The 115,343-nt window shown below is 42.5% G+C and carries 112 protein-coding genes, 2 tRNA genes and 1 riboswitch (2 of these 115 only partly in view); of the genes, 41 read left to right on the top strand and 73 right to left on the bottom strand.

Translation table 11 applies throughout. From position 1 onward, the window contains the following. Positions 1-31, bottom strand: the 5' portion of a protein-coding gene (locus A4G17_RS07355; RefSeq protein ID WP_123956218.1) for a lysozyme. It extends 509 nt beyond the left edge of the window; only the first 31 of its 540 coding nucleotides appear in the window; its start codon is at positions 29-31; its stop codon lies off the left edge, out of view. Beyond that, complete coding sequence (locus A4G17_RS07350) at positions 15-257, bottom strand: phage holin family protein (protein ID WP_236940995.1); 243 nt, start codon at positions 255-257, stop codon at positions 15-17. Before A4G17_RS07350 ends, A4G17_RS07355 begins: the two co-directional genes overlap by 17 nt. A gap of 104 nt (positions 258-361) precedes the next feature. Between A4G17_RS07350 and A4G17_RS07345 the strand changes: the two genes are divergently transcribed. Further along, the gene (locus tag A4G17_RS07345; RefSeq protein ID WP_123956219.1) at positions 362-730 is read left to right on the top strand and encodes a hypothetical protein; all 369 of its coding nucleotides are present in this window, start codon (positions 362-364) and stop codon (positions 728-730) included. Here the strand turns inward: A4G17_RS07345 and A4G17_RS07340 are convergent. From A4G17_RS07340 to A4G17_RS07285, 12 genes are all read right to left on the bottom strand, one after another. After that, complete coding sequence (locus tag A4G17_RS07340; RefSeq protein WP_123956220.1) at positions 715-1,872, bottom strand: colicin-like pore-forming protein; 1,158 nt, start codon at positions 1,870-1,872, stop codon at positions 715-717. The two genes, A4G17_RS07345 and A4G17_RS07340, sit on opposite strands and share 16 nt — an antisense overlap. 213 nt (positions 1,873-2,085) lie before the next feature. Further along, the gene (locus tag A4G17_RS07335) at positions 2,086-2,733 is read right to left on the bottom strand and encodes a BRO-N domain-containing protein (RefSeq protein ID WP_123956221.1); all 648 of its coding nucleotides are present in this window, start codon (positions 2,731-2,733) and stop codon (positions 2,086-2,088) included. Between the two features lie 355 nt (positions 2,734-3,088). Further along, positions 3,089-3,640, bottom strand: coding sequence for a hypothetical protein (locus tag A4G17_RS07330; protein ID WP_123956222.1), 552 nt, complete (start codon positions 3,638-3,640; stop codon positions 3,089-3,091). 10 nt (positions 3,641-3,650) lie between these two features. Continuing rightward, the gene (locus A4G17_RS07325; protein ID WP_123956223.1) at positions 3,651-3,986 is read right to left on the bottom strand and encodes a hypothetical protein; all 336 of its coding nucleotides are present in this window, start codon (positions 3,984-3,986) and stop codon (positions 3,651-3,653) included. A gap of 122 nt (positions 3,987-4,108) precedes the next feature. After that, the gene (locus tag A4G17_RS07320; protein ID WP_123956224.1) at positions 4,109-4,495 is read right to left on the bottom strand and encodes an antitermination protein; all 387 of its coding nucleotides are present in this window, start codon (positions 4,493-4,495) and stop codon (positions 4,109-4,111) included. Further along, positions 4,485-4,844 carry a RusA family crossover junction endodeoxyribonuclease gene (locus tag A4G17_RS07315; protein WP_123956225.1) on the bottom strand — a complete coding sequence of 120 codons (360 nt, stop codon included), beginning with the start codon at positions 4,842-4,844 and terminating at the stop codon, positions 4,485-4,487. The genes A4G17_RS07320 and A4G17_RS07315 overlap by 11 nt, the downstream gene beginning before the upstream one ends. Continuing rightward, on the bottom strand, positions 4,837-5,859 hold the full coding sequence (locus tag A4G17_RS07310) for a DUF968 domain-containing protein (RefSeq protein ID WP_123956226.1): 1,023 nt from the start codon (positions 5,857-5,859) through the stop codon (positions 4,837-4,839). Before A4G17_RS07310 ends, A4G17_RS07315 begins: the two co-directional genes overlap by 8 nt. Next, on the bottom strand, positions 5,852-6,061 hold the full coding sequence (locus A4G17_RS07305) for a hypothetical protein (protein WP_123956227.1): 210 nt from the start codon (positions 6,059-6,061) through the stop codon (positions 5,852-5,854). The genes A4G17_RS07310 and A4G17_RS07305 overlap by 8 nt, the downstream gene beginning before the upstream one ends. After that, positions 6,043-6,540 (bottom strand): DNA N-6-adenine-methyltransferase, encoded by a 498-nt coding sequence (locus A4G17_RS07300; RefSeq protein WP_123956228.1) that lies wholly within the window; start codon positions 6,538-6,540, stop codon positions 6,043-6,045. The genes A4G17_RS07305 and A4G17_RS07300 overlap by 19 nt, the downstream gene beginning before the upstream one ends. Next, entirely contained in the window at positions 6,537-7,610 is a 1,074-nt protein-coding gene (locus A4G17_RS07295) for a conserved phage C-terminal domain-containing protein (protein ID WP_123956229.1), read from the bottom strand. Before A4G17_RS07295 ends, A4G17_RS07300 begins: the two co-directional genes overlap by 4 nt. Beyond that, complete coding sequence (locus A4G17_RS07290; RefSeq protein WP_123956230.1) at positions 7,607-8,386, bottom strand: Rha family transcriptional regulator; 780 nt, start codon at positions 8,384-8,386, stop codon at positions 7,607-7,609. The genes A4G17_RS07295 and A4G17_RS07290 overlap by 4 nt, the downstream gene beginning before the upstream one ends. 41 nt (positions 8,387-8,427) lie before the next feature. Next, positions 8,428-8,643, bottom strand: a complete 216-nt coding sequence (locus tag A4G17_RS07285) for a transcriptional regulator (protein WP_123956231.1) — start codon at positions 8,641-8,643, stop codon at positions 8,428-8,430. A 128-nt stretch (positions 8,644-8,771) separates the two neighbouring features. Here A4G17_RS07285 and A4G17_RS07280 point away from each other — a divergent pair, with 128 nt between their 5' ends. From A4G17_RS07280 to A4G17_RS07245, 8 genes are all read left to right on the top strand, one after another. Next, positions 8,772-9,425, top strand: a complete 654-nt coding sequence (locus A4G17_RS07280) for a LexA family protein (RefSeq protein WP_123956232.1) — start codon at positions 8,772-8,774, stop codon at positions 9,423-9,425. A 76-nt stretch (positions 9,426-9,501) separates the two neighbouring features. Further along, complete coding sequence (locus A4G17_RS07275; protein ID WP_123956233.1) at positions 9,502-10,884, top strand: ParB N-terminal domain-containing protein; 1,383 nt, start codon at positions 9,502-9,504, stop codon at positions 10,882-10,884. 36 nt (positions 10,885-10,920) lie between these two features. Further along, on the top strand, positions 10,921-11,742 hold the full coding sequence (locus tag A4G17_RS07270) for a DNA adenine methylase (protein ID WP_123956234.1): 822 nt from the start codon (positions 10,921-10,923) through the stop codon (positions 11,740-11,742). 340 nt (positions 11,743-12,082) lie between these two features. Beyond that, positions 12,083-12,280 carry a hypothetical protein gene (locus tag A4G17_RS07265; RefSeq protein ID WP_123956235.1) on the top strand — a complete coding sequence of 66 codons (198 nt, stop codon included), beginning with the start codon at positions 12,083-12,085 and terminating at the stop codon, positions 12,278-12,280. Between the two features lie 38 nt (positions 12,281-12,318). After that, positions 12,319-12,687 carry a hypothetical protein gene (locus tag A4G17_RS07260; protein ID WP_123956236.1) on the top strand — a complete coding sequence of 123 codons (369 nt, stop codon included), beginning with the start codon at positions 12,319-12,321 and terminating at the stop codon, positions 12,685-12,687. Positions 12,688-12,719: 32 nt separating this feature from the next. After that, positions 12,720-13,523: a DUF2303 family protein gene (locus A4G17_RS07255; RefSeq protein WP_123956237.1), complete on the top strand. Its 804-nt coding sequence runs from the start codon at positions 12,720-12,722 to the stop codon at positions 13,521-13,523. Positions 13,524-13,755: 232 nt separating this feature from the next. Then, positions 13,756-14,001 carry a DUF4224 domain-containing protein gene (locus tag A4G17_RS07250; protein WP_123956238.1) on the top strand — a complete coding sequence of 82 codons (246 nt, stop codon included), beginning with the start codon at positions 13,756-13,758 and terminating at the stop codon, positions 13,999-14,001. An 11-nt stretch (positions 14,002-14,012) separates the two neighbouring features. Further along, positions 14,013-15,044, top strand: coding sequence for a tyrosine-type recombinase/integrase (locus A4G17_RS07245; RefSeq protein ID WP_123956239.1), 1,032 nt, complete (start codon positions 14,013-14,015; stop codon positions 15,042-15,044). A gap of 184 nt (positions 15,045-15,228) precedes the next feature. On the opposite strand, the gene A4G17_RS07240 is transcribed toward A4G17_RS07245, so the two are convergent. The 5 genes from A4G17_RS07240 to dapB all read right to left on the bottom strand — a co-directional run bounded on the left by A4G17_RS07240 (position 15,229) and on the right by dapB (position 19,370). Beyond that, entirely contained in the window at positions 15,229-16,560 is a 1,332-nt protein-coding gene (locus tag A4G17_RS07240; protein WP_123956240.1) for an L-cystine transporter, read from the bottom strand. A 97-nt stretch (positions 16,561-16,657) separates the two neighbouring features. After that, the gene (locus A4G17_RS07235) at positions 16,658-16,960 is read right to left on the bottom strand and encodes a nucleotidyltransferase family protein (RefSeq protein ID WP_123956241.1); all 303 of its coding nucleotides are present in this window, start codon (positions 16,958-16,960) and stop codon (positions 16,658-16,660) included. Continuing rightward, positions 16,960-17,361, bottom strand: coding sequence for a nucleotidyltransferase substrate binding protein (locus A4G17_RS07230; protein ID WP_123956242.1), 402 nt, complete (start codon positions 17,359-17,361; stop codon positions 16,960-16,962). The genes A4G17_RS07235 and A4G17_RS07230 overlap by 1 nt, the downstream gene beginning before the upstream one ends. Before the next feature lie 52 nt (positions 17,362-17,413). Further along, positions 17,414-18,520 (bottom strand): methionine biosynthesis PLP-dependent protein, encoded by a 1,107-nt coding sequence (locus tag A4G17_RS07225; RefSeq protein WP_123956243.1) that lies wholly within the window; start codon positions 18,518-18,520, stop codon positions 17,414-17,416. A 37-nt stretch (positions 18,521-18,557) separates the two neighbouring features. After that, on the bottom strand, positions 18,558-19,370 hold the full coding sequence (gene dapB, locus A4G17_RS07220; protein ID WP_123956244.1) for a 4-hydroxy-tetrahydrodipicolinate reductase: 813 nt from the start codon (positions 19,368-19,370) through the stop codon (positions 18,558-18,560). Positions 19,371-19,521: 151 nt separating this feature from the next. Here dapB and A4G17_RS07215 point away from each other — a divergent pair, with 151 nt between their 5' ends. Further along, entirely contained in the window at positions 19,522-20,490 is a 969-nt protein-coding gene (locus A4G17_RS07215) for a Gfo/Idh/MocA family protein (protein WP_123956245.1), read from the top strand. A 79-nt stretch (positions 20,491-20,569) separates the two neighbouring features. Here the strand turns inward: A4G17_RS07215 and rlmM are convergent, their stop codons facing one another. Continuing rightward, positions 20,570-21,658, bottom strand: coding sequence for a 23S rRNA (cytidine(2498)-2'-O)-methyltransferase RlmM (gene rlmM, locus A4G17_RS07210; RefSeq protein ID WP_123956246.1), 1,089 nt, complete (start codon positions 21,656-21,658; stop codon positions 20,570-20,572). Further along, a complete protein-coding gene (locus tag A4G17_RS07205; RefSeq protein ID WP_123956247.1) occupies positions 21,651-22,058 on the bottom strand; it encodes a DUF423 domain-containing protein in 408 nt (135 codons plus the stop codon). Before A4G17_RS07205 ends, rlmM begins: the two co-directional genes overlap by 8 nt. Before the next feature lie 125 nt (positions 22,059-22,183). Beyond that, positions 22,184-22,317: riboswitch (molybdenum cofactor riboswitch) on the top strand. On the opposite strand from A4G17_RS07205, the gene moaA reads away from it, so the two are divergent. Then, entirely contained in the window at positions 22,306-23,328 is a 1,023-nt protein-coding gene (moaA, locus tag A4G17_RS07200) for a GTP 3',8-cyclase MoaA (RefSeq protein ID WP_123956248.1), read from the top strand. (Overlaps the previous riboswitch by 12 nt.) A gap of 102 nt (positions 23,329-23,430) precedes the next feature. Beyond that, positions 23,431-23,910, top strand: a complete 480-nt coding sequence (moaC, locus tag A4G17_RS07195; RefSeq protein WP_123956249.1) for a cyclic pyranopterin monophosphate synthase MoaC — start codon at positions 23,431-23,433, stop codon at positions 23,908-23,910. A gap of 47 nt (positions 23,911-23,957) precedes the next feature. On the opposite strand, the gene A4G17_RS07190 is transcribed toward moaC, so the two are convergent. Further along, positions 23,958-24,794 (bottom strand): phospholipase A, encoded by an 837-nt coding sequence (locus tag A4G17_RS07190; protein WP_418886407.1) that lies wholly within the window; start codon positions 24,792-24,794, stop codon positions 23,958-23,960. A gap of 159 nt (positions 24,795-24,953) precedes the next feature. On the opposite strand from A4G17_RS07190, the gene moaD reads away from it, so the two are divergent. Next, the gene (gene moaD, locus A4G17_RS07185) at positions 24,954-25,199 is read left to right on the top strand and encodes a molybdopterin synthase sulfur carrier subunit (RefSeq protein WP_123956251.1); all 246 of its coding nucleotides are present in this window, start codon (positions 24,954-24,956) and stop codon (positions 25,197-25,199) included. Continuing rightward, positions 25,199-25,651: a molybdopterin synthase catalytic subunit MoaE gene (moaE, locus tag A4G17_RS07180; RefSeq protein ID WP_123956252.1), complete on the top strand. Its 453-nt coding sequence runs from the start codon at positions 25,199-25,201 to the stop codon at positions 25,649-25,651. Before moaD ends, moaE begins: the two co-directional genes overlap by 1 nt. A gap of 33 nt (positions 25,652-25,684) precedes the next feature. Here moaE and A4G17_RS07175 read toward each other — a convergent pair whose 3' ends face one another. After that, positions 25,685-26,164, bottom strand: a complete 480-nt coding sequence (locus tag A4G17_RS07175) for a helix-turn-helix domain-containing protein (protein WP_123956253.1) — start codon at positions 26,162-26,164, stop codon at positions 25,685-25,687. Between the two features lie 195 nt (positions 26,165-26,359). Between A4G17_RS07175 and ybeY the strand changes: the two genes are divergently transcribed. From ybeY to parC, 7 genes are all read left to right on the top strand, one after another. Then, positions 26,360-26,848: an rRNA maturation RNase YbeY gene (gene ybeY / locus A4G17_RS07170; protein ID WP_123956254.1), complete on the top strand. Its 489-nt coding sequence runs from the start codon at positions 26,360-26,362 to the stop codon at positions 26,846-26,848. Next, on the top strand, positions 26,848-28,734 hold the full coding sequence (locus A4G17_RS07165) for a GNAT family N-acetyltransferase (RefSeq protein WP_123956255.1): 1,887 nt from the start codon (positions 26,848-26,850) through the stop codon (positions 28,732-28,734). The genes ybeY and A4G17_RS07165 overlap by 1 nt, the downstream gene beginning before the upstream one ends. Before the next feature lie 134 nt (positions 28,735-28,868). Then, positions 28,869-29,861: a galactose/glucose ABC transporter substrate-binding protein MglB gene (gene mglB, locus A4G17_RS07160; RefSeq protein ID WP_123956256.1), complete on the top strand. Its 993-nt coding sequence runs from the start codon at positions 28,869-28,871 to the stop codon at positions 29,859-29,861. A 235-nt stretch (positions 29,862-30,096) separates the two neighbouring features. After that, the gene (mglA, locus tag A4G17_RS07155) at positions 30,097-31,611 is read left to right on the top strand and encodes a galactose/methyl galactoside ABC transporter ATP-binding protein MglA (RefSeq protein ID WP_123956257.1); all 1,515 of its coding nucleotides are present in this window, start codon (positions 30,097-30,099) and stop codon (positions 31,609-31,611) included. Between the two features lie 19 nt (positions 31,612-31,630). After that, on the top strand, positions 31,631-32,641 hold the full coding sequence (mglC, locus tag A4G17_RS07150; RefSeq protein WP_123956258.1) for a galactose/methyl galactoside ABC transporter permease MglC: 1,011 nt from the start codon (positions 31,631-31,633) through the stop codon (positions 32,639-32,641). Between the two features lie 163 nt (positions 32,642-32,804). Beyond that, entirely contained in the window at positions 32,805-34,004 is a 1,200-nt protein-coding gene (locus A4G17_RS07145) for a sugar efflux transporter (RefSeq protein WP_123956259.1), read from the top strand. Between the two features lie 108 nt (positions 34,005-34,112). Continuing rightward, positions 34,113-36,365, top strand: a complete 2,253-nt coding sequence (parC, locus tag A4G17_RS07140; protein ID WP_236940994.1) for a DNA topoisomerase IV subunit A — start codon at positions 34,113-34,115, stop codon at positions 36,363-36,365. A 50-nt stretch (positions 36,366-36,415) separates the two neighbouring features. On the opposite strand, the gene xseA is transcribed toward parC, so the two are convergent. After that, on the bottom strand, positions 36,416-37,906 hold the full coding sequence (xseA, locus tag A4G17_RS07135; protein WP_123956260.1) for an exodeoxyribonuclease VII large subunit: 1,491 nt from the start codon (positions 37,904-37,906) through the stop codon (positions 36,416-36,418). A 170-nt stretch (positions 37,907-38,076) separates the two neighbouring features. Between xseA and queF the strand changes: the two genes are divergently transcribed. The 3 genes from queF (at position 38,077) to pta (ending at position 42,539) form a co-directional block, all read left to right on the top strand. After that, on the top strand, positions 38,077-38,916 hold the full coding sequence (queF, locus tag A4G17_RS07130) for an NADPH-dependent 7-cyano-7-deazaguanine reductase QueF (RefSeq protein ID WP_123956261.1): 840 nt from the start codon (positions 38,077-38,079) through the stop codon (positions 38,914-38,916). Positions 38,917-39,160: 244 nt separating this feature from the next. Next, positions 39,161-40,357 carry an acetate kinase gene (locus A4G17_RS07125; protein WP_123956262.1) on the top strand — a complete coding sequence of 399 codons (1,197 nt, stop codon included), beginning with the start codon at positions 39,161-39,163 and terminating at the stop codon, positions 40,355-40,357. A 46-nt stretch (positions 40,358-40,403) separates the two neighbouring features. After that, positions 40,404-42,539 carry a phosphate acetyltransferase gene (gene pta, locus A4G17_RS07120; protein ID WP_123956263.1) on the top strand — a complete coding sequence of 712 codons (2,136 nt, stop codon included), beginning with the start codon at positions 40,404-40,406 and terminating at the stop codon, positions 42,537-42,539. A gap of 67 nt (positions 42,540-42,606) precedes the next feature. Here pta and treC read toward each other — a convergent pair whose 3' ends face one another. Together treC and treB are read right to left on the bottom strand one after the other, a co-directional pair. Continuing rightward, positions 42,607-44,262 (bottom strand): alpha,alpha-phosphotrehalase, encoded by a 1,656-nt coding sequence (gene treC / locus A4G17_RS07115; protein ID WP_123956264.1) that lies wholly within the window; start codon positions 44,260-44,262, stop codon positions 42,607-42,609. A 56-nt stretch (positions 44,263-44,318) separates the two neighbouring features. After that, positions 44,319-45,743, bottom strand: a complete 1,425-nt coding sequence (gene treB, locus A4G17_RS07110; protein WP_123956265.1) for a PTS trehalose transporter subunit IIBC — start codon at positions 45,741-45,743, stop codon at positions 44,319-44,321. A 264-nt stretch (positions 45,744-46,007) separates the two neighbouring features. Here treB and A4G17_RS07105 point away from each other — a divergent pair, with 264 nt between their 5' ends. Beyond that, complete coding sequence (locus tag A4G17_RS07105; protein WP_123956266.1) at positions 46,008-46,526, top strand: rhodanese family protein; 519 nt, start codon at positions 46,008-46,010, stop codon at positions 46,524-46,526. Between the two features lie 61 nt (positions 46,527-46,587). Here A4G17_RS07105 and A4G17_RS07100 read toward each other — a convergent pair whose 3' ends face one another. Beyond that, complete coding sequence (locus A4G17_RS07100) at positions 46,588-48,603, bottom strand: BCCT family transporter (RefSeq protein WP_123956267.1); 2,016 nt, start codon at positions 48,601-48,603, stop codon at positions 46,588-46,590. A 79-nt stretch (positions 48,604-48,682) separates the two neighbouring features. Then, positions 48,683-49,624 (bottom strand): trehalose operon repressor TreR, encoded by a 942-nt coding sequence (gene treR, locus A4G17_RS07095; protein ID WP_123956268.1) that lies wholly within the window; start codon positions 49,622-49,624, stop codon positions 48,683-48,685. A 237-nt stretch (positions 49,625-49,861) separates the two neighbouring features. Here treR and A4G17_RS07090 point away from each other — a divergent pair, with 237 nt between their 5' ends. Then, entirely contained in the window at positions 49,862-51,880 is a 2,019-nt protein-coding gene (locus A4G17_RS07090; protein ID WP_123956269.1) for an autotransporter domain-containing protein, read from the top strand. 203 nt (positions 51,881-52,083) lie between these two features. Here the strand turns inward: A4G17_RS07090 and hpt are convergent, their stop codons facing one another. The 3 genes from hpt to A4G17_RS07075 form a co-directional block, all read right to left on the bottom strand. Then, the gene (gene hpt, locus A4G17_RS07085; RefSeq protein WP_123956270.1) at positions 52,084-52,623 is read right to left on the bottom strand and encodes a hypoxanthine phosphoribosyltransferase; all 540 of its coding nucleotides are present in this window, start codon (positions 52,621-52,623) and stop codon (positions 52,084-52,086) included. 22 nt (positions 52,624-52,645) lie between these two features. Further along, positions 52,646-52,722 (bottom strand) — tRNA-Arg (locus A4G17_RS07080). 32 nt (positions 52,723-52,754) lie between these two features. Then, positions 52,755-52,831: transfer RNA gene (locus A4G17_RS07075), tRNA-Pro, on the bottom strand. A gap of 161 nt (positions 52,832-52,992) precedes the next feature. Here A4G17_RS07075 and folD point away from each other — a divergent pair. Next, positions 52,993-53,847: a bifunctional methylenetetrahydrofolate dehydrogenase/methenyltetrahydrofolate cyclohydrolase FolD gene (gene folD / locus A4G17_RS07070; RefSeq protein WP_123956271.1), complete on the top strand. Its 855-nt coding sequence runs from the start codon at positions 52,993-52,995 to the stop codon at positions 53,845-53,847. Between the two features lie 69 nt (positions 53,848-53,916). On the opposite strand, the gene dapA is transcribed toward folD, so the two are convergent. The 7 genes from dapA to mepM all read right to left on the bottom strand — a co-directional run bounded on the left by dapA (position 53,917) and on the right by mepM (position 61,385). Continuing rightward, entirely contained in the window at positions 53,917-54,804 is an 888-nt protein-coding gene (gene dapA, locus A4G17_RS07065) for a 4-hydroxy-tetrahydrodipicolinate synthase (protein WP_123956272.1), read from the bottom strand. 94 nt (positions 54,805-54,898) lie between these two features. After that, complete coding sequence (locus A4G17_RS07060) at positions 54,899-55,435, bottom strand: GNAT family N-acetyltransferase (RefSeq protein WP_123956273.1); 537 nt, start codon at positions 55,433-55,435, stop codon at positions 54,899-54,901. Next, entirely contained in the window at positions 55,432-56,253 is an 822-nt protein-coding gene (locus A4G17_RS07055) for a pyridoxal phosphatase (RefSeq protein WP_123956274.1), read from the bottom strand. Before A4G17_RS07055 ends, A4G17_RS07060 begins: the two co-directional genes overlap by 4 nt. Positions 56,254-56,318: 65 nt before the next feature. Further along, complete coding sequence (locus tag A4G17_RS07050; protein WP_123956275.1) at positions 56,319-57,164, bottom strand: OmpA family protein; 846 nt, start codon at positions 57,162-57,164, stop codon at positions 56,319-56,321. A 135-nt stretch (positions 57,165-57,299) separates the two neighbouring features. After that, positions 57,300-59,018: a single-stranded-DNA-specific exonuclease RecJ gene (gene recJ / locus A4G17_RS07045; protein ID WP_123956276.1), complete on the bottom strand. Its 1,719-nt coding sequence runs from the start codon at positions 59,016-59,018 to the stop codon at positions 57,300-57,302. Between the two features lie 105 nt (positions 59,019-59,123). Beyond that, entirely contained in the window at positions 59,124-59,753 is a 630-nt protein-coding gene (gene dsbC, locus A4G17_RS07040; protein WP_418886406.1) for a bifunctional protein-disulfide isomerase/oxidoreductase DsbC, read from the bottom strand. Between the two features lie 63 nt (positions 59,754-59,816). After that, positions 59,817-61,385: a murein DD-endopeptidase MepM gene (gene mepM, locus A4G17_RS07035; RefSeq protein ID WP_123956278.1), complete on the bottom strand. Its 1,569-nt coding sequence runs from the start codon at positions 61,383-61,385 to the stop codon at positions 59,817-59,819. Between the two features lie 147 nt (positions 61,386-61,532). On the opposite strand from mepM, the gene znuC reads away from it, so the two are divergent. From znuC to A4G17_RS07020, 3 genes are all read left to right on the top strand, one after another. After that, positions 61,533-62,321 (top strand): zinc ABC transporter ATP-binding protein ZnuC, encoded by a 789-nt coding sequence (gene znuC / locus A4G17_RS07030; RefSeq protein WP_123956279.1) that lies wholly within the window; start codon positions 61,533-61,535, stop codon positions 62,319-62,321. Between the two features lie 8 nt (positions 62,322-62,329). Further along, the gene (znuB, locus tag A4G17_RS07025; protein WP_123956280.1) at positions 62,330-63,124 is read left to right on the top strand and encodes a zinc ABC transporter permease subunit ZnuB; all 795 of its coding nucleotides are present in this window, start codon (positions 62,330-62,332) and stop codon (positions 63,122-63,124) included. Between the two features lie 131 nt (positions 63,125-63,255). Beyond that, positions 63,256-64,056: a class II glutamine amidotransferase gene (locus A4G17_RS07020; RefSeq protein ID WP_123956281.1), complete on the top strand. Its 801-nt coding sequence runs from the start codon at positions 63,256-63,258 to the stop codon at positions 64,054-64,056. Between the two features lie 98 nt (positions 64,057-64,154). Here A4G17_RS07020 and lpcA read toward each other — a convergent pair whose 3' ends face one another. Further along, positions 64,155-64,739 (bottom strand): D-sedoheptulose 7-phosphate isomerase, encoded by a 585-nt coding sequence (gene lpcA, locus A4G17_RS07015; RefSeq protein WP_123956282.1) that lies wholly within the window; start codon positions 64,737-64,739, stop codon positions 64,155-64,157. Between the two features lie 154 nt (positions 64,740-64,893). On the opposite strand from lpcA, the gene frr reads away from it, so the two are divergent. Then, positions 64,894-65,451, top strand: a complete 558-nt coding sequence (gene frr, locus A4G17_RS07010; RefSeq protein ID WP_123956283.1) for a ribosome recycling factor — start codon at positions 64,894-64,896, stop codon at positions 65,449-65,451. Positions 65,452-65,503: 52 nt separating this feature from the next. On the opposite strand, the gene tadA is transcribed toward frr, so the two are convergent. From tadA to pnp, 4 genes are all read right to left on the bottom strand, one after another. Beyond that, positions 65,504-66,043 (bottom strand): tRNA adenosine(34) deaminase TadA, encoded by a 540-nt coding sequence (gene tadA / locus A4G17_RS07005; RefSeq protein ID WP_123956284.1) that lies wholly within the window; start codon positions 66,041-66,043, stop codon positions 65,504-65,506. 154 nt (positions 66,044-66,197) lie between these two features. After that, positions 66,198-68,006: a DEAD/DEAH box helicase gene (locus tag A4G17_RS07000; RefSeq protein ID WP_123956285.1), complete on the bottom strand. Its 1,809-nt coding sequence runs from the start codon at positions 68,004-68,006 to the stop codon at positions 66,198-66,200. Between the two features lie 255 nt (positions 68,007-68,261). Beyond that, a complete protein-coding gene (nlpI, locus tag A4G17_RS06995; RefSeq protein ID WP_123956286.1) occupies positions 68,262-69,185 on the bottom strand; it encodes a lipoprotein NlpI in 924 nt (307 codons plus the stop codon). Positions 69,186-69,271: 86 nt separating this feature from the next. Beyond that, positions 69,272-71,389, bottom strand: coding sequence for a polyribonucleotide nucleotidyltransferase (pnp, locus tag A4G17_RS06990; protein WP_123956287.1), 2,118 nt, complete (start codon positions 71,387-71,389; stop codon positions 69,272-69,274). A 531-nt stretch (positions 71,390-71,920) separates the two neighbouring features. On the opposite strand from pnp, the gene A4G17_RS06985 reads away from it, so the two are divergent. Further along, positions 71,921-73,576, top strand: coding sequence for an ABC transporter substrate-binding protein (locus tag A4G17_RS06985; protein WP_123956288.1), 1,656 nt, complete (start codon positions 71,921-71,923; stop codon positions 73,574-73,576). Between the two features lie 115 nt (positions 73,577-73,691). Here the strand turns inward: A4G17_RS06985 and A4G17_RS06980 are convergent, their stop codons facing one another. The 4 genes from A4G17_RS06980 to A4G17_RS06965 form a co-directional block, all read right to left on the bottom strand. Then, positions 73,692-74,636, bottom strand: coding sequence for a tagatose 1,6-diphosphate aldolase (locus tag A4G17_RS06980; protein ID WP_123956289.1), 945 nt, complete (start codon positions 74,634-74,636; stop codon positions 73,692-73,694). Between the two features lie 9 nt (positions 74,637-74,645). Continuing rightward, complete coding sequence (locus tag A4G17_RS06975; RefSeq protein ID WP_123956290.1) at positions 74,646-75,032, bottom strand: PTS sugar transporter subunit IIA; 387 nt, start codon at positions 75,030-75,032, stop codon at positions 74,646-74,648. Beyond that, on the bottom strand, positions 75,029-75,553 hold the full coding sequence (locus A4G17_RS06970; RefSeq protein WP_123956291.1) for an HXXEE domain-containing protein: 525 nt from the start codon (positions 75,551-75,553) through the stop codon (positions 75,029-75,031). Before A4G17_RS06970 ends, A4G17_RS06975 begins: the two co-directional genes overlap by 4 nt. A gap of 99 nt (positions 75,554-75,652) precedes the next feature. Beyond that, entirely contained in the window at positions 75,653-77,446 is a 1,794-nt protein-coding gene (locus A4G17_RS06965; RefSeq protein ID WP_207948543.1) for a glycoside hydrolase family 35 protein, read from the bottom strand. Between the two features lie 112 nt (positions 77,447-77,558). Here A4G17_RS06965 and A4G17_RS06960 point away from each other — a divergent pair, with 112 nt between their 5' ends. Beyond that, complete coding sequence (locus tag A4G17_RS06960; protein WP_123956292.1) at positions 77,559-77,891, top strand: DMT family transporter; 333 nt, start codon at positions 77,559-77,561, stop codon at positions 77,889-77,891. Here A4G17_RS06960 and A4G17_RS06955 read toward each other — a convergent pair. From A4G17_RS06955 to A4G17_RS06925, 7 genes are all read right to left on the bottom strand, one after another. After that, a complete protein-coding gene (locus tag A4G17_RS06955) occupies positions 77,883-78,497 on the bottom strand; it encodes an HAD family hydrolase (RefSeq protein ID WP_165894265.1) in 615 nt (204 codons plus the stop codon). The two genes, A4G17_RS06960 and A4G17_RS06955, sit on opposite strands and share 9 nt — an antisense overlap. Positions 78,498-78,598: 101 nt before the next feature. Continuing rightward, positions 78,599-79,435: a PTS system mannose/fructose/sorbose family transporter subunit IID gene (locus tag A4G17_RS06950; RefSeq protein WP_123956294.1), complete on the bottom strand. Its 837-nt coding sequence runs from the start codon at positions 79,433-79,435 to the stop codon at positions 78,599-78,601. Beyond that, positions 79,422-80,294: a PTS mannose/fructose/sorbose/N-acetylgalactosamine transporter subunit IIC gene (locus A4G17_RS06945; protein ID WP_123956295.1), complete on the bottom strand. Its 873-nt coding sequence runs from the start codon at positions 80,292-80,294 to the stop codon at positions 79,422-79,424. Before A4G17_RS06945 ends, A4G17_RS06950 begins: the two co-directional genes overlap by 14 nt. 13 nt (positions 80,295-80,307) lie before the next feature. Continuing rightward, the gene (locus A4G17_RS06940; RefSeq protein WP_123956296.1) at positions 80,308-80,781 is read right to left on the bottom strand and encodes a PTS sugar transporter subunit IIB; all 474 of its coding nucleotides are present in this window, start codon (positions 80,779-80,781) and stop codon (positions 80,308-80,310) included. A 14-nt stretch (positions 80,782-80,795) separates the two neighbouring features. Next, positions 80,796-81,932 (bottom strand): SIS domain-containing protein, encoded by a 1,137-nt coding sequence (locus A4G17_RS06935; RefSeq protein WP_123956297.1) that lies wholly within the window; start codon positions 81,930-81,932, stop codon positions 80,796-80,798. A 79-nt stretch (positions 81,933-82,011) separates the two neighbouring features. Beyond that, complete coding sequence (gene agaR / locus A4G17_RS06930) at positions 82,012-82,773, bottom strand: transcriptional repressor AgaR (RefSeq protein ID WP_123956298.1); 762 nt, start codon at positions 82,771-82,773, stop codon at positions 82,012-82,014. A 225-nt stretch (positions 82,774-82,998) separates the two neighbouring features. Next, positions 82,999-84,033, bottom strand: coding sequence for an ABC transporter substrate-binding protein (locus A4G17_RS06925; RefSeq protein ID WP_123956299.1), 1,035 nt, complete (start codon positions 84,031-84,033; stop codon positions 82,999-83,001). Between the two features lie 129 nt (positions 84,034-84,162). On the opposite strand from A4G17_RS06925, the gene trmJ reads away from it, so the two are divergent. After that, positions 84,163-84,900, top strand: a complete 738-nt coding sequence (gene trmJ, locus A4G17_RS06920) for a tRNA (cytosine(32)/uridine(32)-2'-O)-methyltransferase TrmJ (protein WP_123956300.1) — start codon at positions 84,163-84,165, stop codon at positions 84,898-84,900. Here the strand turns inward: trmJ and murQ are convergent. The 4 genes from murQ to A4G17_RS06900 all read right to left on the bottom strand — a co-directional run bounded on the left by murQ (position 84,892) and on the right by A4G17_RS06900 (position 90,322). Further along, positions 84,892-85,797 (bottom strand): N-acetylmuramic acid 6-phosphate etherase, encoded by a 906-nt coding sequence (murQ, locus tag A4G17_RS06915; protein ID WP_123956301.1) that lies wholly within the window; start codon positions 85,795-85,797, stop codon positions 84,892-84,894. The two genes, trmJ and murQ, sit on opposite strands and share 9 nt — an antisense overlap. A 17-nt stretch (positions 85,798-85,814) precedes the next feature. Beyond that, positions 85,815-86,936, bottom strand: a complete 1,122-nt coding sequence (locus tag A4G17_RS06910) for an anhydro-N-acetylmuramic acid kinase (RefSeq protein WP_123956715.1) — start codon at positions 86,934-86,936, stop codon at positions 85,815-85,817. 55 nt (positions 86,937-86,991) lie between these two features. Further along, positions 86,992-89,217 (bottom strand): ATP-binding protein, encoded by a 2,226-nt coding sequence (locus tag A4G17_RS06905; RefSeq protein WP_123956302.1) that lies wholly within the window; start codon positions 89,215-89,217, stop codon positions 86,992-86,994. 241 nt (positions 89,218-89,458) lie between these two features. Continuing rightward, the gene (locus tag A4G17_RS06900; RefSeq protein WP_123956303.1) at positions 89,459-90,322 is read right to left on the bottom strand and encodes an EamA family transporter; all 864 of its coding nucleotides are present in this window, start codon (positions 90,320-90,322) and stop codon (positions 89,459-89,461) included. Positions 90,323-90,508: 186 nt separating this feature from the next. Here A4G17_RS06900 and A4G17_RS06895 point away from each other — a divergent pair, with 186 nt between their 5' ends. Further along, the gene (locus A4G17_RS06895; RefSeq protein ID WP_123956304.1) at positions 90,509-90,886 is read left to right on the top strand and encodes a COG4315 family predicted lipoprotein; all 378 of its coding nucleotides are present in this window, start codon (positions 90,509-90,511) and stop codon (positions 90,884-90,886) included. A gap of 69 nt (positions 90,887-90,955) precedes the next feature. On the opposite strand, the gene smrB is transcribed toward A4G17_RS06895, so the two are convergent. Beyond that, positions 90,956-91,489, bottom strand: a complete 534-nt coding sequence (gene smrB, locus A4G17_RS06890; RefSeq protein ID WP_123956305.1) for an endonuclease SmrB — start codon at positions 91,487-91,489, stop codon at positions 90,956-90,958. 87 nt (positions 91,490-91,576) lie between these two features. On the opposite strand from smrB, the gene prmB reads away from it, so the two are divergent. The 3 genes from prmB (at position 91,577) to ppc (ending at position 95,738) form a co-directional block, all read left to right on the top strand. Continuing rightward, positions 91,577-92,521, top strand: coding sequence for a 50S ribosomal protein L3 N(5)-glutamine methyltransferase (prmB, locus tag A4G17_RS06885; protein WP_123956306.1), 945 nt, complete (start codon positions 91,577-91,579; stop codon positions 92,519-92,521). A 90-nt stretch (positions 92,522-92,611) separates the two neighbouring features. Continuing rightward, positions 92,612-92,878 carry a hypothetical protein gene (locus A4G17_RS06880; protein WP_123956307.1) on the top strand — a complete coding sequence of 89 codons (267 nt, stop codon included), beginning with the start codon at positions 92,612-92,614 and terminating at the stop codon, positions 92,876-92,878. 220 nt (positions 92,879-93,098) lie between these two features. After that, positions 93,099-95,738 carry a phosphoenolpyruvate carboxylase gene (ppc, locus tag A4G17_RS06875; protein ID WP_123956308.1) on the top strand — a complete coding sequence of 880 codons (2,640 nt, stop codon included), beginning with the start codon at positions 93,099-93,101 and terminating at the stop codon, positions 95,736-95,738. A 66-nt stretch (positions 95,739-95,804) separates the two neighbouring features. On the opposite strand, the gene msbA is transcribed toward ppc, so the two are convergent. The 8 genes from msbA to A4G17_RS06835 all read right to left on the bottom strand — a co-directional run bounded on the left by msbA (position 95,805) and on the right by A4G17_RS06835 (position 104,931). Next, entirely contained in the window at positions 95,805-97,583 is a 1,779-nt protein-coding gene (gene msbA, locus A4G17_RS06870) for a lipid A ABC transporter ATP-binding protein/permease MsbA (RefSeq protein WP_123956309.1), read from the bottom strand. A gap of 130 nt (positions 97,584-97,713) precedes the next feature. Then, positions 97,714-98,400: an LrgB family protein gene (locus tag A4G17_RS06865; protein WP_123956717.1), complete on the bottom strand. Its 687-nt coding sequence runs from the start codon at positions 98,398-98,400 to the stop codon at positions 97,714-97,716. Positions 98,401-98,404: 4 nt separating this feature from the next. Further along, on the bottom strand, positions 98,405-98,788 hold the full coding sequence (locus A4G17_RS06860; RefSeq protein ID WP_123956310.1) for a CidA/LrgA family protein: 384 nt from the start codon (positions 98,786-98,788) through the stop codon (positions 98,405-98,407). 153 nt (positions 98,789-98,941) lie between these two features. Next, positions 98,942-100,864 carry an ATP-dependent DNA helicase gene (locus A4G17_RS06855; protein WP_123956311.1) on the bottom strand — a complete coding sequence of 641 codons (1,923 nt, stop codon included), beginning with the start codon at positions 100,862-100,864 and terminating at the stop codon, positions 98,942-98,944. A 38-nt stretch (positions 100,865-100,902) separates the two neighbouring features. Further along, complete coding sequence (locus tag A4G17_RS06850) at positions 100,903-102,240, bottom strand: replication-associated recombination protein A (RefSeq protein WP_123956312.1); 1,338 nt, start codon at positions 102,238-102,240, stop codon at positions 100,903-100,905. Then, positions 102,240-102,728 carry a rod shape-determining protein MreD gene (gene mreD, locus A4G17_RS06845; protein ID WP_123956313.1) on the bottom strand — a complete coding sequence of 163 codons (489 nt, stop codon included), beginning with the start codon at positions 102,726-102,728 and terminating at the stop codon, positions 102,240-102,242. The genes A4G17_RS06850 and mreD overlap by 1 nt, the downstream gene beginning before the upstream one ends. Next, positions 102,725-103,768: a rod shape-determining protein MreC gene (gene mreC, locus A4G17_RS06840; RefSeq protein ID WP_123956314.1), complete on the bottom strand. Its 1,044-nt coding sequence runs from the start codon at positions 103,766-103,768 to the stop codon at positions 102,725-102,727. The genes mreD and mreC overlap by 4 nt, the downstream gene beginning before the upstream one ends. A 110-nt stretch (positions 103,769-103,878) precedes the next feature. Next, positions 103,879-104,931 (bottom strand): rod shape-determining protein, encoded by a 1,053-nt coding sequence (locus A4G17_RS06835; protein WP_123956315.1) that lies wholly within the window; start codon positions 104,929-104,931, stop codon positions 103,879-103,881. Positions 104,932-105,283: 352 nt separating this feature from the next. Here A4G17_RS06835 and pntA point away from each other — a divergent pair, with 352 nt between their 5' ends. From pntA to A4G17_RS06820, 3 genes are read left to right on the top strand one after another with little or no spacing between them, the layout of a single operon-like run. After that, positions 105,284-106,816 carry a Re/Si-specific NAD(P)(+) transhydrogenase subunit alpha gene (pntA, locus tag A4G17_RS06830; RefSeq protein WP_123956316.1) on the top strand — a complete coding sequence of 511 codons (1,533 nt, stop codon included), beginning with the start codon at positions 105,284-105,286 and terminating at the stop codon, positions 106,814-106,816. A 10-nt stretch (positions 106,817-106,826) separates the two neighbouring features. Further along, positions 106,827-108,251: a Re/Si-specific NAD(P)(+) transhydrogenase subunit beta gene (gene pntB, locus A4G17_RS06825; RefSeq protein WP_123956317.1), complete on the top strand. Its 1,425-nt coding sequence runs from the start codon at positions 106,827-106,829 to the stop codon at positions 108,249-108,251. Positions 108,252-108,307: 56 nt separating this feature from the next. Then, positions 108,308-108,892, top strand: coding sequence for a DNA glycosylase (locus tag A4G17_RS06820; RefSeq protein WP_123956318.1), 585 nt, complete (start codon positions 108,308-108,310; stop codon positions 108,890-108,892). A 91-nt stretch (positions 108,893-108,983) separates the two neighbouring features. Here the strand turns inward: A4G17_RS06820 and lpxA are convergent, their stop codons facing one another. The 6 genes from lpxA to rseP all read right to left on the bottom strand — a co-directional run. After that, a complete protein-coding gene (gene lpxA / locus A4G17_RS06815) occupies positions 108,984-109,778 on the bottom strand; it encodes an acyl-ACP--UDP-N-acetylglucosamine O-acyltransferase (protein WP_123956319.1) in 795 nt (264 codons plus the stop codon). A 20-nt stretch (positions 109,779-109,798) separates the two neighbouring features. Continuing rightward, positions 109,799-110,203: a 3-hydroxyacyl-ACP dehydratase FabZ gene (gene fabZ, locus A4G17_RS06810; protein ID WP_123956719.1), complete on the bottom strand. Its 405-nt coding sequence runs from the start codon at positions 110,201-110,203 to the stop codon at positions 109,799-109,801. A gap of 132 nt (positions 110,204-110,335) precedes the next feature. Then, on the bottom strand, positions 110,336-111,364 hold the full coding sequence (gene lpxD, locus A4G17_RS06805) for a UDP-3-O-(3-hydroxymyristoyl)glucosamine N-acyltransferase (RefSeq protein WP_123956320.1): 1,029 nt from the start codon (positions 111,362-111,364) through the stop codon (positions 110,336-110,338). A 2-nt stretch (positions 111,365-111,366) separates the two neighbouring features. Further along, positions 111,367-112,095, bottom strand: a complete 729-nt coding sequence (locus A4G17_RS06800; protein WP_123956321.1) for an OmpH/Skp family outer membrane protein — start codon at positions 112,093-112,095, stop codon at positions 111,367-111,369. Between the two features lie 79 nt (positions 112,096-112,174). Continuing rightward, the gene (gene bamA, locus A4G17_RS06795) at positions 112,175-114,547 is read right to left on the bottom strand and encodes an outer membrane protein assembly factor BamA (RefSeq protein ID WP_123956322.1); all 2,373 of its coding nucleotides are present in this window, start codon (positions 114,545-114,547) and stop codon (positions 112,175-112,177) included. A 53-nt stretch (positions 114,548-114,600) separates the two neighbouring features. Beyond that, positions 114,601-115,343: the 3' portion of an RIP metalloprotease RseP gene (gene rseP, locus A4G17_RS06790; RefSeq protein WP_123956323.1), read on the bottom strand. The gene runs 577 nt beyond the window's last position; 743 of the gene's 1,320 nt are visible here — the last part of the coding sequence; the start codon falls outside the window, past its right edge; it ends in the stop codon at positions 114,601-114,603.

Genomic DNA, 115,343 nt, shown 5'->3' with positions numbered 1-115,343 from the left:
CAACCCCGGTGGATTTAACCCGTTTTTTCATTGATCAACTCCCCATTTTTATCCCGAACACCGACACGAATTTCTTCCAGTTCTAGCATTCGCTTTTTATACCGAGATTCCCGTACATAGCCGCAAACCGTCACGACTACACCGATCAAAATTGCCCACTCACTGATTGTCCAAGCTCCAAAAAAGGAAGTTAGCCAAGCATAAAGTTGTGATTCGATCGGAATATCCTTAATTACGTCTTTCATTGTATTATTCATACCCCACCCCGATTAAGAGGCATAAAAAAACCGCCTGCAAAACTATGCAAGCGGTCAGATTTTGACTAGAATTTGTAAATTGCCTTAATAAAGGAAATAAGAAAATGACAACGCCATTCTATAAGAAACGTCCCCAATGGTGGATTAAACTGCTAGATATTTTCCATATTACTGAAAAACAGTATTGGATTATTTTCTTTGCTTATTTAGCAATACTCATCATTAGTTTGCTTGTAGAGAAATTTATTCTTCAACGTTTTTCAATCAATAATGTTGATATATATAAATTATTTTGGTACAGCCTTCCAACGGCTCCTTTTGGATACTATTGGATATTGCATAATTTAAAGAAGCTCCCCAACGATTGGTTTAGAGCCCACCTTATTCAAAGTGAGCCCTACCGAATTATAGGAGCTATTTTTTCCCCAATTATTACGCTAGTTGTCTTAGTAAAACACTATTTTGCAAGATAGCCTTGAGTATGATTTTGCATTTTCAGCCAAAAACTATCATCTAAAGCATTAGATGCAAGTACACCTAATCCTGCAATGATGATAGCTACAGGGAGAGAACTCGCAGTAATACCAAACCCCACAATAAGCCCAATTAACATATTAGAACCGAGCTGACTGATTTTTGCCCCAAATTCACGCCAATCGCCTGTTTCCTGAGACTTATTGAAAAGGGTCGCTAATTCATAAGCGGTTACAACACTACTTCCCCACCCGAAAACTTTAGCAACCTTATATAAAGATTTCGCATTTTCTTTTACTTGTGCTGAATTATTTAAAGCAACTAGATCATCAAGTAATTTTTGATCACTTTTTGAAATCATAAATTTCTTACCATGCATAAATTTATCATAGCGGACTTGAGCCATATTTATACGAGATGGTAAATATGTAAAATTCCGAGAAAGTTGCTGAAAATCTTTTGCTAACTTCGCATCAATTTTCTTTTCATATAAATCCTTATAAGCTGATAAAACATTGTTTACAGCTTCATAATGTTCCAGTAGGTGGCTTTTTTCTTTTGCATTTGCTTGAGTAAGTAAATAAGACTCAACAGAAACAGATTCCATATTTAACTGAGAATAGCCAATCATAGGGTTCAATAAACATTGATGAGTGCGATTAAGAACTCCTTCCCAGTCTCCATTTTTAGCTTGAGCCTCTGTTTCTCTCCAAATAGGATCTTTTTTACGACGTCGTCCTCCACGCAATCTAGCACTGTCTCCTCTTGACAGCGCAATTATACTTGCAGCAGCATGAATAGCTGTGGGATGATCTTTAGGAACTAAATCTTCAAGTTCCATTCGGTTATCAGAATGCTCTGGATTTGTGTTAGCCCCAGCAAGAATCTGAACACCACCGATATTAGTAGTTATAGATGTGCGCACTGTTTCCTGATTACTATGGGTACTGTGTCCTTTTGGATTGTCAATATATGATGAACTCGGTTGGCTATCATCACGCCCACCAATATCGGTTTCCTTTTCGTATCTGCTGTCCATACTTGATTTTGTTTCTGAATTAGAGTCAACTCTAACACAATCTGACAGACTTTCCGCCTTGGAATCACATACGAAACTTGCACCATCAACTGCATCTGACATAAAAACTCCTTGATTTTAGCTAATAAAAAAGCCCCGACCGTTTCCGATCAGGGCTGTGAAAATTCATTCGCTTTTGCTCGCTTATACGAGTCGCAAGCATAGCTGAAATGTACCTGTTTTAGTCCGTACTGTCAATCACTTTTTAAGCAATTACACCGCCAAAAGCCGCTTGTAACCAGTACAAGCGGTCGGTTTTAGTGAATTTTTTACAAATTAGTATTGGCGGAATGAGTGTCTGTGTTTTCTCATCACTTCTTCCGAATTTTCAACGGCAAAATCCATTTCTTTGAGCAGCTTAATTTTGGTTGTAAGCGATGTGTGCCCAACAAGCTGAATGCCTAACATTTCGTATAATTGAGTAACCATTCTATCTGTTTCCCACATTACATTTCGGGCTTCTTTAGCATAGTAAAGCAGCTGGGAAAAGTTGGTATCCATCTCTTTTATTCTTGGCAAATGAATATCAAGCACTAAGTTTGGCTGTGAATTTTGCGAATACTGCCCTGTTTTGCGGATTTGCGGTAGCACTTCTGATGTTACCCATTTTCTGAAACGGTGCGGAACTGAACCTTTTTTCACCGCATCACGACAGCGTAAAATTAAAGTGTACATTCCGCTTTCGTTGACAATTCCAACAGATTGCACTTGATTTCCGATACCGTCGGTTAAACCGACAGTATCTTTTAAATTCAAAATTTGATACTCATCTTCATCTAATTTACTAATGGCATCACGAGAATTTGAGATATTTAAAGCTGAGCAAATATCTACAGATAAAAACCAAGGTTCATCATTGATTATTAAAGTACGGATTGCGGCATTTTCAAAATTGAAGGCTGAGAATTGAGTTGATTGAGACATAGTTTAGATTTCCTTTTGAGAGAAAACCCCGATAAATCGGGTGGTCGAGAGCTCAAAACCAGTCTAAACTCTGGCGGACTTATTTCCTTTTCAGGTGTTGTATTAGTCGCACTCTCGACCATTGATAAATTTTGGATATAAAAAAATCACACTTTCGGGGTGAATATCCTAGTTTAGATTAAAGGCTTTTGAGACCTTGGCTGATATTTTTAGACCACTCACAGCCATTGTGGGGACCATTCACATATAGCACTCAAAAAATGATATATCAAATGGCTTATTTAAGGTTTAAGCACCTATGCAATGGATAATAAAAAAATCCCCTTGGGGTGTCAAGGGGATTTGGGGAATTTAATTAGGTATATGATAATTCATCTTCTGTTTCTGGTATCAACTTCTGCATTTGTTTTGTGCTTAAAGTAACAATGCCAGAAACAATTTTTTGGGTTTGCTTCATTGCTTTCACAACAAATAACAAAGGAACCAGTAACATACACCAAGCACCAGTATTGATAATAAAGGCATCAGAAAATGCCTTATTGCTACGGCAATATAATTCTTTCAATACTGCATTATGAGATGCTTCAATAAGCTGTCTTTTCTTCAATACTCTTTCTCGAAATTTAGCATCAGTTTCAAATTCGCGTTGTGCTTCTTTCATCAATGAAAGATTTAATTTAGGTAAGCGTAGCATTAGCCCTGTTAGGCTAGAATGTAACATATAATAAATAGCTTTATCATTCTCACTAAGCTCATCAAGACAAATCGAATCAAGTTCATCTTTAATTTCAAATAACTCATTGCGAATGCCGACTCGTAAATTTGGTGCAATAATTGACTCATACACGAAATGACCGATGGCAAGTGTTAAGGTTATATAGAATAACCATGTCATTGCTGTAATCATTTTAGCTCTCCTATTTTTTAGATTTTACCTGTTTTTGGTATGTTTTTTGCTGTAATTTCTGATATTGAGTAGATAATTCCGCATACTTTCTACGGATTTTTCGAGCATCCCAATACCATACAATCAATATTAAAACGAATAAAGTATAGCCTACTAAAGAGCCATCCTTTAATCCTTGAACAATTTTAAATACCAAAAGCGATAACTTTTCTTCTGGCAGACGATATAGTACGAGCAAACAACCTAATAGAATGAATAATAAGGGGAGCTGTCCTCTATTCATTGCTGTATTTAATACATCACGCACAGTCTGTGCCCAAGTGACTTTATTATTCTGTTGTTGCACTATACCGACTCTCCTTTCTCATAGACAAATAGCCTAGTGATAAGTTCTTATCATAGGCTACATATTTTTATGTAAATTCTATACTTATGAATATGTCAATTCAATAGCTACTAAAAAATATATTACAATTTTACCCTCACAATCCCACTCCCGAACACAGCCCCTTCCATAAAACTTTTGGCGGCATTTAGTCTTTCGTGAAAGGTGGTTTTCGATATCATCATCGCATTGCAAATTGACTGACGATCTTGCCGTTGCAAAAATACCGCCATTAACACCTGATAAACTTCAAGATTGCGGTCGTGTAACACATTCACTGCTTCATCAATTCGCACATAAGTCCGTTCGTCTAATTCGCTGATCGTATAGCGAATAATTGGCTTGGCGGACTCTCGCATAAATGATTGTAGCGAAGGGTAACCTTTACAACCACGATGTGAGGCCCAACGGCGAACCCAAACATTCAGCACATCATCGATACTGGCATTTAACTGAACTTCATACTGCATTTTTATACTCCTCCATTTCTATAATCACTTTACCGCCCTTGATGGCTTCGTGCTTTTCCGCTACTAACTTATAAATCAAACTATCATCAGCAATAATGCCCGACTTGGTTAAACCGTCTAGCAATGCTTTGAAGATGTTATCAATATCCCGTTTGCGGTTATCAGGTGGATAAATATCCACCCTTAGCATAACCTTGCTTTTAAATGGCGGTACTTTTGCGATTTTTACCGCCAAACTGACCGCTTGTTGGTAGGCTTTGCCCTGTGCGGTGACATAATGAATACCGCCACGAGTATGTTTCCAGTAATGATTTACCGTTGGCGGATAGGGTAATTCGAGTTTAATCATCAATAACCAACGCCCCCAAACCAATCGCTCTATCTAAAAATTTATACAGTAACGCTAACTGTGAGCCATACTGCTGTTCAAATCTGCCAACATTGCGATGTAATTCATCGTGGTGAATACGACATAGCGGAATCGTGAATAAATCGTGTTCTTTTCCACCCATTTTGCCCCCGCCATTCCCGATAATATGGTGTGGGTCGTCGGCTCTTGCCCCACAGCAAACACAAGGCTGTGATTTCACAAACTGCAACCATTTGCGATTTTCAAACCGCTTGAGCTTTGGGCGAGCCATAAAACTGGCTGGCGGTTCAGGATCCACTTTCAGCTTTAATGCCGCAGAAACTTTATGCAACGTCGCTAACGAGTCAGGATTTTCAAAACCGATACTGCTCTCTTTGGTTAAATCTATCTGCTTTTCATAACCGAGAAATTGGCGGACTTCTTCGCTATTCAGCTCATTCATCAGCCCATTTAAACACGCCCACAACACCACATCGGCAAATTCAATCGGGGCAGTTTTACTTTTGCGTAACTGGCGGCGAATCGTTTCTGCGATAAAGGCTTGCCAATTTTGCTCCGCCAACTGCTCTAATTGTTCCGTTTTGATGTTTCCTTCCATTCGCTCTCTGTCGTGATGCCAACAAAGCTGAACTAAGCCGTTTTGTGTTTCCGCCAACACTTTTTCGGGGTGGCAGTATTTGCCGTCACGACACTGGCACGTTTGAATCTGCTTCACATAAGCGGTATAAGGCAAATCCCCATAAGGTTTAGTACGATGATTAACGGCTTGCCTTACCCTGCTGGATTTCGCCAGCTCCGCCACCGCATTACAAGCGGTCACTTCCGCTGAACATTTTGCAATTTTCCCTGATTTTTCCGTCTGCAACGCCGTTGGGGCGGGTTGTAACAGTGTGCGTTCACCAAATGCCGATGGGGCAACGTTGGGCGGAATGCGGTAAAACACAATACCGACTTCCGTCTGAAAGTAGGGCGTGAGTAATAACGTTTCATTCATCCCACACTTCCCAACCAAAGTACCCACAGGATTTCGTGCGATTTAACGCACAATCAGGGCTTGCCTGCGGATAGGGCAACGGCTCAATTAAATGCCCACAGCAACGAAACGGTGCATCGGCAAACCAACCCCATTCATCTACATCCGTCCAATCTTCCACTGGGGCACCACATTTCGGGCATTTCATTTGCTTTTCCGCCATTCTAATTTCCCTAAACTATCAATATGAATATGTCTCATTACCTGTGTCATATGGCGATGTTTCGGGTTAAATATCGCTAAATGGTTGCCTCGGCATACATCAGTCCATTTATTTGTTTCAGGATTAAGAAACTTAATCCGACCTCCAACAATAAAGCGGATCTCGGTTGCTTTTTGTGTTACAAGTGAAAACCACGCCGTACTAATATCAACGGGTAATAACATCACGACCAAGCAATTATGATTTTCAAATAATTCCACCGCTCGCTTAATAAAACTAAATGGATCACTAAAGGGTGGGTTGATAAAAATCCGTTCGTGTTCCAAAGGGTAAGTTAAAAAATCCATTTCAGGCGTAACATACCGCTCACACTTTGCATTATGTGGTAATGCTGCACCGTCAATCGTAATGCCAAATTCTGCATTGATAGGGTTAAATACTGAAAATGGTGTTGGGTAAGTATCTTTATCAAAACTCATTTCTCTGCTCCCGAGTTAAACATTGGCGGATTAAGGCGATCAGCATTTTCAACAGCATTACCGATTTCTTTGGCAAGCACCGACAACATTTCACGTTCGAGCGGTCGCTTGTTTTTGGTGTTGATCACAGCGTGGTACAGCACCACATTGCGTTTTTGGCTGAAATCAAGGTGTTTGAACGGATTACCAAAACCACCGCTAGATAACACTTTTTGAAATAAATCCTTGGCTTCTTCCACCGTTGGCGTAATCAGGCGTTTTGCTACTTCGCTTGGTTTAACCCATTTGCCATTCACGCAAATCGGTTTGCCATTGCTCGCCCAAGCGGTCGATTTAGGAAAATAATCCGCAAAATTTGATTGGCGGAAAATTGTTTTTGGTGCAAGGTATTCACACATTTTCTCGTCTCGTCCCCACTTGGCGACAAGGTAATCCACCACTTGCAGACAGTCCGCTACCGAACTTTCAGCAATTCGAGCGGTGATGTTCTTCGCCCAAGGTTTGAGTGAGTAACCCACAGGCTTACGCTCGCCAAGCTGTTCCGCCAAGTTAGCCAGTGCCACATTCAAATAATTCAACACTACTTCAGCAGGGGCAGGTTCCCCCGTTGGGGGGCTAGGGGGGTTATTTTGATCTTGGTTATATTGATCTTGTATATATTTATCTGGCGAATTTTTTTTCGCGTCTTCACGAATTTTTTTCCGTGGTTCTACGGAATTATTTTCGCCTGACGAATTTTTTTCCGCCTGACGAATTGGGGTAACTTGATTCCACGTTGCCCCTTTTTCTGTCAAACGCACATAATATTTGCCGTCCATAATCACTAAATCGATAATATCTTTATCTTTGAGTGTGTTCATATGGCGACGTGCTGTATCACGCTTCCAATCTTCCGCAATTAGCTCTTCCGCCACCTTACTAGGCTCAATCCAATAATAAGTAAAACCATTGACTACCGAGGCTTCCGCCCACGATGATGCTTGATTGATTAAATCCACAATACCGCCAAGAGAAGGTTTAATGCCCCACTCAACACAACGAACTTGATTGATGTGAATTGAATATCTCATACCGCCACCTTGCTGTGATAAAATTTGCCATCCCAATCGGCACGCATTGGCAACTCGCCTTTCATATAAAACTCAAAAATCTTCACTGCCCCTTTTTCCAATAACACGGGCTTATAGGTATTCATCTCGACACGCTCAATAGGATCAATCTCTATCCGCTTACTCTGCTCCGTCAAATACTTATTCCGAACGTGACCGAATACTCGCCAACAGCGAGAATTGTCTTTATATAGCCAACCTTTACTGCGTAAGAAATCATTGATTTTTTGGCAATTTACTCCATTCAAGCCTTTAACGAATTGCGGTGGCGTTAGCCCTGCTTGGAAATAGTTTTCAAGGGAATGGATATGTTCAGTTTTTTGGTTGTTTTCGAGCTGTAAAACCTGGTTCTGTTCAACGGTATCAGCAAGATCACGCAAGGCTTCTGCAAAATTTTGTGGTAATCTGACCGCTTGTTGGCTCTCTAACTCTTGCCAACGGCGATTGATACGAATGCGAACATCAGTGCGGTAGCCCGTGATTAAATCGACACACTGCTCGCGGCTGAGTAAAAATTCACGGTGCTGCTGATTGCCTGTGTTTGGGTGGGTGTAATATCCCTGCCCAATTTTGGGCAAGCCCATTTCTTCATAGGTTTGGTTAAGATTTTCAATATCACGCAAAACATGGCGATGCTCTTTTCCACATAGCTTCGCAATCTCCCGACTGCTCATCGTCAGCAAATTTTCACTTGCATTTTGTTTACTCATCGGCAATAATTTATCTGATTTATGCATATATTTTCTCAATTCAAAACCACCGTTCCAGCGGTGGTTTTTTATTTGCCTGAATTACGCAATACCGCCCAATTCACATCGGGGCGTAGCTCTTCGCAGGTCACTTGACCATTGGTTAATTTTTCAATCTCTGGACAGCGTTCAGCGGGGACTCCCGACTTTCTCCACTTGGATACTGCCCAAGGGCGGATCCCAAAATGTTTTGCAAGTACAGACTGACCGCCAACTAACTGAAATGCTTTTTCTATTGCTTGCACAATTTACCTTCTTAAATTGACTTAAATCTACTTTAAGTTGCATTTTAATACTTAAAATAGAATTGAATCAACCTTTTTTTATTTCTAAAATCTACCTTAGGTAGAAACCATTCTTGATGAGGTGAGAAATGAGCAGTACAGAAAGCACATTAGCAATGCGATTAAAAGAAGCGATGAATAAGGAAAATGTGTCAATTCAAGAATTGAGTAATGCAGTAGGAATCACATATGAAATGGCACGTCGCTACGTTATGGGTTCAGCTAAACCAAGAGAAAAAAGGTTAAATTTGATCGCCGAGTTCCTGAAAGTGACGCCAATGTGGCTGCAGTTCGGTGAAAAAAGCAATGTCGTGCCAGTAAATGTGACTAAGGCGAATAAATACCCGCTTGTCAGCGCAGTACAGGCAGGTTCTTTCACTGAAGCCTGTGACTATAAAGATGTCGATGGTTATAAAGAGATCGATTCAGAGATAGAGACAAAGGGTGATGGTTTTTATCTAGAGATCAAGGGTGATTCTATGGAACCCAAATTTTTAGAAGGGGATCTTGTGCTTGTTGATACAGGCTTAAGCCCATACCCAGGCTGCTATGTTGTGGCGGTGAATGGTTCTGGTGAAGCAACACTCAAAAAATATAAAGAGCTCAATGAGATTTCTGAATCAGGAAATCAGCACTTTGAACTTATCCCACTAAACCCAGAATGGAAAAGCAGAATTATCAACAGCAAAACCCAAGAGGTACGAATCATTGGCGTAGCAGTTGAGCATCGGAGTTATTTGTAACAAAACCAGAGCTGGAATTTTATTTGGTAGTAATTAGCGTGGAAGATCTTTAATAAATTTATCTCAAGGAGAATGTATGCTAAAAACAACATCTATTAAAAACTTAATTTTAGATCCAAAAAACCCAAGACATATTCCTATTGAAGCACAAGAAAAAATCATTGAATATTTGATAGAAAATGAAAATATCAAAGAGTTAGCAAAAGATATTGCAGAAAAAGGGCTAACAAACCCATTAGATTTGGTTGGAATTACTGAAGAAAATGGCAAGAAAATTGTGTTGGAAGGGAATCGACGTGTTTGTGCATTAAAACTACTCCTTAAACCTGAATTAGCACCTAAAAAACACCAAGCATTTTTTCAAAAATTAAAACAAAAGATAGACCAACAGATTAAGGCTATCACTGTTTATCAGTTTAATTCAAGAGAAGAAGCTACTATATGGTTAGCGACATTACATTCTAAAAGTTCAAAAATATCTCGTAAATCTTGGAGTACAGAACAGCAAACCCGTTTTGAGCAATCCATAGATGGCAAACCAGAAAATGCTGCTGCATTAACTATTCTTGAATTTTCCTTGACCAATTCACTTATCCATCCAGATCAGTCTAAAAAAGTGATCACCACTATTACTCGTATGCTTAGCAGCCCAGAAGTTCGCGATGCATTTGGAATATTAACAGGTGTTAAAGAAAGAAATATTCAAATTAATATTCAGACATCTGAGTTTATAGAGATATTAAAACAATATTTTAGTGATTTTGATAAACCGGAACATAATATAGGTTCTCGATCCAATAAAGTAGACCGACTAAACTACATTCAACATCTTAAAAAATTAGGCAAAATTCCATCATCTCGCCAACTAACCACAACAAGCCTAATGCCAGGTATGCCATCTACTCCTGTTGTGCCGCTAAGTCCCAAGCCTGTAGCACCAAAAGCCCAAAGAGTATCTTCTCGCTCAAAAGTTGGAAAGCTTATTGACTATGAGCTATCTATTCCTGTAAGCAAAATTCAAGATATCTATTTAGAATTAAAAACAAAATTAAATGTGGCAGAGAGTCCTTATGCCGTAGCGGCATTGCTAAGAGCATTAGTTGAACAAAGTTGTGATTATTTCCTAATAAAGAATAAGCAACGCTCTATTATATTTCATGATGGCGGAAAAACAGAAAACGTGACTGAAGGCGTTAATTTGAGAACAAAAATCCTAGGCATAGCACAATCATTAGAAAGATATAACTTCTTAGAAAATAAGGAACTCTCTACATTAACAAATGAATGCCAACCTAAAAAAGATGGCACTGGCACATTAAATTTATTAAATGGCGTTCTTCATAATTACGCTCATAATATTACTTCAGAACAAATTAGTGCAGCACATAATAATCTTAAACCATTTATTATTGCCATTTGGGAAAATATTGCTGGCCAAATGGAAAATAACACATTATAATTATCCTTATTATAAATAATTACAAGGATTATTTAAATGCATTACACTCCTTTACGCTACCCAGGAGGGAAAGCAAAATTTGCCCCCGCAGTGAAACAAATTATCGAGCAAAATAATTTGTATGGTCATTATGTAGAGCCATTCGCCGGAGGAGCAGGGATTGCTTTAGATTTACTATTTAACAATAATGTCGCGGATATCCATATCAATGACCTAGATTTAGCCGTTTACAACTTTTGGTTATCTGTCACTAAATTTAATAATGAATTTATCAAGCTCATTGAGGAAACGCCAGTAACTATTGAAGAATGGCATAAACAAAAACAGAATATAAATAGAACAGATTTATCAACTCTCGAACATGGCTTCGCCACATTCTTTTTAAACCGTACTAATCGTTCCGGTATTTTAAAAGCAGGTGTAATGGGGGGGCTTAACCAAACAGGTAATTACAAACTAGACTGCCGCTTTAATAAGGCTGAACTTATGAAGCGTATTGAGAGAATTGGTCAATACTCTGAACATATCCATATTTATAATCAAGATGCATTAGAACTACTGTCCAACATAGATAGTCTTATTCCTAGAAACTCTCTGATTTATCTTGATCCCCCTTATTATGTAAAAGGGCAAGGATTATATCGTAACTTTTATAAACACGATGACCATAAAGCAATTTGTCAAACTCTGGCTAACGTGAAAACACCTTGGATTGTCTCTTATGATAATCATCCTGCTATTAAAGAGATTTATCAAGATTATCGTCAAGCCGACTATACACTCAACTATTCCGCAAATAAAAAAACCAAAGGCAGTGAAGTAATGATTTACTGTCCTCAAATAAAAAATACCATTTAAACCGCCCACCATGGCGGTTTTTCTTTACCTAAAGTCTACCTCTTACTACTCTAAATCCACCCAACAAGCGGTCACTTCCCGCCAATTTTTTGCAATTCTGCCCCACTCCTCTTTTTTTTGTTCAAAAAGCAACCAAATAATCACTTTTTCTAAAATTATTTCCTCTTAAAAATCAACAAAATGCAACTTAAAGTATAAAAACCAGTAATTTTATCACTATTTTTTATTGCATTTATTTCTACTTTAAGTAGAATAAGCATCATCAAAACACAGCAACCATTCATAACAGGACTTAGCTACGTTCAAGTGCTGTTATGAATGGTCAACTGGGAGTATTCAAATGAACAAACTCATCAATCTACTCTGGGCAATCGTCTTCATTGTCGGTTTTTCTTTAGCACTGAATGCTGCGGGTATCGATTTATCCGATGACTACGACGGAAAGCAGCTCACTGTGCAACTTGAGTGCCAACATGGGCAGCTAGTGCTTAAACCGACAGGCGAATTATTACAAACCGCTTTAGTTTGTGAAAACTAACTAAACATACCTTTTAATCCAATATAGGAGAAACAAAAATGGCTAAAACTAATGTACACGATTTCCTTGGCGAATTAGATGCTGGGATTTTTGAAACTAAACTCGCAACAGCACTTTCTGATGTCGCACTTGGCGTGCTTAATCACGACAAGCAAGGCACCGTGAAACTTGAGTTTACGCTAAAGAAAATGGATAGCGATAACCCGCAGGTCCAAATCCAACACAAACTGAGTTATGTCAAGCCAACCAAACGCGGTAAATCTTCAGAAGAAGATACCACCGCAACGCCAATGTATGTTCACAAAGGCGGGGTGTTGAGTGTGGCACCTGACAAAGACCAGATGCCAATGTTTGCAAATTCTGAAGACCCCGCTTTTGAACAAAAAGCAACGTTTAAGGTGAACTAATTTTATCAACCCACAACTTATGGAGACCTAAAATGGATCAATCAACTATCCAACAAATTTCAGCCCTCACAGTCGCGGCCACTAAAGAAGTGGAAACCGAATTTGCCAACATTGTGCTGCCTAGTGGTGTACAGGTGCAGTCTTTGGAAGCATTCCAAGCCCACCGCAACCAATTCCGAGCGGTATTTTCCACTCAACGCTTCGGCAGTCTTGTGGAATATGCTACCGTCAACTCCCAAGAAAAAGCTCAATGTTTTATCGACCAAGAGACAATGAGTGCGGAAATTGTGTTTGATATGGGCAACCGTGATAAAGCGGGTCACGCAAAACACCGTGCCGAACTCAAGATGAAGGAAACCGCCGCTTACAAAGCTCTCCGCCAACTAAACGGTGCAAAACGCTCACAACGGGACTTTTCCGACTTCTTGGAAGACTGGGGTGACTTCCTCACAGTTTATCACCACGACGATCAAATCAGCGTTAAGAATGCCGTTCAAGCTGTTCGCAAAATGACGATTGATTTTGCTCGCAATGAAGAACACGAAGTCGGCGAATTTGCCGCCAAGAAATCGGCAATGGAAGCAGTGGAAGCCAAGTCTGCCCTGCAACTGCCAACCCATCTCGTGTTTACCTGCAACCCATATAACGGCTTAGATGTTCGTTCATTTACCCTGCGTGTGCAAGTGCTGACTGGCAGCGGCGAACCCTTGCTGGTTGCTCGTCTCGTCCAAGCTGAACAGATCGATGAAGCGATCGCTACCGAGTTTGCCGAAAAGCTGGAAGCGGCACTGACAGAGACAGACATCAAGGTCAATATCGGCACGATTGAGATCTAATTGGTAAAAAATCAACAAGAACCGACCGCTTGTTACGTTACCGCAGGCGGTCGGATAAGGAAATAAAAATGCAAACAAAACCAAAACTTGATTTAAACACCATACCAGCAGGCACTCAATTCAAATGGAATGAAATGTCCGAAGAAAAAAGCTCTTTTTTGACTGAGAAAGCAAGATAAGAGAGCTGATAGGATTTTATACTTGGTAGGCTGTAATTGATTGAGAGGAACAAATGGAATTTCTCACACCAGACGAATTAGCGATTTACACCGGCTACGAACGCCCAGCAGAGCAATTAAAGTGGCTGGAAAAGCAAAAAATTGTACCATTTACCATTAATGGCAAGGGTTGTCCCGTTGTCATCTACAAACACGTTTTCGGCTTCCGCCGAGACGGTAAGGACGATGTTTCCGCCCACCCCTCTGATCCAAACTGGCAGCCTAACCCACCGCCACCGCCCTCACGCCGCAAACACTAAGGAGGTTATCAATGGGCAGAAAACGTAAAGCACAAAACATCAATTTGCCTGATAATCTCTATGTTCGCATTGATAAACGTTCGGGCAAGCCGATTAAACGCTATTTCTACCGCTTGGGTGGCAAAACCGAAAAATCGCTCGGTACCAATTTCAACCTTGCCTGTTTAAAAGCGATCCAGCTAAATTTAGACCGTGAGCCAATCGGCAGCATCATCACCTTTACCCAAGTTGCTAACCGTTACAAAGATGAAGTTATTCCTCTTAAAAAGATAAGCACCCAAAAGGTAAATCGTACCTGTTTGAAGACATTGCAGATGTTTTTCAAATCTGCTCCACTTGATCAAATCAAGGCACAACATATTCGGACTTATCTCGACTGGCGGAAAGCTACGCCTGCGGCTGCCAACAACGAATATATGCTCTTTCATCATATTTGGCAAAAGGCAAGAGAATGGGGCTATACCGAAAAGGCTTGCCCGAGCGAAGGCGTGGCTCGTTACCCCAAAAAACAGCGTGAAATCTATGTAGAAGATCACATTTTTCGCTTAGTCTATCAGCATTGCAACCAAGCCTTTCGGGATTTAATGGATATTGCCTATCTCATCGGACAACGCCCGATTGATGTGGTCAATATCCGCCGTAGCCACATCATCAACGGTTACCTACACATTCAGCAAGAGAAGACTCAAGCGAAGCTACGCATTGGGTTGAAAGGAAAACTAAAAGAGATCATCGAACGACGGTTTGAAAGTGGCAAAGAATATCTTTTTTACACACGGCTCGGTACACGCTTTACACCAAGCTATGTCAGCAATACTTTTGCTACTATTCGGGCAAAGGTCATCAAAAACCACCCCGATTTTGCTAGAGAGATCGCCGAGTTCCAGTTCCGCGATTTACGGGCTAAATCAGGTACAGATAAAGCGATGAAGCAGGGCATAGACGCAGCCAGAGAACATCTCGGTCACACAAGCGAAAAAATGACAAAAGTCTATATCCGTCTCGCTCCGATTATTTCCCCACTAGAAGAGAGTGTCGAATAATAAAAGATGGACGAGAAAAAATCTCGCCCTCCGTGACATAATAACTGCTTAAACATTTGAAAAGTTAGCTCAAAATTTCGGAACAACCCCAATTTTTTCGGAACAGCCCGAAGTAGTGACAAGATAACACATTGATCGAACTGGCTTTATTTTAGAAAAGCAAATTCATTAAATATTTTGCAAATTATTCTTCTTTTACCTTCAGCACCTTATTACTAATCGTCCCCGCCACCATTGCACCGTTTACATTTAAGGCGGTGCGTCCCATATCAATTAATGGCTCAATAGAAATCAGTAAACCAACCAAAGCAAGCGGTAAATTTAGGCTAGAAAGCACCACAATCGCAGCAAATGTTGCTCCGCCACCTACGCCTGCAATGCCGAAAGATGAAATGGCAACCACTAAAATCAACGTGAAAATATATTGTAAACTGAACGGATCAATACCCACCGTTGGTGCAACCATCACTGCTAACATTGCAGGATAAATGCCTGCACAGCCGTTTTGTCCAATCGTTGCCCCAAAGGTTGCAGAGAAGTTGGCAATTACGCTGTTATTGCCCAATTTGTTGGTTTGGGTTTCAATGTTTAGCGGTAACGTTGCGGCACTTGAGCGAGACGTAAACGCAAAGCTCAACGTTGGTAGCACTTTTTTGTAATACGCAAGCGGGTTGATTTTGAAGAAAAATAGCAAAATACCGTGCACGATAAACATCAACAAAATCGCTAAATAAGACGCCACAATAAAGCTGCCGAGATTGACAATGTCCGCCCATTTTGATGTCGCTGCCATTTTAATCATCAACGCAAACACGCCGTAGGGAGTAAGACGAATCACAAAACGTACCAAACGCATCACTAATTTATTTAAGGTTTCCACGCCTTGAGCAATACGCTCACCAAGTGCTTTATCTTCTTTGCCAAGGCTCAACGCTGCCACGCCCAATAAGGCAGAGAAAATCACCACGCTGATAATGGATGTTGGGTTCGCCCCAGTTAATTCGGCAAAGGGGTTTTTTGGAATAAAGGATAATAACATCGCAGGCAATGATAAAGCATTCACCTGCTCTGCTCGTCCATCGACTTTTGCTTGAGCGGCTAATTCACGCTCACCAGCAACTAATCCTTCGGCAGAAAGATCAAACAGATAGACCATCGCAATGCCGATTGCCGCAGCGATTGCAGTAGTAATCAATAATACTGACAGCACACTAAAGCTGATTTTGCCTAGGCTACTCGCTTGGTTAATACGAGTTATCGCCGATAAAATTGAGATAAACACTAATGGCATGACAATCATATGTAATAAACGTACATAGCCATTTCCAACCAAGTTCACCCAATCAAGCGTCGCATCGATCACTGATTTTTCGTAAAAAAACTGTAAAAACGCACCGCTTGCAAGCCCTAACAATAAGCCAATAAATACTGTACGCCCGAGTTTTTGTGAACGGCTAAACAAGAAATACAGTAATACTAACAATGCAGTAAATACGGTTAAATTTAAAATCACCATAATCTCTACCTATAAAACAAAAATAAAAAACGACAATGAGAATAAAACGCCCACTGCCGTTTGACAAGATAAATTTCAGATGAATTATAACCTTTGGTTATATCGTTCCAGTTTGAACTATCTCATACTTTTCACTAATAATTTGCCGAAATGTTTCACTCGTCGTCGCCCAATCAACAAGATCCACTTTCCAAACCAAATCAGACTGAGAAAATGCCTCCACTAAATCAGCGTGTGTAGTGAGTGACAAAGGTTGCTCTCCAATGATAGCCAAATCCAAGTCAGAATAAGGTTTTGCTGTTCCCTTCACCCTAGAGCCAAATGCCCAAACGGTATGGGTTGGCACATAGCGTTGCAAAATGCCAAGTACAATTTCCCGCTCTTGATCGCTAATTTGCATTAAGCATTCCTTTGTTGCAGTTGTTGCTGTAAAAACTGCACTTCTGAAAGAAACTTCGGAATGCCTTGAACAACCGAAATCGCAATTTCTTCGTCATAAGTATGGCTAGTTCTCGCCCGCATATCACGATACTGTTTCCAATCAGACCAGTTTCCAAGCAACAGTCCCCGCTCATTTGCACTACGAATCAAATCCTGAAAATGCATTGCATCAAACTCTTCGGGATTAGGCGAAATCTGTTCCAAATAACGTTTCAGCATTTTATGGCTAATTTCATAGGTAAATTCAAAACGTTGAATCAATCCATCACGGATTTGCAGGTCGTTAATATCTTGATAATAGCGGCTAAGACCTTCATCTAACCGAAAAATTGCGTTATTTAATGGTGTGAAATCTAACATTTTGAGCTGTCCTTATTGGTAAAACTTTTTGCTGATCTAACCGCTTGTAACCCTAACCTAACTTCGCAAACGCCTGCAATAAATCGGCTTTGATGTCTTCCACGTGCTCCAAGCCCACGGAGAAACGCAGCAATTTGTTGCACACACCACGGGCGATGCGTTCAGCTTCAGGAATATCCATATGAGTTTGGGTTGCAGGGTAAGTGATGAAACTTTCCGTGCCGCCTAGACTTTCTGCAAAGGTAATCAATTTGATATTTTTCAGGAAGGTGTTTACCCAATCTTCGTCTTTCAAGCGGAACGATAACATTCCACCTTTTCCCGAATAAAGCACGTCTTGTACTTGCGGTTGTTCGGCAAGGAATTGGGCTAATTCGGTTGCGTTTGATTGATGGCGTTCCACCCGTAATGCCAAGGTTTTCAAACCACGAATAATCAAATAAGAATCAAATGGCGATAGCACCGCACCCGCTCCGTTTTGTAAGTAGAACAAGCGGTCGCAAAGTTCTCGTCCTTTTGCCACAATCACGCCCGCCAATACATCATTATGCCCTGCGAGATATTTGGTCGCACTGTGGATCACAATATCCGCACCGAATTCAAGCGGTCGGAATAGCACAGGTGTTAAGAAGGTATTATCCACAATCAACATTAAATTGTGCTTTTTAGCAATTTTAGCAATCGCTCCCACATCGCACTCTTCCATCAATGGATTAGACGGCGTTTCAACAAAAATAGCTTTGGTGTTCGGGGTAATCGCCGCCTCCACAGCAGCTAAATCCGCCGTGTTCACATACACTGGTTTAACCGTGTTGTTATTTTTATAGCTGAAATCAAGCAAGCGGTAGGTTCCACCATACACATCGCTAGAGATAATCCACTCATCTGGTGCAGTGAACAGTGACATAATCAGTTGAATTGCCGCCATACCAGATGCCATCGCAAAACCCGCATCGCCACCTTCCAAATCAGCAACCCCCTGTTCTAACACCGCACGGGTTGGATTTTTGGTGCGAGTGTAATCAAACCCTGTACTCTCGCCAATGCCTGTGTGTCCGTAAGCCGTGGAAAGAAAAATCGGCGTCGCCACTGCTCCAGTGCGTTCATCGGTACGATTACCTAGCTGAACTAATGTAGTCTCAATATTGTTGTGTTTCATTTTTACCTTCTTATTATCATTGTAGTGATGTAAAAAATTAGAGATTATTCAAATCCAATACATCGGTCATATCAAACAAGCCATTTTGCTTGTTTTCAAGCCATTTGGCTGCACGCACCGCACCCTTGGCGAAAGTCATTCGGCTAGAGGCTTTATGGGCGATTTCAACCCGCTCGCCTTCATCTGCAAACCACACACTGTGCTCGCCCACCACATCACCAGCACGAATGGTAGCGAAGCCAATTTCATCGCGTTTGCGTTCGCCAGTAATGCCTTCACGAGCGAATACACCGTGGGTTTTGAGATCTCGCCCTAGGGTTTTAGCAATATGTTCGCCCATTGATAATGCCGTGCCAGACGGGGCATCGACTTTATGGCGGTGGTGAGCTTCGATCACTTCAATATCGCAATAATCCCCCATCACTTTGGCGGCTTTTTCGAGCAATTTAAACACTAAATTCACCCCCACGCTATAGTTGGACGCAAACACAATCCCGATTTTTTCCGCTGCCGTTTTGATTGCCGCTTTGCCCGCATCATCGAAACCTGTTGTGCCGATCACCATTTTTTTGCCGTTTGCAACACAAAACTCAAGGTGTGCCAAGGTACCCTCTGGGCGGGTGAAGTCAATTAATAAATCAAAGTTTTCTGCTTGTGAGCGAAGATCGTCGGCGATCTTCACACCAATTGAACCGATACCAGCCACTTCGCCTGCATCGGCACCGACCAATGAAGAGCCTTGGCGTTCAAAAGCTGCCCCTAATTTTACGCCTTGTGCATTTTGCACCGCTTGGATCAACTGACGCCCCATTCGCCCGCCAGCCCCAACGATTCCAATTTTTAATGTCATATTGTATCCTTTTTATGTGATTTTCATCTGTTACAAGCGGTCAGATTCTAGCGAAGTTTTGCAAATTTGAATAGCGAAAAACCGTACGATGCTCGCCCAAATCGCTGGTTTGTGCGTATAATGAAGCATTTCTCTCACAGTGAGGTAAAAAATGAAACTTGGTATTGTTGGCACAGGGATGATTGTGCAAGACTTGATGCAAATTCGTTCCACATTAAAGGTCGAAAAATTGGCGATTTTTGGGCGTAACCTAGAACAAGTTGAACAACTGGCAAAAACCCATCACATCCACGAGACGTTTTCCACTTATGACGCGATGTTGGAATCGGATATTGATACGGTGTATATTGCTCTTCCCAACAACTTGCATTTTTCTTTTGCTCAACAGGCGTTAGCCGCTGATAAACACGTGATTTTGGAAAAACCAATCACCTCTAACTACGCCGAATTTCAACAACTTCGCAGCCTAGCAAATGCGAAAAAGAAGATATTGATCGAAGCAGTGACACTGCATTATTTGCCCGCCTATCAGCAACTCAAGCAGAAACTGGCAGAGCTGGGTGAAATTAAAATTGTCAGTTTAAATTATAGCCAATATTCTTCTCGCTACGACCGTTTTAAAGCAGGCGAAATTCTGCCTGCCTTTGACCCACAGAAATCTGGCGGAGCCTTGATGGATTTGAACGTATATAACTTACACTTTGCAGTGGGCTTATTTGGCAAGCCAATGGGCTGTGTATATGCGGCAAACATTGAGCGAAACATTGACACAAGCGGCATTTTGCTGCTGAATTACCCCACATTCCAAGCCGTGTGCATCGCCGCTAAGGACTGCTCCGCTCCCGTCATGCTTTCTATTCAAGGCACCAAAGGCTGCATTACCGTGCCAATGCCCGCTAGTGTAATGAATACGTTTGAGCTGATTGCCAACAACGGACAACGCCAATCCTTCGAATTTGAAAAACAGCACCGAATGTTCTACGAATTTCAATGTTTTACCGAGATTATCGACAAGCAAGATTTCGTTTTTGTGGAAAAAATGTTAGACATCAGCGAAACCGTCTGTCAACTCACTGAACAAGCCCGTAAGCAGCAAGGCATTCGCTTTGCGGGGGAATAAAAAATGGGACATGATGATCTGATTCATGTCCCATTTGCAAAATTTCTGGTCAATCTGACCGCTTGTTACGGTGTCTTTTCTACGACTTTTTACCCAATACAGCAATATGTACGGTGATTTCTTCGCGATCGTGGTAGAGATGTTTGGCTTGAATAGTGAACCACAAACCTTGTTTGGTCAATTCGTCTTGCAAAAATGCCAAACAGAGCTTAACTTCCTGATAACGCTTTTTCATCGGCAATTTTAGGTTGAAAATCGTTTCCCGGCACCAGCCATTAACCAACCATTTGGCGATGAGCTTAGCAATTCGCATCGGTTGTTCCACCATATCGCATACCAGCCAGTCAATCTGCTTACGTTTGGGCGGCTGGAATTTAAAGCCGTCTTCCGCACAGTGTTCAATCCGCCCCGTATCATGCAAACTCGCTGCCATTTTGCCGTGATCGACCGCATACACGAACAATCCACGTTTAACCAGTTGGTAAGTCCAACCACCTGGACAAGCCCCCAGATCGACTCCGATCATATTTTCATTCAGCCGCTTTTTCTCGTCTGCCGCAGGAACAAATGCCAAAATCGCTTCTTCCAGTTTCAAGGTTGAACGGCTTGGAGCATCAGCAGGGAATTTTAAGCGAGGAATACCCATAAAATGGGGTGAACGGTTGAAATTATAGGCATAGCCAGCATAGCATTTGCCCGAGCCGATAAACAAAATATGCAAGGTAATACTATTTTTTGCTGATGGTTTCGCCCCGAGCCAGCCCTGTTTTCTCAGCGCTGCTCGCAGTGGCACAGTGAATTTACGACAAAAAGTCAGCAGCTCTTTAGCTTCATTGGTGTCTGGCGTTTCGACCACAATTTCGCTACTATTTTTCGGTGCAAGCGGTTGATATTCCGCCAAAATTGGCGAAATGCGATCATTTTCGGGCAAATCCTGTAACAAATTACCTACCACAATCATTTGTCGCACAAAAATCAGTGAACGTAAATCCAGCGCTCTAGCCAGACGATCTGCCTCGCCGATTTGGTAACATTCAAAAATCACAAAACCACTGTTTTCTTTGAGATTAGCGAAGCCAAACACACCAAGCTCAGCCGCCTTGTCACTGATTTCGCCCGCCACTTCTTTCTCAAACCCGACACGGCAATATAATGCGAGTTTATTCATTATTTTTCCGTTGCATAACGCTAATGAACAGCAAAGCAGCCCAGCCAACTAAGAATAAAATTCCACCAATTGGTGTTGTCCACACAAAGACACGACCGACATCAAGTGCTAACGCATATAAACTGCCGCTAAATAGTAAAATGCCTAACGCCCAGCTACCACCAATAATGTTAAAGGCTTTCTCTCGGCAAGCGGGTGGATTCTGTAAATTATTTGCAATTTGGAATAGGCCTAATCCCAATAAGGCAAGGGTATGAAACATTTGATATCTCATTCCTTTTTCAATCCAAATCAATCCTTGATCGCTCAAATGATGCTCCAACGCATGAGAGGTCATTGCCCCAAACGCCACCCAAAAAAATCCGCTCAACGCAGCAATAAAAAGCCATCTATTTTTCATTTTGACTCCAATCCAAAATATAAATAATCATTTTGGTGACATTCTACCCTTTTTCATTTGAGTATCAAACCCATAACAGTTTCCTTGCGTAAATTCATCATAATCTCTACAATATCAAAAATTTAACGAACAGACGACTCCGAGCTTGTGCACCTAAGTCTTTGATATGGTAGCAAGCCAGTAATCAGTGTTGATTCAATGGATGGGTGAGAAATTACCCTTCCACTCGTATTTAGAAAGGTGTCAAATGCAATCTATCCCGATCAAAAATGTCGGCGAGCCTGAAGTTTCTGGGTTAATCGACCGCTTTGCGAGACAATATGTCTATTTGCGGCTATCGATTACCGATGTGTGCAATTTCCGTTGCAACTACTGCTTGCCCGACGGCTATCATCCGCCCAAACATAAACAGACGTTTCTGAATGTGGATGAAATTCAACGCCTTGTGCGAACCTTTGCTGATCTCGGCACAGAAAAAGTGCGAATTACGGGCGGTGAGCCAACCTTGCGTAAAGACTTTCTCGACATCGCTCATACCATTTCACAAACCGCAGGCATTCGCCAAGTGGCACTGACTACCAACGGCTATCGTATGGAACGTGACGTAGCGTTGTGGCAGCAAGCGGGCATTACGAACTTGAATGTTAGCGTAGATAGCCTTGATCCTCGTCAATTCCATTTAATTACGGGCGAAAACAAGCTGCAAACCATTTTAAATGGCATCGACAAAGCCTTTGAAATCGGTTACAACAAAGTGAAAGTGAATGCGGTATTGATGAAGCAATACACCGCCAAAGGTTTGGACGATTTCCTGCGTTGGATTAAAGATCGTCCGATCCAGATGCGGTTTATTGAGCTGATGGAAACAGGCGAAATGGACAGTTTCTTCCAACAGCAACACCTGTCAGGGCAAACTATTTTAGAACGGCTTACCCGTGAAGGCTGGCAACTCAAGCCGAAAGGATTGACGGACGGCCCAGCCAAAGTGCTTACTCACCCCGATTATCAAGGGGAAATCGGGTTGATTATGCCTTATGAAAAGAATTTCTGTGCCAGCTGCAACCGCCTGCGTGTTTCCGCCCTTGGCAAATTGCATCTCTGCCTATTCGGTGAAGAAGGGGTGAATATTCGGGATTTATTGCAATCAGACGAACAACAATTGCAACTCGAAACTCGCCTAAAAGCCGCCCTACAAGGCAAACGGGAACACCACTATCTACATATTGGCGATAGCGGTGTGCGGAACAATTTAGCCAGTATTGGTGGATAATTCGCAAAAAATGATGCGGAACTGACCGCTTGTATTACACAAGCAAAGAAACGTCATCACTCAAAAGTACTCGATCTTACCTTAACCCCAAAATAGACAACCATGACAAATTTCACCCACATAAACCAAAACGGCGAAGCAAATATGGTCGATGTTTCAATGAAACAAGATAGCGTGCGGGAAGCACGAGCGGAAGCCTTTATCACGATGAAACCTGAAACCTTACAAATGATTATTTCAGGCAATCACCACAAGGGCGACGTGTTCGCCACTGCCCGCATTGCAGGCATTCAAGCAGCAAAACGGACCTGGGAATTGATCCCGCTCTGCCACCCATTGTTACTCTCGAAAGTCGAAGTCCAATTGGAAGCCTTGCCCGAAACGAACCAAGTGCGGATCGAATCTCTGTGCAAACTCACTGGCAAAACCGGCGTAGAAATGGAAGCCCTAACTGCCGCCAGCGTGGCGGCGTTGACCATTTACGATATGTGCAAAGCGGTACAAAAAGATATGGTCATTGAACAGGTTCGCCTACTCGCCAAAAGTGGCGGGAAGTCGGGCGATTTCGTGGCGGATCGCTAACACAAGCGGGTAGTTCTGGCTGATCTTTTGCAAATCTACCCACTCATTTAGAACACATTATTCAGCGAAATCCCCACACCAATACGTTGGATATTTTTATTGTAATCAATTAACGATTCGCCATAACCGCCATAATATTGCGTATAAAAACGAATGTATTTGGTAAGTGGGTAGCTATAAGTCGCCTCAACCCCGCCTTTGTGGTGACGTGGATGATAATGCCCTTTCAGCTTGAATTGGTGTTCTTGGTAACGATAACCAACGGTCAAATCAAAATAGCTACGATATTTGGTGATGTCTGGATTATCATCGCTTCTTGCTTTTTCAGGCACTCTCCACCAAGGCTTGAGTTCGACGATCCAATTGCCTTTACTAGCGGAGGCTCGAGTATAAAGGCGATTCCAACTGCGAGATTGCATATCTTCTGCATTTTTCCCATTAGACTGGTGATTAAACCCTGTTTCAATATCATTTAACTGCCAACCAAAAGGTAAAGCATATTGTGTTTGCCATGCTAGAAAGAGTTGTGGCTCATAGTTGCTTTCACGAAATGGCGACGATTGTTGCGTATTACGGATTTGAAACCAAGATCGCTGACTATATGTTCCCGCTAACACTGAATTTTCACCAACAATTCCCCGCCAAATCGGCAATGCAAGGCTTAATTGAAATTTGATTTCATCTGGCTGCATTTTTTGCTTGTCAAATTGAAAATTTTCATTTGAGAGGCTATATATCAAATAATTCTGATCGTATGCCATTAGACCAATAAAATCATCTGAACGTTTGGCTAACAACGCTGCGGTTTTACTTTTATAAGGAAAAGTATTGAAGGAATCTTCCGCTAAACTCGGATTTGCCAACATAGTGAGCAAGGAAAGCATCACAATAGAAGTTTGTTTCATTATTCGATCTCCTTTAAAGACTAAAAGAAATATTCTACCGATTTTATGTTAAAATCAACGCAATTTTCATTTACGGCAAGCAATTTGCAAAAAATTCTGCAAAACTGACCGCTTGTCGTGCTTTTTGGATAAAAGAGTATGCTAAAAATCCTTTTTTTCGCCCAAACTCGTGAATTAGTGGGCGTTGATCAATTAGAACTGGACGCTGCCTTCGCCACTGCTGAGACATTACGCCAACATCTTGCTGCACAAGGCGGTAAGTGGGAGTTGGCATTACAAGCGGGAAAATTGTTGGTCGCAATCAACCAAACTATTTCTCCTCTTTCTGCTGAAATCAAAGACGGGGACGAAATCGCCTTTTTCCCACCAGTCACGGGGGGCTAATGGAAACGTTAATTCAAGTGCAAACGGAAAATTTCGACCAAAATGCGATTTATCGTTGGTTAAGCGAACAGCACAGCGTAGGGGCAACAACCCTGTTTGTTGGCAAAGTTCGGGAAATGAATTTGGGCGATAACGTATCGGGGCTCTATCTTGAACACTACCCTGCAATGACTGAAAAAGCACTCGGTGAAATTGTGGCAGAAGCCCGTAGCCGTTGGGATTTACAACGAGTCGCGATTATTCACCGTATCGGACAACTATACACAGGCGATGAAATCGTGTTAGTTGGAGTGAGCTCTGCTCACCGAGTTGATGCCTACGCCGCCAACGAATTTATGATGGATTATCTGAAAACCAAAGCACCCTTTTGGAAACGAGAAACCACCGACCAAGGCGAACGCTGGATTGAAGGACGTGAAAGCGATCAAATCGCTGCGGAAAAATGGCAATAATCAATGACAATCGGGGCAAAAGCCCCGATTTTGTTATAGTTTTCGACCTAAGCGTTTTTCAACGACTTTCTGTTCCCATTTGCCTGAAAATAGGTTTTCTTTCACAAACAGCTTAAACCCTGAAATGGCTAAATGGACCGCAAATCCTAACCACACCCACAGCACCCACCAATAATCTGAAGTGAAGTAATTAATCACCGCAAGTATCATCAAAATGAAGGTAAAAACAATGGTTTTTAAATAGAAATGCCGTAATTTTTGGGCATAACTTAATGCCTCATTTTCTTGTTTTTGAATCACTGTTCCTGTTTCGATATGTTGCTCTGTCATGGTTTGTTCTCCTTGTAGTTGGTGAAAATCGACTTCAAAAACAGCCGCCAATGCTTTTAAACTTTCTAAGCTACCGCTTTGCCCTTTTTCAAGTCGCTGAATTGTTCTGACACTCAGTCCACTGATTTCCGCCAGTTGTTCTTGTGACCAACCGCGTTGTAAACGTAATTTTTGAATAATCATCACATTCTCCTTAATCATTGTTTGTGTGCCGTTCATTTTATTCAGATCACTTTTATTCGCCACGACAGTAAGGCGACAATCGCCCGACAGCACGCACCTTATGCTCTTTTTCGGCATATTTCACGCCAATTCACAACATGATTTTCTCATAAAACTCCGCTAGAATAGCCATTATTTTTTTCTTGAAACCACATTATGCAAAATCTCTATATCGATCTCCAACTCGCCAGTGAAAACCAAAACGGCTTGCCGAGCGAGCAACAATTTCACACTTGGATCAACCAAGCCTTGACCTTAGAAGCCAAAATGGCAAACTATCCCGAAACGGAAATCACTGTTCGTATTGTCGATGAAGCCGAAAGCCACGAGCTGAATTTGACTTATCGTGGTAAAGACAAGCCAACTAACGTCCTGTCGTTCCCGTTTGAAATGCCTGAAGGTATTGAGATGCCGTTGTTGGGCGATTTAGTGATTTGTCGCCAAGTAGTTGAAAAAGAAGCAGAAGAACAGCGAAAACCGCTGGAGGCTCATTGGGCTCATCTTGCCATTCACGGTACGCTGCATTTACTCGGCTACGATCATTTAACTGATGAAGAAGCCGAAGAAATGGAAAACCTCGAAACTGAAATTATGCACTCCCTTGGGTTTGAAGATCCGTATATTAGCGAGAAATTGGCAGAATAATGCGGCGATTAGTTGTCATTAGTAACGAACTGGCTCCTCACTTTGAAAAAGAGAGGAGCACGACTGAAAGCAATCAACATTCTGTACATTCAGGACAGATTTATCTTCCTTCTTCCCTTTTTCCTATCCCCTTCTCCAATGCAAAAACCCTGCTCGGTCAGGAGTTTCCCTATGCAATTTACGATATGCGGGCGGAGAATGGGGTTTGTTTGAATTTAGAGGCATTGGCGATTGTGGCGGGCACTATTCAAGACAACGGCACGCTTTTTCTACTCTGCCCCAAATGGCACGAATTAACACTGCAAGTGGATGTCGATTCGCTACGCTGGAATAATCAACAAGCTACTGCTGCCCCGAATTTTTATGCTTATTTCAAACAATTAGTGGCAAAATTTGGATTTGATATTGTCAATGAATTGCCTGCCTTGCTCAAAAAACGTGACAACGCCACTCAAAAAGCGTTTGATTTGACTGCCGAGCAGCAAATTATTCTGCAAAACTTACCGCTTGATCGGGCGGATATTCATTTAATTACTGCACCTCGTGGGCGAGGAAAATCGACTATTTCAGGCAAACTTGCTGAGCAACTTGCAAAGACCCATCAAGTGTTGATTACCGCCCGCAGCCATTCGGCATTACCCAATTTTTGGAAAGGGATTGAATCGGCAGCCATTCCCTTTTTCGCCCCCGATAAACTTATTCAACTAATTGATTTAAAAAAAATTTCACCTCAGCAATGGCTGTTTATTGACGAAGCCGCTAGCCTACCATTGCCGATGTTACATACTTTTTGTGACTATTTTGCGAAAGTCGTTTTAACCACAACTACCCAAAATTACGAAGGTACAGGGCGAGGCTTTTCGTTGAAATTTCTTCCCACATTACAACGTCCTAACCGACAATGGCAACTTACCCAGCCGTTGCGTTGGCAGGAAGATGATCCGCTCGAACAATTTATCTCACAATTGTTGCTTTTAGATGACGAAATCCCTCCTGTTGAAAAAAGAGAATTAAAAGGGATTTCCAAGATCGATTTTTACCATTTACTCGCTCAAGCCCACTACAAAACCACCCCAACGGATCTTCGCCGATTATTTGATGCTAAAGATCAACAGTTATATGAACTGGTTGAAGATCAACAACTTATCGCAGGCTGTTGGGCAATGAAAGAAGGGGGGTTAGATGAGACACTCACCCACGCGATTTGGCGGGGCGAACGGCGCCCACAAGGCAATTTAGTCGCTCAATATCTCTGTTTTCAAGGCAATTTGCCCGATGCTTGTCGGCTACGTTCCATGCGGATTTCTCGCATTGCGGTGCAGCCTGAATATCAACGGCAAGGCTATGGCAAGCGGTTAGTTTCACAAATCATTTTGCAAATGGATCCGTTTGTTGAATTTGTTTCCGTCAGTTTTGGGCTGAATAAGGCATTATTATCGTTTTGGACGGAGTGCGGTTTTGAGTTGGTACAGATCACCCCGGCTGCTGAAGCCAGCAGTGGCTTACGCAGTGCGATGATGCTCTATCCACTAACGGAAGTAGGCAAACAATTTGTACAACAAGCCAAATTACAATTTGAGCGAGATTTACCTTTACAGCCTTTTTTTACGGAAGTTTATGCTGATTTGCAAAAAATCATTACGATCTCACCGCTTGCTACAATAGCACTCGATGACCAAGATCGCCGTAATCTGGCTGGGTTTGCTCATTCACAACGCTCACTTGCAAGCTGTTACGTCAGTTTAAAACGCTTGTGTCAACGATATCCAGAACATTTTCCTGAACTCAAACACTGGTTTGAATCTGCACAAAACAAGTTGCCCCAGAATCAAAAAATATGGATAACTCAGCTACGCAATCAGATCAAGGATTTTCAATTTTTGTAAATTATATTAGGCAATCGTTTGCAATTCTGTGAATAAGATCACATTTTTTTTTGCGTAATTGGAGTAAAATTTCACCAGCTCATCAGAAGATGACTACATTTAATCGAAATTAAAATTCCAATTAGGAGTCAATTATGAAAAAAACAGTATTAAGTTCACTTGCTTTAGCTGTCGGTTTAGGTGTAATTGCAACTTCAGCACAAGCAGCTGATCGTGTTGGTGTGACCATCTATAAATATGATGATAACTTTATGTCACTCATGCGTAAAGAAATTGAGAAAGAAGCGACTCAATTCAAAAACATCGAATTATTGATGAACGATTCTCAAAACGCTCAATCTATCCAAAATGACCAAGTCGATGTATTGATTTCTAAAGGCGTAAAATCTCTTGCTATCAACTTAGTTGACCCTTCCGCAGCAAAAACCATCATTGGTAAAGCAAAACCAGATAACATCCCTGTTATTTTCTTCAATAAAGACCCTGGTGATGCCGCGATCAACAGCTATGAAAATGCTTACTACGTCGGAACTAACCCTCAAGAATCTGGCGTGATCCAAGGTGATCTTGTCGCAAAATATTGGAAAGCCAACCCAATGGCCGATTTAAATAAAGATGGCAAAATCCAGTATGTACTATTAAAAGGTGAACCAGGTCACCCAGATGCGGAAGCGCGTACAAAATATGTCATTGATCAACTCAATAAAGTGGGTATCCAAACCGAAGAACTATTCCAAGACACTGGTATGTGGGATGCCGCACTTGCAAAAGATAAAACGGATGCATGGTTATCTAGCTCCAAAGCAAAAGACATTGAAGTAATTATTGCAAACAATGACGGTATGGCAATGGGGGCATTAGAAGCAACCAAAGCACACGGTAAAAAATTACCAATCTTTGGGGTGGATGCGTTACCAGAAGTATTACAACTCATCAAAAAAGGAGAAATTGCCGGTACAGTTTTAAATGATGGCGTAACACAAGGTAAGGCGATTGTTCAACTTTCTAACAATCTCGCAGCTGGTAAACCAATTGCTGAAGGCACTAACTGGATGTTGAAAGATAAAATCCTTCGCATTCCATATGTCGGTGTTGATAAAGACAACCTGTCTGAGTTTTTAAAATAATAATGATTTTGGGGAGCTCGCCTCCCCTTTGTTTTATCGGGGTAGACAATTTTGCTCCCGCCTCAGCGGGAAAATCCCCTTGCCAAGCAAGGAGATAGGGGAATTGCAAAAAACTCGGAGTAACTGACCGCTTGTAAACGCTTCTCCCCGTCTCTGGCGGTATTCCGTTTGCTAACGCGAGAGGAGAGTTTTCATCGCATGAGATTCTAATCCCCGACAATTTATGAGGTTGGATATGACAGAACACACACAGACTAGCCAAGTGCTACTGACAATGAAAAATGTCAGCAAATCCTTTCCTGGCGTTAAAGCATTAGATCATGCAAATCTCACCGTGAAATCACACTCTGTTCACGCCTTAATGGGCGAAAACGGTGCAGGTAAATCAACGTTACTGAAATGCCTATTCGGCATTTACGCCAAGGACGAAGGCGACATTCTATTCTTAGATAAACCCGTTAATTTCAAAACGTCCAAAGAAGCTCTCGAAAACGGTATTTCAATGGTTCATCAAGAGCTAAACCTTGTTCGCCAACGCAGCGTAATGGACAATTTATGGCTCGGTCGCTACCCACTTAAAGGCTTTTTTGTCGATCACACAAAAATGTACAACGACACTAAAGCGATTTTTGATGAACTGGACATCAATATTGATCCGAAAGAAAAAGTCGCCAATTTGTCCGTGTCGCAAATGCAGATGATTGAAATCGCCAAAGCCTTCTCCTATAACGCCAAAATCGTGATTATGGACGAACCAACATCGTCATTATCGGAAAAAGAAGTTGAACATCTGTTCAAAATTATCGAAAAACTGAAAAATCGTGGCTGTGGCATTATCTACATTTCGCACAAAATGGATGAAATTTTCAAAATTTGTGACGAAATCACTATTTTGCGTGATGGTAAATGGATTAACACTGTTACGGTGAAAGATTCCACGATGGATAGCATCGTGGCAATGATGGTTGGGCGTGAGCTCACCCAACGTTTCCCACCAAAAACCAATACCCCGAAAGAAGTTATTTTGCAGGTGGAAAATCTCACTGCACAAAATCAGCCATCTATTCAAGATGTTAGCTTTGAATTGCGTAAAGGCGAAATTCTCGGTATTGCGGGTTTGGTTGGGGCGAAGCGGACGGATATTGTCGAAACTATTTTTGGCGTGCGGGAACGCAAAAGCGGCACGATCAAACTCAACGGCAAAGAAATGCATAATCATACTGCCTTGGAGGCGATCAACAATGGCTTTGCATTAGTGACCGAAGAACGTCGCTCAACGGGCATTTATGCTAATCTCAGCATCGAATTTAACTCGTTGATTTCTAATATGAAATCTTATATCAGCTCGTTCGGTTTATTGAGTGATAAAAAAATGAAAAGCGATACCCAATGGGTGATCGACTCAATGAATGTGAAAACGCCATCGCACCGCACCCATATCGGTTCCCTATCGGGTGGTAACCAACAAAAAGTGGTTATCGGACGTTGGTTGCTCACTCAACCTGATATTTTGATGCTTGATGAACCAACTCGTGGTATCGACATCGGGGCAAAATATGAGATTTACCAGCTAATGATGCAACTGGCACAAAAAGATAAAGGGATAATTATGATCTCTTCTGAAATGCCAGAGCTACTCGGGGTAACCGACCGCATTCTCGTGATGAGTAACGGTAAAGTGGCGGGCATTGTCGAAACCGCCCACACTTCTCAAGAAGAGATTTTGCAATTAGCAGCAAAATATTTGTAAATTTAGAAGGAAATGAATTATGTCTGCACTTCAACAAAATAAATCTTTGGATTTTCTCAAACAAAATGCGATTTACTTTGTGCTACTGGTTCTATTGGTGATTATCATCGCCCAAGATCCTAGTTTCTTAAGTTTACGCAATTTCAGTAACATTTTAACGCAATCGTCTGTCCGCTTGATCATCGCACTTGGTGTCGCAGGCTTGCTAGTAACACAAGGTACGGACTTATCCGCAGGCCGCCAAGTTGGTCTTGCAGCAGTCATTTCTGCGACCTTATTACAAGCCATGGACAATATGAACCGAGTGTTCCCGAACTTAAGCGAAATTCCAATTCCCGTGGTGATTTTGGTCGTTTGTGCGGTAGGTGCAGTAATCGGCTTGATCAATGGTTTGGTCATTGCTTATCTCAACGTAACACCATTCATTGCCACAATGGGGACGATGATCATCGTATATGGTATCAACTCACTCTACTATGATGCCGTGGGTTCATCACCAATCGCTGGCTTTAACGACAGCTTCTCTACCTTTGCCCAAGGTTTCTTCCGCATCGGCTCGTTTAATCTCTCTTACATCACAATTTACGCCGCCATTGCTGCGATTTTAGTGTGGATTATGTGGAACAAAACCCGTTTCGGTAAAAACATCTTTGCTATCGGCGGTAACCCAGAAGCGGCCCGTGTTTCAGGCGTAAACGTCGCTCGCAACTTAGTGATTATCTATATGATTGCAGGGATGTTCTACGGCTTCGGCGGTATGCTCGAAGCAGGTCGTATCGGCTCAGCCACCAACAACTTAGGCTTTATGTATGAACTTGATGCAATTGCGGCTTGTGTGGTAGGCGGCGTTTCCTTCGCAGGTGGTGTGGGTACTGTTATCGGCGTAGTAACTGGGGTGTTGATCTTCACCGTCATCAACTACGGCTTAACCTACATCGGCGTAAACCCATACTGGCAATACATCATTAAAGGTAGCATTATCATCTTCGCTGTAGCGATTGACTCGCTCAAATATGCGAAGAAAAAATAAATAGCGTTTCATATCACCTAGGGCTAATGCCCTAGGTAATATATTATTGAGCAACATCGTTGCTCTTTTTATTTTTAAACCGTACCAACGGTGCTGAATTATTGCTAACCTAAGGCATCAGCCCTAAGCTATAATACCCATTTTCATTGCACAAGACTATCCTATGCAACCTCTCACGCCCCTAGATACCAACATTTCCCGCAAACTGCTCACTTCGGCTTCGGCAGCGTTTTTGATGGTCATTTTTATGACAGGCCTTGCCAGTGCGTTACGTATTCCCGCGCTGACCGTTTATCTGCACAAAGAAGTCACCGATGATCCGCTGATGGTCGGGCTGTTTTATTCGATCAACTCACTCGGTGCCATGGTGATAAGCCAAATTGTTGCTCACTATTCCGATCGCTACCCAAACCGCAAACGGATTATTGCTATCAGCTGTGTCATGCAGATGCTCGGCTGTCTGCTATTCGCTTTCAATCGTGATTATTATCTACTGCTGATTTTAGGCACACTGATTTTTGGCTTGGGCTCATCGGCAGGTTCGCAGTTGTTTGCCCTGTCGCGTGAATATAGCGAGAGCCAAAAACGAGATAGCACCATGTTTAACAGTGTGCTGCGGGCACAACTTTCACTGTCGTGGATTGTCGGTCCGCCACTTGCCTATTTCTTGGCTGATCAACTTGGCTTTACGTTTATGTATGCCGCCTCGGCAACGATTTTTGCGATCTCCATCATTATCGTGCTCTTGATGCTACCGCAAGCGGTCAGTTCCGCTCAACGTTTTGCAAATCCTGAATTACGAGAAGAAGGGATAGTCAGCAACCGCAACGCCGTGATTCTGCTCTGCATTAGCTGCTTGCTGCTCAACGTATGCAATGCGATGATGTTTATCAATATGCCGATTTACATTAGCAAAGACCTCGCACTTCCTGAGCGCTTGGCTGGGATTATGATGGGTACTGCCGCAGGGATTGAAATCCCCGTCATGCTGATCGCAGGCTACTGCACCCGTTTTGTCAGCAAGAAAACCTTGATGCTAATTAGTATTGTCTCTGGCGTTTGCTACTACATCGGGCTGACATTCGCCCAAACGGAATGGCAACTCATCGCTATTCAACTATTCAACGGTTTGTTTATCGGCATTTTTGCGTCAATCGGTATGCTCTATTTCCAAGATTTAATGCCTTACAAAATGGGCACCGCCACCACTTTGTTTACCAACACAGGCTCCGCGAGCTGGGTGATCGCTGGTCCATTCGCAGGTTTGGTTGCTAGACATTTTGGTTATCACAGCACGTGGTTGCTGGCAATTGCGTTATGTATAATGTCGCTTATCACAATGCTCTTTGTGCGGAAAATTTAGTTTAGACAAACCTCTGAAAATAAGCGAAAATATACTCTATAAAAATACAGTTACACCATTCTGCCCCCGCTCTTACGGGGGCAGAATTGATATTTCAATAATAAACCAATGACAATCAAAACCCCCGAACTGAACTACGAAGGCATTGAGCAGATGCCAATCAAGCGTTTTACGGAAGACGCTTATCTCAACTATTCAATGTATGTCATTATGGATCGTGCTTTGCCGTTTATCGGCGATGGCTTGAAACCTGTACAACGCCGCATTGTGTATGCGATGTCAGAACTCGGTCTGAATGCGTCCGCCAAATACAAAAAATCAGCTCGCACCGTCGGTGATGTGCTGGGTAAATTCCACCCACACGGCGACAGTGCCTGCTACGAAGCGATGGTGCTGATGGCACAGCCGTTTTCCTACCGCTATCCATTGATTGACGGGCAAGGCAACTGGGGGGCACCCGATGATCCGAAATCCTTCGCCGCCATGCGTTATACCGAATCTAAGCTGTCAAAAATGGCAGAATTATTGCTGGGCGAACTCGGGCAAGGCACGGTGGATTTCCAGCCGAATTTTGACGGTTCCTTAGAAGAGCCAAAATACTTACCTGCTCGCTTACCGCATATTTTGCTCAACGGCACCACAGGGATCGCCGTGGGAATGGCGACTGACATTCCTCCCCATAATATCAATGAGTTAGCCGAAGCAAGTGTAAAACTTTTAGAGAATCCAACCGCTTGTTTAGCGGATTTACTTGAAATTGTACAAGGCCCAGACTATCCAACAGAAGCGGAGATCATCACCCCCAAAACGGACATCGCCAAAATTTACGAACAGGGCAAAGGCTCGATCAAAATGCGGGCGGTGTGGCATAAAGAAGACGATAAAATCGTCATCACTGCCCTACCGCATCAAGCATCACCATCAAAAATCATCGAACAAATCGCCACCCAAATGCGAAATAAAAAATTGCCGATGGTGGACGATATTCGTGATGAATCCGATCACGAAAACCCAATTCGTATTGTGCTCGATACCAAAAAACGTGCCGATAATCAGCAACTGATGGATCATCTTTTCGCTACCAGCGATTTGGAAAAAAGTTATCGGGTCAATATGAATATGATCGGCTTAGACGGCAAACCAGCAGTGAAAAACCTGCTAACCATTCTGACCGAATGGCTCGAATTTCGCCGCAGCACCGTCACTCGCCGTTTGAATTTCCGTTTGGATAAAATTCTCAGCCGCTTGCATATTTTATCCGGCTTGCACATCGCCTTTTTGAATATTGATGAAGTGATTGAGATTATTCGCAACGAAGACGATCCAAAAGCGGAGTTGATCCGCCGTTTCAACTTAAGTGAAATCCAAGCGGAAGCGATTTTGAATTTGCGGTTACGTCATTTGGCGAAATTGGAAGAACATCAACTGCGTGCTGAACAGCAGAAATTGGAAGATGAGAAGCACTATTTACAAGGCATTCTCGGCTCTGAACGCAAACTGAATAATCTGATCAAACAAGAAATTCAGGCAGACGCAAAAACCTTTGCCAGCCCACGCCGCTCACCATTGGTGGAGCGTGCCGAAGCAAAAGCGATTGCTGAGAGTGAACTCACCCCAACCGAACCAGTTACGGTAATTTTGTCAGAAAAAGGCTGGGTACGTTGTGCCAAAGGGCACGATATCAACGTGCAAGAACTAAATTACAAAGCGGGCGATGGTTATCTTGCCCACGCCCACGGCAAAAGCAATCAGCCAGTGGTGTTTATCGACAACACAGGGCGTTGCTATGCCGTTGATCCGCTGTCGCTCCCAAACGCCCGTTCCCAAGGCGAACCAATCACTACCAAACTGGCGTTACCTGAAGGGGCAACGGTGCAATTTGTACTGATGGCGGAAGAAAATCGCAAAGTGCTGATGGCATCGGATTCTGGCTACGGCTTCATTTGCCAATTTGAAGATTTGGTCTCTCGCAACAAAGCGGGCAAAGCAGTCATTTCTCTCACCGACAATGCCAAAGTGTTACCGCCGCAACTGTTGGACGAAAACGAAGAAAATTTGTTGGTGGCAATGAGCAGCGTCGGTAGAATGTTGGTGTTCCCAGTCAGTGACTTACCAACACTCTCCAAAGGTAAGGGCAACAAAATCATCAACATCTCGTCCGCCGCAGCCAAAACAGGCACTGAATTGTTAGCGAAACTACTCACCATTCGCCCAACCAGTTCGTTGGTCTTCACCTCAGGCAGACGCAAAATTACCTTGAAACCTGAAGACATCGCCAACTACCGCGGCGAACGAGCTAGAAAAGGCTCTCAACTTGTTCGGGGACTGAACGTCAATACCGAAATTGAAATCATCGATTAAAAAATCAAAGACCGCCTACAAGCGGTCTTTTTCGTGTTACGTTTTGCAAATTATGAGGCGGATCTGACCGCTTGTCGTGAGTGGATCTCCAACACCTCACTCACAATTTCACCTTCTGCCAAGCGAGTACGGATCTGCTCTCCCACTTTGACCTGTGCAATATTCACCACCGTATTGCCGGTCTCATTGCTTGTCACAGAATAGCCTCTCGACAGTACTTTTAATGGGCTCAATGTCTCTAACCGCACACAAAGCTGTTGGAAAATTTGCTGCTGTTCAGACAATTGCTTATCCATGGCATAATTGGCACGTTGAGTTAAATGCTGCCAATGTTGTTGCAGTTGGGAAAGCTGATGTGGCAAAGGGTTTAGCCGTAAACGCTGATCAGCTGCTTGCCAACGTTGCTGTTTACGTCGTTGAATTTGCTCAATTTGTTGTGCCGCTCGTTTATGTAATGCCAATAACTGTTGCCGTTGTCGCTCAAGATTTCGCTGTGGGTGTTGAGTGTTAAGCCGTTGTGACAGCTGCTGAATCTGACGTGAATGATAAAAAAGTAAGTTCGTTATCGCTCGTTGCAATCGTTGATGTGATTGATTCAATGTTTGGGACAACTGTGGTAACTGGCGAGCAGGATGTTGTGCATTGAGTCGAGTGGTTAAGTGGCTAAAATGATTGACTTTTTCAGACCATATGCGATCAAATGCAAGGCTTGCTCTATCCAGTTGATGTTGCAAGCGACGCATCAAATCTTGTTGATCACGGCTGACTAATTCAGCTGCTGCCGAAGGTGTTGGTGCACGTAAATCCGCCACAAAATCTGCAATTGTCACATCAGTTTCATGTCCTACTGCACTAATAATCGGGATTTGAGAATGATAAATAGCTCGAGCAACGGATTCTTCATTAAAACACCACAGATCTTCAAGCGAACCACCGCCTCGCCCAACAATCAACACATCGCATTCCCTGCGAAGGTTGGCAAGCTGAATCATTGTGACAATATCTTGAGTCGCTTCTTTACCTTGCACCATTGTTGGATAAATTACAATCTGCAAACTCGGATCACGCCGCTGTAAAATCTGTAACATATCTTGCAATGCTGCACCACTTGATGACGTGATGATACCAATCCGTTTGACAAAGGATGGTAATGGCTTTTTGTGTTCTTGAGCAAACAGCCCTTCGGCAGCAAGTTTGCCTTTGAGCTGTTCAAACTGCTGCTGTAATAAACCATCGCCTGCAGGTTGCATAGATTCAATGATGACTTGATAGTCACCCCGTGGTTCATACAAACTCACGCCAGCACGAACCAGTACTTGCATTCCATTTTTTGGCTGAAAATTGACTCGCTGGTTCTTCATACGAAACATTGCACAACGCACTTGGGCATGTTCATCTTTTAAGGTCAAATACCAATGTCCTGAAACAGGTTGGCTGAAGTTAGAAATTTCACCCACGAGCCAAATGTGTCCAAATTCTGCTTCTAATTGGTGGCGAACGGAATAGTTCAGCTGACTAACACTAAAAATCTGGTTTTGCATAATCTATAAAATATAAAAGCGATTGCGGGATTATATCGCCAAAATAGGAAAATTGTTCTGACTGTTCAAAATGATTTAGAATACCTGCCCCACAAGCGGCTTAAGATCAGGCTAAATTTGCAAATTATTGCGAGGATCTGACCGCTTGTATTGACCTAAAGGAAAACTACATGACTTATCAACACCAAAGCCTTAACGTCTTAAAACTCGGACAACAAACTCAGTATGCCGAACATTATGATGCGTCACTCTTACAAGGCGTCCCTCGCCAATTAAACCGCGATCAGCTAGGTATTACTCACCATCAACCTTTCTCCATAGGCGTCGATTTATGGACTGCTTACGAAATTTCATGGCTGAATGATAAAGGTGTGCCGCAAGTGGCAATAGCTGATGTGAAATTAGATTTTCAAAGTGAAAATTTGATTGAATCGAAAAGTTTTAAACTGTATTTAAATAGTTTTAATCAAACAAAATTTGCCGATCTTGAAACGGTTCGCCAAACCATTGAAAACGACTTACAGCAATGTGCAAAAGGCAAAGTTAGCGTTCAACTCAATACACTGGATCATTATTATCAACACGCTATTGCGACCTTTAAAGGCACTTGTATTGATCAGCAAGATATTGAAATTCATGATTATGCTTTCAACCCCAACATTTTGACCAACTGTGCCAGCGGTGAAGTGGTTGAAGAATATTTGGTTAGCCACTTACTCAAATCAAACTGTTTAATTACTCAACAGCCCGATTGGGGAAGTGTACAAATTCATTACGTCGGCAAGCGGTTAGATCAGGAAAAACTTTTGCGATATTTAGTCTCTTTCCGCCAACACAACGAATTTCACGAACAATGTGTTGAGCGGATCTTCTGTGATCTCATGCAGTTCGCATCTCCCGAAAAATTGACGGTATATGCCCGTTATACCCGCCGTGGAGGTTTAGACATCAATCCGTTTCGTTCCAATTTTGAACAAATTGCTGAGAACGCTCGCTTGGCGAGACAATAACGAGACGATGTCACGGTTTATATTATGTTATACAAAGTTTTGCTTGGATCTATCCGCTTGTTCCAAGCAAATTTGATAACTTAATACGTCTTCTTTTCGCAAATTTAACAAACCTTGTCCAATTCTTAACCCATTTCAACCTTTTATATTCTTTGCAATTTATTTTAAAAGGCAAAAGGTGTATCCTATGCCGGTTTAGGTTCATTTGAACCTGTCTGTTAAACTCAACTTAGGTATGTCAATTATGTCTAAAAATTTAGTTCTTATTCTAAACTGTGGTAGCTCATCACTTAAATTTGCAATTTTAGATCCTGTATCTGGTGATGAAAAACTATCTGGTTTAGCGGAAAACTTCAACCTTGAAGATGCTCGTATTAAATGGAAATTAAACGGTGAGAAAGGTGCTGCAGACTTAGGTGCTGGTGCCGCTCACAGTGAAGCATTGAATTATATTGTTAGCAATATTTTAAGTGCTGAATTAAAAGACAGCATTGGAGCTATCGGTCACCGTATCGTTCACGGTGGTGAAAAATATACCTCATCAACTATCGTAACTCCTGAAGTAATCGACGGTATTAAAGAAGCCGCTGCATTTGCTCCACTCCACAACCCAGCACACTTAATTGGTATTGAAGAAGCCTTCAAAGCCTTCCCAGAATTGAAAGAGAAAAACGTTGTGGTATTCGATACCGCCTTCCACCAAACCATGCCTGAAAAAGCATATTTATATGCCCTTCCATATTCACTTTATCAAGATCATGGCATTCGTCGTTATGGTATGCACGGTACGAGCCACTACTATGTCAGTCGTGAAGCGGCTAAAGAATTAGGTGTTGAAGCCAATAAAGTTAATGTCATCACTTGCCACTTGGGTAATGGTGCCTCTGTAGCAGCCATTCGTAATGGTGAATGTATCGACACATCAATGGGTTTTACCCCACTTGAAGGCTTAGTGATGGGTACACGTTCAGGCGACTTAGACCCTGCGATTATCTTCTTTATGCACAATACCTTAGGGATGTCTGTGAAAGAGATCGAAGAAACATTAGTGAAAAAATCAGGTTTACTTGGTTTAACCGAAGTCACTAGCGATTGCCGTTATTCTGAAGATAACTATAGCAGCAAGCCAGAAGCTAAACGTGCAATGGACGTGTTCTGCTATCGCTTAGCGAAATACATCGGTTCCTATATGGCGGTTATTGGTGACTTAGATGCTCTTGTTTTCACTGGCGGTATCGGTGAGAACTCTGCACCAGTACGTGAATTAACTTTAAACTACTTGAAATTATTCGGTATTAAAGTAGATAGCGAGAAAAACTTAGCCGCTCGTTTCGGTAAATCCGGCGAGATCACTGCAGCAGATTCTACTTACCGTGCGTTTGTGATCCCAACTAATGAAGAATTAGTGATCGCACAAGATACGGCGAAATTAGCGTTATAATTCTAAACCTGCCGTTTGGCAGGTTTTTCAGTTAATGGAACATACTATGTCAAGAACGATTATTCTAATCCCAACCACAACTGGCGTTGGTTTAACCAGTGTCAGTCTCGGTTTAGTTCATGCCCTTGAACAAAAAGGGGCAAAAGTTGGTTTCTTAAAACCCATCGCACAACCAATCAGCGGTGAAGATACGTTAGACCGCACGACATCGATCATTCGAGCAGCACAAACAACTGAAACGGGTGAACCGTTTATGTTAAGTGCCGCAGAAGCCTTGATTGCCAAAAACCAATCTGATGTCTTGCTTGAGAAAATTGTTGAGCGTCATCAACAATTAGCCAAAAACTGTGAAATCGTTATCATTGAAGGCTTAATTCCTACACGTAAAAACTCTTATGCGAATAGTATCAACTATGATATGGCTCAGACCTTAGATGCCGAAATCGTACTTGTTGCTGCACCAGGTTCTGATAAACCAGCAGAATTGAAAGAGCGTGTGGAAGCCGCGGCATCAGAATTTGGTGGTCGCCATAACCCGAACTTGCTTGGTGTCATCATCAACAAATTCAATGCACCTGTGGATGAAAGTGGCCGCACTCGTCCAGATTTAACCGAAATCTTCGATTCATTCCACCACAGTTCAAACAACACCAACGAGGTGGAACGTCTATTCAGCCAAAGTCCAATCAAACTGTTGGCGTGCATTCCATGGAATGCTGAATTGATCGCAACCCGTGCAATTGACCTTGCAAAACATTTACAAGCAGCGATTATCAACGAAGGCGAAATTCACTCCCGCCGTATTCGTGGTGTGACTTTCTGTGCAAGAAGCCTACCGAATATGGTCGATCACTTCAAAGCAGGTAGCTTGTTAGTGACCTCTGCTGACCGCCCAGATGTGCTAGTGGCTGCCGCACTTGCAGCGATGAATGGCGTAGAGTTAGGGGCATTATTGCTCACAGGCGGCTACAAAATTGACTCGCAAATCGCTAAACTTTGCCAACGTGCATTTGAAACTGGTTTACCGATTTTCCGCAGCGAAGGCAACACATGGCAAACATCACTCAGCCTACAGAGCTTCAGCCTTGAAGTGCCAGTAGACGACAAAGAGCGTATTGCGGCAATTAAAGAATACACCTCGTCACAAATTGACAGTACCTTTATCGACAATCTCTCATCAGGTGCGGTGCGTGCAAGACGTTTATCTCCAGCCGCCTTCCGCTATCAATTAACCGAGTTTGCACGTGCGGCGAAAAAACGTATTGTGTTGCCAGAAGGTGATGAGCCACGTACCGTTAAAGCCGCGGCCCTTTGTGCAGAACGTGGCATTGCAGAATGTATCTTGCTTGCTAACCCTGATGAAGTGCAACGTGTCGCAGAAGCACAAGGCGTACAATTAGGCAAAGGCATTACGATCATTGATCCTGTAACTGTGCGTGAAAAATATGTTGAGCGCTTAGTCGAATTGCGTAAAAACAAAGGAATGACGGAAGTTGTTGCTCGTGAACAGCTTGAAGACAACGTAGTGCTTGGCACAATGATGTTAGAAGCGGATGAAGTCGATGGCTTGGTATCTGGTGCAGTGCACACCACTGCAAACACGATTCGCCCACCAATGCAGATCATCAAAACTGCACCGGGTAGCTCAATTGTTTCATCTATCTTCTTTATGTTATTACCAGACCAAGTGCTTGTGTACGGCGACTGTGCGGTAAACCCCGATCCAACCGCAGAGCAACTTGCTGAAATTGCGATTCAATCCGCCGATTCTGCAAAATCGTTCGGTATCGACCCACGTGTTGCGATGATCTCTTACTCCACGGGTACATCTGGCTCTGGTGCAGACGTTGAGAAAGTAGCGGAAGCTACTCGCATTGCGAAAGAAAAACGTCCAGATCTGATGATTGATGGTCCATTGCAATACGATGCGGCTATTATGGAAGACGTAGCTCGCTCTAAAGCACCGAACTCACCAGTGGCTGGTAAGGCAACCGTCTTCATTTTCCCTGACTTGAACACGGGTAACACTACTTATAAAGCGGTACAACGCTCCGCAGATCTCGTTTCAATCGGCCCAATGCTACAAGGTATGCGTAAGCCAGTAAACGACCTTTCCCGCGGTGCGTTAGTCGATGATATTGTTTACACCATTGCACTTACTGCAATCCAAGCGACTCAATAGCCACATTGATCCAAAAAAAATGCTCCCCATTGGGAGCATTTTTTGTCATACAAGCGGTGAGTTCCGCTTAATTTTTTGCAAAATATTGGAACAAATAGACCGCTTGGTACGGTTTCAACATCAGCTTTTCGTCATCCATTTCTACACTGTCATAGTTATTCAGCAACAGATGTTCATTCACCTTTTGCCATTCTGCTGGCAAGGTAAAAGCTTGCGACTCACCATTCAAATTCGCTACCACTAACAATTTTTCGTCCGCAGTTGAGCGTTGATACGCCCACAAATGTGCCGCTTGTGGGGCAAGATCGTGGTAATCGCCGTCAGTGAAAATCGCTAATTCTTTACGCAATTTGATCAGCGTTTGGTAAGTGTAGAACACCGAATTTTTGTCAGCAACCGCTTGTTCAGCATTGATTTCACGGTAATTTTTCGCCACATCAATCCACGGTTTGCCTTGGCTAAAACCTGCGTTTTCACTGGCATCCCACTGCATTGGGGTACGGCTGTTGTCACGGGATTTTTGGGCAAGGATTTGCAAAATTTTTGCTGGATCTAACCGCTTGTCACTCAAAATTTGGTAAGCATTTAGGCTTTCTACGTCACGATATTCTTCAATTGACGTGAAATTTGGGTTGGTCATTCCAATTTCTTCACCTTGGTAAATGTATGGTGTGCCTTGCATTCCGTGGAGCACCATCGCCAACATTTTGGCGGAAACAGTGCGAAGTTCACCTTCATCGCCAAAGCGAGAAACAATACGTGGCTGGTCGTGATTACACCAGAACAAGGCATTCCACGCTTTGCCGTGCATTCCTTGCTGCCAGTAGTTAAAAATCGATTTTAGCTCAACAAAATCAGGCTTGGCATGTGTCCATTTTTCGCCGTTTGGATAATCTACTTTTAAATGGTGGAAGTTGAAAGTCATCGACAATTCCGTGCCGTCTAAATTAGCATAGCGTTGGCAATGTTCGAGCTTGGTCGACGACATTTCGCCCACGGTCATTAAGCCGTATGGGGTTAAGGCGTTTTGATTGAGAAGTTGTAAATACTCGTGAATTTTTGGACCATCCGTATAGAAACGGCGACCATCGCCTTCAAAATCGTCTTCAAATTTTTCAGGTTTGGAGATCAAATTCACCACGTCTAACCGCAAGCCATCAATCCCTTTCTCTGCCCAAAATTTGCAAATCTCAAATAACTCTGACCGTAATTTAGGGTTTTCCCAATTGAGATCAGCCTGTTCAGTGGCGAATAAATGCAGGTAATATTTACCTGCTTTGTCCGACCATTTCCACGCTGAACCGCCGAATTTTGATTGCCAGTTAGTTGGCTCTTCACACCAAATGTAGTAGTCGTGATACGGGCTGGCTGGATCTTCGCCTTCCACGAACCATTGGTGGAAAGTGGAGCTGTGGTTGAATACCATATCCATCACGATTTTGATATTACGTTTGTGGGCTTCGGCGATGAGCTGTTCGAAGTCTGCCATTGTGCCGTAGCTTGGATCGATGTCGCGATAGTTGGCGATGTCGTAGCCATTATCAATTTGTGGCGAAACGTACATCGGTGTGATCCAAAGCCCATCCACTCCAAGTTCCTGTAAGTAGTCTAAACGTTTGATAATCCCCTGAATATCACCCGTGCCACTGTCTGTGGTGTCTTGGAAAGATTTTGGGTAGATTTGATAAATTACTCCGTTTTTCCACCAATTTGGATTATTCATTTTACTTTCCTCTAAAATAAAAATTCCCTTCCCTAACTCAGGGAAGGGAGTAAAAATTACTCAATCTCGCCTTTCATCATTTTGCGTTTATACACAACCATAGTTAAGATGATTGGCACAACAATTGCGACTAACATTGCAATCGCAAACACGCCCCAGTATTGATGTTGGATTGACAAAATACCTGGTAAACCACCTACCCCCACGCTGCTTGCTAATACGCCTGCAAAGCCACAAACCAATGCGGCAGAAGCAGAACCAATCATCGCACAAAGCATTGGGAAGCGGTATTTCAAGTTGATCCCATACATCGCTGGCTCAGTCACGCCTAAGTAAGCCGATAATGCCGCAGGCACTGCCACTTCACGCACTTTGGTTTTCTTCGTCATAATCAAAATAGCAACGACTGCAGACGCTTGGGCGATGTTTGAAAGGGCGATTAATGCCCATACTGGGGTACCGCCGATACTGCCGATCATTTGGAAATCAATAGCCAGTGTCGTTTGGTGTACACCTGTCACGACAAGCGGGGCATATAAGAAACCGAATAACGCCGCACCGATTGGCGCGAAATCGCCCGTCATGGCAGCTTTCACTACAAATGCGACGCCGTTGCCGATTTCACGACCGATCGGACCGATAATCGCATGAGCTAAGAACACCGCTAAGATGATAGAAGTGACTGGCACAATGATTAAATTTAAGAAATCTGGCACGATTTTATTTAAGAAACGCTCGATATAAGACAGGGTTAAACCAGCCATAATCGCAGGGATCACTTGAGCTTGGTAGCCAACTTTCTCAATAGAAAAGAAACCAAAATCCCACACTTCTGGCGTTTGTGAACCTAGTGCATAGGAGTTCATTAATTGAGCAGAAACTAAGGTGACACCAAGTACAATCCCTAAAATTTGAGAGGTATTCATTTTACGTGCAATCGACCAACAAATCCCTACAGGTAAGAAGAAGAAAATGGCTTCGCCAATTAACCATAAGAACGAATGCATACTTGCCCAGAAGCTGCTAATTTCAACCAACGTTTTGGTGCCTTCTTCGAACATTTTGATGTCACCAATGACGTTGCGGAAACCTAAAATCAAACCTCCTGAAATCAACGCAGGCAACAGTGGAATAAAAATATCCGCCATATGTGAAATCGCCACTTCGTACCATTTTTGGTTCTGGCGAGCTGCGGCTTTCACTTGATCTTTACTCACACCACCTTCAAGCCCTGCTTGCTCAAGCACCAGTTTGTAATAATCGCCCACTTCCTGACCGATCACCACTTGATACTGACCACCCGTTGAGAAATTGGCTTTCACCATTGGCAATTCTTCAATCGCTTTTCCGTCAATTTTACTTTCGTCATTCAACACAAAACGCAAACGGGTAATACAGTGCGTTAAGGTTGCAATATTCTCTTTGCCACCAAGTAATTCAATCAGTTTGCTTACATTGGCTGGATCAATTTTTTTCGCCATAAATAGCCTCTTTCGGTTGGATAAAATTGCTGCGTATTATAGTGCGGTCTAAAAATCAATCAATGGGAACGTTCCCAAAAACAAAACAAAAAATGTGACATAGATCACAAAACTGAAAAATAATGCGTTTTTTGTTGGTATTTAAATAGATTCGATTACAATTGTTCGCAAATTACTCACCGCAAATGGTTGCAAAATACTTGAGACTCTTGTGAGTAATACCGCTCATTTTGTGAGCTCAATGACGATAATAAGGAGACCATAATGCAAACAATCACTGTTCAAATCACTCAAGAAAAATGTGCTCAAGGTGCACAATTAATTGACATTCGTGAAGATGTTGAACATCGCCGTGAACATATTCAAGGGGCAATTTCGCTTCCTTTATCCAAAATTCAAACCATTGGGTTGCTTAATATTGCACCCAATACCACGTTAATTTTCCATTGCAAATCAGGTATGCGTACTAAACAGGCTGAAGCACAATTAGCTGAACTGGCAAAACAGAATGGCTGCGAAGCTTTTTTACTTGAAAAGGGAATTGACGGCTGGAAACAAGCAGGTTTAGAAACCGTACTTGATCGCTCCCAACCCATTGATTTAATGCGACAAGTACAGATCGCAGCAGGATCATTAGTCTTACTCGGTGTACTTTTAGGCAGCGTTGTTCACTCAGGATTTTATGTGTTATCGGCTTTTGTTGGGGCGGGATTAGTTTTTGCTGGTGTCACAGGGTTCTGCGGGATGGCTCGCCTACTGGCGAAAATGCCTTGGAATAAATAAATTTGCAAAAAATTAGACGGAACTGGCCGCTTGCAAGCGGTCGGTTCCGTACGATATTTTACTATTCGGCTAATTCAATCTGCTCGTGAGACATCAATTCCTGCCCGACATCGTCCAATAAACCAAGGTAGCGTTCATACTGTTTTAAAATATCGGCAATCAGTTCATTTTTGGTCATATATTGCACATCGTAGCCTGCCCGCCCATCGAAAAAATAGGTGATCGGTTCATAGGTATTGGCGTGCTGAATATGGGGCAGATTTTCATCATTAATCAGTTGATCGGACACTTCTCGGCGAACGGATTTAATTCCATAAATAAAATCTCGCATTGTCTCTTTTTTGATCTGAATTTCGACCGCAGGCTCTTGCTCCAAATGTGCAATCACGTCTACATTCAAATTATGAATATTGACTAGCTCTTGTCGCAACTCTCGCATTGCTGGTAATGCTTTATGTTTTAAAAATTTGATGACATCTCGTTCTTGAGTTTGATTTAGCATTTGATCCAAGCGAGCCTTCCAAGAATCGCCTGTCCAAAAAATGCTGGTTGGCGTCACTTTTGCCGCAAAATATTTCTGATCGGCACTCAGCCCTTTCCATAAACTGACACACATCAGTAACATTAAGAGCGCAAAAGGTAATGCTGCGATTAACGTCATCGTTTGTAAGGAGGCTAATCCGCCCATATGCAGTAATACAATGGCTACGCACGACATCAATCCCCCCCACATAGCCGCTTGCCACTTAGGAGAAGCAACGCCTTTATCTCTTGAAGCGATATTGTTTAACACATAAATGCCCGAATCCGCTGATGTAATGAAAAACAGTGAAATAACCACTAAAGCGACTACACTCGTCAAGCTAGAAAAAGGGAAAAGATCCAGAAAACGGAAAAGTAGCGTTTCAGGTGATGACGTAAATTGCGATAAACTGCCCACCTCTTGCTGCTCTAGCCAAATCGCACTATTTCCAAACACCGTAAACCATAAAATACAAAATAGGCTTGGAATAGCCAAGACACCGAAAATAAACTCTCGAATAGTTCTTCCCCGTGAAATACGGGCAATAAACAAACCAACAAAAGGGGCCCAAGAACACCACCACGCCCAATAAAGTACTGTCCATCCCGTAAACCAAGCAGTATGTTCTTGTTCATAAATATAAGTTTTAAAACTGAGCTCAAGTAAATTCGTTAAATATGTGCCTAAATTATCGCTAAAGGCCGACAGCAAATATAGCGTTGGGCCTGCCAACAGCACAAATAGTAATAGACTCAATGCCAGTCCTAAATTGAGTTCGCTCAAACGTTTCACGCCTTTGCCAACACCTGAGATGGCTGAAAAAACCGCAAGGCTCATCACGACTACAATAATGCCAACTTGCACACTAAAACGATTCTCGGAGAACCACCCTAGCTGAACAAGCCCCGCACTGAGCTGCGTTGATCCAAATCCTAGGGTTGTAATGATCCCAAAGAGCGTCGCCACCAATGCCATAATATCAATCGCATCGCCTAATTTACCGTTAATTCTCTCTTTGAATAGGGGGTAAAAACACGAACGCAAAGCCAATGGTAATTTATAGCGAAAACCAAAATAGGCTAATGCAAGAGCAATCACACCGTACACAGCCCAAGCGTGAATCCCCCAATGAAATAACGTATGTAACAATGCTTGTTGTTCACGTTGCTCGGCAATACCTGTAGTAATTTCTGAATGATAGTGAGTCAGTGGCTCTGCAACACCAAAGAACATTAAACCAACGCCCATTCCTGCAGCGAAAAGCATTGCCAACCATGATAAAAATGAGAACTCGGGGGTTTCTTCGTTTGAGCCGAGTTTGATATGACCAAAGCGGCTTAGGGACAAAATAATCAAAAAACAAAGAAAAACTGAAAAGGCTAGAATATAAAACCAACTAAAATGCTCAAAAATAGCGAGCTTCGCCCAATCTAACACAGCTTCAGTGCTGTCTGGTATCAAAATCGTAGCGCAAATTAACAAGATAACTAGCAATAAGGTGCTGAAAATAACGAAAGGATTGAAGGAAGAGTGAGTTTGAAGAGTTTTTAACAAAACGTGATTTTCTCCTAAAATGAAATAATTTGAGCAAATATCTTAACATAATTCATAATTTTGCTCAAATCAGCACATTTTAGCTTAATTGACAGGCGACTACAGTATGTTGAATCGGCTCACCTTTTAGCAATACAAAGAGTTGATCCACAACAAAATCACCCACTGCAGAAAAGCCGAGATCGACACTGATCACATTCGGAAATAGGAAATGCAGCAGCGGATTGTTACCCACGCCACAGACTTGAATATCACTGCGTTGTTGCTCTTGTAAATATTTGACCACGCCAATTGCTTGCGTATCGGTGGCACATACAATTGCAGAAATTGGTTCGGAAATGACCGCTTGTACATTGCGATACGCCCAATCGTAGCCAAGTTCGCCCTGAATAGAACGAATGGGTAAATTATACTGTTGGCAGAACTGGAGGTAAGCTTGGTGACGAGTAAAACCTGTGGTTTGGTCGGCATCTTTCACCCCCAAATAGTGAATATGGCGGTGCCCTTGTTGATACAAACGTTCCATCAACATGGTCACCGCTTTATGATCGTCGTAACAAACCGATGAAATGGACGGATAACGCCGTGCAATTACCACCATTTTTTGCTGCCAGCCGTTTAGCATTGCTTCGTCCAATTCGGAAAATGCAAATAAAATCACGCCATCCACTCCCCGTTTTTGAAAAAACTTGAGATGATCTTTCACCAGTGATGGTTTAAACTGACTTTCTACAATGATCGGCTCACACTGCTCGGCATATAACAACGGCAAAATACCCGACAAAGCTTGATTTTCCGCACTGGAAGTCAAACGTGTGACGATAATTCCCACTGCCCGATTTTTCACTCCACGCATTGCCCGAGCAGATTTTGATGGCTGAAAGCCTTGCTCTCGAATGATTTTCTCCACTTTTTCACGCGTTACTGAACTCACGTTAGGATCATTATTCAGTACACGGGAAACCGTTGACTTCCCTACCCCACTAAGCTGGGCAATATCGTTAATTGTGAGTTTTTTCATATTATAGGCTCAAAAAAAGAATTGGGAGATTATCACTGATTTTTACACCGAAACAAAGCAAACTTACTCAACTGCTCTAACCAGTTTAACTAACCAATTGTTTTATAATGATAAAATTTAGTTACAAGCGGTCAGTTCTCACTGTTTTTTTGCAAAATTCGACAGGGGTTGAGCAAAAAAGTCCTAACGCACGGTGTGATCGCTTGTATTCCGATTTTTAAATGGAGAATCTACCTAATGAAAAAAACGACACTGGTACTTATTATTTCTACGTTCAGTATGGCCACCATGGCACAGAATGTTGTCGTCTTTGGCGATAGTCTAAGCGATATTGGTCAACAACATTGGGCACACAAAGCGAGCTATTACCGCAACGGTGTGGCAAATCCACTCTATAACGAAATGTTAGCTCAAATGCTTGGCAGTAAAATTCAATCATCAAGTCAAGGAGGTACTAACTACGCTTATAGCGGTGGTGTTGCCGTAGGAACAAATAGTACCCACACTACCAATCAACCCAATGTCGTCGTGCAAAAACAAATTCAAGATTATGTCGCGAAAGGTGTGAATGCAAATGACTTACACATTGTTTGGGTGGGCGGTAATGATATGGCATCAATTCTCACTCGAGCGTTAAGCGGCAGCAACCCTGTTGGTGAAGTACTTTCAGGTACAACCGAAGCGGCAGCAGCCAGTGCCATGCAATGGGCAACGCTCCGTCAAGCAGGCGTAGATACCGCAATTTTTCCCACGGTTCCAAATGTCTTGTACACCCCAGAAGTATTTCAAAAGTTTGGTCACTCTGCAGCAGAAAGACTAAAACAACTGGCAGGACAATCTGTCCCTAAATTTATGGCACGCCTACTCGGAAACGCATTTCTCAATGAGTTTAATAAAAACATAAGAAAGCTCAATAGCTCAAACCAGTACAGTCTTGCTGAGTTTGAACAAGCCCGTATTGAGGCACTCCAAAATACTATGGCTGGTTTATATCAAGGGGCTTTTGGATCAGCACTTGCCGCTAAAATGGATCAACAAACCGCAACACAAATGTTGATTAGTGAATATCAAAAAGCGGCAGAACAGGCTACAAAAGCAACGGCCCTCTTTAATGACCACACCACAAGGGCACTCAATAATGTGGGGGGCAACGTTGTTCGTTTAGATATAGATGCACTTTTCTTGGATTTACTCTCTCGCCCTGACGCCTATGGCTTAAATAATACCGTTGGTGTTGCGTGTAAGACGACAACAACGACAGCGTGTACAACGCCTGCAGCCAATGCAGATCAAATGTTGTTTGCAGACAGCTTCCACCCAAATACTATCGCCCACCAAGTGATGGCGGATTACATTTATACCACGTTAAACTCACCAAAAGATATGGTACTTTTAAGCCGCTTGGCGGAGCATAATCATGATCTTGCATTAAATATCGCTCGTAACGAAAGTAACCGCAACCGTTTACATCGGCAAGAAGAACGCACAGTGAGTGCATTTACTCAACATCAACGTCAAAATGATGGCAATGCGACTTTTGTTGGCTTAAAAGCCCAATTCACTCCAGAATGGCAACTTAGTGCAACAATGAGTCAGCAAAAACAACAAGCCAAACTAGGCACCGTTACGGCTGACAGCAAAACAAAATCATTCAACACGACTTTACGTTATGATGCTACAAAATGGTGGGTTGGAACAGGGGTGCAAGTCAGTAGCAACAATTACAAAACCCAACGTTCAGTGAAATTAGGTTCAGCTAATCATGCACAACAAGCCGAAACAAATGGTGCAACTATTTCTGCTGCGGTATTCGGTGGTTATGAATGGCGATTCAACAATAACGTAATCGCTGCAATTAGCGACATCACCTACAGCCAAAATAAAATTGCTGCCTTTGGTGAGCAACATATAGGACCAACTCGTTTAGCCTTCGCAGAACAAAAATACAACGAACTCAAAACAGGGATTGGTGCAGAATATCGCTTCCAAGGCGATCGGTTCCAACCATTTATTTCTGCACGTTGGATCAAAGATTGGTTAAACAAAGAACAGAAGCTTGGCGTACATTTGAATGGCAGTCAGTTCAAGGTAGCTTTACCCAAAACTGACCGTAGCTGGTTCAACCTCCAAGCCGGCGTAAACTACCAATTTGCAAAACTTCCATTGGATCTGACCGCTTACATTAGTCAAGACATTGGTAGAAATGAAGAAATTGGTGGAACAACGGCGAATTTAGGGTTGCGTTATCAGTTCTAATCACAGCACACTTAATTAAAAGGTGATCATATATGCTCACCTTTTAGGCAAACCAACAGTTCTTTCCTAAATACCCCAATATTTAGCCATAAAAAATACCGTTTGACGTGTTCTTCAAACGGTATTTTAATGCCCATAAAGAGAGTTAAGCCTAGTAATAAAAACTAATCTACAAGCGGTCAGATTCTCAAAAAATGTTGCAATTACTCATCAATCACAACTTTGGCAATGTAGTCCAAATTGCGGTAATGTTGAGCATAATCAATTCCATACCCTACGACAAATTCATCAGGAATGGCAAAACCAATCCACTCAACCGGCACATCAACTTCACGACGAGAAGGTTTATCAAGCAAAGTACAGATCGCCACAGAACGAGGATCACGTAACTTCAAAATTTCACGAACTTTATCAAGGGTAAAGCCTGTATCAATAATATCTTCAACAATTAATACATCTTTGCCGTGAATTTCCCCATCAAGATCTTTTAAGATCTTCACATCTCGGCTTGATTCTGTGCTTGAACCATAGCTAGACGCCGTTAGAAAATCCACCTCAATCGGCAATTGTAATTCACGAACAAGATCAGCCATAAACATAAAAGAACCACGTAATAACCCAACAACAACGAGGCTCTCACAGTGATTATGCTGATAGTAATGATTAATTTCTTTACCTAATTCTTTAATACGTTGATGAACATCTTCACGAGAAATAAGTGTTTCAATGTGGTGTTTTTTCATAAGTGTCACTGCTGTTGTTTAATGGCACGCCCTAAAGGATTCGAACCTTTGACCCACGCCTTAGAAGGGCGTTGCTCTATCCAGCTGAGCTAAGGGCGCAGTGTAAGGAATCATGTTGAAATGAAAAGAAATGGTCGGCGAGATAGGATTTGAACCTACGACCCACTGGTCCCAAACCAGTTGCGCTACCAAGCTGCGCTACTCGCCGATAAAGATAGGAGCATTATAATTTCTTTTTAAACATCGTCAATCATTTTTATATAGCAAGGCTTTGAATGTCTGTTCTTTGAACATTAAAACGATATTTTACTTATCAAACCACGCTTTTTTTGAGAAAATAGCAAACGTTTTCGTTTCTTAGGAGTTGCAATGTCTGCCCAAATTATTTCAGGTTCTGCCCTTTCAAGCCAAATCAAAGATGAGATCGCTCAGCAAATCAAACAATATCAGGAAAAAGGGAAACGAAGCCCAGGACTAGCTGTTATCTTGGTAGGTTCAGATGCTGCTTCACAAGTTTATGTAAACAGTAAACGTAAAAGCTGTGCTGAAATTGGTATTCAGTCAAAATCATTCGATTTACCACAAGAAACTAGCGAACAAGCGTTACTCAAATTGATTGATGAGTTAAATCATGACGAAAGCGTAGACGGTATTTTAGTACAGCTACCATTGCCTTCTCATATTGATACGACAAAAGTGATTGAAGCAATTCAGCCAGACAAAGATGTCGATGGCTTCCATCCTTATAATGTGGGAAGACTGTGCCAACGCATTCCCACTTTGCGAGCTTGCACGCCTTACGGTGTTATGAAATTGCTTGAAACGACGGGGATTGACTTATATGGGAAGCATGCTGTCATTGTAGGAGCATCAAATATTGTTGGTCGTCCAATGGCATTAGAGTTATTACTCGGTGGTTGTACCGTCACGGTCACTCATCGTTTTACTAAAGATTTAGCCTCACATATTCGTCAAGCCGATATTTTAGTTGTCGCTGTTGGCAAACCTCAGTTTATATCAGGTGAGTGGGTTAAAGAAGGTGCTGTTGTAATTGATGTGGGGATTAATCGTCTTGATGGAAAACTGGTAGGCGATGTTGAGTTTGATATAGCAAGCCAAAAAGCCAGCTTTATTACTCCTGTACCTGGTGGAGTTGGACCGATGACAGTTGCAATGCTGATGCAAAATACGTTGCAAGCCTATCAACAACACATTAGAGAATAGCAAGCGGTTAGATTCTCTTCAACATTTGCAAAGCCCCGTTAGAGATAACGGGGCTTTGTTTTTTCAGTGCTAAACTAGTCCTGCTTTTTGTAATGCCGCAAGCACTTTTGGCTGCGATTCTTCTGATAAAAGTGTCAACGGTAAACGTAAACTTGGTTGCGAAATCAAGCCTATTTTATAGGCTGCCCATTTTACCGGAATTGGATTACCTTCGATAAATAAATCATGGTGTAACCCCATTAAACGCTCATTGATTTCGTCCGCTTCTTCAAATTTACCTTCCAAGGCTAATTCGCACATTTTCGCCATATCGGCAGCAGCTAGGTTATTGGTAACAGAAATCACACCTTGCCCACCGAGTTTCATCGATTCTAGACCTGTCGCATCATCACCACTTAAGAAAATAAAATCCTCACCCGCAAGCTCTTTAATTTGTTTCACACGGCTGACATCGCCAGTTGCCTCTTTAATTCCAACGATATTTGGAATTTTTGCTAAACGTGCTACGGTTTCTGGCTTCAAATCACTCCCTGTACGACTTGGGACATTATAGAGAATTTGTGGAAGATCAGAAGCTTCTGCGATGGTTTTGAAATGCTGATACATGCCTTCTTGTGTTGGCTTGTTGTAATAAGGCACAACGGTCAAACAACCTGCAACACCGCTATCACCAAGTAATTTGGTTAAGGTAATGGCTTCATTCGTTGAGTTTGAACCTGTGCCTGCAATAATTGGAATACGACCTGCGGCATATTCTACACCTTTTTTAATTAAACGGACTTGCTCGTCAATCGTGAGTGTAGTTGATTCACCTGTGGTTCCGACTAAAACGATAGCATGTGTTCCTGCGTTGATGTGGAATTCAATGAGCTTTTTTAAGTCTTCAAAACTAATTTCGCCATCAATCATTGGCGTGAGTAATGCCACAATACTGCCTGAAAATAACGGTTTTGCCATCACTTATCTCCTGTCTATTTATTATGAATAATCTGCTTGCTAGATTGCAAAATTCGGCTTAAATATGCAAGCAGTTTATGCAATTTTTGCAAAATTATTCGTGAATCTCACCGCTTGTAATGCCTTTTTGATAAGACATCATTAGCAGCGTTCGCCATTTATCTTTACCCTGCTCATCTTTTCCCATATTTGCAATATTTGGGAAACGCCCCCAACATTCAAATTGATGCTTTTTCATCAAGCTTTGGCTGACTTGGTTCATCTCAAACACATACGCCATCAGCGTATGAATTTCATGATCGAGCATCACATCTTGCATATATTGAATGATTTTTGAGCCATATCCTTTGCCTTTAGCAGATGCATCGAGATAGATGCTAATTTCAGAAGTATGCACAAAAGCAGGTCGCTCATAGAATGGCGAAAAACTAAACCATCCTGCAATTCCTGTGCCATCCTCCACCGTCCAAAGCGGGTATTTTTCGCTATTTAAATGGAAATCAAACCAACCTTGACGGCTTTGTTGTGTCGCCAAAAACAGATCGGCGGTGACTTGATGAGTGGGGATAGCTTGGTTGTAAATACCTAAAATGTATTGAAAATCAGCTGGTTGTGATTTGCGGATAATCATTTGACGATCCCTAATAACTGGTTCAAGGTTTGAGCAATGCTATCTTCATTGTTTGAGCCGATGGTCATTTTAGCATGCTGTTGAACTTCTTGCTCTGACTCCCCCATCGCAATGCCCATACCAACAGTAGATAACATACTAATATCATTGAAGTTATCACCAAAGGCAATCACATTTTTGGGATCAATATTTTCAAGTTTCAGCAATTCTGTTAAACATTCCCCTTTGCTGTTTCCTTGAGCCGTAATATCAACGCGATCGACCCAAGACCATTCAGGACTGAATTGATCAAGCGGTAACTTTTCAACAAAATTTTGCATTTTTTCCAGATCAGGATCACTAATGAGCACTTTCCAAATTAAGGTATTACCATCTAACAGTTCGGGGAAATTCACCTGCTTGACACTTGGTCGTACACTATCTTCGCAGCTATCCACCCATTTGAGAAACTTGGTGAAATGCGCATTGAGTTGTTCGTAAGTCATGCTATCTCGTGTATAAATTGCAACGTGGATACCAAGTTCTTGAGCTGACTTCACCAGAAAATTGGCTTGTGCTGTGGTCAGTGGATTACCCCATAGCACTTTATCCTGTTTAAAATCATAAAGATAGGTGCCGTTACAACAAACTACTGGTGTATCCAAACCGAGTTCGTGATAGTAAGGACGTACCGCTGTATGATGGCGTCCTGTCACAATAAAAACTTTCAATCCCAAGGCTTGGGCTTGCTTAATTGCTTGTTTACTAGAATCTAAGATTGTGGCTTGGCTAGTCAATAAAGTACCATCAAGGTCAAATGCAATAGCTTGGTAAAACATAAACTCTCCGAATAGAAAAAAAGAAAGGGCGATTGACTCACCCTTTCTGTTCTTGCTGTTAAAAATTATTTGTTACCGTCATATGATGGTGTTTGATAAAGTGGTGTAGGACCATTTGGACCTGCGACATTGCCACCTTCATTTTGCTTCATTACACCACCGTTTGCAGAGATTTCTACACGACGGTTAGGACGTAAGCAGTCTCTTAACTCTTGACCGTGAACACCATCACAAGCTTTCACTTGGTTAGCTTTACCGTAGCCTACTGCATCCATTTGTGCTGTTACGCCTTGTTGTGCTAAACGTGCTTTAACCATATTTGCACGGCGTTGTGAAAGGTTCAAGTTATATTGTTCTGAACCTAAACGGTCGGTATAACCAGCAATTTTCACCTGTTGAGCACCAGAAGATTTTAATTGTGCAGCAACATTATCAACGACCTCTTTACCTTTTGCTGTTAAAGTGTCCTTGTCGAAATCAAACAAGAAATCACCACTTAAGTTGAAGGCTGAATTACCGTTACAACCATTTGGATACCAGTAGAAGCTTTGTGCATTCATATTTTTGTCAAATAAAATTTTAAATTGACAGATTTTGTGCATACCGTTTTCACGATAGTTGAATGCGTAGTCCCATTCACGAACACCGTATAAACCTTCCGCAAAGTGTGGACGACCAATTAAGTTATAAAGCTCGTCTTTGTTCATACCACGTTCAATTTGACGAACATTTTCCCAGTTTGGCCAAGAACCAAATTGTGAACCATCGTGGTTAAACTTAGATTCAGAAATTTTTGGGAAAACTGGATTGTCAGTAGTACCTTCATCAGATACTTTGCTTAAATTACCACAAGCTGTTACAGCAAGAGCAACACTTGTTAATAGTAGACTGCGAGAAATTGTTTTGTTCATTTTAAGGCGTCCTTTTGAAAATGAGGATAAAAGCTTACCGAAATTCAAAATAAAGTTTTACTTTATTAGGCATAACGTAAAATCTCTCAAATTGTACACTACAAAATATATTTGTTCTAGCTTTTTATTCATAATTTAAATTGATAAATTTTCTATCATAAGCTGAATATTTCGATTGCCACGGAATTCATTTATTTCTAATCTATACACTAATCTTGCTGATTTTATTGATAAATCAGGATATTGCCGTAAATCAACATTAAACCATATCGCATCTAACAGCATTCCATCACGGCTTTCGACAAGTAATTTAAGGTGTCTTTCTCCAACTAAACGTTGTTGTAAAATACGAAACTCTCCTTCAAATAAAGGTTCGGCAAAATGTTGTCCCCAAGGCCCTGCATTTTTGATTAATTCTGCGGTTGCTAAATTTAATTCATTGTGAGCTAATTCACCATCAGTATAAATAACGCCAGTTAATTGTTCTGGCTCAACAAAGTCTTGAAGAGTTTGGTTAAATATTTGCTGAAATAACCCTAAGTTTTCTTCCGCAATAGTCAACCCCGCTGCCATTGCATGCCCGCCAAATTTGACTAACAGATTAGGATGATAAGTGTCAATTCGCTCAAATAAATCACGAATATGAACGCCTGAAATCGATCGTGCTGATCCTCGTAAAAATTTTCCTTCAGCATCGTCTTGAGCAAACGCTATTACAGGTCGATGGAATTGATCTTTAATGCGAGAAGCCAAGATACCAATCACGCCTTGATGCCAATCTGGTTGGTACAATATGATGCCATGAGCAGAATCACTGTCTGCAATATTAGGAAGCTTGGCACAAATTGCTAACGCTTCGCTTTTCATTTCTTGCTCAAACTCTTTACGGGTTTGATTAAGTGCATCTAACTCTAAAGCTAATTGACGAGCCTCAGATAAATTATCACTAATCAATAATTCAACCCCAAGCGACATATTTTCCAAACGCCCTGCGGCATTCAAGCGTGGGGCAATCGCAAAGCCAAGATCACTGGCTTGCAAGCTGGCTAGATCACGTTTACTGACTTCTGCAAGGGCTTGAATACCCACTCGACAATGGCCTGAACGAATACGATGTAATCCCTGAGCGATCAAAATACGATTATTATGATCAAGAGGCACCACATCGGCCACCGTACCTAATGCAACGAGATCGAGTAATTCTGTGATATTCGGCTCTGGTTTACCTTCAAATACATTTTCTTGGCGTAACTTTGCTCGCAACGCAACCATAACATAAAAGATAACCCCTACCCCCGCTAATGACTTCGAAGGAAAATCGCAAGCAGCCAGATTTGGATTGACCATCGCATCAGCTGCGGGTAATTCGTCTGAAGGTAAATGGTGATCCGTCACCAACACTTTGATTTGATGAGATTTCAGTAAATTAATGCCATCGAAAGATGAAATGCCGTTATCGACCGTCAGCACTAAATCAGCCCCTTTTGCGATCACCATTTTGGCGACATCAACACTTAGCCCGTATCCTTGGGAAAAACGATCAGGAATGAGATAATCAACAGACTGAAAACCGAATTGTCGCAATGCTAAAATGGCTAGTGCTGTACTTGTTGCACCATCGGCATCAAAATCCCCAACAATCACAATGCGTGCTTGTGTTTGATAACTTTGCCATAACAGCTCAACCGCTTGCTCTATATTTACGAGTAAATTTGGATTATGTAGATGTTTTAAAGAGAGTTCCAATTCTCTGCGAGATACCACGCCTCGAGCTTGGTAAAGGCGATTTAAAAGGGGAATTTCAGATAGGTTCTCCGTAGTCAGCAACGGACGACGTTTAATGATTTTTTGCATTATAAGTAAAATAACATCAATCGGATATAAAGTAACGAAAACAACAAGCGGTCAGTTCCGATGAAAAATTTGCAAATTTTTGCGAGAATCTGACCGCTTGTAAGATTATTGGTTAAGCATACTGAGTAATTCTTTTGGCTCTACAAAGCCTGGAATAACTTGGCCTTCTTCAGTGATAATATTTGGTGTGCCATTTACCCCAAATTTGATGCCTAACTCATAATGTTTTTTAACAATATTGGGTGTTTTTTGCTCTTTTGGTAAGTTTCCTTTTTCCGCTTCATCCAAAGCAAACACCTTGTCTTTCGCTGTCCAAATGGCTTCCATCTGTTTTGCGGTTTGCGTATTCATTCCACCACGCGGGAAAGCTAAATAGCGAACAGTAATCCCTAAGTCGTTATATTCTTTCATTTTTCCATGTAATAAATGGCAGTAATGGCAAGTAATATCCATAAATACCGTGACCACATGTTTTTGATTCTTCGCGGGATAAACAATCATTTCATCTTTTAGGCTCTCCAGTTGAGAAAGCAACGCTTGATTTGTAATATCAATGGCTTTGCCATTTTTTAACTCAAAAATATTTCCATAAATCACAAAACGACCATCTTGACTGATTTGTACAACGCCTTGATCAGACACTGCGGTTTTAAAACCCGGTAATGCAGAATCGGATAGCATCACATTTGTTGCCCCAACGGCTTCAAGTTGCTTTTGTAAATTCACTTCAGCCATCAAGCTTGTGGAAAAAAGTGTACCTAAAATAAGTGTAGCCAATTTTTTTTGCATATATATTCCTTAAAGTTTAAGTTTTGACTCGATAGATTTTGCTTTAACTAAAAATGCCTTACGCTCTTTGTCTGGCATTCCCGATCCTGTTCCTGGCAGTTTTACCGTCATTGGATTGACTGGGTGCCCATTGATATGAAACTCATAATGTAAATGCGGTCCTGTCGAACGTCCCGTGTTGCCTGAAAGTGCAATACGTTCGCCTTTTTTAACAGATTGCCCAACTCTCACTAATTGACGGCTTAAGTGCATATAAACCGTTGTATATTGCCCCCCATGACGGATTTTAATATAACGCCCCGCCCCATTTGCTTGATAGGCCACGTGTTCTACCACACCATCGGCAGGTGCAATAATTGGGGTGCCTATAGGTAATCCAAAATCGACGCCTTTATGCGGTGCGACTCGGCGGGTTACAGGGTGTAATCGTCTTGGGTTAAACGGTGATGAAATTCTTGGTTTTGATTGCAATGGATAGCGAGCAAAGCCTTTTCCGAGCGTCTCACCATGGCGACTATAATAACGGCCATTATCCGCTTGAATCGCATAATAACTTTTATTGCTTGTCATCAAATGAATCGCTTCCACATTGCCTAATTCGGTGACTTTGCCATTGATATATTCACGTTTCACTAAAATGACAAACTTATCCCCTTTTTTTAATTTATTGAGAGAAACTTGCCATTGTAAAGCGGCAACCAGCTGATTAATTTGACGCGATGAAAGCCCTTGAGCTTTTAAACTTGATTTAAAGTCACCATTGATCGAGCCACGTACAATATCTTGCCGCCATTCACCTTGTTTTTTAACGGTTTGTACCGAAAATTGATTTTCGGATTTCCGCTCAAAAATTTTTTCTTCTTTTTCAGAGACGAGCCAGTTCATATATTCCAGCTCACCGTCTTTACCTAGAATCCAGTAAAACTGCTGACCCGCACTTAATTTCGCTAACTGCGGAAATTTTTTCTCTAAAAATTTTGCCGTAGCAGGGCTTAAACCCGATTGTTCCAAAACATCTTGTAACTTATCGCCCTTCGCGACAGTATAGCTAAACTGATTTTGAATTCTGATTGCCTCATCAGCCACGTCCAAAAAACTATTCAATGCCTCTTCTGCATCAGGAGATAATAAATCATCTTGTTTTAGTCCTTCCGCTTGCAGTCTTTGAATGGTTTCATCATCAATATCATCTTCTGCCACAAAATCATCTTCATAAGACGTTGCATTTTCATCCACCACACCTTGTGAAACAGGTTCTTCTAACTCACCTTGTTCGATTTGAATATAGGTGAGAGTTTGGCTATCTTCCGGTAGCCATGACAGAGCCATTAATGCTGTGTTCGCAGCAAAAGTGGAAATGGGATCGACATTTTCCGTGGTAACAAGCGGTAAGTTCCCGTCTTTTTTTTGCAAACCACTCGTCGCAGAAACATTGAGTGCTATCGACGTGTTCTCTTGTGAAGTGTTAAATGTGAGAAAAATTCCAATAGATGCGGAAAGTATCGCCACTAAAAACGCAATCGCTTTTAAGCGATATTTCTTACGTCGACGATCTCGTGCAAAAACAACATGTTGCAAAGTATTACCCTAAATTCTTTATTCATTCTAAACATTATTTGATTTGAGTTGCTTCTGACAGAGCGAAGAACAAAAAATTCCGTCCGTTCTTGTCAAAATGATAAAAATCCGCTACTTTTAGCGAAAATTCATACCCATAAAAATTTAATGCAAATTAGCCAAATTCGACCTTTGATCGACCGTTCCAAACCACCATTAGTGCAGCTAGACAATATCAATGTGACTTTTGATCAGCAGCCGATTTTACAAAACATTAGCCTAAAAATTTACCCGAACTCGATCACGACGATTGTCGGCCCAAATGGTGGTGGGAAATCCACCCTCCTTAAAGTGTTGCTGAAATTATTGCCGGCCACAAGCGGTCAAGTTTCACATCAAAAAGGCTTAAAAATCGGCTATGTGCCACAAAAATTGCATCTTGATCCCTCTATTCCAATCACCGTTCGCAAGTTTTTATCGCTAAAACCAAACGGCACAAATGCCCTGATTGATGAAGCCCTATCGCTGTTTTCAATTAACCATTTGAGCGAAAATCGAATGCAAAAATTATCAGGCGGTGAACTGCAACGTGTACTGCTTGCTCGGGCGATTTTGGATCGTCCACAACTATTAGTGTTAGATGAGCCGATGCAAGGTGTGGATATTACAGGGCAAACGGAACTCTATCAACTGCTAAATAAAACTCGAGCGTGGTTAAACTGTGCGATTTTAATGGTTTCGCACGATTTAAACATCGTGATGGCAAATACCGACGAAGTGTTATGCGTTAATCGTCATATTTGCTGTGCTGGTACGCCAGAAATGATTTCAAGCGAGCCGAGTTTTATTCACTTTTTTGGTGATCAATTTGCTAAAAACGTGGCAATTTACGCGCATAAACACAATCACCATCACGATTTACACGGCGATGTCTGTCGTGGAAACTGCCAACATTAAGAGAATTTATGTTTGAGATTTTATTTCCCGCTTGGCTTGCAGGTTTGTTGCTTGCCTTTGTGACCGCCCCGCTCGGTGCTTTTGTGGTGTGGCGAAAAATGGCGTATTTTGGCGATACCCTTTCCCACTCTGCTTTACTTGGCGTAGCGTTAGGTATTTTTCTGCAAATCGATCCCTATATTGCAGTGATCGGAATGACGATTTTACTCGCTCTCGGTTTGGTCTGGCTGGAACAGCATTCTAACCATTCTGTCGATACTATTCTCGGCATCATCGCCCATTGCAGCTTGTCTCTTGGGGTGATTACCATCAGCCTGCTTGATAATGTGCGGGTCGATTTAATGTCTTATTTATTTGGCGACCTGCTGGCGATCGATTTTAATGATGTGATCTTCATCGCCGCTGGTGTGCTGTTTATCGTCACGGTGTTAGGCTTTTTCTGGAAAAAATTGCTATCGATTACCGTCAGCCCCGAACTCGCCCAAATCGAAGGTTTAAATATTACTCGTTTGCGGTTATTGCTGATGCTACTTACTGCCTTAACTATCGCATTAAGTATGAAATTCGTTGGAGCGTTAATCATTACATCGCTGTTGGTTATCCCGTCCGCTACCGCCCGCCGTTTCGCCCGCACCCCAGAAATGATGGTTATTTATGCCATTTTGTTTAGCGTTTTAGCCATTACTGGCGGCTTAATTTTTTCAGGGCTAAAAGATACACCCGCCGGTCCGTCTGTTGTTGTTTGTGCAGGAGCGATGTTCTTGCTTTCGTTATGCAAAAAAAAACGCAGAATAGATCAATAAATTCTAATTTAGGCTATTGCTATTTTTGCAAATTTTCTTGAGAATTTGACCGCTTGTAAACCTTCATTCTGCCCCTGCTTTAGCGGGGGCAGAATTTAACATTCATAAACATATAAAAGAAGTAAAAAATTATGTGCCAATTACTTGGAATGAATTGCAACACGCCAACCGATATTACCTTTTCTTTTGAAGGCTTTCGCCGCCGTGCAGGATTAACCGACTGCCACACGGATGGTTTCGGCATTGCTTTTTTTGAAGGCAAAGGCGTGCGAATTTTCCGCGATAATCGCCCTGGTGCTTCTTCACCTATGGCGGATCTCGTTAGCCAATATCGTATCAAATCCTACAACGTTATCGCCCATATTCGAAAAGCGACTCGTGGTGAAATCAATTTAGAAAATACTCACCCTTTTATTCGTGAAATATGGGGGGAGAATTGGGTGTTTGCCCACAATGGCACAGTCGAAAATCTTAGCATTTGCCCAAACAATCATTACCAACCAATTGGCACCACAGATTCTGAAATTGCCTTCTGTTGTATTGCCGCCAAACTCAAGGAACGTTTTCCACAAAAACCAAGTGAAAAAGAAATTTTTGATGCAGTGGTTGAAATCACGAGTAAAATTGCGGAGCATGGCGTGTTCAATTTTATTTTATCGAACGGACATTGGATGATTGCCCGTTGCTCGACTAATCTACATTATGTTTGTCGCAAAGCCCCATTTGGCACAGCGTTGCGTGATGATGACGTAATGATCGACTTCCGTGATTACACTTGCGAAACCGACAAAGTCACTATCATTACCACCCAGCCGCTCACTAAAAATGAGAGCTGGACAAAAATGAAAAACGGTGGCTATGTCTTTTTCAAAGAAGGTGATGTGCTGTTTGAAATTGAAGGTACATTACCCGAGTGCAAACCACACGTTTAGATTGGCAAAATTCTTAAAGGAACTACCCGCTTGTTAGCCAACAAGCCGTTGTTTTTTATATAGCAATAAACGAAAAAGGGGCATAGCCCCTTTATTTTTTAAGCACTTTTCGCCATTTCAAATTCAATTAACATCATCAAAATGTGGATCACTTTGATGTGAATTTCTTGAATACGGTCGGCATAGCGGAAATGCGGTACACGAATTTCGACATCCGCAAGCCCTGCCATTTGCCCGCCGTCTTTACCTGTCATGGCAATTACTTTCATCCCTTTTTTCTTCGCGGCTTCAATCGCATTTAAGATGTTTTTCGAATTACCCGAAGTCGATAAACCAAACAATACATCGCCTTTTTGCCCCACCGCTTCAACATAGCGAGAAAAGACATATTCGTAGCCGAAATCGTTACTCACGCAACTCAAATGACTGACATCAGAAATCGCAATCGCTGGGTAGCCTGGGCGATTCTCACGATAACGCCCCGTGAGTTCTTCAGCAAAGTGCATGGCATCGCAGTGAGAACCGCCATTACCACAAGAAAGCACTTTACCGCCCTGTTTAAAGCTATCAGAAATTAACAAGGCTGCTTGTTGAATCAATTTCAAGTTATTTTCGTCACGAATGAATTTATCTAATACTTCAGCGGCTTCTTGCAGTTCCGCTAAAATTTGTTGTTGATACATTGAATGCTCCTTTGCAAAAAAATCATCAAATCCGACCGCTTGTCATACGGTAGTTATGCAAAGTCTATCACACCCGACCACACTTAACACTAGGAAAAACCTTGAAAATTAGGTAGAATCTCTGCGTTTTTGTGTTTAATCAAAGGAACAAACAATGATCAACGAAATTAAAAAAGATACGCAAGATCGTATGGAAAAAAGCCTTGAAGCGTTAAAAGGTCACATTTCAAAAATCCGTACTGGTCGTGCTCAACCAAGTTTATTAGACGGTATTCAAGTAGATTACTACGGTTCTGCTACTCCTCTTCGTCAATTAGCTAACGTGGTTGCAGAAGATGCCCGCACTTTAGCCGTCACTGTTTTCGACCGTTCTTTAATCAGTGCTGTTGAAAAAGCGATTTTAACCTCAGATTTAGGTTTAAATCCGTCTTCTGCGGGTACAACAATTCGTGTACCACTTCCACCACTTACAGAAGAACGCCGCCGCGATTTAATCAAAATCGTAAAAAGTGAAGGCGAACAAGGCAAAGTGGCAATTCGTAACGTGCGTCGTGATGCGAATGATAAAATCAAAGCATTAGAAAAAGAGAAAGCGATCAGCGAAAACGAAGAACGCAAAGCACAAGAAGATATCCAAAAAATCACCGACACTTACATTAAGAAAGTGGATGAAATTTTGGCTGATAAAGAAAAAGAGTTAATGGATTTCTAATTGAACTCATATCCCCGACTAGTTCACTATTCGGGGATTTTTTTGCAAAAAATTAGTCGGAAGTAACCGCTTGTAGGGCTTTTAGCCGTTTCTGTTCTGCTCGACGTTGTTGGAAAAATCGGCTGATTTTTTGGCTACATTCTACTGCCATCACGCCACCACGAATTTGTAGGGTATGGTTCATTTTAAAATCTTCAAAAAAGTGAAAACGTGAGCCAATTGCCCCCGTTTTATAATCACTCGCCCCAAAAACTAACCGCCCGATTCGGCTATGTAAAATCGCCCCCGCACACATTGTGCAAGGCTCAAGGGTAACGTACAAAGTGGTATCAAGCAGGCGGTAATTTTCCACTTTCTGCCCTGCCATTCGGATCGCCTGAATTTCAGCATGTGCCGTTGGGTCAGACAGCACAATCGAACGGTTCCAGCCTTCGCCTAAAATCTCACCGCTTGCCGAAACTAACACCGCCCCCACAGGAATTTCGCCTTCAGCTTCGGCATTATTCGCAAGGTGTAAAGCGTGCTGCATAAAGTGGAAATCTTGATCAGAAAGGGATAAATCGCAATGGGTTTGAGTGGATTGGATGAACATTTTACAAAATTCGTAGAATTTAATGAAAATTCCCTCCTCCGCTTGCGGGGGAGGGTTAGGGAGGGGGGATTTGCAAAATTTTACTAAAATGTGACCGCTTGCCCCCTACCCCCTCGCAAGCTCGGGTACTTCCCCCGCAAGCGGGGGCAGAATTTTATCTGCGACCTCGTTCGTTAAAGCGTTTTTCTTTGAAGCCACCTTTGCGGTCTTTGAAACTACGCTCATCGCGATCACGTCCGCTACGGCGGTCATTACGATCACCACGGCCACGCGCACCTTTGCTTTCATATGGATTGCTGTTAGTCGCACTGTCAGCAGGACCTAATAACGACATCTGCATCGGTTTGCTTAACACTCGGGCTTTTTGAGCAAAGTGTTGCACTAAATGCTTCGGCATACCTTGTGGTAATTCAATAGTTGAATAAGTATCGTGCAGTTTAATATGTCCGATGTAGCGGCTACTAATATCACCTTCGTTGGCAATTGCACCAACGATATGTCGGACTTCTACGCCGTCTTCACGACCGAGTTCGATACGGTAAAGATCCATCGCCACGCCATTATTATCACGTCCGCCACGACGCTCGGCTGAACGTGGGTTTTCACGGCCTTTGCCACGCTCACCACGAACTGAACGAATTTCAGGATCGGGTGGCAAAATGAGTTTTTGCTTTTCTTGCAATAACATCATCATTGCCGCAGCTAACTCTTCGTGATCTTGGTCTGCTGTGAAGAGATCTTCCAACAACTCACGATATAACTCTAAATCATGATGCTCAAGTTGTAGAGAGATTTTTGCTTTGAATTTTTCACGGCGTTTTGCCATTAAAATTTCGTGGTTTGGTACTGGCACTTGATCAATTGGTTTTTTGATGAGGTGTTCGATATTTTTCAATAAACGACGCTCACGTGGCTCGACAAATAATAATGCACGACCTGAACGCCCTGCACGACCAGTACGACCGATACGATGAACATAAGACTCAGCATCAAGCGGAATATCAAAGTTCACCACAAGGCTGATTCGATCGATATCGATCCCTCGAGCTGCGACGTCTGTCGCCACAATAATATCTAAACGCCCTGAACGCAGTTTATCTAACGCCTGTTCACGAGCTTGTTGGGTCATGTCACCGTTTAACGCTGCAGCACGATAACCATTACGTTCACAAAGCTCCGCCACATCAGTGGTACCCGTTTTAGTACGGGTGAAAATAATCGCGGCATCAAATTCTTCCACTTCCAAGAAACGCAATAATGCATCGTTTTTGCGGAAGCCATTCACCATCCAGTAGCTTTGCGTAATGTCTGGTGCTGAACGTTGGGTTGCTTGAATTTTAACTTCTTGTGGATCTTTCATGAAACGTTTGGTGATGCGACGAATTGGCTCTGGCATTGTGGCAGAGAATAACGCCGTTTGGTGGTTCTCAGGCAGTTCCGCCATGACCGTTTCCACGTCTTCGATAAAGCCCATACGTAACATTTCGTCCGCTTCATCTAGCACGATAGTTTTGAGTTCAGATAAATCCAAAGTACCACGACGGATATGGTCAAGAATACGTCCTGGTGTACCCACAACCACTTGAGCTCCGTTTTTTAATGCTCGAATTTGAATATCGTAACGCTGACCGCCGTAAATAGTTACAGTACGGATGCCTTTCATATTTTTAGTGAATTGTTCGCAAGCGTCTGCCACCTGAATCGCCAGTTCACGGGTTGGTGCCATCACCAACATTTGCGGGTGGCGTTGATTTGGGTCGATTTGAGCCAAAACAGGTAAAGAGAAAGCCGCTGTTTTACCACTTCCCGTTTGTGCCATTCCCAATACATCACGCCCTGCAAGTAAGTGTGGGATACATTCTTGCTGAATTGGCGATGGGGTTACAAAACCCATTTCATTGACGGCATCAAGGATAGATTGTGGTAAGCCTAAATCGGCGAAAGTTAAAGTGTTAGTTGTCATAAAATTCCAAAAAATAATGCACAAATGCATCGTAGATCTATTTTCTTTGATGGTCCCTATTTATTCCCCCGCAAGCGGGCGTGGAATAAGCAAAATTGGTTTCATCAAAGTCAATAAAAAATAAAAATTCTATTGTTGAGTACTGATAGGTAAGAAAAATAAATAGAAAGCAAATCAATGCTTTGTATAACTCGTCACACAGGCAAGCGGTTAGATTTCGCAAAATTTTGCTCGGAACTGACCGCTTGTATCGTCCTAATATTTCCCAACAATAACGGGATTTGTTTTTGCTGCACGTAAACGAGCTAGCTCAAACAAGGCAAAACGATACTCAACGAAGTTATACACTTGGTTTGCAATAGTCAGACGGAAAAGGCTGGTTGCCTCATCCACTTGATTGATTTTGAGTGTTTGTTTTGCAAGATAAAAATAGGTTTCGGTTAAAATTTCTGCATATTGTGCCGTGTTTGGCTCAGCTTGAGCATTCATTTTTAACCGTAGTTGCTCAAGAGTATAATCCCCTAAAAAATAGGCAACAATACTTGTTCCCCAGAAAGAGTCAGCTAGCCCTTTTGAGCGCTCAACTAGCTTAGTTTTTGCTTCACTTGGTAAGAACTCTAATTCATTGAAATATAACCATAACACTCGGTAAGGATCGGTTTTATCAGCTTCATAAAACGCTAATAAATCCCGCTCTGCTTCGTTATAGCGGCCACTATAATAGAATGCTAATCCTCGATTTAAACGAGTATAGTCATAATTCGGATCAAGCTCTAAGACAGCATTGAAAGCATCTATTGAGCTATCGTAATCATCTTCAAGTAAAAGATATAAACCTAAGTAGTTGTAGGCTGCAGCCATTTTGGGGGCAAGCTCTACCGCTAAGGCAAAATCATTACGAGCTAATGACCAAAGCCCTAAACTATCATAAATGACGCCACGCTCAAAATGTAACTCCGCACGCTCTGCTTGGCTGAGTACCGCTTCATCTAACACCTGAGTTAGCCTAACCACCATTACCTCTTGTTCAAAACGCAACTGCGGATTGAGTTCCGCAATAGCTAATTTGGTTGGCGAGATAATTTCTGACACGCGGTTTACACAGCTTGTCAGAAAGAAAAGCATAAATAGATTAAGTAGAATAATGCGGAAATTCAACAGCTTAATGCGTTGTAACATTGTAAAACCTTAGGTTTAGGGTGGGCTTTAACCCACCAACATAAAATTATAATGGTGGGTCAAGAGACCCACCCTACAATTTTTAATTACTCAGCAAGTTCTTGTTCTTGCTCTTCCACTGGAGCAGAAGCAATGTCTTTCATTGTTAAGCGAATGCGACCCTGACGATCGATCTCAACCACTTTCACTTGTACTTCTTGTCCTACTTCCAGGTAGTCTGCGACACGTTCAACACGGGCATCGGTAATTTGTGAAATGTGGACTAATCCCTCTTTGCCACCAAGAATAGAGACAAAAGCTCCGAAATCAACCACACGAGTCACTTTACCTTTGTATACCGCATTCACTTCGACTTCTGCTACGATCTCTTCGATACGTTCCATTACACGTTTCGCTGCATTATTATCCGTTGCAGCAATTTTCACTGTACCGTCATCATCAATATCAATAGAAGTGCCAGTTTCTTCGGTTAATGCACGAATCGTTGCACCACCTTTACCGATCACATCTTTGATTTTCTTCGGATCGATCTTCATTGTGTGAATGCGTGGTGCAAAGTCAGAAATATCTGAACGTGGTGCAGGAATAGCTTGTTCCATTACACCAAGAATGTGCATTCTCGCCCCTTTCGCTTGGTTCAGGGCAATACGCATAATTTCTGGGGTAATCCCTTCGATTTTGATGTCCATCTGTAACGCTGTTACCCCTTCACGAGTACCTGCTACTTTGAAGTCCATATCGCCTAGGTGATCTTCATCACCTAAGATATCAGAAAGCACTACAAATTTATCATCTTCTTTCACTAAGCCCATGGCGATACCAGCAACTGCCGCTTTAATTGGCACGCCAGCGTCCATTAACGCTAATGATGCACCACATACTGATGCCATTGAAGAAGAACCATTTGATTCAGTAATTTCTGAAACTACACGCACTACATACGGGAATTCTTCTGCCGTTGGCATTACTGCTAATACGCCACGTTTTGCTAGACGACCGTGACCGATTTCACGACGTTTTGGCGAGCCAATACGACCAGTTTCGCCCACAGAATATGGAGGGAAGTTGTAGTGGAAAAGGAAGCGATCTGATTTCTCGCCCGTTAATTCATCAATAATTTGCGCATCACGTTCTGTCCCTAAAGTTGCAACCGCTAACGCTTGTGTTTCACCACGGGTGAACAACGCAGAACCGTGAGTACGTGGTAAAACACCAGTACAAATATCTAATGCACGAACGGTATCAACGGTACGACCATCAATACGTGGTTCGCCTGCGATAATACGGCTACGCACGATTTGGCTTTCTAATGCGGTAATAATATCAATAATTTTGCCTTCGGAAACGGTTTCATCTTCCGCAGTAAGTTGTGCGATAACCTCTGCTTTGATTGCATCAATTTGCTCATAGCGAACTTGTTTCTCAACAATACGATACGCATCGCCTAAACGGCTTTCTGCTAAAGCTTTTACTTTATCAATCAATGCGGTATCTGGTGTTGGTGCAACCCAATCCCAACGTGGTTTTCCCGCTTCTTTCACAAATTCTTTGATGTTTTCGATAACAACTTGTTGTTGTTCGTGACCGAATACCACCGCCGCTAACATTTGCTCTTCGCTTAAAATATCCGCTTCAGATTCCACCATCAATACCGCTTTATCGGTACCTGCAACCACTAAATCTAAGCGGCTGAGTTTTTGTTCAGCAATCGTTGGGTTGAGAACAAATTGATCGTTGATTAAACCAACACGTGCTGCACCGATTGGCCCATTAAATGGCACGCCAGATAATGAAAGAGCCGCAGATGCACCGATCATAGCGACTAAATCTGGGCTAATTTGTGGATTCACTGACACAACGGTCGCAATTACTTGAATTTCATTGAAAAAGCCTTCAGGGAACAGTGGGCGAACTGGGCGGTCAATTAAACGAGCGACGAGTGTTTCACCTTCAGATGGGCGACCTTCACGTTTGAAGAAACCGCCAGGGATACGACCTGCTGCGTAGGTACGCTCTTGATAATCAACGGTTAAAGGGAAGAAGTCTTGCCCTTCTTTCACGTCTTTTTTAGCGACTACTGTCACGAAAACCGTAGTATCATCCATACTTGCCATTACTGCCGCAGTTGCTTGGCGAGCAATCGCACCTGTTTCTAAGGTCACCGTGTGTTGACCATATTTAAATTGTTTGACGATTGGAGTCATTGATAAGTCCTTCATTTTTCAGAAAATATTAAAAGGTGGCATTAAGCCTACCCTGCACCTTGTTCTATTTCCTAAAAATTGCGACTAGCAAAAAAACTCTCGGAACTGACCGCTTGTATTACTCAATCAAAAGCCTTTTTGATAGCCGCCTATTACATACACGGAAATAAAACTCCCACATTATACAGCAGTTTCACTAAAAATCGCCTACTATTTCTGGATTTATGCAACTTTACAGTGAGTTCCGACCAATAAAATGTTACACATTTCACCATTTAAATAAAAAATGACAACGAATCGCCATTGCGATATTTACAAAGGTAAAAATAAAGTCGCTATCTATCAAAAATTGGTATGTAGAAAAACATTCATTTGCAAAATTTTTCTCTGATCTGACCGCTTGTCAATGGCATAAAAATGTTAAGTCTGTCTCAAAATCAATAAAAAATCAGGCACAAATCTTTACACAACTGACGAATTGGGCTATTTATAACGCCCTATTTTTTCATTGATTGCTATAAGGAGATTTCTATGCAGAATACAATATGGTCAAGAAGCAAACCGCTTATTACATTATCTGCACTCAGCAGTGCCGTTTTATTGGCATTTTCCTCTAGTGCTTTTGCGGCGAAAGTACCCGCTGGCGTTCAGCTTGCCGATAAGCAAGAAATTCGCATTCAAACCACAGCCGAAGCCGCTACACTTGATCCACAAAAAATGGAAGGTACTGCTGAAAGTTTACTTGCTCGCCAATTATTGGAAGGCTTAGTCAGTACCGATGAATTGGATCACATCATTCCTGGTGTGGCGGAAAAATGGGACTACGCTGACGATTTTAAAACACTCACCTTCCATCTGCGTAAAGACGCTAAATGGTCGAATGGCGATCCTGTCACTGCTCATGATTTCGTCTATGCGTGGCAACGTGTAGTCGATCCGAAAACGGCATCGCCTTATGCCGCCTATCTTGAATTTATGAAATTAGAAAATGTGGCGGATATCGTTGCTGGTCACAAATCACCCGACACACTTGGTGCAAAAGCACTTGATGATTACACGCTACAACTCACCTTAACCGCTCCCGTTCCTTATGCGGCTCAACTTACTCAACATGCCTCACTCTTCCCTGTACACAAAGCCACCGTTGAAAAGTTTGGTGATGATTGGACTCGCCCAGAAAACTTTGTAGGTAACGGAGCCTATAAAATCGCAGAACGTACACTCAACGAAAAAATTGTGTTTGAACGCAGCCCAACCTATTGGAACGATAAAGAGACTGTGGTCAATAAAGTGACTTTCTTCGTATTAAATGAAAGCTCAGGTATCGCTCGCTTCCGCTCTGGCGACTTAGATATTGCGAATATTCCTTCTACACTCTACAAAGATCCAAAATTCCGTAAAGAATACGATCCGCAAATTCACAAATCACGCAAACTCGGTACATTTACCTATGAAATGAACCTAGCAAAAGCCCCGTTTGATGATATTCGTGTGCGTAAAGCATTAGATTTAGCCCTTGAACGTGAAGTAATCACCGATAAAGTGCTTGGCTTTGGTCAAACACCAACTTACCGCTTTACGCCAAATTACATCGGTGGTGGTGAGAAAATTAAACAGCCTGAGTACGCAACTTGGACGCAAAAAGAGCGTAACGAAGAAGCGAAAAAATTATTGATGGAAGCTGGTTATAGCAAATCGAATCCACTCAAAACTGAATTGCTTTACAACACCAACGAAGGTTTGAAAAACATTGCGGTAGCCGCTACTTCAATGTGGAAGAAAAACTTAGGTGGTATGGCTGAAATTAGCTTGAAAAATATGGAATGGAAAACTTTCTTAGACACCAAGCAACAGAAAAACTACAACCTCGCATTTAGTGCATGGATTGCAGACTATAACGATGCTAGCACATTCTTAACTTACTATTTATCCAACAGCGAGCAGAATAAAATCGGCTTTAAGAGCGAAAAATTTGATAAGCTGATCAATGATTCTTACTATGCGAAGAATGAAGAAGAACGTGCAGAAATCTATGCGAAAGCAGAAGAAGAGCTTGGTAACCACCATCCATTTGTAGCGATTTATCACTACGCTGGATTATTCATCAAAAATCCAAAACTCAAAGGCTACGAAGGTAAAAGCCCACAAGGCGTCTATTTTGTCCGTGACTTGTATGTTGAGAAGTAAGGCCTAATCTACAAGCGGTCAGTTCCTTGAGAAAATTTGCAAAAAATGGCTCGAATCTCACCGCTTGTTAAGTCATCAATCCCTAGCACATCACTGTGCTAGGGATTTTTTCAGGTTAAAAACGAATTGGCGTTGCGGTTTTTTCTAACACGGCCAACAATTCACTGATGTTCTTTTTACCTTCGGTTTTGAGCCACTGGCGAGCTGCATCTACGCCTTGAGCCTTGTAGGTTTCCGTTGCACCAGCCCAAGTCGCCCGCCCACAGAGTACACCGTTAAATTGGCTACCCGCCTCTTTGGCGAAAACTAAGGTGTCTTGGAACAATTTAGCAGACACGCCCGCACTTAAGAAAATAAAGGGGATTGGTGTTGCATCACTTTGAGCTTTGAAGAACGCTTTCGCTTCTGCTTGGCTGTAAGCCACTTCGTCTTTGGCAAAACCTTCGACGAAATTCATATCCACTGGCACTTCCACTTTCAACACGTCCACACCAAAACGCTCATCGGCAAAGAATTTCATCGCTTCAATCACTTTGTGTGGTTTGACTTTAGCAAAATGAGCTTTGTCTTCATTGTTAGCATCGTAGGTCAAAATTTCTAAGAACAATGGCAAGCCTTCCGCGTGACATTCCGAAGCGACACGTTCCACAAATGCAGCTTTACGATCGTTGATCACTGAACTTTCATCAATGTCAAAATAAAGCAATAATTTGACCGCTTCCGCCCCGTTGTCTTTCAAACGGCGAACGGACACATCGTCAATCAAATCAGGGAAACGACCAACCGCCGTTTTATCATAGCCCGTTTTTTCGTATGCCATAATCAAACCGCAGTTAGCATCACGTTTGCCTGCCGCTGGCCAGCCAAATTCGGGATCGAGTAAGATCGAAGAGGCGTACGGGGTCAATTCCTGTGAAATCAACGTTTTGAATTCGCTCACTTGTTCAGGGGTAATATCATCGCCCATCATTCTGCGTAACGCACCACGTTGGTCGATAGCGAGAGCCGCAATAATACCGTCTTTAGTTGCTAATTTTTTCATAAAGTCTTTTTTAGCCATTGGATACTCCTATTCATCATCTTCTGACGCTACATTTTTTAACTGTTCTGCTACATCGTAAATTTGTGCTTTGGCATTTTCGAGCAAACCGTCAGTGCCTTCTTCACTCACATAACTGATCACCATCGGCAAATTCATTCCGCCATACAGCCCCGCCAGTTTCGGTAAATACCGCATCGCCACATTGCAAGGCGTGCCACCCATAATATCTGCCAATACCACGATCTCACCCGTGGCATTTTCTAACGCCTTCTCAAATTTCGCCTTGAAATCGTCAGAACTTTCATGCGGATAGAGATTAACCACTTGGGCGTTGTCGATTTTGCCTAAAATCATCTCAGCAGTATCCAACAATCCCGTGGCAAACTCCCCGTGGCTGATTAAAATTAAGCTCATATTTTGCTCCTTAATGTATTTTTAAAAACGTATTTTTGAGTTATTTGTTTCATTACATAATGCATAAAAATCAAATTTAAGATCATTACAATAAAACAGCATACTGAAACAATAACAATCTGAAAGTTTGAATAATCCGTTTGATTTATCGACCTATTTAAAACCATTGCACTTATTGGTAATAAAGTAATACTTGTAATCAAAGCAGGGATATATTTTCTAATCACAATGCTTTGCAAGATATGAATAGCAAGATGTATAACAAAAGCAATAAAAAATCCTATCCATATAAGATAATTATCATAATAAATAGATAACAGTGTGATTAAAATACAAAGCAAATATTGCTCTAAGACTGCAACAGAAAACCCTTCATAACTAAAACTTTTATCTATTTTCTCAAGCAAAGGATATTTTTTAACAAGTGCTACATTCCTATTTAGCCAAATTCTAAAACCTATTATTTCTTCCATTTCATGAATCATAAAAATAATAGGAAAAAGCCATACTATATCCTTCATTTTATGCTCCTGTAATCAGATAGGTAAAAAACTTATAAAATCTGACCGCTTGTACCATTCGTAGCTATCTCCTCTTTGAGCTACGATGGGAACTTTTCCCTACAAATTCTTCGTCTCTAACTTTTTATAAATTGGCTTGTCGCTAAAGGTTAATTCCGTTAGGCGAATGCCTTCTGTTTCAAACACAATAATTTCATTCTGTCCTTGTTTTAATAACGGAGCCGGCAGATAAAGAAAACAGGTTGGGCCTTCGTGCCAGTAACGTCCAAGATTTTCGCCATTCACGAAGATTACCCCTTTGCCGAGTTTGCTCGTGTCGATAAACGTATCTTGCGGCCCGCCATCAATTTGTAAATGAAATTGGTAGAACGAAGGCACTCGGCTATCTTTTTCACCATTAAAATCAATTTCCGCAAGCCGCTCAAAATCCAGAGCGTAATGTTGCCAACCTGTGTGGAAGTGCAGATCAAGCACCGCCCCTGCAGCGATTCCTTTACGTTGGGTTGGGGCTAACATTTTGCCGCCATAATTTACCCGCCCCATATTTTCGACCAACAGATCTAATTGGAATTGTCCGTTTGGCGTTTGCAACATAATGTCGTTGCCGATTTCGTGTTGATATTGTGTGGCAACTTTTTGTTGATCGTTAAACACCTGAATCCGATCTCGCCCTTGGAAAATGCGTAACTTAATTTCATCACTGTATGCTGTCGGATTTGCCCGATAGAGCATATAGCCGTAATAGTGTCCAAGTTGCTCCATTGTTTGAGTACAAGGGCTTTCAATCGGCTGGCTAATTTTGTCTAAAGTGCTAAAGAGCGAAACCTCGTTCGCCACTGCAAGCGGTGGATATTGGGTGATTTTTGGCAAAATGGGATCTTGAATTGGACTTGCATCAGGGTATTGACTGATCACTTTTTGCAGCAGGTAGTATTTTTCAGACGGCTCGCCCCACTCTCTCATAGGTGCATCGTAGTCATAGCTCGTCACTTGGGGGAGATCGGTATCCAATCGAGCCGAACAACCATTCATAAAGCCGAAATTCGTCCCACCTTGGAACATATAAAAATTGATGCTCGCACGTTTGAGCAGTTCATCGGTACAGTCGGCTAAATCTTGCGCATCACGAGTAATCACAGGCTCTTTCCAACGGTTGAACCAGCCGTCCCAAAATTCCATACACATCAACGGATAGGATTTCTGATGATTGTCAAAATAGCGTTGGAGCTCGTCTAAATTTTGATTGGAACGAGAACCGAAATTGCCTGTTGGCAAAATATCATCTTCAATCAATGCACCCGCTTCCAATGCGTTTTGCCAAGCGCCGTCGGACGTAAAGAGCGGAACGGTGATGCCGTTGGCTCGCATGAGATCTCGAATGGCTCTTAGGTAGTTTTTATCATTGCCGAATGAACCATACTCGTTTTCGATCTGCATCATCAAAATGTTACCACTTTGGGTAAACTGAAATGGCGCAACAATCGGTAATAATTTGGCAAAATATCGCTCAACATAGCCGAGAAAAATGGGATCATTTTGACGAATATGAACGGTGGGATCGTTGAGTAACCACGCAGGCAACCCACCAAATTCCCATTCGGCACAGATATAAGGTGTTGGGCGAAGAATCACATATAAACCTAAATCCTGAGCCGTTTGCAAAAATTTGGCTAAATCCGCCCGCTTGCCAAAGCAGAATTCTTCTGGCTGCGGCTGGTGCAAGTTCCACGGCACATAGGTTTCCACCGTATTGCAACCCATTGCTTTTAGGTTGTAGAGCGTTCTGTGCCAATACTCTGGCACAATGCGAAAATAATGCACCGCACCTGATATAATTTTGAACGGCTTGCCGTTAAGTAGGAAATCTTTTTTGCCTATTTCAAATGTTATCATTATGCGTTTCCTATTCTGTTTGCTCACAAAAAATCCAAATTTTCAAGACTAGTGAATTTTTTATTTATCTATAGAATTCCCCACCCAATTATTTCATTCATACCCTTATTATATGAACCCTTGGATATTATTATTTATCTCTATTTTGTGTGAAATTTGTGGCACTACTGCCCTAAAATATAGCGATGGTTTCACTAAACCTGTGCCAACAATCATTGCACTATGTGCCTTTGGACTCGCTTTTTATATGGTTTCTATCGTTTTCCGTACCCTACCTGTTGGTTTGGTGTACGCCATTTGGTCGGGCGTTGGTATCGTTCTCACCGCCGTTATCGCCTATTTTGCCTTTGGACAAAAGCCAGATTTAGCTGGCTTTATTGGTATGGCGATGATTATTGGAGGCGTGTTGGTAATTAACTTATTTTCCAACACTAGCTCACACTAATTCTGCATGTTCTTCATTGGGTAACAAAATCGTATCCGTCGGTTTTGTTATCCAGTCAATCAAATACGTTTCAATCCCTGCCTGTTGCCCTGAAATAAGATCCGCTTGACTGTCGCCAAAATAGACTGCTTTTGCTTTATCTATCTGGAGCTGTTCTACAATTTGAAGTAAGCCATCAGGTGCAGGCTTTGAGTTTTCAACCTCATCATCACTGATAGTTACATCAAAAAATTCTCGCAGTTTGAGTGCATCTAAAGAATACTCAAGACTACGTCTGCCCTTGCCTGTAAAAATCGCTAAGGTTTTCTGCTGTTGTTTAAGTTGTTGTAAAAGCTGGAAAATCGCTGGCGGGCAAGTGGCATAAAGAGGATGATTAGCGGAATACAGTTTGTAGAAAAATTCAACGGCTTGCTGTTTGCGTTCTGGCGAGCCTTGTACAATCTGCTCAATGATTTGTTGTTCTGAACCGCCAAAATAACGGGTGATTTGCTTATCGGTTAAATACTGTTGGTTATATTTCAAAAAGGTTTCACGAAAACACATAAAACAAAGTGGCAAGGTGTCCGCCAAAGTGCCATCAAAATCGAAAATATAGAGCTGTTTCATTGTGTGCTTTCCTGATTTGCAAAACTTTGTTATAAAGTGACCGCTTGTCATAATGGGCTTTTTATTTGTAGGGGCAAATCATATTGCCCCTACATTCACCATTAACCCTTCGCTAATAATCCAGCCCAAGAGAGCAAGATACAGAGAGCGATGATGATCATAATCGCTTTGTTGGAGTTCATTTTTGGTCTGCCGAGTAACCAGTAGATGAAACCAACCACGAGAGCAGGAACTAAACGTGGGAGAATCAAATCAAGGTTAGCTTGTGCAGACACCACTTTTTCCCCGATAGTCGCAACCAGTGGCACTTTGACGTTCACCATCGTGGCACACATCACCCCGACAACGAACACCCCAAGTACCGTTGCAGCATTAGTTAATGCATTGAGTTTGTGACCAAGGTTAGTAACCAAGTTCACCCCTTCACGGTAAGCGATTTTGAGCTGAACCCAACGGAATACCATCGTTGCGATTGCAACAAGTACCCATAAACCAACGCCTAATGGATTACCATTCACCGCCATCGTGGCTGCGATTGCCCCCATAATTGCTGGGATAAGAGACGCAAATAACGCATCACCAATTGCAGCAAATGGCCCCATTAAACCTGATTTGATCCCAGCTACGGCTTCAAAGGATTTCACCCCTTGTTTTTCTTCAAGTGCTAAGTCAATCCCTTTTACAATGGTGTTAAAGAATGGACTGGTATTGAAGAATTGGTTGTGCATTACCATTACTTTTTGTAATTCAGGCGAATTATCACCGTACATTTTGCGAAGCTGTGGCAACATAATCCATAAATAGCCTGAACCTTGCATACGTTCGTAGTTCCAACCGATTTGGTTGAAGAATAAGTTACGAATGTTGATTTGGCGGAAATCCGCATCAGTTAATTTATAGCCTTTTGGGTTTCCGACTTGTTCGTTATAGTTCGTCATCTTCAATTTCTCCTTTTGCAGAAGGGTTATTTTTGGTTACTGGTGCGGAGCCACCTTCAACACTGCGTTGATAAGCAAGGTAAGCAAAACCGAAACCGATAGCTGCCATCGCTAACATTGGTACGCTTGTAATGGAATTGCTAACATTTGTTGCTCCTGCCACCGCATTGATGTTACCGAATAAGGTAATGAAGATTGCGGTTAATGCAAACGCAAGGATTAAGTAGGCAATGTGGCGTTTGGTTGGTAAGTAACGAAGTAAGATGGCGAAACCTAACGCTGGCAATACACCACCTGCAAGGGTTAAGCCGTCTGCGATCACTTTTAAGAAACCGTGTTGCATAGCTTCTGCAAGGCTTGCTACGAATGGACCACCGAAGACTAATGCCAAGAAGATTGGTAACGCACGAGAGAGACCCCACGCTAATGCACCCGAGAGGTAGTTTACAGTGATCGCATTGTAGTTGTGATCTTGGATATTTTTATCAATGCGGTGTGCAAAGAATACGTTAGACATACGTGCTAAGATATCGGTGTACACCATCAAGGCTGCAATAGGTACCGCCAATGTGGTTAAGGCTAATTGTGGATCCATTCCCGCAGAGACAGAGAATGCTGTTGCAATAACCGTACCAGAGTTTGCGTCAATACGTGATGCACCACCGAAAGTACCAACCCCTAACACGGTCAATTGCATTGAGCCACCAATTAACAACCCAGTGGTTATATCTCCCATAATGATCCCGGTAATCAAACCGGCGAACACAGGGGAACCTGCACTTGATACGATAGTAATTTCATCTAAGATTTGATAGAACGCATAGAGCGTTATCAAAAGGATTTGCCACCATTCGATCATAATCGTTGCTCCTCTATAAAAGTTTCATTAAGTCGACTTTTTCTTCATTAGGTACTAGCTGTGCGGTCAGTTTGATACCTTTTTCAGAAAGTTGTTTAAACACGTCAATATCCGCATCTGTAACATGCACAGTTTTACGAATAGGACGTGTATGCTCCGTTTTTGGCATATTTCCTGCATTAATTTCAGTTAATGCCACGCCTTGTTCCACTAACCGCAACAAGGTTTGCGGATCTCTTGTGACAATCAATACCCGTTGGGAATCGTAACGCCCTTCGTTGATATTGTTTGCGGCTTTCTCAACCGTCAGCACGCTCAAATTGACCCCTGCAGGGCAAGCTAAACGTAATCCTGCTTTATCAATATCATTATGCGCCGCTGCATCATCAACGACCATAATGCGTGTAATATCTAGGTAAGATGTCCAAAGGTTTGCCACCTGTCCGTGGATCAACCGTCCATCAATACGCACATTTAAAATTGCCATATTGGTCTCCTGTTTTACTTATATGAATAAAGGGTAACACCTTGCACCACACGATTGACTTCCCCTGTTGGGCAAGGGTTATCAGTGGTATAACCAAGATGTAAAGAGCTATAAAACGCGTAAAGCTGCCCTACCACTAAGAAGGGAAAAATGCGTGCGGCATCGTCTAATTTGCAAATGTCAGCCTTAAACTGACCGCTTGTATCTCCCACGAAAACCACTTCACGGGCTTTTTTATCCCGCACTAGTTCGTGGTAAAGATCTCGATCATATTGCTCGGTGTATGGGTGAGAAGAAGGGAACACAAACACAAGCGTTTCGTTTTGTACCAACGATTTTGGTCCGTGGCGGAAACCCATTGTTGATTCAAAAAAGCCCAAGCGTTCGCCGGCGGTGAGTTCAAGTAATTTCAATGCCGTTTCACGAGCAAGCCCTTGAAAATGCCCGCTACCTAAATAGACAACCCGTTTTAACGGTAAATGGGCAAGATGTTGAATAGTCAATGCGTCTTCATTGAGTAAGGTTTCCGTCACGCTCGCAACATTTTCCACCCAGTGGCGTTCAAAAGTATCAGGAGCAAAGGCAAGTAGTGCAGCAAGCATCATATTGCTGGCGGAAGACGTCATCGCAAAGCCTTGGTCGTGAGTGGAGTCAGGCAAGGCGAGAGGAAAGCAAGCGGTTGGATTTTCACTACATTTTACAAATAAGGCACCGTTGCGATTGTTGGTAATCGCCAAATGATATGGCTGTTTTACAATATCATTCACCCGATCCATCGCCCCAATGCTTTCTGGGCTGTTGCCAGAACGCCCGAAAGAGACCAGTAAGGTCGGTTTATCAGCGAAAAGATATTGATAAGGATTGGAAACTAAATCAGTGCTGGCAATGGCTTCAACCACACAGCCTAATTTTTCGCTCAGAACAGGAGCCACCACTTGCCCGATAAATGCAGAGGTGCCAGCCCCCGTAAAAATAATGCGGAGTTCGCCTTTTTTAGCTCGTTCAACAAGCGGTGCCACAAAGGCTTTAACTTGTGAAGTTGCCACGATGTCTGCTGTTTCCCGCCATGTTGCAGGTTGTTGAGCAATCTCTTTAGCAGTCCAAAAGGCTTTTTGGCTTTCTAAGGTTTGGTTTGAGATATTGAGGATCATGCTGCTTCCCTCATAAAAAATTAGTGGGAAGGAGAGTTTAATTCCTCCTATTTTCCCCTTTTTCAAGAGGAGAAGGGATTTACGCAATCAACACTGCAACTCCTGCGTTTTCAAGGTATTCTTGATAGTTTCTTGGTAGTTGATCGTCAGTCACCAGCACATCAATTTGGTTCGCTTGGCAAATCACGAAATCGCTGTATTGTCCGAATTTGCTCGAGTCGGTGACCACAATCACTTGATCTGCTGCATCACACATTAAGCGATTGAGATGGGCTTCTTGTTCGTTAAAAGTCGTCACACCTTTGTGCAAATCAAATCCATCAACACCAAGAAAGACTTTATCAAAGCGGTTATAACGCAAGTTATTGTCCGCCATTACCCCTGAAAACGACATCGCATTTTTTCGCAACACACCACCAGTCATTCGCACTTCAACATTTGGACAATTTGTTAATTCCATAGCCACATCAAGCCCATTTGTCAAGACAGTCAAAGATAAATGCTGCAAGTGACTTACGATTGCTTTCGTTGTTGTACCTGAATCTAAAATCACTCGATCACCATTTTTTAATAGTGTCGCAGCCATTTTACCAATGCGTTGTTTTAATTCAGGGTAATGATTACGTTTATCAGCAATAGAAAGTTCATTAATAAGTCGAGATTTCAACACAGCAAATCCATGGGATCGAGTGATATAACCCTGCTGCTCAAGTGCATTCAAATCACTACGAATGGTCACACTTGACACACCAAAATGTTGTGCGAGCACTTCAACCCGCTGGCTGTTAGTTTGCTGTAATAACGTTAAAATATCGGAACGTCTTTCAACGCTGCTTTTCATTTTCTCTCCTAACATCAAGTAACTACCACAGACTTCAATTACTTTCGAATTAACTATAAAACAATCAAATTCAAAAACAATCGTAAACATTCAAAAACGTGAACAAGATCACATAAATTTACAATTCAGGTTTGTCACAACACACCATAATGTGAACGTAAAAAAGGCAGATTTTCACCTGCCTTTGATTTGCAAAAAATTTGCAGAAAGTGACCGCTTGTCAGCCTATTTGGACAATTTAATTTCTTCTGCCCATTTATCGACCAAACGCTTGCCTTCTTCGCTGGATCCGAAACGATCGTAGTCTAATTCAACTAATTTGACCTGATCAATATCCACCGAACGTGGCGAAACTTCCGCATAAATATTGGTAGGAATTTGGTACAGCTTGTGGTTTCTCCACGGAATTTCTTGAGCTTCTTTTGAAAGAGCCCAATCCATAAATAATTTGGCATTCTCTAAGTTTCTGGCACCTTTAATAATACTTGCTCCGCCCAACGCATAGCCTACGCCATCTTTAGGTAGAACGGATTCCACGGGAGCCCCTTTCTCCTTCTCTGTTGCGTAACTATGCACAAAACCAATGCTCACCGCACTTTCGCCACGGGATAAATTTTGCGTGACTAAGCCACTTTTCACATATTGGGAGACATTTTCATCTAATTTTTTTAGATATTCGAACGTTTTTTCTTCGCCCCAAAGTTGAATAAGTGTCGCAATCACCGTATAAGTCGTACCTGAACTACGTGGATCTGGCAATTGGATTTCATCGTTTAAACGGGGATCAAGCAAATCTGCCCATTTTGTTGGTAAAGGCACGCCTAATTTTTGGAATTTTTCACTGTTTACGCCAAAACCTAACACCATCATGTACACAATAGAGGTGAAATCTCCCCGTTGGGTTTCTAATAATGATTTAAAACGCGGCATAATTTCAGCCTGTTTAGGGGAACGATAGGCTGCTAATAACCCTAACTGCCCAGCTTGGAAATGCGGTTCAATCGTACCACCGTACCATATATCTGCTTGCGGGTTATCTTTTTCGGCTTTGATTCTCCCAAAAATTGTCCCCGTCCCGCCACGAATAAAATTGGTTTGGACATTATATTTTTGTGAAAATTGTTTGGTGAGATCTTCGCACACTTCATTTTGCACACTACAGTAAACCGTCAATCGCCCTTCTGCCTGTACGTTATTTGCGAAAAATAACGGACTTGCGAAGCAAAATGATGCGATGGCGGACTTTAGTTTGGTTTGCATTTTTATTTCCTGCCTTTAGATACAACAAAAAAAGAGTGCGAAGTGTAGCATTTCATCTACATAGGTCAAATAATCTGTTGGCATAATCTATGCTAAAATTCAACGCCTTTATCTATTTCTATTATTGTTATGAACTTACTTGATCACATTCACATTGTTTTGGTTGAAACTTCCCACAGTGGCAATATTGGATCCGCTGCTCGAGCAATGAAAACCATGGGGCTAAAACACCTGCGACTTGTTGCCCCACAACAGCCGATTGACGAACAAGCAGAGGCACTTTCAGCAGGTGCGAAAGATGTACTGGACAATTCTCAAATGTTTGCCACTTTTGACGACGCTGTTGCTGATTGCCAGCTTGTCATCGGCACCAGTGCTCGACTTCGCCATTTGCAAAGCACGCTGATTGAGCCAAGAGCGTGTGGCGAACTTGCTATATCTCGAACAAGGCAAGGTAATGTGGCGATAGTATTTGGACGGGAACGAGTTGGACTGACCAATGAAGAACTATTGAAGTGTCATTATCATTTAAATATTCCAACCAATCCTGAATACGGCTCGCTTAATTTAGCGATGGCCGTGCAGTTGGTGAGTTACGAAATTCGAATGGCGTGGCTGGCGGATGACGATTTGCAAAAAAAACTGCAGAACCAACCGCTTGTTGAATACCCGACCTCAGAGGCTTTAGCACATTTTTTCAACCATACGGAACGGCTGTATAAAGAACTGGGCTTTATCCGCAATGACGGTGTAATGCAAAAGCTCCGCCGTTTATACCAACGAGCGGAGCTTGAAACCAATGAATTAAATTTACTGCGAGGTATGCTCACGGCTGCGGAAAAAGCTGCAAAACGCGACTTAAACTGAGCGAAGTCGCCCGTGATTTTCTGCTAATAATCGTTCGGCTTCGGCTCGTTTAACATTCGCTAAAATCATCATAATGGCTAATTTTGCGTGATTATCTGCCGCTTGTAAGGCGGACTCCGCTTCTGATTTAGTGCAGTCAGTGGCTTGCATCACAATCCGAACCGCTCTGGCGATCAGTTTTTGGTTACTCGCTTGCACATCTACCATTAAATTTTGATAGCATTTGCCAATCAATACCATACTGGCAGTGGTGAGCATATTCAGCACCAATTTTTGTGCCGTGCCTGATTTCAAGCGGCTTGAGCCGGTCAGCACTTCTGCTCCTACAACGGTTTCAATCGCAATATCAGAAAGTTGGCTCATCGCACAATTCGGATTGCTCGCAATCGACATCGTTGTCGCCCCAAGCGATTTGGCATAATGTAACGCACCCATCACATAAGGTGTTCGACCACTTGCGGCAAGACCAACTAAAACATCTTTATCTGAAAAATCAATCGCTTGCAAATCATTCATGCCCGCTTGCGGATTGTCTTCAGCCCCTTCAATTGGGTTTCGTAACGCTTTATCGCCACCTGCAATAATCCCTTTGACCATTTCAGGTGAAACACCAAACGTTGGTGGGCATTCAGAGGCGTCAAGCACACCAAGCCGTCCACTAGTTCCTGCTCCGATGTAAATTAACCGCCCACCAGACTGAAACGCCGCTACGATTTTTTCAACCGTTTGCGCAATCTGAGGCAAACATTTTTCAATGGCTAACGGCACTTGCTTGTCTTCATTGTTCATCAGCTGCACAATTTCCAAGGCAGAAAGTTGATCTAAATCCATTGAATTTGGATTACGCTGCTCAGTAACTAGCTGAGTCAAGGTTTGCAATAGATCTTTTTCCATCATTATTCTCCTATTCAGGTTTACATTTTGGGAAAAATCGCCCCTAAACTGACCGCTTGTGTCGCTCCAGTTACACTTGGTAAATTGCCTGCCAAGCCGTGCACACGTTGATATGCCAACCACGCAAATGCGGCAGCTTCAACGTCATCAACATTTAATCCAAATTCCGTCGTCGTGTGAATTTGCCAGTCGGTGAGTGCCTGCAGCCGAGCCATCAATAGCGGATTTCTCGCTCCACCGCCACAAACCAATAGGCGACAAGGCAAATGATTCGGGTTGCTAACCTTGGCTAGCTCATTGGCAATGCTCTGGGCGGTAAATTCTACTAAAGTGGCTTGCACATCTTCGGGCGAACAAGCGGTCACTTTCGCTAATTTTTTTGCAAGCCAATCTAAATTGAACAGCTCTCGCCCCGTGCTTTTTGGTGGTGGTTGTTGGAAAAAAGGGTCGTCTAACAATTCGGCTAATAAATCAACATGGACATTGCCTGTTTTCGCCCATTCAGCATCGTGATCAAAGCGTTTGCCTTGATGTCTTTCGATCCAACTATCCAACAACGTATTGCCTGTACCAATGTCATAGCCCATCACCGCTTGATTTGGCACGAGTAACGAGATATTGCTGATGCCGCCAATATTCAGCACGCCGACAATCGCCTTGGGATCAGCAAATAACGCTTGATGAAACGCAGGCACAAGTGGAGCACCTTGCCCGCCAAATGCCATATCTTTACGGCGAAAGTCACCAATTACCGTAATGCCTGTTTTTGCCGCAACCAAATTCATATCGCCAATTTGCATGGTAAACGGAAAATCGCCTTTCGGTGCATGCCAAATGGTTTGCCCGTGGCAACCAACGGCTTGAATTTGTTCGGGTTTTAGCTGATTTTTGGCTAAAAAAGTATGGATACATTCCGCATAAAGCAAGCCCAAACGGTGATCGATTTCCCCCAGTTTTTGCAAACTGGCCCCGCCTGAATGGATTAATTCAGCGAGATCTTGGCGAAGATCAGCGGGCATGGAAATGCAATCTGCCGCCAATAATGTTGGCGTGCCTACAAAGTCCATCAACACAATATCCACGCCGTCAAGGCTAGTGCCAGACATCATGCCAAGATAGAGATCGTTTTTGCATTCTTCCATTTGTTCCGCCATCAGCTTACTCTGCTTTGTCGCGGACGAATTGCATTGAAGAGCTTTATTTTCCATTTTTCACCCACTCTGTTGCTTGTTGTAAATCACATTGCCAATGTTGCAGTTGTTCAACCCAATTTGCGATACCGTTTTCCCACGCTTCGCCGTTGTCTGTTTGGGCAAGTTGAGCGATTTTCTGCAATTTGACTAAACCAACTGATGCCAATGCTCCTTTGATTTTATGAGCTTCATCTACGGTGAGTTTGCGGCTTGTTGCATTATCTTCCGCCTGCCAGTCACTCAGATAGCGGTTGAGATTAGCCAGATAATCAGGCATTAATGTCGCAAACAGCTCGAAATTGGCGAGCACCGCATTTTTCCCCATCACATCAATGAGCTCTCCCAGAATTCGACGATCAAAAGGCAAATCCGACGTTTCGACAGGCTCAGCAAGCGGTCGGTTCTCAAACGAATTTTCCAAAAAGCCTTCGTCAAAATGACTATTTAAACAGTGTTCTAAGGCTTCCAAAGAAAGGGGTTTACGCAGCACATCATCCATTCCTTGCTGCTGATATTCGTCTTTGGTTTGAATGATATTTGCGGTTAAAGCGACTAAAAGCGGCAAATAATCGACTTCGCCTTCTTCATAACGCTCTCGTAATTTTTTGGCAATCTCAAAGCCCGTAGTATCTGGCAGTTGAATATCGAGTAAAATCAAGTCATAACTATTTTTCTCAAATAGCTCAAAGGTTTCTGCCCCGCTCATTGCCACATCCACTTCACAGCCAAATTTTGCCAACATTGCTTTCGCCACCACGATATTAACTTCAATATCTTCTACCAATAATACTTTTAAGGCGTGTTTACTGAGTGCCATTTCCTGTTGTGGAGCGACTTCGTTGGCTTGAATGGTGAGAGTGAAGGTTGCCCCTTGTCCTGCTTCACTTTCCACGGTTAGATCACCACCCATTAATTTCGCGATACGTTTTGAAATAGCTAAGCCAATGCCACTGCCAGCGACCTTTTTACCATCCACCGAGGCGGCTTGGTAAAACATCGCAAAAATTTTACGTTGCTCACTTTTCTTAATACCAATGCCGGTATCTCTTAGGATGAAGCCAAAGTGATCCTGATCGTAACGCACCACATTTAGGTAAATGTTTCCACCTGCAGGGGTGAATTTCACCGCATTGCTCACTAGATTCCATAAAATTTGGCTCAAACGGGCGTTATCTACATAAATAAAATGTGGTAAGTCTTGCTCATATTGAATATGGAAACGAATATTTTTCTGTTCCGCCATTAAATTTGCAAAATGGCTAATATTGCTGATCAATTGTGAAAACTCGATCTCTTTTGGGAAAAGCTCAATGCGACGGCTATCAATTTTTTCTAAATCAATAATGTCACTGAAAATATGTCCTAGCGACACCGCACTGATGTTAATTGTTTTGAGGTATTCTCGCTGTTGCTGAGACAGTTCACCTTCTAGAAGAATCTGGCTTAAACCAATAATACCATTGAGTGGGGTACGAAGCTCATGGCTGATTGTTGCCATCAACGTCGTTTTGTCACGGCTATTTTTTTCAATGATTTCTTGGTAGCGTTTACGTTCTGTAATATCCCGTCCAAATCCAATAATGCAATGGAGCTTTTTTACTCTGTCGTAATACGGCACTTTACGGATTTCAAAGCAAGCTAACTTATTATTTGGATAGCGGATCCATTGTTCATAGGTTACGCCAGTATTACTGATAAAGGTATCCCGATCCGTTGAAAGGATGAGTTTTGCAGCTTCTTTTGAATAGATATCTCGTGGGGTTAAATTGATTAGCTCTTGCTCTGACTTTCCTGTGAGTAGCTCCATTGCTCGGTTGCATCCCAAAAAGTGTCCTTTATCATCACGATAGAAAATCAAATCAGGCGATGCATCAAAGAAAGAACGTAAAAAAGATGCGGTTTGTTCTAACTCAACATTCAAACGAGCATCTTGTTCACGCAGCAATGAAAGATCATTGAGCGATTCTTGTAATCGAAGACGAGAACGCTCCAGTTTTTCAACCACCAAATTGAAAAAATAGAGCACAAATGGGGCCGAAATCAAACCAAATGCGATCGATCGTAAAATGTCTTCAGGAGGAACATAGCCTGTCATCAAAAAACTTAACAGAGATTGTAAACCAATGGCAAACAGCGATAACACAACAAAACCAAACAACGCAGCTCGTTCCTTGCCCAATCGCAATACCCAATTTACATAATTTTGACCATATTGTTTGAGGTTTTTCATTTTGATGCCTTAAAGTAAATTCTGCTCCCCGAAAAGCGGGGACAAATCCTTGCATTTAAGTGTTGGCTTTGCCACCACCCCAAAGGGTGAGCGTTAGCAAATAAGTCCCCTTCAAAGCAAGGGAAGGATAGGGGCAAAACAAGCGGTCACTTTCATGCAAAATTTTGCAAATGCGAATTGCCCCTTTACGTTTTAGTGACTTGCTCTGTTTACTTTTTAGAGCAAAGCGGATGCGAATAGATTATCTCCAATAAAATAAACAAACAATCGCAATTATTGCAATCACTACACCTAAATAGTTGATTTTATGAATTTTCTCTTTAAATAAGAAAGCACCGGCGAGTGTGCCTAAGCAGATCACACCTAAGTTCATCCCAGTGAACACTAAAGTTGGATCATCTTTCATCGCTTGGTGAGCTTTGATATAAAAAAGAATATTACCGAAGTTGAGTACACCTAATAATAACCCTGTCAGCACACTTGGCACATGCCATTGCGTACGTTTCAACAATAGGTAAATAAACATCACACAGCCCGCACCGATAAAAGAGATGAACAAGGTAAGCGGAAATGCAGAACCACTTTTTGCCATCTGTTTGAATAGAATGTCGATCACCCCAAAGCCGACCCACACCAGTGCTAAACTTATCAACGCTGTTTTGCCGTTGCCGCCCATACCTTCATTACTTTTCCACAGTAAGCAGCCAAGTGCCGCAAAAGCAAGCAAAAGTGCGATAAATTTATGGGAATTGAATGCTTCACCAAAAATAGTGAAGGCGGCTAAAATTGGCAAGAAAAGCGAAAGGCGTTGGGCGGCATCCGTACGAATAATCCCAGCAAATTCAAGCGCTTTCGCTTGGATTAAGAACACTGTTGGTAATAGTATACCAAGTGCAAAGAATAAGTAAGAAGACGGGTTATTGCTCACGATTTCAACCATCGTTTGCCCTTTAAAATCTGGTTTGAGCAAGAAATAACACATTGCCGTAGCCACAATGTAGTTGACTGCAATACTCTGGGCGATTGTCACACCTTTTGAGCGAGCAATTTTAATCAAAATCCCAACCGATACACTGCACAGTACCGCTAACATGAGTTCTAACATTGGTTCTCCTTAAAAGAAATGTAATCCTTAATACAAATAGTCAGTTACTTTTTTACACAATATTCACTTACGATAAACAAAGTAAAACGCTTGCTATTGTAACGGCTAGAACAAAAATGTTGAAAAAAATTTTCACTTATCTATACTTTTTCATATAACATTTTTTTAACAAAAGAGGAGATTAAGATGAGACTTGCAAACCAATTCACCGCTTTATTATGTGGCACTGTCTTTTCTATGAGTTTATTTGCTCAAATGCAACCTACCAATGTGATGGATGGAGTCTTAACTGGTGTGAATGGAAAAACCTTATACACTTTTGATAAAGACGAGATCGGCAGCGGGAAATCTACTTGCTACGATGCTTGTGCAGCGAACTGGCCACCGTTTACCGTTGCAGAAGGTGAAAAAGCCACTGATGATTACTCCATCATTGAACGTAATGACGGCATCAAACAATGGGCTTATAAAGGCTCGCCACTTTACTATTTTGTGAAAGATACCAAAGCAGGCGAGAAAAATGGCGACGGTTTCAAAAATATTTGGAAAGTGGCTAAGCCTTAAACCGTTACCCTAAAATCAGAAAGGAGAGTAATAGATCCACTCTCCTTTCTCACTTTATCCCCCTTCACATCACCGACGAAACGCTTCATTATTTCTCGGCTGTTCAATCAGAATTAAAATCGCGGCATCGCCACCCCATTCTCTTGGGGCTTGGTGTAAAGCAATCACTTTCGGGTGCTGTACCAACCAACGAGGGATTTGATATTTCAAGGCTTTGGTACCATAGCCTGTCATAATACTGGCACAATAGACTCGTTCCCGCTCACAGGCTAAAATCAAACTTGCCAACTCTTTTTTAGCTTGTTCACGGGTTAAGCCATGCAGATCCAAAAACAACTCGGGGTGGAAATCACCACGACGCAACTGTTTCAAAATATAAGGATCAACATCCTCCCGCCGATAGCGAACTTTTTCATTTTCTTCGGTTAGTAACGGTTCATATTCATCAGAAAAATAGAACAGCGTGTCGGCATGTTCTTTCTGTGCCCGAATTTCGCTCACTTTCTTTTTCGGCTCAGTTTTCGGCACAAAGGTATTTTGTTCGATCTTCTTCGTGCCTTTTACCGCATCTTGAAATAACGCAAAATCATCATTCTCAATCATCGTTTTTCCTTCTAAATTTGTCGGTGTGCATTCTAACATAAACGGAAATGTGGTATAAATCGGCAAATTTTTCTACAAGGATCATTTATGTTTGAATACAACCTTGAATTACTCGATGACATGGCTCAATCACCTGCAGAGCAAGATTTAAAAACGATTTTGGATATGATGCGTTGGGCATATAGTTATTTTAATGCCTCCGATCTCTATTACGGACACGGACACGACAATGCGTGGGACGAAGCAAATCAGATGGTTCTCAGTGCCTTGGCGTTACCTGTCGATGTACCTGAAAGTCTGTATCAATCTAACCTGACCCAAACGGAAAAATTACGCATTATTAACATGGTGCAGCAGCGTTTGGGCTTGCGTAAACCAGTAGCGTATTTGACGAATTCAGCATGGTTCTGTGGTTTAGAGTTTTATGTGGACGAGCGGGTAATTATTCCGCGTTCACCGATTGGTGAGCTGATCCGTGAAGGGTTTACGGGCATTTTGCGTACCGAGCCAAAACGCATTTTGGATTTATGTACTGGCAGCGGTTGTATTGCAATTGCTTGTGCTGAACGTTTTCCACATGCAGAAATTGATGCCGTTGATCTCTCTGTCGATGCGTTAAATGTGGCGGAAATCAACATCGACCGACACAATATGGCACAGCAAGTGTTCCCGTTACAGTCGGATTTATTCGATAGCTTGCCACAAGATCAATACGATCTGATTATCACCAACCCACCATACGTGGACTTGGAAGATTTGGAAACAATGCCAGAGGAGTTTCACCATGAACCAGAAATGGCTCTGGGTTCTGGCGTGGACGGCTTAGACATCACCAAACGGATTTTGACACAAGCGGCAGATTACTTGTCGGACAATGGCGTGCTGGTATGTGAAGTGGGCAACAGTATGGTGCATCTCATCGAACAATTCCCAACGGTACCATTTAACTGGCTCGAATTTAAACACGGCGGCTTAGGCGTATTTAGCCTGACAAAACAGCAACTTATAGCAAATCGCCATCTGTTTAACTAAAAATGCATTAATAGCTTGGTTCTCAACCAAGCTATTTTTTATGTAATGTCTTTTGCAAAATCATTCCCATGATTATTTACGTTTAAGACTATGTATGTAGAAAAAAATAGCCACACAACACAATTTTTAAACCAATTAAGTGTTGAACCAACTGCCAGTTTTCTCAATATTGGCAATGATCCAAGTACGCTTACATTTCCTTTATCTCGCCAATCTCAACAAGTCTATGCGTTAGATTTCGCCAAGGAATATTGGAGTTACTACAACAATACAAAAAAACAAAGCTCCTGTATTTCTACCAAACCAGACAGCAAAATAATCGTCCAATCAAACACGGACAACGCCGTTGTGCGATGATTTCATGGCAAGTATCATCCTAATACAAGCGGTCAGATCCAACAAAAACTTTGCAAATGGGAATTGCAAAAAAAGAGTGGGATCTGACCACTTGTATACTCTCTTCTTTTAATAACTTTTTTTAATTTATTTCATCAAAAAAATTAAATCATATTGCAATTTTTAGGCTTTTTCGGTATATCTACCCCCTGTTTTTTGAACTATTTTTTAAGGGGATTTTATGCACCACCAATATGAATCACTGCGTAGTAATATTCATATGTTAGGGGATTTTCTAGGGGAAACCATTCGTGATGCCCAAGGCAACGACATTTTAGAGTTGATTGAGAATATTCGCCAATTATCTAGAGCGTCTCGTGCGGGCGATGAGAAAGCACGTGAACAATTGCTTGATATTCTTGCCAATATTTCGACTGAAAATGTGATCCCCGTTGCTCGTGCCTTCAGCCAATTTTTAAACCTGACCAACATTGCAGAACAGTACCAAACCATTTCTCGCCACAGCAAAGATGCTTCTCTCGGAGAACGTTCAATGGGAGCGTTATTTGAGCGTTTAAAAGCTCAAAACGTGCCTGCAGAAAAAGTGATCGAAACCATTGAAAAACTGTTGATCGACTTGGTACTTACCGCTCACCCAACGGAAGTTACCCGCCGTTCACTTGTCAATAAACACGTTGAAATCAACCGCTGTTTAAGCCGTTTAGAACACAATGATCTGACCGAAAAAGAAACCACCAAGCTCAAACGCCGTTTGATGCAGCTGATTGCTCTTGCGTGGCATACTAACGAAATCCGCACTCAACGCCCAACGCCAGTCGATGAAGCTAAATGGGGAATGGCGGTCATTGAAAACAGTTTATGGAAAGCCGTGCCTGAATTCTGCCGCCAAATCAATTTCCATTTAGAGAAACATTTCGGTGTGCAACACCCTGTAGGTTTAGCTCCTGTGCGTTTTTCGTCGTGGATGGGCGGTGACCGTGATGGTAACCCATTTGTGACTGCACAAACCACTCGTCAAGTGTTGTTGATGAATCGTTGGAAAGCGGCAGAACTGTTCTTAGAAGATGTGAAAGGCTTGGCAGACGAACTTTCGGTAGTGAATTGTACCACAGAATTTCGGGCGAAATATGGTGATCACTTAGAGCCATATCGTGTGTTGATGAAATCCCTGCGTTCCAAGTTAACCAAAACCGTTGCCTACTATGGCGATTTGCTTGAAGGCAGACCACAAGCGGTCAGTTTTGACGAAATTTTGACAAATGACGAACAGCTTTGGGAACCACTTTACGACTGTTATCAATCGTTGCACCAATGTGGAATGCGGATCATCGCCAACGGCGGTTTACTTGACTGCTTACGCCGCATTCGCTGTTTTGGCTTAGGGCTTTCTCGTTTAGATATTCGCCAAGAAAGTACGCGTCACGCAATGGCAGTTGCTGAAATTACTCGCTATATCGGTTTAGGCGATTATTCGCAATGGACAGAAGATGACAAACAAGCCTTCTTAGTCCGTGAACTGAGTTCTCGCCGACCGCTTGTGCCAAGCAATTGGACACCAAGCCCAGAAACAGCAGAAATTTTGGCGACCTGCAAAGTGGTGGCAGAACAGCCAGAAGGCGTGATTTCAGCTTATGTGATTTCGATGGCGAGAGAAGCCTCTGATGTGCTTGCGGTACATTTATTGCTCAAAGAATCAGGCTGTAAACAAGCGATCCCCGTTGCACCACTCTTTGAAACCTTAGACGATTTAGATCGCTGCGAAAAAGTCATGACCGATTTGTTTAATATCGGCTGGTATCGTGGTGTGATCAACAATAAACAAATGGTGATGATCGGCTATTCCGACTCCGCCAAAGATGCGGGAATGTTGGCGGCATCATGGGCACAATATCGAGCCCAAGAGGCCTTAGTAAACTTGTGCGAAAAATTCAACATTGAATTGACCTTATTCCACGGGCGTGGCGGCACCATTGGTCGTGGCGGTGCACCTGCTCATGCGGCACTGCTTTCTCAGCCACCTCGCTCACTCAAAAACGGTTTACGAGTGACAGAACAAGGCGAGATGATCCGTTTTAAACTCGGCTTACCTGCAGTGGCCGTGGAAAGTTTAGACCTCTACGCCAGTGCGATTTTAGAAGCGAATATTTTCCCACCGCCAGAACCCAAAACAGCGTGGCGAGCGATAATGGATCAAGGTTCGCAACTTTCTTGTGAAATCTATCGTGGCATTGTACGTGGTGAGCCAGATTTCGTGCCTTATTTCCGTTCAGCAACGCCTGAGTTAGAACTCTCAAAATTACCATTAGGTTCACGCCCAGCGAAGCGTAATCCAAACGGCGGAGTAGAAAGTTTGCGGGCTATTCCGTGGATTTTTGCGTGGATGCAAAACCGCTTAATGCTCCCTGCATGGCTTGGGGCGGGTGCAGCGTTGCGTCAGTTAATTGAACAGGGCAATGAAGCGTTACTGAAAGAAATGTGCAAACAATGGCCGTTCTTCTCGACCCGTATTGGTATGTTGGAAATGGTGTTCAGCAAAGCCGATGCGTGGTTAGCGGAACATTACGATCAACGCCTTGTACCAGAAAATCTGCACCACTTAGGCAAAACGTTACGCAGCCAGTTGCAAGATGATATTAAAACCGTACTTTCTCTCGCTCACGAGAGTCAATTAATGGCTGATTTACCTTGGGTTGCGGACTCCATCGCTCTGCGTAATGTTTACACTGACCCGCTTAACTTGTTGCAAGTGGAACTGTTACACCGCTTACGTTCCCAAGGCGATAATCCAAACCCAGCCCTTGAACAAGCCCTGATGATTACTATCACTGGCATTGCGGCAGGCATGCGGAATACAGGCTAAATGCTCAGTGTTTAGCCACAATGAAAATGCCCTAGAAATTCAAACGCTAGGGCATTTTTTTATTATCTATTCACCAAACTGCAAACTGTGTAGCTGTTTATAAGCGCCATCTTTTTCCAATAACGCTTGGTGAGATCCTCTTTCAATAATTTCACCATGATCAACAACCAAAATCTCATCGGCTTTTTCAATTGTCGATAGTCGGTGAGCGATCACCAAAACAGTACGGTCTTTTTGCAACTCATCAAGCGCAGCTTGAATTGCTCGTTCAGATTCTGTATCCAATGCAGAGGTTGCTTCATCTAACACTAATACAGGGGAATTGCGTAACAATGCTCGAGCAATTGCTAAACGCTGACGTTGTCCGCCAGATAAATTCACACCATTTTCACCAATAATGGTATCTAACCCTTGTGGCATTTTTTCGATAAACTCCATTGCATACGCAGCTTTTGCGGCTTCAATAATTTGCTCACGGCTGAATTTATCTTTTGCTGCATAAGCAATGTTGTTTGCAACTGTATCGTTAAATAAGTGAACTTGCTGCGAAACAATCGCACATTGTTCACGTAAATTATTGAGTGTGTAATCGCTGATAGACACGTCATCAAGCGTAATTTTGCCCGAATCAATCTCATAAAAACGGGTAATCAAATTCGCAATGGTCGATTTGCCTGATCCAGATCGTCCAACCAAAGCCAATGTTTTACCTGCTGGAAGATCAAACGAAATATTTTTCAATGCTGGTTGTTCTTTACCAAAATAGGTAAAGGTGACATTTTCAAAACGAATATCCCCTTTTGCTCGTTCAACTTGGTGGGTTCCTTCATCTTTTTCCGTTGGTAAATCAAATAAAGTAAACAACGTTTGGCAAGCCGCCATGCCACGTTGAAATTGTGCATTCACATTAGTGAGTGTTTTTAGTGGACGTAGAATCCCCATCAATGCCCCAATAACAGCGGCAAACTCACCGGCGGTCAATGTTTCACCCATGATTTCTGGCGACCCTGCGACAAATAGGACTACCGCCAATGCCAAAGATGCAATCACCTGAATAATCGGATCAGAAATGGCTGTAGCGGCCATCATTTTCATGCCTTTGCGACGCATATCATTGCTTGTATGGTTGAAACGTTCTTCTTCCACTTGCTGACCACCAAAGGACAACACTACTTTATGACCACGTAACATTTGTTCGGCACTTTCTGTCATACTTCCCATGGATTCTTGCATGTTGCGGCTCAACTTACGAAAGCGTTTTGACACCACCCGAATCAAAATCGCAATTAATGGGCCGATCAAAAACAGCACAAGGGATAATCGCCAGCTGTAATAGAACATCGTAGCCACTAAGAAAATGATATACACCCCTTCCCGCACCACACTTTGCAAGGCACTAGCAGACGATCCTGCAATCTGTTCTGAATCATAAGTAATTCGAGAAAGCAATTTCCCTGAGGAGTTTTGATCAAAGAAAGTGACAGGCATGAACATCAAGTGCTTAAATACTTTCTGCCGCATCGTCATCACCACTTTACCCGAGACCCATGCCAAGCAATAGCTTGAAACAAAGCTGGTCATTCCGCGAGCAAAAATCAGTCCCACCACAATAAATGCCATAATTTTCAAGAAATTGCGGTCTGCATTATTACCGAATCCTTCATCAATTAACGGCTTCAACATTGTAATTAAATACGCATCTGCAGCCGCATTTAAAATCATGGCAACCATTGCCACAATAATGCCTAATTTAAAGGGGGAGATCATCGGCCACAAACGCTTGAATGTTTGCATCGTGGATTGATCTTGTGTCATCTCATCAATGGAGAATGATTTCTTAGTCATAATTTCTCATATTCTGAAGCAAAAACAGTACGCATTTTAAAGGGTATTTGCCGTTCTACCAAATTTATTGTCCGCAAGCGGTCAGATCCTACTGATTTTTTGCAAAACTTTTGCCTAAACCGACCGCTTGTTAATAGCACATGGCTAACGCTAAACGAAACACCCAAGGGGCAAGCAACGAAGAAAGTACGCCACACAACACCAAAGAGACTGAGGCATAACTTCCCGCTTTAATACTATACTCCATTGAACGAGCCGTGCCTAACGCATGAGAAACGGCGCCCATACTTAACCCAATCGCACGGGTGTTATGCACGTTGACTTTCTGTAAGATAGCTAAGCCGAATGCTGAGCCTGTTAGCCCTGCGATCAACACAGCAACGGCACTGATTGCCGAACTGCCGCCAATTTCATTCGCGATTGAGATGGCAATTGCTGTGGTTACCGATTTCGGTAAAACCGCTGCCACAATCTGTGGACTAGCCCCAAATAAGATCGCTAACCCGACGCCCATCAACATAGTGAGTAGCGTTGAAATTATCACGATGATACTGATTTTTCGCCAATGCTTAATTAGCTGCGGCAATTGCTCATAAAATGGAACGGCAAGAGCAACAACCGATACACCAAGCAATTCATTTAAAACGCTATTACCTTGATAATAGCGTTCAAACGGAATGTCAAACCCGAGCAGAATCAACACCAGTAACAGCAGTGATAAAATAAACGGATTTAAAATGGCGGATTTGAGTTTTTTGCTCAATTTCCATGCCGTTACAAATACCGCCACCGTCAATAATGTATAGGCATAAATCATCAGGTCATTCATCAACATGTTCCTGTTTTTGTTCTTGACTAAATAGCCACTGTGCAAGATAGCCAATCAGTACCAGTGATAAGACTGCACTCAAAAAGTTAGCCAAAATCAAGGCGTTGAGATGTTGATGAAGCATATCCGTTTGCTCAATAATGCCTGAACAAATCGGCAAAAAGAACAGTGTCATATAACGTAAAATTGGGCGAGATGCCGGGGAAACCCATTGTATTTTGAGAATATTCGTCAGTAATAAACTAAATAAAATCAATAATCCCCAAATGCTTTCGGGAATGCCAATCGGGAGCAGTTGATTGACCAACCTCCCCAAATAGAGCATTAAAAACAGCAATGCGAGCCCAACAATAAAACGTAATACTTTGATTAACATAGGCTTTCCAAAAAGATGAAACATTAATCGTATTTGTAGGGACAGGTTTTAACCTACCGTTACGCCTTCAGGAGGGCTAAACGCCTCCCTACACAATTTTATGGATTACAAGCGGTCAGTTTTGAGAAAAAATTTGCAAAAAATCTCTACAAACTAACCGCTTGCTTGCAAAAACGTCACGACTTTATTCAAATCTCGGGTGCGAGCAAACGGCGGTAAGCTTTTTAGGAAAGTCGCTCCGTAATTTCGCATGACCAAGCGAGGATCGCAAATAATCACCGCCCCTTTGTCTGTCACATCCCGAATCAATCGCCCTACGCCTTGTTTGAGGGTAATCACCGCTTCGGGAATTTGAATATCGTTAAACGGCTCACCGCCTTGCAAGCGGCAATCTTCCATTCGGGCTTTGAGCAGCGGATCGTCAGGCGAAGCGAACGGTAATTTGTCGATAATCACCAACGACAACGCCTCTCCCCGTACATCAATCCCTTCCCAAAAACTCTGGGTGGCGACCAGCACGCTATTTGGCTCATCAATAAATTTTTCCAGCAAGCGGCTTTTGCTCGTTTCCCCTTGCAGCAGTACGCTGAGCGAGCTATGTTCCCGTAAAAAATCCGCCAACCCTCTCATCATAAAATAGGATGTACAAAGTAAAAAGCAACGACCGTTATTCGCCTCAATCACAGGTTTAAGTAACTGCCCTAATGCCGTTAACGTATGCGATTTATTGCTGTCAGGCAGATAACGAGGCACACACAGCAAAGATTGTTTAGCGTAATCAAACGGGCTTTGTAGCACCATTTGTTCGGCATTCTCAATGCCAAGCCGTTGGCAGAAGTGGTCAAACTTGCCACCGACTTCCAGTGTTGCAGAGGTAAACACCCAACCAATTTTTTGGTTTTTGAGTTGATCGCCAAATTTATCTGCCACCGTCAGCGGTGTGATATGTAAACCAAAGAATCGCCCATTCGTTTCATACCAATAACAGTAACCCACCACGGTAGTATCGCTTAATTTTTTCAATAACACTTTGACTTCCGCCAAACGCTCAAAAATTTTATCCAACATTTCGGAACGTCCGAGAGATTTTTTCACCACTTCACTTAGAAAATCGAGGGTTTCATTCAGTTTATTTAAACCATCGACTACTTTGCGATTTTGCAACAACTCTCGCAAATTGCCCCGAATTGATCCTTCACCAATCAGCAAACGGAAATCCTGCACCACTTTTTGCAGATGATCCGCCGCTTTGCCCAGTTGGGCGAGATCTTTGAGTTCAGAGCGGTAAACAATGTTGCAATCTTTGCAAATATCGAACAGCTGGCGGGAGGTCAGTGATTGCCCGAAGTATTGGCTGGCAATATCAGGTAGCTGATGTGCCTCATCAAAAATAATCAGCTCAGCTTCGGGGATTAGCTCACCAAAGCCACTCTCTTTAACCGCCATATCGGCACAAAATAGATGATGATTCACCACCACTACGTCCGCATCCATCGCTCTACGGCGTGCCTGCACCACATAACACTCTTTATAATTCGGACAATCGGAACCCAAACAGCTGTCGGTAGTGCTAACCAGTTGTGGCAAAATCGGACTGTCTTCAGCAATGGCGATGCATTCGCTGAGATCGCCCGTTGCCGTCCCCGTTTGCCATTTTCGCACTTTGGTAAGATCGGCAAGCACTGATTTATCGCCTAACACGCCCATTGCGATCAGCTGATCTAGCCGTTCCAAGCAGAGATAATTGGCTCGCCCTTTGAGTAAAGCAACTTTGCCGCTGTATTTCAACGCTTTTTGAATGGTCGGCAAATCGCGGTTAAACAGCTGATCTTGTAAGTTTTTCGAGCCTGTGGACACAATGGTTTTCTTGCCAGACAGCAACGCTGGCACGAGATAAGCAAAGGTTTTGCCCGTGCCTGTACCGGCTTCAATCACCGCACTTTCAGCAAAATGAATCGCCCGTCCAACCGCTTGTGCCATGTCAAGCTGTGCTTGGCGAGGACGAAAGCCGTTAATATTTTTACTTAATGTGCCGGATTCGCTAAAGGCGTGTTCAATTTTTTGTTCGATTTTCATTAGATTTGCAAAAAACTAAGCGGATCTAACCGCTTGTCTTATGGGTAACGTTTCAATTCGCTCTGTTGGTCTAAGCCGTTGAGCCACTCGAGTTTTTCTTTGATCTGTTTTTCCATTCCCCGTTCGCTTGGGTAGTAGAATTGGGTGTCTTGCAGCTCTGGAGGGAAGTAATTTTCACCTGCAGCATAGGCGTTCGGCTCGTTATGAGCATAGCGATATTCTTCGCCATACCCGAGAGATTTCATCAATTGCGTTGGAGCGTTACGTAAATGTTCTGGTACGTCATAATCTTTTGCTTCTTTCGCAAGCTGTTTAGCAGCGTTGAAAGCGGTGTAAACCGCATTACTTTTTGGGGCAACGGCGAGATAAATCACCGCTTGGGCGATGGCTCGTTCGCCTTCATAGGCACCCACGCGGGTGTAACAATCCCACGCAGCCAATGCCACTTGCATCGCTCTTGGATCAGCATTACCAATGTCTTCGGAAGCAATCGCCAGCAAGCGACGAGCGACATACAGCGGATCGCCACCTGCCGTGAGAATGCGGGCGTACCAATATAATGCCCCATCGGGAGACGATCCTCGTACCGATTTATGTAAGGCGGAAATGAGATCGTAAAAGCGATCACCGCCTTTATCAAAACGGGCCTGCCGTTCACCGAGCACTTCGGTTAGTAAGTTTTTATCGAGCAGTTTGCCTTGCGGTAAGCTTTCTGCCATATCAACCATCAGCTCTAAACAATTCAATGCAAAACGTCCGTCGCCATTGACATAATCCGCAAGCAAATTCAATACATCGTCTTGTAAAATCAGTTTTTCGTTGCCAAAGCCCCGTTCTTTGTCGGCTATTGCATTTTGCAAGATTTTCAAAATATCGACCGCTTGTAATGGTTTGAGAATGTAAATTCTGGCACGTGAAAGCAGGGCGTTATTCAGTTCAAAGGACGGATTTTCGGTGGTTGCCCCGATAAAAATAATAGTGCCGTCTTCAATGTGGGGGAGAAAAGCGTCTTGTTGACTTTTGTTAAAACGGTGGACTTCATCGACAAATAGCAAGGTGCGTCTACTGCTTTGTCGATTGAGTTTGGCTCGGTCAATCGCTTCACGGATCTCTTTAACGCCACTAGTGACGGCAGAAAGGCGTTCGACTTCGGCATCTAATTCGTTGGCAATAATTTCAGCGAGGGTCGTTTTGCCTGTACCTGGCGGCCCCCAGAAAATCATTGAATGGCTATGCCCTGCGGCGATAGCTCGGTGAAGGGGTTTTCCTTCACCGATGAGATGAGATTGTCCGACATATTCTGCGAGAGTGCGTGGCCGCATTCGGGCAGAAAGCGGTCTAAAATCCGCTGAAAAATCAAAGGATAAGCTGTTCATTAACGTAGATGTAAGCCTCGGCGAATATGTCGCATTAACAAGAAAACCCAAGGCCAAAGCACACCACTAATCGCAGCCCCAAGAATTTCTTGAGCATTAAATTCTGCACTGTGTAGAATAAATTCGATAAAAAAAATCGCAAAGCGAATTAGTGCGATGTATAGCATGACTAAAATACTTTGTAGCCAGAGAGAAAGATTGCGTAATATCAGGTGATACTTCGCAACAAAGTAAATCGCAACAGATAAAACAAGGGCATGTATGCCAAGAATTGAACCTAAAATAACGTCCCACACAATCCCCGCTAAAAACGCGGTGCCCACGCTGATTTTATCGGGTAACGCCAATGCCCAATAAATCAGCACTAACGCAACCCACGCTGGACGTAGCCCTTGAAACCCCAAGGGCCATGGCATAATTTCTAACACAAAGGCAACTGCGAAAATAAAAATCAGTATGAGTAGTTGAAAAATCGCATTTTGTCTCATTGCACCACTCCTTCGTCAATCGGCTCAATGGCATTCTCATTTTCAGGTTCCGCCGCAGGATTTTCCGTTGACTCGTCTATGACGCGCATTTCCACATCCTCTTTTATCTGTTCTTTTTTCTTTTGTCGCAAGCGGTCTAATGGATTCAAACTTTTACGGCGCTCTTCCACCGCATCTCGAACATCTTGTGGTGAAATCGTTTGGGCTTTACGTAATTCTTCGTTGGTTGGCCATAGTAATAGCAAATAACGCAAGCGATCCAATGAAGCTAATGGACGTGCAGTAACGCGTGCAAAATGGCTTGAACCATCGTTGATCACCGTTTCCACCACGGCAACAGGATAACCTTCGGGAAAATGCCCCCCTAGCCCAGAAGTCACCAACACATCGCCTTTGGCAATGTCCACTGTTCTCGGTAAATGATCTAAGATCAGCTCTTCACTATGCCCTGTACCGCTGGCAATACCACGTACATCATTACGTAGCACTTGTACAGGAATGGCATGGGTTACGTCAGTCAGCAATAATACTCTGCTGCTTTTTTCGCCGACAGAAATCACCTGCCCGACCACACCACGCTCGTCAATAATTGGTTGCCCAACAAAAGCACCGTCTGATTTGCCTTGATTGATAATGACTTGTTGACGATAAGCGTCCATTTCTGCGGTGAGCACTTCCGCTACCTTTTTATATTCATCTTGACGTAATGGCGAGCTGAGCAACAACCGCAGTCGTTGATTTTCAACTTTAAGCTGATCAAGCAAGAGCAGATCAGCATTCTTTTCTCTGATCTGCTCCCGCAAAACTTGGTTTTCCATTTTTAGCCGTTGGCTATCAATAAAATTATTGCTTACTCCGTCTAATACTACTCGTGGGGTATTTGCAAAATAATATAAGCCACCTACCGCAGTTTCCAGCAGGTTACGCACTTGAACCATGGTAGACCCCCGCCCGTCAAAAAAAATACAGGCGACAGAAAGTGCAATAGCAATAACAAGACGAACACCAAGGGGAGGCGCTTTTGCAAAAATTGGTTTCATAAAAATGGAAAACGGAAATTAGCAGGCTTTAATAGGAAGGATCAATTTGCAAAACCTTTGCAGGAACTGACCGCTTGTAATCGGGGCTTTCGCCCCGACTTGACGACATCTTAGTTATCGTCACTAAAGACATCGCCACCATGAGTGTCGATCATTTCTAACGCTTTACCACCACCACGAGCCACGCAAGTCAGCGGATCTTCTGCGACAATAACCGGCACGCCTGTTGCATTAGACAATAATACATCTAAGTTTTGCATTAAGGCACCACCACCAGTCAGTACCATACCACGCTCAAAAATATCTGCAGCCAACTCTGGTGGACATTGTTCTAATACGGCTTTGACCGCTTCAACAATACCCGTTAATGGCTGTTCAATCGCCTCTAATACTTCTTTTGAGCTTAAGGTGAATGTACGCGGTGCACCTTCAGCAAGGTTATGGCCATGCACTTCCATCGTGCGAATTTCATCTTCACTTTGTAAATATGCTGTTGCAATTTCTTGTTTGATACGTTCTGCCGTCGTTTCCCCAATCGCAGAACCATAATGGCGACGAACGTAGGCAATAATCGCTTCATCAAATTTATCCCCCCCGATACGTACCGAAGAAGAATGTACAATGCCGTTTAATGAAAGTACCGCCACTTCTGTGGTACCGCCGCCAATATCGATCACCATCGATCCCGCCGCTTCTGCCACAGGTAAACCTGCACCAATTGCCGCAGCCATTGGTTCTTCAATTAAATACACCTCACGTGCACCCGCCCCCATGGCAGATTCTTTGATGGCTTTACGCTCAACTTGAGTTGCACCAGCAGGCACGCAGATCAAAACACGCGGGCTCGGACGCATAAAATTGTTGCTATGAACTTGCTTGATGAAATGTTGTAACATTTTTTCAGTCACGTGGAAATCGGCGATAACGCCATCTTTCATTGGTCGAATAGCAATAATACTTTTTGGTGTGCGACCTAACATTGATTTCGCATTTGTTCCCACCGCTGCAATACTTTTTGAGGTTCCCATACGATCTTGGCGAACGGCAACAACGGAGGGTTCATCAAGCACAATGCCCTGCCCTTTCACATAAATTAATGTATTTGCCGTACCTAAATCGATAGAAAGATCGTTTGAAAATAATCCAAGAAATTTTTTAAACATAAAATTGTGTGTCCATGAATAGAAAGAAAATTCATTCCCGCTCTGTCAGAACAGGCAAAAATTGCGTGCAAATATAGCAAAAAAGCCTTGAAACACCAAAGATTTATTTCAAAAAATGTGCTAAATCAATGATGTTGCAAGATTCCGATTCGTCATTAGAAAATGTTTACCCAAGCATTAAAATAAATGATAAAGTTAGCCCCGTTTTGAATCGGGAAATTTGCTTAAATGCAAAGACAAGCGGTCACTTCCGCTGAAAAATTTGCAACGCTTTTTGCAAAATTTTTGCTGGATCTGACCGCTTGTTCTCCCTTCCATTTCACATTTCTTAAATCATAATATAGGAGTCTTTATGCTTATTGGTGTACCAAGAGAGCTGCTGGACAATGAAAGTCGTGTGGCGGCAACGCCAAAGACCGTTCAGCAAATCCTGAAACTCGGTTTTGACGTGGTCGTCGAAAAAGACGCTGGCTTTAAAGCGAGTTTTGAAGACCAAGCCTACGCCGAAGCGGGGGCCAACGTTGGTGATGCGAAAGCAGTTTGGAATGCAGACATCATTTTCAAAGTGAATCCACCAACAGATACAGAAATCGCTCAAATTAAAGAAGGAGCCACACTGGTTAGCTTTATTTGGCCAGCACAGAATCCTGATTTGATGGCAAAGCTTTCTGCCAAGAAAATCAATGTGTTAGCGATGGACGCCGTGCCGCGTATTTCCCGTGCACAGTCTCTCGATGCACTTAGCTCAATGGCAAACATTGCAGGCTATCGTGCGGTGGTGGAAGCGGCTCATGAATTTGGCAGCTTCTTTACGGGTCAAATCACTGCGGCGGGTAAAGTGCCGCCAGCGAAAGTGTTGGTGATCGGTGCGGGTGTAGCTGGTTTAGCCGCAATTGGTGCAGCGAACAGCCTTGGTGCGATTGTGCGAGCATTCGACTCTCGCCCAGAAGTGAAAGAGCAAGTGCAATCCATGGGGGCAAGCTTCTTAGAAATTGATTTCAAAGAAGAAGGTGGCAGCGGTGATGGCTATGCGAAAGTCATGTCGGAAGAGTTCAACCGCCGTGCTTTAGCCCTTTACGCTGAACAGGCGAAAGAAGTGGATATTATTATTACTACGGCGTTGATTCCTGGCAAACCTGCCCCACGTTTGATCACCAAAGAGATGGTTGAATCGATGAAACCGGGGTCGGTGATTGTCGATTTAGCCGCAGCAACGGGCGGAAACTGCGAGCTCACCAAATCAGGCGAAGTGGTCATTACTGACAACCAAGTGAAAATCATCGGCTATACCGATTTACCAAGCCGCTTACCAACCCAATCTTCACAACTTTACGGCACCAACTTAGTGAACTTGCTCAAACTGCTCTGCAAAGAGAAAGACGGCAAGATCAACATCGACTTTGATGATGTCGTGCTCCGTGGTGTAACCGTGGTGCGTGCAGGTGAAATCACCTTCCCTGCCCCGCCAATCCAAGTGTCCGCTCAACCACAACAAGCGGCAAAAACGGCACAAGCGGTCAAAAAAGAGGAAAAACCTGCAGATCCTCGCATCAAATACGGCATTATGGCCACCGCTGGCGTGCTTTTCCTGTTACTCGCCTCCGTTGCCCCATCTGCGTTCTTATCACATTTCACCGTTTTCGTTTTGTCCTGCGTGGTCGGTTATTATGTGGTGTGGAATGTGAGCCACGCATTGCATACACCGTTAATGGCGGTGACGAATGCGATTTCGGGCATCATCATCGTGGGAGCGTTATTGCAAATCGCTCAAGGCGGATTCTTCATCAGTATTCTCGCCTTTATTGCGATTTTAGTGGCAAGTATCAACATCTTTGGCGGCTTTAAAGTGACCCAAAGAATGTTAGCGATGTTCAGAAAAGGTTAAGGAGCTGCATATGTCTTTAGGTTTAGTCCAAGCTGCGTACATTATTGCAGCACTGTTATTTATTATGAGTTTGGCGGGTTTGTCCAAACATGAAACCGCCAAAGCGGGCTGTTGGTACGGTATTGTCGGGATGACGATTGCCCTCGTTGCGACTATTTTCGGACCACAATCGCAAGGCACAATTTGGATCTTAGCGGCAATGGCGATCGGTGGTTTTATCGGCGTGCGTAAAGCGTTAAAAGTCGAAATGACTGAAATGCCAGAACTTGTGGCAATTTTGCATAGCTTTGTTGGTTTAGCCGCGGTGCTTGTTGGCTTTAACAGCTACGGTTTGCACCACACTGCTGAAATGCCAGCCAATTTAGAGGCGGCAGCACAAGCTGCCTTCTTGGCAGAACAAGCGACCCTTGCAACTATTCACAATGTCGAAGTGTTCTTAGGGATCTTCATCGGTGCGGTGACGTTTACCGGTTCTGTGGTCGCTTTCGGCAAACTCAACGGCAAAATCAACTCAAAAGCATTGATGTTACCACATCGCCACAAGCTCAATTTAGCGGCGTTAGTCGTTTCTGCATTATTGATGATCGTCTTCCTAAACAACCCTGACAATATTTTCCCTGTATTAATCATGACGGCAATTGCTCTTGCATTCGGTTGGCACTTAGTCGCCTCTATCGGTGGGGCGGATATGCCAGTGGTAGTGTCAATGCTGAACTCTTACTCAGGTTGGGCAGCTGCGGCGGCAGGCTTTATGTTAAGCAACGACTTGTTGATCGTAACGGGGGCATTGGTTGGTTCTTCAGGTGCGATTTTATCCTACATTATGTGTAAAGCGATGAACCGCTCGTTCATCAGCGTAATCGCTGGTGGCTTTGGTAATGATGTGGTAGCAAGTGCTGATGAAGAACAAGGCGAACATCGTGAAACCACTGCCGAAGAAGTGGCAGAAATGCTTAAAAATGCAAGCTCTGTGATCATCACCCCAGGCTACGGAATGGCGGTGGCACAGGCACAATATCCTGTCGCAGAAATCACCCAAAAATTGCGTGAGCGTGGCGTGAACGTGCGTTTTGGGATTCATCCTGTGGCAGGTCGCTTACCGGGGCATATGAACGTGTTACTGGCAGAAGCAAAAGTGCCTTACGATGTGGTGTTAGAAATGGATGAAATCAACGAAGATTTCCCAGAAACTGATGTGGTGCTTGTTATCGGTGCGAATGACACCGTAAACCCAGCAGCGATGGACGATCCAAACAGCCCAATCGCCGGTATGCCAGTGCTTGAAGTATGGAAAGCGGCAAACGTGGTGGTGTTCAAACGCTCAATGGCGGTTGGCTACGCAGGCGTACAAAACCCTCTCTTCTTCAAAGAAAACACCCAAATGCTGTTTGGCGATGCCAAAGAGCGTGTGGATGATATTTTGAAGGCGTTATAATTTTAACTCACTCTCGCCCATCAACGGGCGAGAGTGATTTCGAACCAAATCATCTCATGAAACTAATCGAAATCCACCCTTTCCCACCAATTCTCCCACCGAATGCCACCATAATGATGATGGGGACGTTTCCACCTAAGCCTGAAAAACGCTCGATGGATTTCTACTACCCCAATTTCCAAAATGATATGTGGCGAATTTACGGTGAGATCTTCTTTGGTAATCCGAACCACTTCATCATACCGAACGACAAGCGGTTTGATCCCGACAAGATTTTGCAATTTCTCTATGAAAAAGGCATCGCCCTCTGCCCGACCGTAACCAAAGCCATTCGAGAACAGGACAACGCCTCTGATAAATTTCTCACCGTTGTGGAAAAAGTCGATTTGAATACCATACTCGCCCAAGTGCCTCACTGCCGTTGGCTATTCACCACCGGCGGCAAAGCGACCGATATTTTACTTGAACTGTTGCCGAATAAGGTCAAATCGCCCAAAACAAACGACTGGATCGACTACCCTTTTGGCAATTTCGATCTCAAACTCTACCGTCTGCCTTCCACCTCCAGAGCCTACCCATTAAGCTTCACCAAAAAAGTCGAAGCTTATCGTCATTTCTTTATTACAGCGGGCTTGATATAAACAACAAGCGGCCAGTTCCAGCCAAAATTTTGCAACTTGCAAAAAATTTGAAGGAACTGACCGCTTGTCTCAGCTCAGGGAAAATCACAAATTAGCGAATAATTCCACGGGTTGAACGCTCGAAGAAATCTAAGAATAGGCTGACTGCAGCTTCTGTTTTCGCATATTGCTCAATTTCTGGAATGGCTTCTTCAAGGGTTTTACCACTGCGATAAATCAACTTATAAACATTGCGAATCGCGTGCATCGTTGCTTTATCAAAACCACGACGTTTTAAACCTTCAAGGTTTACGCCAAATGGTTGTGCGTGGTTGCCTTGTGCCATGACATAAGGTGGCACGTCTTGGCTAACCATTGAACCACCACCGAGCATAACGTGTGAACCGATAACAACAAACTGGTGAATGGCTGACATCCCCCCAACAATCACAAAGTCGTCTAGGGTAACGTGCCCAGCTAAAGTGCCGTTATTCGCAATAATACAACGGTTGCCGATCGAGCAGTCGTGAGCAATATGGCAGTTAATCATAAATAAGTTATCATCACCGACTTTAGTCACTCCACCGCCTTGTACGGTTCCACGGTGAATGGTCACGCTTTCACGAATGCGGTTACGATTACCGATAATGGTTTTCGTTGGTTCGCCATGATATTTTAGATCTTGGTTGATCTCGCCGATGCTAGCAAATTGGAAAATATGGTTATCTTCACCAATGTCAGTATCGCCTTGAATGACAACATGCGAATGGATCTTAGTGCCAGCACCAATTTTTACGTCTTTTCCGATCACACAAAATGGACCAATCTCAACATTCGCACCAATTCTTGCACCGTCTTCAATCACTGCAAGTGGGCTGATTTTTGCTGAAGAATCAATAAATTGCATAGCAATCTTCCTTCTCAAAATTATTTACGAGCACACATTAATTCCGCTTCACAGACCACTTTTCCATCAACGGTTGCGGTGCCAGTAAAACGGGTAATGCCACGAACTTCTTTGATCACTTCGACATGAAGCGTCATTTGATCACCTGGCACTACCGGTTTTTTGAAGCGTGCATTATCAATACCTGCGAAGTAGAATAACGAGCCTGGCTCTAATTCTCTGGTTTTAAATGCTAAAATTCCCATCGATTGCGCTAACGCTTCCATAATCAATACACCAGGAAAAATTGGTTTTTCTGGAAAATGTCCAGTAAAACATGGTTCATTTACACTGACATTTTTAATCGCGGTAAGCCATTTCCCTTCTTCAAAATCCACAACACGATCAACCATTAAAAATGGATAGCGGTGCGGTAGTAATCGCATAATCTCTTCAATTTCAACCACTTTTGGTTCACGAGTTTCTGACACTGTAAGTCCCTCTTAAAATCAAATTCACTATAGTTTCATCTTGTATCAGGTAAAATCATCCAACCCCTAAGAGCTAAATATTTCGCCTTACGATTCTTTTATATATTTCTCAACGGCTTTTAATCGCTCATTGATTTTATCAATATTCATTGTTAATGCTGCGGTTTTACGCCATTCTTTGTTGGTTTGCAATGGAATGCCTGATGAATAGATACCTTTTTCGGTAATTGGTCGCATCACCATTCCCATTCCTGTAATAATCGCACCATCACAAATTTCCATATGTCCATTGATAACACTTGCTCCACCAATTTGGCAGAATCGCCCTACTTTTAAGCTACCTGCCATAATTACGCCTCCAGCGACGGCGGTACCAAAACCGATATGGACGTTGTGAGCGATTTGGCATAGGTTATCAATAATCACATTATCTTCAATCACAGTAGGATCTAGTGCACCACGGTCGATACAAGTACAAGCCCCAATCTCCACTCGGTTACCGATAACTACACCGCCTGTTTGTGGGATCTTAATCCATTGTCCTTTATCGTTTGCGTAACCAAAGCCATCGCTACCGATCACGGCAGAGGATTGAATCAAACAATCTGTGCCAATACGCACATTGTGATAAATGGATACATTTGCCCACAGTTTGGTTCGGGAGCCTATTTGCGTATTTTTACCAACAAAACAACCAGCACCGATGACAACATCATCACCCAATTCCACTCCGCTTTCAATCACAGCGTTAGCACCAATAGAAACATTGCTCCCTAATTTTGCATCTGGTGAAATGACTGCCGTAGACGCAATTCCGCTGGCTGGTTTTGGTGTGGTGTCCATATATTGTGCCAAAATTGCATACGCGAGGTAAGGATTTTTCACTACAATCAAATTTTGATCATTGCGACAAAACTCAACATCACTTTCGTTCACAATAATTGCACCAGCCTGACAAGCGGTCAGTTGCGAGCGATATTTTGCATTTGAAATAAACGTAATGTGAGAAGCCTCTGCTTTTTCTAAAGGCGCGATTGTGGAAACGACTAAATCGGCGTCACCTTTTATCGTTCCGCCGATTTGTTCCGCCAATTCACTTAAACGGAAAGTTTTCATTATTACTTCGCCTGTTCAGCTGGTTTTTCTTCAGTCACTTTTACATTCGCTTTTAATGAAGACAACACTGCTTCAGTAATATTGGCAGTTTCATCTTTTGCATATAATGCCACAGAAGGAATTAACACCAATGTGTAGCCTTTACTTTCCGCAACGGCTTTAATCGCCACATTCACGTCTTCAACCGCTTTTTTCTGAATTTCATTAGTATCAATATTCAGTGCATTTTGTTCTTGATCTAATTTTTGTTGGAACTGAGCCACTTTATTTTGGAAAGCATCTGCTTTTTTGCGGAAGTCTGCTTCACGTTTTTGAATTGCATCCACTTTTTTCTGGAAAGCATTTGATTCTGTTTCAATCGCTTTTTGTCTTGCTTGAATTTCTTTTGAACGCAGTCTTGGCGCATCTTTTTCTAATGCCGCCACTTTTTTCTTCAATGATGCTTCAACGGCTTCTTTTTCTGTTTGTAATTTTTTCGCATCATCCTCAATTTTTTGGAATTCATCGGATAATGCTTTGTCTTCTTCTGTGAGTTTTTTCTCTTCGTCCGCGAATTTATTTTTCACTTCCTGCACTGCTTTTTCAATTTTTTGTGTCGCAATGACCATCTCAGGGTGGTTTTGGATCAAAAAATTAGGATCAGCAAATGCGATTTTATCATTCGCATTGGCAAATGTGGCTGGGAGAGTAAACGCTGCGGCGATAGCTGCTAATTTAAATACTTTTTTCATTGAGTTTCCTTTTTGCTAAATACAAGCGGTTAGATTTGCAAAATTTTTTACGAATCTTACCGCTTGTAAGGTTAAATTATTAGAACGAGCCACCAATGCTAAATTGGAACTGTTCAATTTCATCATATTTATATTTCTTAAGCGGTTTTGCATAAGAGAATAAAAGTGGTCCGATTGGTGAGTTCCACTGGAACGCAATACCTGCAGAAGATCGAACTCGTTTATAGTTACCAAAATCTAAATTTGGATATTTTTTACGATCCCAGTTTGTGTCCCAAACGGATGCTGCGTCAACAAAGAATGATGTTCTGACATTGTGCTGATATTTATCGCTAACAAATGGCGTTGGCATAATTAATTCTAAACTTGCTAATGCCATTGCGTTACCACCGATCACATCGGCACTTAACGATTCAAATTTCCCATTTTGATTGAGATAAATCGCTCTCGGACCAATGGCCCCGTAGGAGAAGCCACGTAGTGATCCAATGCCACCCGCCATATAGTTTTGGTAGAACGGTAAACGTTTTCCACCAAAGCCATTTGCGTAAGATACGCCAACTTTTGTGGAGATCACCCATTTATGTTCACGATTTAATGGGAAGAAGTTTTTGAAATCGGCGTTCAATTTATAGTATTTATTGGTCGAACCAGGAATAGTAACTTTACCACCAATATTGGCAACACTACCTTTAGTTGGTAAGAAACCACGGTTTAAGCTGTTATAGTTCCAACCAAATGAGAAATCAAAATCATTGGCTTTGATTTGTTTATAGTATGGGCTATTTGAAATTGGGATATTCAACGATTTTACATAAAGCTCACGAGAATATTCACGCTGTGCATTTTTAATGACATCGTGAGTATAGCCTAACCCTAAATAGTAAGAGTTATTTTCATCTACAGGGAAGCCTAAAGTGCCGTTTAATCCATAAGTACGACGTTTATAGTTAGATGCGGTATCACTTTTTGAGTTATCGTAATCCTCATAGAAAACATTCCCGCCCAAACTCACTCCATCTTTAGTGAAATATGGTTCGGTATAACCTAAGTTGATACTGTTGCCATAGTCATTACGTGTGCCGTTTAAACTAATTGATGAGCCCATACCTAAGAAGTTGTCTTGCTTGATCCCTGCTTGATAGCTGAATCCAGTCTCTGTACCATAGCCAATACCAAAGTTGATGCTTCCTGTGTTACGTTCTTTAATTTTATATACCACATCAACTTGATCTGGTGTATTTGGCACATTTGGTAATGACATTTCAACCGAGTCATAAAAACCTGTACGCTCCAAGCGAGTTTTGCCTAAGTTTGCTAAACCTGTTGATAACCAAGCCCCTTCTTGCTGACGCATTTCACGGCGTAATGTTGAGTCTGCGGTAACGTCGTTGCCTTCAAAACGAATTTTACGCACATAAAGGCGAGCACCCGCATCTACCACATAATTGATTCGTACGGTTTTATTTTCATCGTTAAAATTCGGATGAATTTCTACTTTAGCAGAAGCAAAACCCGCATCACCTAATATCTCTTTGATGCCCTCTTCAATTTTCACTAAATCATCACGACGGAATTGCTGCCCTGCTTTAAACTCTTTTAACAATGCATTTAATGCGGTATCCATTTTAGCGGTATTACCAACAATACGAATTTCACTAATATTGTATTGCTCACCTTCGTGAATTTTGTAGGTTAAATTCACTTCTTTTTTATCATCGCTGAATTTAACATCCGCATCTTCAATATTGAATTTTGCATAACCACGGTTTAGATAAAAATTACGCAAATTTTCAAGATCTTGGCTATATGCAGGCTGTTCAAATTTACTACTTTCGAAAATATTCCACCAAGAGACATCTGGCTGGATGTCTAGCAGTTTAGTCAATTCTTTTGAGCTAAACACTTGGTTGCCTTCAAAATTAATCGTTTTTACATAAGAAACTTCATTCTCTTTAATCGCTAATTTGATGTTTACGCTACCATTTTCCGCATTCGTGACTACGGTATCAATTTGTGCATTATAACGACCAATCGAATGATAATGTTCAATCAATGCCTGTTTAAACGACTCAAGTTTAGCGGGCTCAAAAATTTCACCACGCGTAATTAAATTTGCTTTTAAGTTCTGTTCTAAAGGATCTTTTGGAATTGCTGAGTTACCTTCAATCTCAACACTATTAATAATCGGCTGCTCGACAACTTTAATCACAAGCGTATTACCCTCACGAACAGCTCTCACATCTTTGAAGCGGTTTTGTAAGAAAAGTTGGCGAACCACATTCGCAACATCATTATCCGTTGCGGTTTGTCCAATTTTAACAGGCAATGTTTGGATAATCGTTGCTCCCGTTTCTGGTTGCACGCCATCAATACGAATATCTTTTACTACAAAGGGAGCCGCAAGCACACCATTTGCAATTAAAAGTGTTGAAAGTAAAAGTTTTTTCATTTAAATAATCCTATTTGTAAAATTATTCGGGAATCTAACCGCTTGTCGTCAGATTAAAAGTGGACTAAATCATTAAACAGCACAAATGCCATTAAGCTCAATACAAATACAAACCCTAATTGCTGAAAGCGGAACTGTATTTTTTCTGCCAATGGTTTACCACGCAAGGCTTCGCCACTCAGCAACAGCAACTGACCACCATCTAATGGTAAAATGGGGAATAAATTCATCACGCCGAGATTCACGCTAATTAATGCCATAAAACTCAGATAATAAACCCAGCCTATTTCAACGGTTATTCCAGCACTTTTAGCAATAGAAATCGGACCGCCCATATTAGTCAATGAAATATCGCCAGTAATTAATTTACCAATAAACTGCAAAATATTAACAATGAGCGAACCGACTTTTTCTACACTTTTCTGAAAAGCCGTTAGCATATCATACTTTAATTCGGTTCGATACTTATCAGCCAAGGGCTTATAAGTTGGCTCAATACCAATAAAATAACGATTTTCCTTCAACGATTTTTCAGGTTGAATTTGATATTCGCTTTGCTGACCAAGACGCTCAACAACCAAATGTAGAGGCTTGCCTGTTTGCACTTGCTTAATTAGAAAAGCCCAATCGTAAGGCTGCTGGTTTATAGAAACAATGATATCGCCGGCTTTTAACCCCTGCTTTTCTGCTGGCGATTGTTCGACTATGCGTTTGATAATTGGTTCAACAACACCACTTTTTGCACTAAGCCCGAGAGTCGTTAAAGGATTCTCACGACGGCCTTGAATATCCCAAT

Source organism: Frederiksenia canicola, from assembly GCF_011455495.1.
GTDB lineage: Bacteria > Pseudomonadota > Gammaproteobacteria > Enterobacterales > Pasteurellaceae > Frederiksenia > Frederiksenia canicola.
The sequence above is the reverse complement of the archived record's forward strand: the minus strand, read 5'-3'. Positions and strand labels throughout refer to the sequence as shown.

Bases quoted from the DNA above. Each gene is read 5' to 3' on its own strand.
- A4G17_RS06975 (WP_123956290.1), bottom strand. From the start codon at position 75,032: ATGAGCTTAATTTTAATCAGCCACGGGGAGTTTGCCACGGGATTGTTG.
- queF (WP_123956261.1), top strand. From the start codon at position 38,077: ATGACTTATCAACACCAAAGCCTTAACGTCTTAAAACTCGGACAACAA.
- A4G17_RS06960 (WP_123956292.1), top strand. From the start codon at position 77,559: ATGAACCCTTGGATATTATTATTTATCTCTATTTTGTGTGAAATTTGT.
- msbA (WP_123956309.1), bottom strand. From the start codon at position 97,583: ATGACTAAGAAATCATTCTCCATTGATGAGATGACACAAGATCAATCC.
- moaD (WP_123956251.1), top strand. From the start codon at position 24,954: ATGCTAAAAATCCTTTTTTTCGCCCAAACTCGTGAATTAGTGGGCGTT.
- A4G17_RS06950 (WP_123956294.1), bottom strand. From the start codon at position 79,435: ATGACGAACTATAACGAACAAGTCGGAAACCCAAAAGGCTATAAATTA.
- treR (WP_123956268.1), bottom strand. From the start codon at position 49,624: ATGAAAAAACTCACAATTAACGATATTGCCCAGCTTAGTGGGGTAGGG.
- A4G17_RS07165 (WP_123956255.1), top strand. From the start codon at position 26,848: ATGCGGCGATTAGTTGTCATTAGTAACGAACTGGCTCCTCACTTTGAA.
- A4G17_RS06900 (WP_123956303.1), bottom strand. From the start codon at position 90,322: ATGTTAGAACTCATGTTAGCGGTACTGTGCAGTGTATCGGTTGGGATT.
- pntB (WP_123956317.1), top strand. From the start codon at position 106,827: ATGTCTTTAGGTTTAGTCCAAGCTGCGTACATTATTGCAGCACTGTTA.
- A4G17_RS06965 (WP_207948543.1), bottom strand. From the start codon at position 77,446: ATGATAACATTTGAAATAGGCAAAAAAGATTTCCTACTTAACGGCAAG.
- A4G17_RS07050 (WP_123956275.1), bottom strand. From the start codon at position 57,164: ATGAACAAAACAATTTCTCGCAGTCTACTATTAACAAGTGTTGCTCTT.
- ybeY (WP_123956254.1), top strand. From the start codon at position 26,360: ATGCAAAATCTCTATATCGATCTCCAACTCGCCAGTGAAAACCAAAAC.
- A4G17_RS07265 (WP_123956235.1), top strand. From the start codon at position 12,083: ATGAACAAACTCATCAATCTACTCTGGGCAATCGTCTTCATTGTCGGT.
- A4G17_RS07260 (WP_123956236.1), top strand. From the start codon at position 12,319: ATGGCTAAAACTAATGTACACGATTTCCTTGGCGAATTAGATGCTGGG.
- A4G17_RS07320 (WP_123956224.1), bottom strand. From the start codon at position 4,495: ATGCAGTATGAAGTTCAGTTAAATGCCAGTATCGATGATGTGCTGAAT.
- A4G17_RS06880 (WP_123956307.1), top strand. From the start codon at position 92,612: ATGTATGTAGAAAAAAATAGCCACACAACACAATTTTTAAACCAATTA.
- znuB (WP_123956280.1), top strand. From the start codon at position 62,330: ATGTTTGAGATTTTATTTCCCGCTTGGCTTGCAGGTTTGTTGCTTGCC.
- A4G17_RS06855 (WP_123956311.1), bottom strand. From the start codon at position 100,864: ATGAAAATCGAACAAAAAATTGAACACGCCTTTAGCGAATCCGGCACA.
- nlpI (WP_123956286.1), bottom strand. From the start codon at position 69,185: ATGTTACAACGCATTAAGCTGTTGAATTTCCGCATTATTCTACTTAAT.
- fabZ (WP_123956719.1), bottom strand. From the start codon at position 110,203: ATGCGATTACTACCGCACCGCTATCCATTTTTAATGGTTGATCGTGTT.
- A4G17_RS07345 (WP_123956219.1), top strand. From the start codon at position 362: ATGACAACGCCATTCTATAAGAAACGTCCCCAATGGTGGATTAAACTG.
- mglA (WP_123956257.1), top strand. From the start codon at position 30,097: ATGACAGAACACACACAGACTAGCCAAGTGCTACTGACAATGAAAAAT.
- A4G17_RS07215 (WP_123956245.1), top strand. From the start codon at position 19,522: ATGAAACTTGGTATTGTTGGCACAGGGATGATTGTGCAAGACTTGATG.
- frr (WP_123956283.1), top strand. From the start codon at position 64,894: ATGATCAACGAAATTAAAAAAGATACGCAAGATCGTATGGAAAAAAGC.
- A4G17_RS06820 (WP_123956318.1), top strand. From the start codon at position 108,308: ATGAAACTAATCGAAATCCACCCTTTCCCACCAATTCTCCCACCGAAT.
- A4G17_RS06925 (WP_123956299.1), bottom strand. From the start codon at position 84,033: ATGCAAACCAAACTAAAGTCCGCCATCGCATCATTTTGCTTCGCAAGT.
- moaA (WP_123956248.1), top strand. From the start codon at position 22,306: ATGCAATCTATCCCGATCAAAAATGTCGGCGAGCCTGAAGTTTCTGGG.
- A4G17_RS07330 (WP_123956222.1), bottom strand. From the start codon at position 3,640: ATGATTACAGCAATGACATGGTTATTCTATATAACCTTAACACTTGCC.
- A4G17_RS07250 (WP_123956238.1), top strand. From the start codon at position 13,756: ATGGAATTTCTCACACCAGACGAATTAGCGATTTACACCGGCTACGAA.
- parC (WP_236940994.1), top strand. From the start codon at position 34,113: ATGACAATCAAAACCCCCGAACTGAACTACGAAGGCATTGAGCAGATG.
- A4G17_RS07315 (WP_123956225.1), bottom strand. From the start codon at position 4,844: ATGATTAAACTCGAATTACCCTATCCGCCAACGGTAAATCATTACTGG.
- ppc (WP_123956308.1), top strand. From the start codon at position 93,099: ATGCACCACCAATATGAATCACTGCGTAGTAATATTCATATGTTAGGG.
- dsbC (WP_418886406.1), bottom strand. From the start codon at position 59,753: ATGGCTGAAGTGAATTTACAAAAGCAACTTGAAGCCGTTGGGGCAACA.
- znuC (WP_123956279.1), top strand. From the start codon at position 61,533: ATGCAAATTAGCCAAATTCGACCTTTGATCGACCGTTCCAAACCACCA.
- A4G17_RS07175 (WP_123956253.1), bottom strand. From the start codon at position 26,164: ATGATTATTCAAAAATTACGTTTACAACGCGGTTGGTCACAAGAACAA.
- A4G17_RS07290 (WP_123956230.1), bottom strand. From the start codon at position 8,386: ATGCATAAATCAGATAAATTATTGCCGATGAGTAAACAAAATGCAAGT.
- A4G17_RS07060 (WP_123956273.1), bottom strand. From the start codon at position 55,435: ATGATTATCCGCAAATCACAACCAGCTGATTTTCAATACATTTTAGGT.
- A4G17_RS07270 (WP_123956234.1), top strand. From the start codon at position 10,921: ATGCATTACACTCCTTTACGCTACCCAGGAGGGAAAGCAAAATTTGCC.
- trmJ (WP_123956300.1), top strand. From the start codon at position 84,163: ATGAACTTACTTGATCACATTCACATTGTTTTGGTTGAAACTTCCCAC.
- A4G17_RS06895 (WP_123956304.1), top strand. From the start codon at position 90,509: ATGAGACTTGCAAACCAATTCACCGCTTTATTATGTGGCACTGTCTTT.
- smrB (WP_123956305.1), bottom strand. From the start codon at position 91,489: ATGATTGAGAATGATGATTTTGCGTTATTTCAAGATGCGGTAAAAGGC.
- A4G17_RS06980 (WP_123956289.1), bottom strand. From the start codon at position 74,636: ATGGCTAAAAAAGACTTTATGAAAAAATTAGCAACTAAAGACGGTATT.
- A4G17_RS06970 (WP_123956291.1), bottom strand. From the start codon at position 75,553: ATGAAGGATATAGTATGGCTTTTTCCTATTATTTTTATGATTCATGAA.
- moaE (WP_123956252.1), top strand. From the start codon at position 25,199: ATGGAAACGTTAATTCAAGTGCAAACGGAAAATTTCGACCAAAATGCG.
- moaC (WP_123956249.1), top strand. From the start codon at position 23,431: ATGACAAATTTCACCCACATAAACCAAAACGGCGAAGCAAATATGGTC.
- lpcA (WP_123956282.1), bottom strand. From the start codon at position 64,739: ATGTATCAACAACAAATTTTAGCGGAACTGCAAGAAGCCGCTGAAGTA.
- A4G17_RS07190 (WP_418886407.1), bottom strand. From the start codon at position 24,794: ATGCTTTCCTTGCTCACTATGTTGGCAAATCCGAGTTTAGCGGAAGAT.
- A4G17_RS06905 (WP_123956302.1), bottom strand. From the start codon at position 89,217: ATGAAAAACCTCAAACAATATGGTCAAAATTATGTAAATTGGGTATTG.
- A4G17_RS07300 (WP_123956228.1), bottom strand. From the start codon at position 6,540: ATGAGTTTTGATAAAGATACTTACCCAACACCATTTTCAGTATTTAAC.
- pnp (WP_123956287.1), bottom strand. From the start codon at position 71,389: ATGACTCCAATCGTCAAACAATTTAAATATGGTCAACACACGGTGACC.
- A4G17_RS07055 (WP_123956274.1), bottom strand. From the start codon at position 56,253: ATGTTTTACCAAGCTATTGCATTTGACCTTGATGGTACTTTATTGACT.
- mreC (WP_123956314.1), bottom strand. From the start codon at position 103,768: ATGAAACCAATTTTTGCAAAAGCGCCTCCCCTTGGTGTTCGTCTTGTT.
- A4G17_RS06940 (WP_123956296.1), bottom strand. From the start codon at position 80,781: ATGGCAATTTTAAATGTGCGTATTGATGGACGGTTGATCCACGGACAG.
- A4G17_RS06945 (WP_123956295.1), bottom strand. From the start codon at position 80,294: ATGATCGAATGGTGGCAAATCCTTTTGATAACGCTCTATGCGTTCTAT.
- A4G17_RS07000 (WP_123956285.1), bottom strand. From the start codon at position 68,006: ATGACAACTAACACTTTAACTTTCGCCGATTTAGGCTTACCACAATCT.
- bamA (WP_123956322.1), bottom strand. From the start codon at position 114,547: ATGAAAAAACTTTTACTTTCAACACTTTTAATTGCAAATGGTGTGCTT.
- mglB (WP_123956256.1), top strand. From the start codon at position 28,869: ATGAAAAAAACAGTATTAAGTTCACTTGCTTTAGCTGTCGGTTTAGGT.
- A4G17_RS06955 (WP_165894265.1), bottom strand. From the start codon at position 78,497: ATGAAACAGCTCTATATTTTCGATTTTGATGGCACTTTGGCGGACACC.
- A4G17_RS07205 (WP_123956247.1), bottom strand. From the start codon at position 22,058: ATGAAAAATAGATGGCTTTTTATTGCTGCGTTGAGCGGATTTTTTTGG.
- murQ (WP_123956301.1), bottom strand. From the start codon at position 85,797: ATGATGGAAAAAGATCTATTGCAAACCTTGACTCAGCTAGTTACTGAG.
- A4G17_RS07240 (WP_123956240.1), bottom strand. From the start codon at position 16,560: ATGGTGATTTTAAATTTAACCGTATTTACTGCATTGTTAGTATTACTG.
- A4G17_RS07105 (WP_123956266.1), top strand. From the start codon at position 46,008: ATGCAAACAATCACTGTTCAAATCACTCAAGAAAAATGTGCTCAAGGT.
- A4G17_RS07310 (WP_123956226.1), bottom strand. From the start codon at position 5,859: ATGAATGAAACGTTATTACTCACGCCCTACTTTCAGACGGAAGTCGGT.
- A4G17_RS07280 (WP_123956232.1), top strand. From the start codon at position 8,772: ATGAGCAGTACAGAAAGCACATTAGCAATGCGATTAAAAGAAGCGATG.
- lpxA (WP_123956319.1), bottom strand. From the start codon at position 109,778: ATGCAATTTATTGATTCTTCAGCAAAAATCAGCCCACTTGCAGTGATT.
- pntA (WP_123956316.1), top strand. From the start codon at position 105,284: ATGCTTATTGGTGTACCAAGAGAGCTGCTGGACAATGAAAGTCGTGTG.
- agaR (WP_123956298.1), bottom strand. From the start codon at position 82,773: ATGAAAAGCAGCGTTGAAAGACGTTCCGATATTTTAACGTTATTACAG.
- A4G17_RS07235 (WP_123956241.1), bottom strand. From the start codon at position 16,960: ATGCAAATTAGCGATCAAGAGCGGGAAATTGTACTTGGCATTTTGCAA.
- pta (WP_123956263.1), top strand. From the start codon at position 40,404: ATGTCAAGAACGATTATTCTAATCCCAACCACAACTGGCGTTGGTTTA.
- A4G17_RS07350 (WP_236940995.1), bottom strand. From the start codon at position 257: ATGAATAATACAATGAAAGACGTAATTAAGGATATTCCGATCGAATCA.
- mreD (WP_123956313.1), bottom strand. From the start codon at position 102,728: ATGAGACAAAATGCGATTTTTCAACTACTCATACTGATTTTTATTTTC.
- A4G17_RS07255 (WP_123956237.1), top strand. From the start codon at position 12,720: ATGGATCAATCAACTATCCAACAAATTTCAGCCCTCACAGTCGCGGCC.
- A4G17_RS06935 (WP_123956297.1), bottom strand. From the start codon at position 81,932: ATGATCCTCAATATCTCAAACCAAACCTTAGAAAGCCAAAAAGCCTTT.
- A4G17_RS07125 (WP_123956262.1), top strand. From the start codon at position 39,161: ATGTCTAAAAATTTAGTTCTTATTCTAAACTGTGGTAGCTCATCACTT.
- dapA (WP_123956272.1), bottom strand. From the start codon at position 54,804: ATGGCAAAACCGTTATTTTCAGGCAGTATTGTGGCATTACTCACGCCA.
- tadA (WP_123956284.1), bottom strand. From the start codon at position 66,043: ATGTTCATCCAATCCACTCAAACCCATTGCGATTTATCCCTTTCTGAT.
- hpt (WP_123956270.1), bottom strand. From the start codon at position 52,623: ATGAAAAAACACCACATTGAAACACTTATTTCTCGTGAAGATGTTCAT.
- A4G17_RS07335 (WP_123956221.1), bottom strand. From the start codon at position 2,733: ATGTCTCAATCAACTCAATTCTCAGCCTTCAATTTTGAAAATGCCGCA.
- xseA (WP_123956260.1), bottom strand. From the start codon at position 37,906: ATGCAAAACCAGATTTTTAGTGTTAGTCAGCTGAACTATTCCGTTCGC.
- A4G17_RS07275 (WP_123956233.1), top strand. From the start codon at position 9,502: ATGCTAAAAACAACATCTATTAAAAACTTAATTTTAGATCCAAAAAAC.
- dapB (WP_123956244.1), bottom strand. From the start codon at position 19,370: ATGACATTAAAAATTGGAATCGTTGGGGCTGGCGGGCGAATGGGGCGT.
- A4G17_RS07295 (WP_123956229.1), bottom strand. From the start codon at position 7,610: ATGAGATATTCAATTCACATCAATCAAGTTCGTTGTGTTGAGTGGGGC.
- recJ (WP_123956276.1), bottom strand. From the start codon at position 59,018: ATGCAAAAAATCATTAAACGTCGTCCGTTGCTGACTACGGAGAACCTA.
- A4G17_RS07245 (WP_123956239.1), top strand. From the start codon at position 14,013: ATGGGCAGAAAACGTAAAGCACAAAACATCAATTTGCCTGATAATCTC.
- folD (WP_123956271.1), top strand. From the start codon at position 52,993: ATGTCTGCCCAAATTATTTCAGGTTCTGCCCTTTCAAGCCAAATCAAA.
- prmB (WP_123956306.1), top strand. From the start codon at position 91,577: ATGTTTGAATACAACCTTGAATTACTCGATGACATGGCTCAATCACCT.
- rlmM (WP_123956246.1), bottom strand. From the start codon at position 21,658: ATGAATAAACTCGCATTATATTGCCGTGTCGGGTTTGAGAAAGAAGTG.
- A4G17_RS07020 (WP_123956281.1), top strand. From the start codon at position 63,256: ATGTGCCAATTACTTGGAATGAATTGCAACACGCCAACCGATATTACC.
- A4G17_RS07230 (WP_123956242.1), bottom strand. From the start codon at position 17,361: ATGTTAGATTTCACACCATTAAATAACGCAATTTTTCGGTTAGATGAA.
- A4G17_RS06860 (WP_123956310.1), bottom strand. From the start codon at position 98,788: ATGTTAATCAAAGTATTACGTTTTATTGTTGGGCTCGCATTGCTGTTT.
- A4G17_RS06910 (WP_123956715.1), bottom strand. From the start codon at position 86,936: ATGGAAGAATGCAAAAACGATCTCTATCTTGGCATGATGTCTGGCACT.
- lpxD (WP_123956320.1), bottom strand. From the start codon at position 111,364: ATGAAAACTTTCCGTTTAAGTGAATTGGCGGAACAAATCGGCGGAACG.
- A4G17_RS07340 (WP_123956220.1), bottom strand. From the start codon at position 1,872: ATGTCAGATGCAGTTGATGGTGCAAGTTTCGTATGTGATTCCAAGGCG.
- A4G17_RS06800 (WP_123956321.1), bottom strand. From the start codon at position 112,095: ATGAAAAAAGTATTTAAATTAGCAGCTATCGCCGCAGCGTTTACTCTC.
- A4G17_RS06865 (WP_123956717.1), bottom strand. From the start codon at position 98,400: ATGATTTATGCCTATACATTATTGACGGTGGCGGTATTTGTAACGGCA.
- A4G17_RS07225 (WP_123956243.1), bottom strand. From the start codon at position 18,520: ATGAAACACAACAATATTGAGACTACATTAGTTCAGCTAGGTAATCGT.
- treB (WP_123956265.1), bottom strand. From the start codon at position 45,743: ATGGCGAAAAAAATTGATCCAGCCAATGTAAGCAAACTGATTGAATTA.
- A4G17_RS06835 (WP_123956315.1), bottom strand. From the start codon at position 104,931: ATGTTTAAAAAATTTCTTGGATTATTTTCAAACGATCTTTCTATCGAT.
- A4G17_RS06985 (WP_123956288.1), top strand. From the start codon at position 71,921: ATGCAGAATACAATATGGTCAAGAAGCAAACCGCTTATTACATTATCT.
- A4G17_RS07090 (WP_123956269.1), top strand. From the start codon at position 49,862: ATGAAAAAAACGACACTGGTACTTATTATTTCTACGTTCAGTATGGCC.
- A4G17_RS06850 (WP_123956312.1), bottom strand. From the start codon at position 102,240: ATGAACAGCTTATCCTTTGATTTTTCAGCGGATTTTAGACCGCTTTCT.
- A4G17_RS07305 (WP_123956227.1), bottom strand. From the start codon at position 6,061: ATGGCGGAAAAGCAAATGAAATGCCCGAAATGTGGTGCCCCAGTGGAA.
- treC (WP_123956264.1), bottom strand. From the start codon at position 44,262: ATGAATAATCCAAATTGGTGGAAAAACGGAGTAATTTATCAAATCTAC.
- A4G17_RS07145 (WP_123956259.1), top strand. From the start codon at position 32,805: ATGCAACCTCTCACGCCCCTAGATACCAACATTTCCCGCAAACTGCTC.
- mglC (WP_123956258.1), top strand. From the start codon at position 31,631: ATGTCTGCACTTCAACAAAATAAATCTTTGGATTTTCTCAAACAAAAT.